The organism is Amycolatopsis sp. NPDC005003 (assembly GCF_053600695.1).
Window position 1 is genome coordinate 1 of sequence record NZ_JBSGAI010000024.1, and the last position, 112,988, is coordinate 112,988.

At 71.1% G+C, this 112,988-nt stretch carries 107 protein-coding genes and 3 tRNA genes (1 of these 110 running past the window's edge); 49 read left to right on the plus strand and 61 right to left on the minus strand.

Going from position 1 to position 112,988, the window contains the following annotated elements:
* The first annotated feature begins 459 nt into the window (after positions 1-459).
* From ACWED2_RS26100 to ACWED2_RS26120, 5 genes are all read left to right on the plus strand, one after another.
* A complete protein-coding gene (locus ACWED2_RS26100; RefSeq protein WP_449693113.1) occupies positions 460-1,188 on the plus strand; it encodes an OmpA family protein in 729 nt (242 codons plus the stop codon).
* 14 nt (positions 1,189-1,202) lie between these two features.
* The gene (locus ACWED2_RS26105) at positions 1,203-1,607 is read left to right on the plus strand and encodes a hypothetical protein (protein ID WP_449693114.1); all 405 of its coding nucleotides are present in this window, start codon (positions 1,203-1,205) and stop codon (positions 1,605-1,607) included.
* Positions 1,608-1,664: 57 nt separating this feature from the next.
* Positions 1,665-2,141, plus strand: coding sequence for a DUF6932 family protein (locus tag ACWED2_RS26110; RefSeq protein WP_191311839.1), 477 nt, complete (start codon positions 1,665-1,667; stop codon positions 2,139-2,141).
* Entirely contained in the window at positions 2,138-3,019 is an 882-nt protein-coding gene (locus ACWED2_RS26115; RefSeq protein WP_449661516.1) for a hypothetical protein, read from the plus strand. The genes ACWED2_RS26110 and ACWED2_RS26115 overlap by 4 nt, the downstream gene beginning before the upstream one ends.
* A 306-nt stretch (positions 3,020-3,325) precedes the next feature.
* The gene (locus tag ACWED2_RS26120) at positions 3,326-3,991 is read left to right on the plus strand and encodes a DUF4190 domain-containing protein (protein ID WP_449693115.1); all 666 of its coding nucleotides are present in this window, start codon (positions 3,326-3,328) and stop codon (positions 3,989-3,991) included.
* 281 nt (positions 3,992-4,272) lie between these two features.
* Here the strand turns inward: ACWED2_RS26120 and ACWED2_RS26125 are convergent, their stop codons facing one another.
* The 8 genes from ACWED2_RS26125 to ACWED2_RS26160 form a co-directional block, all read right to left on the minus strand.
* The gene (locus ACWED2_RS26125; protein ID WP_449693116.1) at positions 4,273-7,020 is read right to left on the minus strand and encodes a BTAD domain-containing putative transcriptional regulator; all 2,748 of its coding nucleotides are present in this window, start codon (positions 7,018-7,020) and stop codon (positions 4,273-4,275) included.
* Between the two features lie 410 nt (positions 7,021-7,430).
* Positions 7,431-8,333, minus strand: a complete 903-nt coding sequence (gene thpD / locus ACWED2_RS26130) for an ectoine hydroxylase (protein ID WP_449693117.1) — start codon at positions 8,331-8,333, stop codon at positions 7,431-7,433.
* A 31-nt stretch (positions 8,334-8,364) separates the two neighbouring features.
* Positions 8,365-8,757, minus strand: coding sequence for an ectoine synthase (locus tag ACWED2_RS26135; RefSeq protein WP_449693118.1), 393 nt, complete (start codon positions 8,755-8,757; stop codon positions 8,365-8,367).
* A gap of 12 nt (positions 8,758-8,769) precedes the next feature.
* Positions 8,770-10,023 (minus strand): diaminobutyrate--2-oxoglutarate transaminase, encoded by a 1,254-nt coding sequence (ectB, locus tag ACWED2_RS26140; protein WP_449693119.1) that lies wholly within the window; start codon positions 10,021-10,023, stop codon positions 8,770-8,772.
* Between the two features lie 15 nt (positions 10,024-10,038).
* A complete protein-coding gene (gene ectA, locus ACWED2_RS26145) occupies positions 10,039-10,548 on the minus strand; it encodes a diaminobutyrate acetyltransferase (protein ID WP_449693120.1) in 510 nt (169 codons plus the stop codon).
* Positions 10,549-10,783: 235 nt separating this feature from the next.
* Positions 10,784-13,813 (minus strand): patatin-like protein, encoded by a 3,030-nt coding sequence (locus tag ACWED2_RS26150; RefSeq protein WP_449693121.1) that lies wholly within the window; start codon positions 13,811-13,813, stop codon positions 10,784-10,786.
* Between the two features lie 255 nt (positions 13,814-14,068).
* Positions 14,069-15,304 (minus strand): DUF445 domain-containing protein, encoded by a 1,236-nt coding sequence (locus ACWED2_RS26155; RefSeq protein WP_449693122.1) that lies wholly within the window; start codon positions 15,302-15,304, stop codon positions 14,069-14,071.
* A 4-nt stretch (positions 15,305-15,308) separates the two neighbouring features.
* A complete protein-coding gene (locus ACWED2_RS26160) occupies positions 15,309-16,100 on the minus strand; it encodes an Abi-alpha family protein (protein WP_449693123.1) in 792 nt (263 codons plus the stop codon).
* A gap of 83 nt (positions 16,101-16,183) precedes the next feature.
* Here ACWED2_RS26160 and ACWED2_RS26165 point away from each other — a divergent pair, with 83 nt between their 5' ends.
* Positions 16,184-17,005 carry a maleylpyruvate isomerase family mycothiol-dependent enzyme gene (locus ACWED2_RS26165; protein WP_449693124.1) on the plus strand — a complete coding sequence of 274 codons (822 nt, stop codon included), beginning with the start codon at positions 16,184-16,186 and terminating at the stop codon, positions 17,003-17,005.
* Here ACWED2_RS26165 and ACWED2_RS26170 read toward each other — a convergent pair.
* Complete coding sequence (locus tag ACWED2_RS26170; protein WP_449693125.1) at positions 17,002-17,460, minus strand: LapA family protein; 459 nt, start codon at positions 17,458-17,460, stop codon at positions 17,002-17,004. The genes ACWED2_RS26165 and ACWED2_RS26170 overlap by 4 nt on opposite strands.
* A 46-nt stretch (positions 17,461-17,506) precedes the next feature.
* Entirely contained in the window at positions 17,507-18,646 is a 1,140-nt protein-coding gene (locus ACWED2_RS26175) for a dipeptidase (protein WP_449693126.1), read from the minus strand.
* 100 nt (positions 18,647-18,746) lie between these two features.
* Between ACWED2_RS26175 and ACWED2_RS26180 the strand changes: the two genes are divergently transcribed.
* Positions 18,747-19,193 (plus strand): MarR family winged helix-turn-helix transcriptional regulator, encoded by a 447-nt coding sequence (locus ACWED2_RS26180; protein ID WP_449693127.1) that lies wholly within the window; start codon positions 18,747-18,749, stop codon positions 19,191-19,193.
* A 48-nt stretch (positions 19,194-19,241) separates the two neighbouring features.
* Positions 19,242-19,622, plus strand: coding sequence for a VOC family protein (locus tag ACWED2_RS26185; protein WP_449693128.1), 381 nt, complete (start codon positions 19,242-19,244; stop codon positions 19,620-19,622).
* Positions 19,623-19,788: 166 nt separating this feature from the next.
* Here the strand turns inward: ACWED2_RS26185 and ACWED2_RS26190 are convergent, their stop codons facing one another.
* The 6 genes from ACWED2_RS26190 to ACWED2_RS26215 form a co-directional block, all read right to left on the minus strand.
* The gene (locus ACWED2_RS26190; RefSeq protein WP_449693130.1) at positions 19,789-21,333 is read right to left on the minus strand and encodes a benzoate-CoA ligase family protein; all 1,545 of its coding nucleotides are present in this window, start codon (positions 21,331-21,333) and stop codon (positions 19,789-19,791) included.
* A gap of 8 nt (positions 21,334-21,341) precedes the next feature.
* On the minus strand, positions 21,342-22,763 hold the full coding sequence (gene boxB / locus ACWED2_RS26195) for a benzoyl-CoA 2,3-epoxidase subunit BoxB (RefSeq protein ID WP_449693131.1): 1,422 nt from the start codon (positions 22,761-22,763) through the stop codon (positions 21,342-21,344).
* Positions 22,764-24,383 carry a 2,3-epoxybenzoyl-CoA dihydrolase gene (gene boxC, locus ACWED2_RS26200; RefSeq protein WP_449693132.1) on the minus strand — a complete coding sequence of 540 codons (1,620 nt, stop codon included), beginning with the start codon at positions 24,381-24,383 and terminating at the stop codon, positions 22,764-22,766. It lies immediately after the preceding gene.
* A 31-nt stretch (positions 24,384-24,414) separates the two neighbouring features.
* Positions 24,415-24,840: a hypothetical protein gene (locus ACWED2_RS26205; RefSeq protein WP_449693133.1), complete on the minus strand. Its 426-nt coding sequence runs from the start codon at positions 24,838-24,840 to the stop codon at positions 24,415-24,417.
* A gap of 98 nt (positions 24,841-24,938) precedes the next feature.
* Positions 24,939-25,841: a GNAT family N-acetyltransferase gene (locus ACWED2_RS26210; RefSeq protein WP_449693134.1), complete on the minus strand. Its 903-nt coding sequence runs from the start codon at positions 25,839-25,841 to the stop codon at positions 24,939-24,941.
* 152 nt (positions 25,842-25,993) lie between these two features.
* Positions 25,994-28,420, minus strand: coding sequence for a beta-glucosidase H (locus ACWED2_RS26215; protein WP_449693135.1), 2,427 nt, complete (start codon positions 28,418-28,420; stop codon positions 25,994-25,996).
* 95 nt (positions 28,421-28,515) lie between these two features.
* On the opposite strand from ACWED2_RS26215, the gene ACWED2_RS26220 reads away from it, so the two are divergent.
* Complete coding sequence (locus ACWED2_RS26220; RefSeq protein WP_449693136.1) at positions 28,516-29,097, plus strand: TetR/AcrR family transcriptional regulator; 582 nt, start codon at positions 28,516-28,518, stop codon at positions 29,095-29,097.
* Between the two features lie 4 nt (positions 29,098-29,101).
* On the opposite strand, the gene ACWED2_RS26225 is transcribed toward ACWED2_RS26220, so the two are convergent.
* Positions 29,102-29,557, minus strand: coding sequence for a winged helix-turn-helix transcriptional regulator (locus ACWED2_RS26225; RefSeq protein ID WP_449693137.1), 456 nt, complete (start codon positions 29,555-29,557; stop codon positions 29,102-29,104).
* Between the two features lie 90 nt (positions 29,558-29,647).
* Between ACWED2_RS26225 and ACWED2_RS26230 the strand changes: the two genes are divergently transcribed.
* Both ACWED2_RS26230 and ACWED2_RS26235 read left to right on the plus strand, forming a co-directional pair.
* Positions 29,648-30,235 (plus strand): dihydrofolate reductase family protein, encoded by a 588-nt coding sequence (locus ACWED2_RS26230; RefSeq protein WP_449693138.1) that lies wholly within the window; start codon positions 29,648-29,650, stop codon positions 30,233-30,235.
* A 25-nt stretch (positions 30,236-30,260) separates the two neighbouring features.
* Positions 30,261-30,644: a PPOX class F420-dependent oxidoreductase gene (locus ACWED2_RS26235; RefSeq protein ID WP_449693139.1), complete on the plus strand. Its 384-nt coding sequence runs from the start codon at positions 30,261-30,263 to the stop codon at positions 30,642-30,644.
* Between the two features lie 26 nt (positions 30,645-30,670).
* Here ACWED2_RS26235 and ACWED2_RS26240 read toward each other — a convergent pair whose 3' ends face one another.
* A complete protein-coding gene (locus ACWED2_RS26240) occupies positions 30,671-31,117 on the minus strand; it encodes a MarR family winged helix-turn-helix transcriptional regulator (RefSeq protein WP_449693140.1) in 447 nt (148 codons plus the stop codon).
* A gap of 49 nt (positions 31,118-31,166) precedes the next feature.
* On the opposite strand from ACWED2_RS26240, the gene ACWED2_RS26245 reads away from it, so the two are divergent.
* Positions 31,167-31,634: a DUF1579 family protein gene (locus tag ACWED2_RS26245; RefSeq protein WP_449693141.1), complete on the plus strand. Its 468-nt coding sequence runs from the start codon at positions 31,167-31,169 to the stop codon at positions 31,632-31,634.
* A 41-nt stretch (positions 31,635-31,675) separates the two neighbouring features.
* Entirely contained in the window at positions 31,676-33,589 is a 1,914-nt protein-coding gene (locus ACWED2_RS26250; protein ID WP_449693142.1) for an ABC transporter ATP-binding protein, read from the plus strand.
* A gap of 539 nt (positions 33,590-34,128) precedes the next feature.
* Here the strand turns inward: ACWED2_RS26250 and ACWED2_RS26255 are convergent.
* Both ACWED2_RS26255 and ACWED2_RS26260 read right to left on the minus strand, forming a co-directional pair.
* Entirely contained in the window at positions 34,129-34,884 is a 756-nt protein-coding gene (locus ACWED2_RS26255) for a 2-keto-4-pentenoate hydratase (RefSeq protein WP_449693143.1), read from the minus strand.
* Entirely contained in the window at positions 34,881-35,687 is an 807-nt protein-coding gene (locus tag ACWED2_RS26260; protein ID WP_449693144.1) for a 2-keto-4-pentenoate hydratase, read from the minus strand. Before ACWED2_RS26260 ends, ACWED2_RS26255 begins: the two co-directional genes overlap by 4 nt.
* 139 nt (positions 35,688-35,826) lie before the next feature.
* On the opposite strand from ACWED2_RS26260, the gene ACWED2_RS26265 reads away from it, so the two are divergent.
* From ACWED2_RS26265 to ACWED2_RS26275, 3 genes are read left to right on the plus strand one after another with little or no spacing between them, the layout of a single operon-like run.
* The gene (locus ACWED2_RS26265) at positions 35,827-36,330 is read left to right on the plus strand and encodes a VOC family protein (protein WP_449693145.1); all 504 of its coding nucleotides are present in this window, start codon (positions 35,827-35,829) and stop codon (positions 36,328-36,330) included.
* A 56-nt stretch (positions 36,331-36,386) separates the two neighbouring features.
* Entirely contained in the window at positions 36,387-36,959 is a 573-nt protein-coding gene (locus ACWED2_RS26270; RefSeq protein ID WP_449693146.1) for a hypothetical protein, read from the plus strand.
* Positions 36,960-36,982: 23 nt separating this feature from the next.
* A complete protein-coding gene (locus ACWED2_RS26275) occupies positions 36,983-37,384 on the plus strand; it encodes a CoA-binding protein (RefSeq protein ID WP_449693147.1) in 402 nt (133 codons plus the stop codon).
* Here ACWED2_RS26275 and ACWED2_RS26280 read toward each other — a convergent pair.
* The 13 genes from ACWED2_RS26280 to ACWED2_RS26340 all read right to left on the minus strand — a co-directional run bounded on the left by ACWED2_RS26280 (position 37,371) and on the right by ACWED2_RS26340 (position 45,970).
* A complete protein-coding gene (locus tag ACWED2_RS26280) occupies positions 37,371-37,901 on the minus strand; it encodes an NHL repeat-containing protein (protein ID WP_449693148.1) in 531 nt (176 codons plus the stop codon). The genes ACWED2_RS26275 and ACWED2_RS26280 overlap by 14 nt on opposite strands.
* A gap of 74 nt (positions 37,902-37,975) precedes the next feature.
* The gene (locus tag ACWED2_RS26285; RefSeq protein WP_449693149.1) at positions 37,976-38,536 is read right to left on the minus strand and encodes a GvpL/GvpF family gas vesicle protein; all 561 of its coding nucleotides are present in this window, start codon (positions 38,534-38,536) and stop codon (positions 37,976-37,978) included.
* On the minus strand, positions 38,533-38,859 hold the full coding sequence (gvpJ, locus tag ACWED2_RS26290; protein WP_449693150.1) for a gas vesicle protein GvpJ: 327 nt from the start codon (positions 38,857-38,859) through the stop codon (positions 38,533-38,535). The genes ACWED2_RS26285 and gvpJ (ACWED2_RS26290) overlap by 4 nt, the downstream gene beginning before the upstream one ends.
* Entirely contained in the window at positions 38,856-39,113 is a 258-nt protein-coding gene (locus ACWED2_RS26295; RefSeq protein ID WP_449693151.1) for a gas vesicle protein K, read from the minus strand. Before ACWED2_RS26295 ends, gvpJ (ACWED2_RS26290) begins: the two co-directional genes overlap by 4 nt.
* On the minus strand, positions 39,110-39,370 hold the full coding sequence (gene gvpJ, locus ACWED2_RS26300) for a gas vesicle protein GvpJ (RefSeq protein WP_449693152.1): 261 nt from the start codon (positions 39,368-39,370) through the stop codon (positions 39,110-39,112). Before gvpJ (ACWED2_RS26300) ends, ACWED2_RS26295 begins: the two co-directional genes overlap by 4 nt.
* The gene (locus tag ACWED2_RS26305) at positions 39,363-40,097 is read right to left on the minus strand and encodes a GvpL/GvpF family gas vesicle protein (protein WP_449693153.1); all 735 of its coding nucleotides are present in this window, start codon (positions 40,095-40,097) and stop codon (positions 39,363-39,365) included. The genes gvpJ (ACWED2_RS26300) and ACWED2_RS26305 overlap by 8 nt, the downstream gene beginning before the upstream one ends.
* On the minus strand, positions 40,094-40,393 hold the full coding sequence (locus tag ACWED2_RS26310) for a gas vesicle protein (RefSeq protein ID WP_410613906.1): 300 nt from the start codon (positions 40,391-40,393) through the stop codon (positions 40,094-40,096). Before ACWED2_RS26310 ends, ACWED2_RS26305 begins: the two co-directional genes overlap by 4 nt.
* A 16-nt stretch (positions 40,394-40,409) precedes the next feature.
* Positions 40,410-40,739: a gas vesicle protein GvpO gene (locus ACWED2_RS26315; protein ID WP_449693154.1), complete on the minus strand. Its 330-nt coding sequence runs from the start codon at positions 40,737-40,739 to the stop codon at positions 40,410-40,412.
* Positions 40,740-40,924: 185 nt separating this feature from the next.
* Positions 40,925-41,605, minus strand: coding sequence for a response regulator transcription factor (locus tag ACWED2_RS26320; RefSeq protein ID WP_354824604.1), 681 nt, complete (start codon positions 41,603-41,605; stop codon positions 40,925-40,927).
* Positions 41,605-42,999 (minus strand): sensor histidine kinase, encoded by a 1,395-nt coding sequence (locus ACWED2_RS26325; protein WP_449693155.1) that lies wholly within the window; start codon positions 42,997-42,999, stop codon positions 41,605-41,607. Before ACWED2_RS26325 ends, ACWED2_RS26320 begins: the two co-directional genes overlap by 1 nt.
* Before the next feature lie 70 nt (positions 43,000-43,069).
* Positions 43,070-43,792, minus strand: coding sequence for a type 1 glutamine amidotransferase (locus tag ACWED2_RS26330; protein ID WP_449693156.1), 723 nt, complete (start codon positions 43,790-43,792; stop codon positions 43,070-43,072).
* Complete coding sequence (locus ACWED2_RS26335) at positions 43,785-44,978, minus strand: MurT ligase domain-containing protein (RefSeq protein ID WP_449693253.1); 1,194 nt, start codon at positions 44,976-44,978, stop codon at positions 43,785-43,787. The genes ACWED2_RS26330 and ACWED2_RS26335 overlap by 8 nt, the downstream gene beginning before the upstream one ends.
* 92 nt (positions 44,979-45,070) lie before the next feature.
* Positions 45,071-45,970, minus strand: a complete 900-nt coding sequence (locus ACWED2_RS26340; RefSeq protein WP_449693157.1) for an NADP-dependent oxidoreductase — start codon at positions 45,968-45,970, stop codon at positions 45,071-45,073.
* A gap of 71 nt (positions 45,971-46,041) precedes the next feature.
* Between ACWED2_RS26340 and ACWED2_RS26345 the strand changes: the two genes are divergently transcribed.
* The 4 genes from ACWED2_RS26345 to ACWED2_RS26360 all read left to right on the plus strand — a co-directional run bounded on the left by ACWED2_RS26345 (position 46,042) and on the right by ACWED2_RS26360 (position 50,362).
* Positions 46,042-46,608, plus strand: a complete 567-nt coding sequence (locus tag ACWED2_RS26345) for a helix-turn-helix domain-containing protein (protein ID WP_449693158.1) — start codon at positions 46,042-46,044, stop codon at positions 46,606-46,608.
* A 691-nt stretch (positions 46,609-47,299) separates the two neighbouring features.
* Complete coding sequence (locus ACWED2_RS26350) at positions 47,300-48,082, plus strand: IclR family transcriptional regulator (protein ID WP_449693159.1); 783 nt, start codon at positions 47,300-47,302, stop codon at positions 48,080-48,082.
* Between the two features lie 27 nt (positions 48,083-48,109).
* Entirely contained in the window at positions 48,110-49,801 is a 1,692-nt protein-coding gene (locus ACWED2_RS26355; protein WP_449693160.1) for an L-lactate permease, read from the plus strand.
* 9 nt (positions 49,802-49,810) lie between these two features.
* Positions 49,811-50,362, plus strand: a complete 552-nt coding sequence (locus tag ACWED2_RS26360) for an HD domain-containing protein (RefSeq protein ID WP_449693161.1) — start codon at positions 49,811-49,813, stop codon at positions 50,360-50,362.
* On the opposite strand, the gene ACWED2_RS26365 is transcribed toward ACWED2_RS26360, so the two are convergent.
* Genes ACWED2_RS26365 through ACWED2_RS26380 form a run of 4 tightly spaced genes read right to left on the minus strand, consistent with a single transcriptional unit; the run spans position 50,359 to position 54,437 of the window.
* Positions 50,359-52,317 carry a DUF1707 domain-containing protein gene (locus ACWED2_RS26365; protein ID WP_449693162.1) on the minus strand — a complete coding sequence of 653 codons (1,959 nt, stop codon included), beginning with the start codon at positions 52,315-52,317 and terminating at the stop codon, positions 50,359-50,361. The two genes, ACWED2_RS26360 and ACWED2_RS26365, sit on opposite strands and share 4 nt — an antisense overlap.
* A gap of 39 nt (positions 52,318-52,356) precedes the next feature.
* Positions 52,357-53,622, minus strand: coding sequence for an RNA polymerase sigma factor (locus ACWED2_RS26370; protein ID WP_449693163.1), 1,266 nt, complete (start codon positions 53,620-53,622; stop codon positions 52,357-52,359).
* A 39-nt stretch (positions 53,623-53,661) separates the two neighbouring features.
* Positions 53,662-54,012: a YciI family protein gene (locus ACWED2_RS26375; protein WP_449693164.1), complete on the minus strand. Its 351-nt coding sequence runs from the start codon at positions 54,010-54,012 to the stop codon at positions 53,662-53,664.
* The gene (locus ACWED2_RS26380) at positions 54,012-54,437 is read right to left on the minus strand and encodes a YciI family protein (protein ID WP_449693165.1); all 426 of its coding nucleotides are present in this window, start codon (positions 54,435-54,437) and stop codon (positions 54,012-54,014) included. Before ACWED2_RS26380 ends, ACWED2_RS26375 begins: the two co-directional genes overlap by 1 nt.
* Before the next feature lie 146 nt (positions 54,438-54,583).
* On the opposite strand from ACWED2_RS26380, the gene ACWED2_RS26385 reads away from it, so the two are divergent.
* Positions 54,584-55,567 carry a small ribosomal subunit Rsm22 family protein gene (locus ACWED2_RS26385; protein WP_449693166.1) on the plus strand — a complete coding sequence of 328 codons (984 nt, stop codon included), beginning with the start codon at positions 54,584-54,586 and terminating at the stop codon, positions 55,565-55,567.
* A gap of 32 nt (positions 55,568-55,599) precedes the next feature.
* Here ACWED2_RS26385 and ACWED2_RS26390 read toward each other — a convergent pair whose 3' ends face one another.
* On the minus strand, positions 55,600-56,436 hold the full coding sequence (locus ACWED2_RS26390) for a maleylpyruvate isomerase family mycothiol-dependent enzyme (RefSeq protein ID WP_449693167.1): 837 nt from the start codon (positions 56,434-56,436) through the stop codon (positions 55,600-55,602).
* A 65-nt stretch (positions 56,437-56,501) separates the two neighbouring features.
* Between ACWED2_RS26390 and ACWED2_RS26395 the strand changes: the two genes are divergently transcribed.
* On the plus strand, positions 56,502-57,833 hold the full coding sequence (locus tag ACWED2_RS26395; protein WP_449693168.1) for a sensor histidine kinase: 1,332 nt from the start codon (positions 56,502-56,504) through the stop codon (positions 57,831-57,833).
* 56 nt (positions 57,834-57,889) lie between these two features.
* Complete coding sequence (locus ACWED2_RS26400) at positions 57,890-59,215, plus strand: DUF2079 domain-containing protein (RefSeq protein WP_449693169.1); 1,326 nt, start codon at positions 57,890-57,892, stop codon at positions 59,213-59,215.
* A 122-nt stretch (positions 59,216-59,337) separates the two neighbouring features.
* Here the strand turns inward: ACWED2_RS26400 and ACWED2_RS26405 are convergent, their stop codons facing one another.
* From ACWED2_RS26405 to ACWED2_RS26425, 5 genes are all read right to left on the minus strand, one after another.
* On the minus strand, positions 59,338-59,949 hold the full coding sequence (locus ACWED2_RS26405; protein ID WP_449693170.1) for a DUF4232 domain-containing protein: 612 nt from the start codon (positions 59,947-59,949) through the stop codon (positions 59,338-59,340).
* A 128-nt stretch (positions 59,950-60,077) separates the two neighbouring features.
* On the minus strand, positions 60,078-62,624 hold the full coding sequence (locus ACWED2_RS26410) for a CHAT domain-containing protein (RefSeq protein ID WP_449693171.1): 2,547 nt from the start codon (positions 62,622-62,624) through the stop codon (positions 60,078-60,080).
* An 83-nt stretch (positions 62,625-62,707) separates the two neighbouring features.
* Positions 62,708-63,193: a hypothetical protein gene (locus tag ACWED2_RS26415; protein ID WP_449693172.1), complete on the minus strand. Its 486-nt coding sequence runs from the start codon at positions 63,191-63,193 to the stop codon at positions 62,708-62,710.
* Positions 63,190-63,765, minus strand: coding sequence for an RNA polymerase sigma factor (locus ACWED2_RS26420; RefSeq protein ID WP_449693173.1), 576 nt, complete (start codon positions 63,763-63,765; stop codon positions 63,190-63,192). The genes ACWED2_RS26415 and ACWED2_RS26420 overlap by 4 nt, the downstream gene beginning before the upstream one ends.
* Positions 63,762-65,387 carry a S8 family serine peptidase gene (locus ACWED2_RS26425; RefSeq protein WP_449693174.1) on the minus strand — a complete coding sequence of 542 codons (1,626 nt, stop codon included), beginning with the start codon at positions 65,385-65,387 and terminating at the stop codon, positions 63,762-63,764. The genes ACWED2_RS26420 and ACWED2_RS26425 overlap by 4 nt, the downstream gene beginning before the upstream one ends.
* Before the next feature lie 198 nt (positions 65,388-65,585).
* On the opposite strand from ACWED2_RS26425, the gene ACWED2_RS26430 reads away from it, so the two are divergent.
* Entirely contained in the window at positions 65,586-68,660 is a 3,075-nt protein-coding gene (locus ACWED2_RS26430; protein WP_449693175.1) for an RHS repeat domain-containing protein, read from the plus strand.
* Positions 68,661-68,677: 17 nt separating this feature from the next.
* Here the strand turns inward: ACWED2_RS26430 and sigJ are convergent, their stop codons facing one another.
* Positions 68,678-69,559: an RNA polymerase sigma factor SigJ gene (gene sigJ, locus ACWED2_RS26435; protein ID WP_449693176.1), complete on the minus strand. Its 882-nt coding sequence runs from the start codon at positions 69,557-69,559 to the stop codon at positions 68,678-68,680.
* A 152-nt stretch (positions 69,560-69,711) separates the two neighbouring features.
* Between sigJ and ACWED2_RS26440 the strand changes: the two genes are divergently transcribed.
* Positions 69,712-72,516: an alpha-L-fucosidase gene (locus ACWED2_RS26440; RefSeq protein WP_449693177.1), complete on the plus strand. Its 2,805-nt coding sequence runs from the start codon at positions 69,712-69,714 to the stop codon at positions 72,514-72,516.
* Here the strand turns inward: ACWED2_RS26440 and ACWED2_RS26445 are convergent.
* Together ACWED2_RS26445 and ACWED2_RS26450 are read right to left on the minus strand one after the other, a co-directional pair.
* Positions 72,505-73,128 carry a hypothetical protein gene (locus tag ACWED2_RS26445; RefSeq protein ID WP_449693178.1) on the minus strand — a complete coding sequence of 208 codons (624 nt, stop codon included), beginning with the start codon at positions 73,126-73,128 and terminating at the stop codon, positions 72,505-72,507. The two genes, ACWED2_RS26440 and ACWED2_RS26445, sit on opposite strands and share 12 nt — an antisense overlap.
* 72 nt (positions 73,129-73,200) lie before the next feature.
* Positions 73,201-74,430 carry a S53 family peptidase gene (locus tag ACWED2_RS26450; RefSeq protein ID WP_449693179.1) on the minus strand — a complete coding sequence of 410 codons (1,230 nt, stop codon included), beginning with the start codon at positions 74,428-74,430 and terminating at the stop codon, positions 73,201-73,203.
* A gap of 268 nt (positions 74,431-74,698) precedes the next feature.
* Between ACWED2_RS26450 and ACWED2_RS26455 the strand changes: the two genes are divergently transcribed.
* Positions 74,699-77,023 carry a chitobiase/beta-hexosaminidase C-terminal domain-containing protein gene (locus ACWED2_RS26455; RefSeq protein ID WP_449693180.1) on the plus strand — a complete coding sequence of 775 codons (2,325 nt, stop codon included), beginning with the start codon at positions 74,699-74,701 and terminating at the stop codon, positions 77,021-77,023.
* Between the two features lie 48 nt (positions 77,024-77,071).
* On the opposite strand, the gene ACWED2_RS26460 is transcribed toward ACWED2_RS26455, so the two are convergent.
* Together ACWED2_RS26460 and ACWED2_RS26465 are read right to left on the minus strand one after the other, a co-directional pair.
* On the minus strand, positions 77,072-78,001 hold the full coding sequence (locus tag ACWED2_RS26460) for a hypothetical protein (protein WP_449693181.1): 930 nt from the start codon (positions 77,999-78,001) through the stop codon (positions 77,072-77,074).
* Between the two features lie 92 nt (positions 78,002-78,093).
* A complete protein-coding gene (locus ACWED2_RS26465) occupies positions 78,094-79,086 on the minus strand; it encodes an erythromycin esterase family protein (RefSeq protein ID WP_449693182.1) in 993 nt (330 codons plus the stop codon).
* Positions 79,087-79,115: 29 nt separating this feature from the next.
* Between ACWED2_RS26465 and ACWED2_RS26470 the strand changes: the two genes are divergently transcribed.
* Positions 79,116-79,805, plus strand: coding sequence for a TioE family transcriptional regulator (locus ACWED2_RS26470; protein WP_449693183.1), 690 nt, complete (start codon positions 79,116-79,118; stop codon positions 79,803-79,805).
* On the opposite strand, the gene ACWED2_RS26475 is transcribed toward ACWED2_RS26470, so the two are convergent.
* Positions 79,794-80,636, minus strand: a complete 843-nt coding sequence (locus ACWED2_RS26475; RefSeq protein ID WP_449693184.1) for an ion transporter — start codon at positions 80,634-80,636, stop codon at positions 79,794-79,796. The genes ACWED2_RS26470 and ACWED2_RS26475 overlap by 12 nt on opposite strands.
* A gap of 182 nt (positions 80,637-80,818) precedes the next feature.
* Positions 80,819-81,805, minus strand: coding sequence for a hypothetical protein (locus tag ACWED2_RS26480; protein ID WP_449693185.1), 987 nt, complete (start codon positions 81,803-81,805; stop codon positions 80,819-80,821).
* 369 nt (positions 81,806-82,174) lie between these two features.
* Between ACWED2_RS26480 and ACWED2_RS26485 the strand changes: the two genes are divergently transcribed.
* Complete coding sequence (locus ACWED2_RS26485) at positions 82,175-84,373, plus strand: NB-ARC domain-containing protein (RefSeq protein WP_449693186.1); 2,199 nt, start codon at positions 82,175-82,177, stop codon at positions 84,371-84,373.
* Between the two features lie 321 nt (positions 84,374-84,694).
* A complete protein-coding gene (locus ACWED2_RS26490; RefSeq protein WP_449693187.1) occupies positions 84,695-84,859 on the plus strand; it encodes a hypothetical protein in 165 nt (54 codons plus the stop codon).
* A 6-nt stretch (positions 84,860-84,865) separates the two neighbouring features.
* Here ACWED2_RS26490 and ACWED2_RS26495 read toward each other — a convergent pair whose 3' ends face one another.
* From ACWED2_RS26495 to ACWED2_RS26520, 6 genes are all read right to left on the minus strand, one after another.
* On the minus strand, positions 84,866-85,489 hold the full coding sequence (locus ACWED2_RS26495) for a TetR/AcrR family transcriptional regulator (protein ID WP_449693188.1): 624 nt from the start codon (positions 85,487-85,489) through the stop codon (positions 84,866-84,868).
* A 14-nt stretch (positions 85,490-85,503) separates the two neighbouring features.
* Positions 85,504-86,901: an MFS transporter gene (locus ACWED2_RS26500; RefSeq protein ID WP_449693189.1), complete on the minus strand. Its 1,398-nt coding sequence runs from the start codon at positions 86,899-86,901 to the stop codon at positions 85,504-85,506.
* 108 nt (positions 86,902-87,009) lie between these two features.
* A complete protein-coding gene (locus ACWED2_RS26505; RefSeq protein WP_449693190.1) occupies positions 87,010-87,432 on the minus strand; it encodes a hypothetical protein in 423 nt (140 codons plus the stop codon).
* Between the two features lie 246 nt (positions 87,433-87,678).
* Positions 87,679-87,751: transfer RNA gene (locus tag ACWED2_RS26510), tRNA-Arg, on the minus strand.
* A 52-nt stretch (positions 87,752-87,803) separates the two neighbouring features.
* Positions 87,804-87,872: transfer RNA gene (locus ACWED2_RS26515), tRNA-Trp, on the minus strand.
* A 298-nt stretch (positions 87,873-88,170) separates the two neighbouring features.
* A tRNA-Thr gene (locus tag ACWED2_RS26520) sits at positions 88,171-88,243 on the minus strand.
* A 180-nt stretch (positions 88,244-88,423) separates the two neighbouring features.
* Between ACWED2_RS26520 and ACWED2_RS26525 the strand changes: the two genes are divergently transcribed.
* From ACWED2_RS26525 to ACWED2_RS26560, 8 genes are all read left to right on the plus strand, one after another.
* The gene (locus tag ACWED2_RS26525; protein WP_449693191.1) at positions 88,424-89,929 is read left to right on the plus strand and encodes a threonine/serine ThrE exporter family protein; all 1,506 of its coding nucleotides are present in this window, start codon (positions 88,424-88,426) and stop codon (positions 89,927-89,929) included.
* Between the two features lie 82 nt (positions 89,930-90,011).
* Positions 90,012-91,454 carry an alpha,alpha-trehalose-phosphate synthase (UDP-forming) gene (locus ACWED2_RS26530; RefSeq protein ID WP_449693192.1) on the plus strand — a complete coding sequence of 481 codons (1,443 nt, stop codon included), beginning with the start codon at positions 90,012-90,014 and terminating at the stop codon, positions 91,452-91,454.
* A gap of 35 nt (positions 91,455-91,489) precedes the next feature.
* Positions 91,490-94,021 (plus strand): trehalose-phosphatase, encoded by a 2,532-nt coding sequence (otsB, locus tag ACWED2_RS26535; protein ID WP_449693193.1) that lies wholly within the window; start codon positions 91,490-91,492, stop codon positions 94,019-94,021.
* An 88-nt stretch (positions 94,022-94,109) separates the two neighbouring features.
* Positions 94,110-94,637, plus strand: coding sequence for a hypothetical protein (locus tag ACWED2_RS26540; protein WP_449693194.1), 528 nt, complete (start codon positions 94,110-94,112; stop codon positions 94,635-94,637).
* A 93-nt stretch (positions 94,638-94,730) separates the two neighbouring features.
* A complete protein-coding gene (locus ACWED2_RS26545) occupies positions 94,731-95,297 on the plus strand; it encodes an ArsR/SmtB family transcription factor (RefSeq protein ID WP_449693195.1) in 567 nt (188 codons plus the stop codon).
* A gap of 47 nt (positions 95,298-95,344) precedes the next feature.
* Entirely contained in the window at positions 95,345-96,610 is a 1,266-nt protein-coding gene (locus ACWED2_RS26550; protein WP_449693254.1) for an alpha/beta hydrolase family protein, read from the plus strand.
* A 47-nt stretch (positions 96,611-96,657) separates the two neighbouring features.
* A complete protein-coding gene (locus ACWED2_RS26555; RefSeq protein ID WP_449693196.1) occupies positions 96,658-97,251 on the plus strand; it encodes an RNA polymerase sigma factor in 594 nt (197 codons plus the stop codon).
* Positions 97,244-98,353 (plus strand): CU044_5270 family protein, encoded by a 1,110-nt coding sequence (locus ACWED2_RS26560; protein WP_449693197.1) that lies wholly within the window; start codon positions 97,244-97,246, stop codon positions 98,351-98,353. The genes ACWED2_RS26555 and ACWED2_RS26560 overlap by 8 nt, the downstream gene beginning before the upstream one ends.
* On the opposite strand, the gene radA is transcribed toward ACWED2_RS26560, so the two are convergent.
* Together radA and ACWED2_RS26570 are read right to left on the minus strand one after the other, a co-directional pair.
* Complete coding sequence (gene radA / locus ACWED2_RS26565) at positions 98,354-99,712, minus strand: DNA repair protein RadA (protein ID WP_449693198.1); 1,359 nt, start codon at positions 99,710-99,712, stop codon at positions 98,354-98,356. It abuts the gene before it with no gap.
* Between the two features lie 39 nt (positions 99,713-99,751).
* Positions 99,752-100,450 (minus strand): hypothetical protein, encoded by a 699-nt coding sequence (locus ACWED2_RS26570; protein WP_449693199.1) that lies wholly within the window; start codon positions 100,448-100,450, stop codon positions 99,752-99,754.
* Between the two features lie 286 nt (positions 100,451-100,736).
* On the opposite strand from ACWED2_RS26570, the gene ACWED2_RS26575 reads away from it, so the two are divergent.
* Genes ACWED2_RS26575 through ACWED2_RS26615 form a run of 9 tightly spaced genes read left to right on the plus strand, consistent with a single transcriptional unit; the run spans position 100,737 to position 107,858 of the window.
* The gene (locus ACWED2_RS26575) at positions 100,737-101,228 is read left to right on the plus strand and encodes a CarD family transcriptional regulator (RefSeq protein ID WP_004559016.1); all 492 of its coding nucleotides are present in this window, start codon (positions 100,737-100,739) and stop codon (positions 101,226-101,228) included.
* A gap of 56 nt (positions 101,229-101,284) precedes the next feature.
* A complete protein-coding gene (locus tag ACWED2_RS26580; protein ID WP_449693200.1) occupies positions 101,285-101,899 on the plus strand; it encodes an IspD/TarI family cytidylyltransferase in 615 nt (204 codons plus the stop codon).
* Positions 101,896-102,381: a 2-C-methyl-D-erythritol 2,4-cyclodiphosphate synthase gene (gene ispF, locus ACWED2_RS26585; RefSeq protein WP_449693201.1), complete on the plus strand. Its 486-nt coding sequence runs from the start codon at positions 101,896-101,898 to the stop codon at positions 102,379-102,381. The genes ACWED2_RS26580 and ispF overlap by 4 nt, the downstream gene beginning before the upstream one ends.
* Before the next feature lie 28 nt (positions 102,382-102,409).
* Positions 102,410-102,805: a PPOX class F420-dependent oxidoreductase gene (locus ACWED2_RS26590; RefSeq protein WP_449693202.1), complete on the plus strand. Its 396-nt coding sequence runs from the start codon at positions 102,410-102,412 to the stop codon at positions 102,803-102,805.
* 10 nt (positions 102,806-102,815) lie between these two features.
* Positions 102,816-103,211: a PPOX class F420-dependent oxidoreductase gene (locus ACWED2_RS26595; protein WP_449693203.1), complete on the plus strand. Its 396-nt coding sequence runs from the start codon at positions 102,816-102,818 to the stop codon at positions 103,209-103,211.
* Between the two features lie 57 nt (positions 103,212-103,268).
* A complete protein-coding gene (locus tag ACWED2_RS26600) occupies positions 103,269-103,955 on the plus strand; it encodes an HAD family hydrolase (protein WP_449693204.1) in 687 nt (228 codons plus the stop codon).
* Positions 103,956-103,998: 43 nt separating this feature from the next.
* Positions 103,999-105,387 carry a cysteine--tRNA ligase gene (cysS, locus tag ACWED2_RS26605; protein WP_449693205.1) on the plus strand — a complete coding sequence of 463 codons (1,389 nt, stop codon included), beginning with the start codon at positions 103,999-104,001 and terminating at the stop codon, positions 105,385-105,387.
* A 28-nt stretch (positions 105,388-105,415) separates the two neighbouring features.
* Positions 105,416-106,372, plus strand: a complete 957-nt coding sequence (gene rlmB, locus ACWED2_RS26610) for a 23S rRNA (guanosine(2251)-2'-O)-methyltransferase RlmB (RefSeq protein WP_449693206.1) — start codon at positions 105,416-105,418, stop codon at positions 106,370-106,372.
* A 52-nt stretch (positions 106,373-106,424) separates the two neighbouring features.
* A complete protein-coding gene (locus ACWED2_RS26615; RefSeq protein ID WP_449693207.1) occupies positions 106,425-107,858 on the plus strand; it encodes an MBOAT family O-acyltransferase in 1,434 nt (477 codons plus the stop codon).
* Positions 107,859-108,355: 497 nt separating this feature from the next.
* Here the strand turns inward: ACWED2_RS26615 and ACWED2_RS26620 are convergent, their stop codons facing one another.
* Genes ACWED2_RS26620 through ACWED2_RS26630 form a run of 3 tightly spaced genes read right to left on the minus strand, consistent with a single transcriptional unit; the run spans position 108,356 to position 111,590 of the window.
* On the minus strand, positions 108,356-110,314 hold the full coding sequence (locus ACWED2_RS26620) for a hypothetical protein (protein ID WP_449693208.1): 1,959 nt from the start codon (positions 110,312-110,314) through the stop codon (positions 108,356-108,358).
* 53 nt (positions 110,315-110,367) lie between these two features.
* Positions 110,368-110,838 (minus strand): NUDIX hydrolase, encoded by a 471-nt coding sequence (locus ACWED2_RS26625; RefSeq protein ID WP_449693209.1) that lies wholly within the window; start codon positions 110,836-110,838, stop codon positions 110,368-110,370.
* 8 nt (positions 110,839-110,846) lie between these two features.
* On the minus strand, positions 110,847-111,590 hold the full coding sequence (locus ACWED2_RS26630) for a DUF5919 domain-containing protein (protein WP_449693210.1): 744 nt from the start codon (positions 111,588-111,590) through the stop codon (positions 110,847-110,849).
* Between the two features lie 236 nt (positions 111,591-111,826).
* Here ACWED2_RS26630 and ACWED2_RS26635 point away from each other — a divergent pair, with 236 nt between their 5' ends.
* From ACWED2_RS26635 to ACWED2_RS26645, 3 genes are all read left to right on the plus strand, one after another.
* Entirely contained in the window at positions 111,827-112,054 is a 228-nt protein-coding gene (locus ACWED2_RS26635; protein WP_449693211.1) for a hypothetical protein, read from the plus strand.
* Positions 112,055-112,073: 19 nt separating this feature from the next.
* The gene (locus ACWED2_RS26640; RefSeq protein WP_449693212.1) at positions 112,074-112,535 is read left to right on the plus strand and encodes a hypothetical protein; all 462 of its coding nucleotides are present in this window, start codon (positions 112,074-112,076) and stop codon (positions 112,533-112,535) included.
* 246 nt (positions 112,536-112,781) lie between these two features.
* Positions 112,782-112,988: the 5' portion of a hypothetical protein gene (locus ACWED2_RS26645; RefSeq protein ID WP_449693213.1), read on the plus strand. Its footprint extends 60 nt past the window's final position; 207 of the gene's 267 nt are visible here — the first part of the coding sequence; its start codon is at positions 112,782-112,784; the stop codon falls past the right edge of the window.

Genomic DNA, 112,988 nt, shown 5'->3' on the forward strand with positions numbered 1-112,988 from the left:
CAGAACACGGCCGGCAGTGCCGGGTCAAGGCACGCTTTCCCGCCTTGACGCGGTACTGCCGGCCGTAGTCACAATCCCGGCTTCGGGGTGGCGGGGCACCAAACAGCCCACCAGCCAAAGAGACCCAGCCCCCTCGGCCTTGCTCGCTGGCCAAAGAGACCCGGCCCCTCGGCCTTGCTCGCCGGCCAAAGAGACCCGGCACCCCCGGCCTTGTTCGCTGGCCGAGGAGGCCCACCACCCAGGACAGCTGCACCTTCGGACACTCGAACCCGGCCCGAACCTGACCCACCCTCCCTGGGGGAGCCACCCGCATCCAGCGTACCGCCCACCTCAGACAGAAAGTGCCCAACCGATCACGATCCCCCGAGTTGTCCACATGTCGACTTACCTGGGGACAACTTGTGGAGCACCACCCGGATTCAGGTCGCCAACCCGCGGCACCCGGCTTACAGTCCCCTTATGCGTCGGCGCTGGATCCTCGTGGTCCCGGTTGCGGTGCTGGTCACAGCGCTGCTCGCGGGGGTCGCCACCTGGGCCCAGTCCGGGAACATGGAGCGCGACCTGACCGCCCGGGCCCAAGCCGCGCTCTTCCAAGCCGGCCTGCCCACCGGGGATGTGCGGTTCGACGGCCGGGATGCCACGCTCAGCGGGTTCCCGCCCGGGCAGGCTCTGCGGGCGCTCGAAATCGTGCAGGGCGTCGACGGGGTCCGGGCCGCCAAAGTCAACGGCGACGTCACCCCCGTGGCGCCGAGCCCCGCCACCGGCAGCCCACCGCCCACGACGGCAACCCCGACCCCGCCGCCGACCACCACGACCACCGCTCCGCCGCCCACCGACAAGGCGGGCGTGCAGGCCGAGATCGACCGGATGCTCGCCGAGGCGCCGATCGCCTTCGAACCCGACACCGCCCGGCTCACCGCCGATGGCGAACAGGCCGCGCGCAGCGTCGCGATCGCCCTCGCCAAGGCGCCCGCCGGCTTCCGGTACCGCGTCACCGGGCACGTCGCGCGGGGGCCCGGCGGGGAGAGCGCCGCCCTCAAACTCTCCCGGGACCGCGCGCGGGCCGTCGCGCGGATTCTCACCTCCAACGGTTTGACGGCCAACCGCGTGACCTACCGGGGGCTGGGCGACACCCGGCCCGCCACCGGCGGCGAAGAAGACCGGCGTGTCGAGATCACGGTCGTTTGAGGGGTGCTGAGCTGATGTTCTGGCTGTTCGGGCAGATCTGGCTGTGGCTGATCGTCGCCTTCGCCCTCGGCGCGCTGACCTCGTGGCTCGTGCTGCGCGCCGCGCAACGCCCCCGGCCCGAGCCCGTCCGGGAGCCCGAACCCGAACCCGAGCCGTACGAGCCGCCGCCACCGCTGTCGACCGAACAGACGCAGTTCATCCCCGCCGCCTGGGCCCAGCACGCGCCCGGCCCGCGCGCCGCCGTGCCCGACGACGAAGAAGGCGATCCGGTCGGCCACCGCGAAGGGCACCTGCCGCTGCCGCCGCAGCGCGGGGCGCAGGACGAGGACTGGCCCACCGAAGAAGAACCCGCCTGGCCGCAGGCCGAAGAGCCGCCGGACGCCGGCCGGCAGTGGCACCAGCCTGGGCGCGGTGGCTGACACCCATCCTGGTAAGTTCGGCTACGCACTGTGAGCGAGGGCGGAAAGGGGGGTGGCGTGGCGCTCCCCCATTGGACGTCGCAGCAGGTCCTGCCGCCGGGCCGGCACGCGGGCGACCTCGCCGACGTCTACGAACGCCTGGTGTTCGACGCCCCGCACCAGAACGATCGCGAGATCCTGTTCAGCGCGCTCAACAGCTATCTCGGCGTCGCCCGGCGGATCATCCCGTCCGGCCGCGCCTGGATCGGCGGCGAGCTCATCACCCGCACCGCCCACCCGCCGCGCAGCCTTGACGTCGTCCTCATCCCGGACGAGTGGGGCGCCCTGAAGCGCCTCGACGACGCCGGCCGGTCCGCGCTCTACGGGCTGCTCACGCTGCGGGGCGTGATCGTCGGGCAGCCGGCGATGTACCTCGACCAGGTGCAGCCGGTCGGCGGCATGCTGGACGGCTTCCTGTGCCGCCCCGGCGACGAAGACGTGTGGGCCGAGGTCTGGGCCGAAGGCGGCAGGGGCTACCCGGAGATGATCTGGTGAGGAACGAGTTCCGGCGCATCGCCGACGAGATCCCCGGCGGCACGTGGCTCGACGACCTGGCCCGCGCCTCCGCGATGGCGGCCAACGCCAAGTTCGAGCGGACATCCCGCTCCCCACTGCTGCACGTGTCGGTGATCGGCGAGCAGACCATCGACGCCTACACCTTCTCCGACATCAGCCGCGCCCTGCAGGACGCGACGGCGAAGATCGGGCACATCATCCGGAACCCGTCCGGCGAGGTCACCCAGGTCCAGCAGACCGACCGCGACAAGGCGCCGCTGATCCAGCGCGGCCAGGCGGGCAACGCGATCTTCTTCGGCTTCCCGGAGCCGCTGGCCGACGACGCCCTGATCGTCGACGGCATCGAGACGCTGTCCGAGCGCGCGGTCAAGGAGCTGTGCGACTTCCTGCCGGCGAACGGCTCGGACGACGGCGCGCTCGACGCCGTGCTGCTCCAGCGCGACACCGTCCGCAACGCGGTGAGCGACATCGTCAACGCCGTCGCGAAGAACGCCGGCATCGGGATGGCGCTGACGCCGACCGCGGGCGAGCAGGTCACCCGCAGCATGACCACCGAGCAGGCGCGGATCCTGCAGGGCAGCCTCCGCGAATCCCGTGAAGCGGTCGGCTACGAGACCGTCCGCGGGCGGCTCGACGGCGTCCGCACCCGGCGGCGCATCTTCTACCTCGACCGGGAGTCGGGCGGCACGATCCAGGGCGCGGTGGCGCCGGACCTGCTCGACCAGATCAAGGAGAACCTCGACCGCCCGGTGACAGCCCGGCTACGCGTCGTGCGCACGACGACGATCGACGGCCGCCGCGGCCGGCCCGTCTTCGAGTTGCTCGAAATCACCCCGGAAGTGAGTCTTTTCGACTGAGAAGTCCGGTATGCGACTTTCGTCTTGAACGCCGTACCCGACGGTCGTCGTAGGCCTCACGGTGGTTCCAGGATGTTCGTACGATACTTACGATACCCGCTGCGAGGTCGGCAAAGACCGCGCAGAGCAGTGGGAACTCCGATATTCTTCCCATTGATCATCGGGCCACGTCATGCCCACGATGTCAGGAAATATCGATACCTGACCACAAATGGTGGGACAATGACTTTTTCCAGAATGTAACAATTTCGTTCTGGGCCACACTTATGGGTTAACGTCGTCGCACTCCCACCCGAAGGGGTTCGCATGATGACCGACCCGCAGTACCCGCCGGCCGCCGCGCGCCACGGACGCCCCGCGCCGCCGGTGACGGCCACGGAGCGTCGTCAGGCCAACGCGAAGCCCGCACGGAACATCCTGGCGATCGCCGGCCTGCTGCTCGGCGTGGCCGCGCTGGTCGTCACGTTCGTGCCGGACGTCGAGTTCGTCGCGTGGCCGCTGGGCGGGATCGGGCTCGTCCTGGCGGTCAGCGGGCTGGTCCAGGCCAAGAAGGGCACCGTCGGTGGCCGCGGGGTGGCGGTCACCGCCACCGCCGTCACGGCCGCCGCGCTGCTCACCACGGCCGGGATGCTGCTGTACTCGACCTTCATCGGCGGCGGCGAGTCCGGGCTGCACCTGCCCGCGGTCGCGGGCGACAAGCACGCGGTGACCTTCCAGGTCACCTCGGCCGGCGGCGCGACCGTGCGCTACGGCAGCCTCAACGACCAGCGCACCGAAATCGCGCCCGCCAGCACCGACGCCTGGCTGGGGCAGGCGTCCTACAACAATGGCTCCTACCTGTTGACGCTCACCGCGGACACCCGCAATGCGACGGTCAGCAACGAAATCAAGTGCGCCATTCTCGTCGACGGCAAGAAGGTCGCGGAAAACAGCGGAGCGACGATCGCGCTCTGCACGGCGAACGTCGGCTGAGCGGGCCCGGACACCGCCTGGCGACCGGCCGGCCTACCCCCAAGTCGGCCGGCCGGGCCGCCACGAGCCGCTCCTGGCGGCTCCGGACCCCGCCACGGTTTCCCGCACGAGGCCTGGCACCGGCTTCTCCGCCTGCCCCTCCCCTAGGGCTCCGCCGGCACCGCCGAACCTACGCGGACAGCGCCCGCGCCCACTAAGAATCCACTAAGGATTCAGCGCGCGGGCGGGGTCGTGACCCATTCGCAACGAAATTCCCGCAGTTCGAAACTGTCGGAAAGGGCTCACTGGAGTTCCGCGAGTTCGGTCCGGACCTCACCGACGAGCTTCGGGTGCACGCGCTCGTAAATGCGCACGGACAACGCCAGTTGTTCGCGCGCGCCGTCGATGTCGCCCCGGGCCCGCAGCACCCGGCCCAAGGTCAGCCGCAGCGTCCCTTCGCGCGCGACGAACTCCCGGCTGATCGCGAGGTCGATCGCCTCCCAGGCGTACCGCTCCGCGGCCTCGAGGTCCCCGGCCCGCAGGCTGAGCTCGGCCAGCTTGCCCAGCGAGACGACGACCTGGTCGTCTTCGCCGAGTTCGCGGTCGATCCGCAGGCCGGCACGCTGGTGCGCGATCGCGTCGGACAGCCGGCCCGCCCGCTTCTCCGCCTGCGCGCAGCTGCTGAGCGCCTGCCCGCGCAGGGTGACGTCGGGGGCGTTCGCAACGGCCGCGGCCAGCCGCTCGATGGCCGTTTCGTGGTCGCCGAGCCGGCTCAGCACCCGCCCGAGGTGCAGGTCCACCGACGTGCGCAGCCGGTCGTCGGCCGAGGCGGCCGACAGCTCCGCCGCCCGTTCGGCGTCGGCGCGCCCGAAGCCCGGGAGCTCGAACGTCAGCGCGATCTCGCACCGCGCGAGGCGCAGCCAGCACTGGCCCGCGACGTCGCCCGCGGCTTCGGCGGCGGCGACGCCGAGGTCGGCCATCCGCGTCCACTCGTCCAGCAGCGGGCACGCGACGCGGTAGGTGTGCACCAGCCGGGCCAGCCGCCACACTTCGTCGTGGCGGCCCGCGGCGTAGGCGGCGTCGAGGACCGCCAGGAGGTTCGGCCACTCGGCCGCGAACCAGTCGTGCGCCGCGGCGAACCCGGGCAGCGGCGGCATCGCGTCGTCGGCGAGCACGGACGAGAAGTCGAGCGGGTCGGCGACCCGGCCCAGCCGGCGCCGCGCCCGATCGGCCACCGCCTGGTAGTAGCGGATCGTCCAGCCGAGCGCTTCGTCGCGCTCCTTGTCGCCCAGTTCCTGCTCCGCGAGCTCCCGCAGGTACAGGCAGACGAGGTCGTGCGGCACGAAGACGTCGCGCTCGGTCTCGGCGAGGAGGCTGTGCGCGGCCAGCGCGCGCAGCCGCCGCCGGGCCTCGGCCACCGTGATCTGCCCGACCGCGGCCATCACGTGCGGCCCGACCAGCACCCCCGGCACCGCACCCAGCTGCAGGAACGTCTCGGCGACTTCGCCGGGCAGCCCGCGGAAGGAGACGTCGAACGCCGCGCGGACGCTGTCGTCGGCGCCGTCGACCTGCAGGCCCGCGAGCCGGGTGCGTTCGTTGCCGAGCTCGTCGACGAGTTCCTCCGCGGTCCGCTGGGCGCTCGCCGAAAGCCGCGCGCCCGCGATCCGCAGCGCCAGCGGGAGGTAGCCGCAGAGCCGCGCGAGGGCGTGGTTGAGGCTCGCCGGGCCGGCGAGCTCCTCGATGAGCGCCACGGCGTCGTCGGGCGCGAGCGTGCCGAGCACGCGCTGCTTGGCCGCGTTCGACACCGCGAGCCCGTCGAGGCGCGATCGGCTGGTCACCACCGTCATCGTCCGCGCGCTCGGCGGCAGCAGGGGGCGCACCTGCTCGGCCGTGCGGGCGTCGTCGAGCAGCACCAGCATCCGGCGCCCGGCGATCAGCGACCGGTAGAGCGCGACGCGCTCGTGCAGCAGCTCCGGGACCTTCGCGGTTTCGACGCCGAGGCCGAGCAGGAACTGGGTGAGCAGCTCGGCCGGCTCCAGCGGCGGGTGGTGCGGGTCGAAGCCGCGCAGCGACGCGAACAGGACGCCGTCCGGGAACCGCCGCGCGACCCGGTGCGCCCACCACACGACGAGCGCGCTCTTGCCGACCCCGGCGGTCCCGCTGACCACGGCGATCGTCGTCTGCCCGGCCTCGGCCCTGGTCACCAGGCCGTCGAGCCAGGCGAGTTCCTCGTCGCGTCCGGCCAGGCTCGGCACCGCCGCGGGCAGCTGCGAAATCGCTTTCGCCGGCTCCGCGCCGGCGGCAGGCACGACGACGTCCCGCGCCGGGAGGTCGTCGTTGAGGACGCGCTCGTGCAGCCAGCGCAGCTCGGCGCCGGGCTCGACGCCGAGGGTGCGCAGCGTCGCCCGGGAAACGGTCCGGTACAGCTCGAGCGCGTCACCGCGGCGGCCCGCGTGGTAGAGCGCCCGCATCAGCTGCCCGGCGGTCCGCTCGGCCAGCGGATCGGCCCGGACGATCGGGCTGAGCTCGACGATCAGTTCCGCGTGCCGGCCGAGTTCGAGGTCGGCGTCGACGCGGGCGCCGTGCACGGCGAGGCGGAGGTCTTCCAGCTCGGGCGCCCGCAGGGAGTCGGGCACCCCGCCCAGCGCGGGGCCCTGCCAGAGCGCGAGGGCTTCGGCGAGCAGCCCGGCCGCGACCTCCGGGGTGGCCAGCGACGCGCGGTCCAGCAGGGTGCGCGCCCGGTGGACGTCGATCCGGTCGGGTTCGATGTCCAGCCGGTAGCCCGGCGGGGTGGTGAGGATGCGCGGGCCGTCGAGATCGCGCAGGACCCGCCGCAGGTGGGAAACGTTGCCGTGGACGATGGTCCGGGCGGTCGCCGGCGGGTCGTGGCCCCACAGGGCGTCGATGATCTCGTCGAGCCCGACGACCTTGCCGGGCTTGAGCGCCAGCAGCGCGAGCAGGCCGCGGACGCCGGGGCCGCCGATCGGGACGGGTTCACCGCCGTGGAAGAGCTGAACGGGACCGAGCAGCTGGAGCCGGGTCTGGGCCATGCTCGCGCCCACCTCCCCGGGTCCACGGTGCCCCCGGCGTCGCCCTCGCCGGAAAAATCAACCTACCGTGATGGCCAAGCGGCGAATACCGCCCCACCGGGCCAGGACCAGGACATTTCGTGACTCTGCGGATTCCGCAGCCGGGGCGCGACGGGACTGCGGTTGGCGCCGGCATGACAGGACCCCGCACCACCGGTCCCGATCCGGTGGTGCGGGGTCACTGGCAAAACTTCCGCCACCGAGGGCGACCAGGCGGGTGAGCTCACCCCGAGCGAAGTACCCGCCGCCGGCTGTCCGCGAAGACGTGTTGCGCGGGCCACACACCCGCACGGTGGCGACACCGTAACAGGGCGCACCGGACCGGTCACCGGCGGGTCAGGTTCTTTCTCGGTACCCCGGCGCGACCCAGCTCACCTCGTGATCGGCGTCGAATCCCGGCCCGCGATGAAGGCCGGCCGTGGCGCGCCGGCCGCGAACGGCTCCTGCAGGGCGTTCTCGACGCTGTTGAACACCAGGAAGATGTTCGAGCGCGGGTACGGGGTGATGTTGTTTCCGGAGCCGTGCATGATGTTCGAGTCGAACCACAGCGCCGAGCCCGCCTGGCCGGTGAACTGGTCGATGCCGTACTCGGCCGCCATCCGGGTGATGTCGTCCTCGCCCGGCACGCCCACCCGCTGGTCCTTGAGCGAGCTCTTGTAGTTGTCGTCCGGCGTCTCGCCCGCGCACTGGACGAACGTCCGGTGCGAGCCCGGCATGATCATCAGGCCGCCGTTGAACGGGTGGTTGTCGGTCAGCGCGATGGAGCAGCTGACCGCGCGCGGGGACGGCATGCCGTCCTCCGCGTGCCAGGTTTCGAAGTCCGAGTGCCAGTAGAACCCGGTGCCCTTGAACCCGGGCATGTAGTTGACCCGGCTCTGGTGGATGTACACCTCGGAGCCGAGCAGCTGGCGCGCCCGGTCCAGCACGCGCGGGTCGCGCACCAGCTCGGCGATCAGGTCCGAAATCTCGTGGACGTCGAAGATCGACCGGACCTCACCGGTCTTCGCCTCGGTGATCACCCGCTCGTCCTCGGCGAGCTCCTGGTCGGAGGACAGCCGCACCAGCTCCTGCCAGTACGTCTGGACCTCCCCGACGGAGAGCATGTCCTCGACCACGGTGTAACCCCGGGTCTCGTGGTTCGCCAGCGTGGCGGCGTCGATCGGGCCGTCGGCTTCGGTACCCCACACCGTGGGGTGCACGCGCGGCAGGTGGGCCGGCGTACCGGTGATCCGGGTCGGGTAACCGTCGTCGACCCGGGTGTCCGTCAGCGTCACGGGCTTCGCCTCCTGTTGTTCCTCTCCGGTCTTACGCGTCCTCGGTGATCAGCGGGTACACGCCGTTTTCGTCGTGCACCTCGCGGCCGGTCACCGGCGGGTTGAACACACACACGCACTTGATCTCGGTCTTCGGCCGGACCTGGTGCTTGTCGTGGTCGTTGAGCAGGTAGAGGGTGCCGGGCTTGAGCTCGTACACCTTGCCGGTGGCCAGATCCTCGACCTCGCCCTCACCGGAGGTGATGAACACCGCCTCGATGTGGTTGGCGTACCAGAAGTCGTTGATCGTCCCCGCGTACAGCGTGGTCTCGTGCACCGAGAAGCCGACGCCCTCCTTGGCGAGGATGATCCGCTTGCTGCGCCAGTTCTCGGTCTTGATGTCGGCGTCGGTGTCGGTGATCTCGTCGAGCGTGCGGACGAGCAAGGGGGAACTCCTTTACTTCTTCAGGACGGCCTTGACGGACTCGTCGATGATCGACAGGCCCTGCGTCAGCTCGTCGTCGGTCAGCGTCAGCGGCGGCAGCAGCTTCATGACTTCGCCGTCGGGACCGGAGGTTTCCATCAGCAGGCCGCGCGCAAACGCTTCCGCGCACACCCGGCCGGCCAGCTCGCCGCTCCGGAACTCGATCCCGCGCGCCAGGCCGCGGCCCTTGGCGAGCAGCTCCGCCTCCGGGTACGCCTCGACGATGCCGCTGAACGCGCTCGCGATGCGCTCGCCCTTCGCCTTGGTCGACTTCTCGAGCTCGTCGTCGCTCCAGTAGGCGTCGATCGCTTCCTTGGCGGTGACGAACGCCGGGCTGATCCCGCGGAAGGTGCCGTTGTGCTCGCCCGGCTCCCAGACGTCGAGCTCCGGCTTGATGAGCGTCAGCGCCATCGGGATGCCGTAGCCGCTGATGGACTTCGACAGGCAGACGATGTCCGGCTTGATCCCGGCGTCCTCGAAGGAGAAGAACGGGCCGGTGCGGCCGCAGCCCATCTGGACGTCGTCGAGGATCAGCAGGATGTGGTGGCGCTTGCAGAGGTCGTCGAGGCCCTTCAGCCACTCCAGGCGCGCGGCGTTGATGCCGCCTTCGCCCTGCACGCCCTCGACGATCACCGCGGCCGGCTCGTTGAGCCCGCTGCCGGAGTCCTCCAGCAGCTTCTCGAAGTAGAGGAAGTCCGGCATCGCGCCGTCGAAGTACTTGTCGTACGGCATCGGGGTGGCGTGCACCAGCGGGATGCCGGCGCCGCCGCGCTTCATCGAGTTGCCGGTGACCGACAACGCGCCCAGCGTCATGCCGTGGAAGGCGTTGGTGAAGTTGATGACCGCTTCCCGGCCGGTCACCTTGCGCGCCAGCTTGAGCGCGGCCTCGACGGCGTTCGCGCCGCCCGGCCCGGGGAAGACGACCTTGTAGTTCAGCCCGCGCGGGTCGAGCACCTTGTCGCGGAAGGTCTGCAGGAAGTCGCGCTTGGCCACGGTGAACATGTCCAGGGCGTGGGTGACGCCGTCGCGCTGGATGTAGTCGATCAGGGCCTGCTTCAGCCGCGGGTTGTTGTGCCCGTAGTTCAGCGCGCCCGCCCCGGCGAAGAAGTCCAGATAGGGCTTTCCGCTTTCGTCGTACAGGTGGCTGCCCTGCGCGCGGTCGAACACGACCGGCCAGCCGCGGCTGTAGCTGCGTACTTCGGATTCGAGCTCTTCGAAGATGCTCATGTGGTTCTTTCTCTCCTAATCGCCCGGATTCGTCGGCGCTGTCAGCGGACCGATGCGGTAAAGCTCTTCCGGTAGGTGCCCGGCTTCGGGGAAATCCGCCCCGTCGAACAGCACACTGGTTTCGACCGCGGCGTTCCACCGCTTCGCGAAGGAAGTGAACAGCCGGATGGACGCCTCGTTGTCCGGGGTGATCGTGGTCTCGAGGTAACGCACCCCCGCGCCGACCAGCCGCGTGTACAGCGCATCGAGCAGGGCCCCGGCCAGGCCCTTTCCGCGCTGGGACGCATCGACCGCGACCTGCCAGACGAGCGCCGCCTCCGGCTCGTCCGGCCTGCGGTAGGCGATGACGAAACCGACCGCCCTGCCATCCTCACGCGCGACCACCGAAGACCCGGCGAAATCGCGGCACCACAGCATGTATGCGTACGGCGAGTTGAGATCGAGCTTGGCGGAATCACGCGCGATTCGCCACAGCTCCGCGCCGTCCGCCTTGGTCGGGGATTCGATCAAGTGCGTTACGGACATACTCAGGAAACGTAACAGAGAATTTTCCGCCTGCCAGCGACCCAGCTCACGGCCCCCGCGATGACCTGCGGGGACGCGATGTACCCGGTGAGCAGGCACACAAACATGTTTGAAGTGGACGGTGGCTGGGCAAACGCGCGCTCGGGGCGCCGGTGGACACCGGTGCCCTGACCGAACGATGAACGCAAACCGGGATGATCGCAAGGCGACGGGCCGGAAATCCGGCGACGGGCGCTCAGCGCGAGGGTTCGGCGACGGCGTCCGGAGCCTTCGCCGGCACGCGGCCGTCGACCGGGAGCGCCACGGTCTTCGCCTCCTTGGCCCGCGCGCGGCGGTGGCCGAGACGCCGCCCGATCGCGCTCAGCGGCATCACGACCGCGGGCAGGATCAGCAACCCGGACACCAGCAGCCACCACACCGCGCCTTCGCCGCGGCGCCAGCCGGCCACGACGTCACCCAGCCAGCCGAAGAACGGCCGCGCGAGCGGCGGCACGAACGCGGCCAGCAGCAACGCCGCCACGACCAGCGCCCCCAGCGCGGTGCACAGCCAGCGCACCTTGTGGCCCGTCGTGAGCAACGCCGTCGCCAGGTAGACGGCCGCGCCGGCGAGCACCGGGAGGCCGACCCACTGCAGGACCGCGCCGCCGTTGTTGCCGATCACCAGCCCGGCCAGCAGCGCCAGCGCACCGGCCACCAGCGAGCCCGCGGTGCCGAGGCGGGACGCGCCCTGGGAAACCCGCGCCGTGCTCCTGGCCACCGTGCGCAGCATGTTCGCGACGGTTCGCGGCCAGCCACCGGGCAGCCGGAACGCGATCGTCCCGGCGTTGACCGTGGCGGCGCCGAGCGCCACCAGGGTCCGGGTCAGCCGCGCGGTGCCCTGTTCCCCGGCGAGCTTCTCGGCCGAGACGCGGCAGGCCTGGAACTGCGCCTGCGCGGCGGCCACGTCGACCCGGGGCAGCTCCTCCCGCAGCGCCTTGTCGATGCCCGTCCGGTCTTCGGCGTCGAAGCGCGCCGCGAGGTCGACGACGGGAAGCTCCTCCGCGGCGATCTCCGCCTGCCGCGTCCGGGCCAGCACCATGGCCGTCACCGGCATGCTGACCGGCCGGGTGGCACCGAAGCCGGCCAGCCGGTTCAGGTCGGCGTCCAGCCCGAGGAACGCCAGCTCGGCCGTCAGCTGCCTCCGCAGGTCGGCCGCCTCCTCCGGGGTGCACCGGTCCTGCGCGTCCGGCACGCGCCAGCCCGGCGCCAGCACCTCGCGGAACTCGTCGCGGAACCGGTCCCGGCCGACGACCGTCTGCAGGGTCTGCAGCCGCTTCGGGTCGAGCAGGCACTGGACCAGCCAGCCGGCCCCGTCGACCCGGCCCCACATCCAGTCGCTGGCCCGCCACGACGCCTTGTAGAAGGCGCCGAAGTAGCTCGCCTGCATGCCGGTCAGCTTGTCCCACGACCGGCGTCGCGTCATGTCCAGCAGCGTCCGCGAATCGGCGCTGACCTGCACGAGGTCGACGCGCTGGTCGACCGACGGCGCCTGCGCGAGCAGCCCGCGCGTCGCCACGTGCAGGGTGAGCAGGCGCGCCTGGACGACGTCGTCGCCGCCCGCGCCGTCCGGGCCCAGCGCCAGCCAGTCCAGCAGGGTCGTCACGGATTCCGCCTTCGACGGCGCGGCCGCGGCCAGCGCCCGCAGCGTCGGTGCCGCGGACCGCAGCGCCCCGACCAGCATCGGCCACGCCGTCGCGACCCCGGCCGTCTTGTCCGGCCGGACCCACTCCTCGGCGAGGTCCTCGATCCACCCCTCGAGCGACCGGGCGCCCGGGCCCGGGTGCGCGGTGACCCACTGTCCCAGCCGGACACCGCGGCCGGCGGCCCGGCGTGCCTCGTGCAGCTTTCCCCGCGCGGCGTTCAGTTCCGCGGCCCGCGTGGCGTCCGTGAGGAGGCGGAACCCGGCGTTGACCAGCTGCAGGCCGATCGCGACGGCGTCGTCGAGGGCGGTCGTCCGGTAGGCGAGCAGGCCGTCGACCGCCACGCTGGTGGCCGGCGGTGTGGCCGGGATGTCGCCTTCGAGCCCCGCCACGGCGATGTCCCGCAGCTGCTGCGACATCCCGGACGCCCACTGGGTGCCGGGTTCGGCCAGCGCGTACCGCCGGGCGGCGACCCGCACCAGCTCGGCGGCGTCCTCGGCGGTCCGGCGCTCCCGGTACGCGGTGGCGATCCGGGTGTCGACCAGGCAGCCGGGGCCGCCACGCAGCCCCAGCGCGGCGAGCGAGACCCGGGTGTCCCGCGCCCGGAGCACGGCGTCGTTGTGCCGGGTCAGGTCGTCCAGCTCGGCGCTGATCGACTGGCTCATCACGGTGTTGACGACCTTGGCCATCGCGCTCGACAGCAGCGGCGGGTCCGCCGGATCGCACGCGACGGCGTCGGTTTCGCCTTCGCCGGTGGGCACGACGTAGAGCAGCAGCCGCCGGACGTCGACGTTCGACCGGCGCTCGAAGATCTCGCGCAGCGCCGGGCGCAGCGGCTTGTTGAGCAGCACCCCGCCGTCGGTCAGCCAGTGCGACCGGGTCAGCTCGGTGTACGGCGTCATGTCGGGGTGCAGCCGGTCGGTGCCGTCGGTGCCGATCGGCATCCGGGACAGCTCGAAGGCGCCGGGGAACGACGCGGTGGAGCGGGCGGCCAGCGCGAGCGGCCCCTCCACCCCGACGGTCCACAGTGGACCACAGAACCGGAAGAGCATCCGGTGTTCGGTGTCCCGCACCAGGTTGCCGAGCGCGTCGTCGAACCGGGTGGTCTCGCCGTCGATCATGGTGCCGGTGAGCAGCACGGTGATGTCGGGGTCGTCGACGGGCGGGGTCCCTCCGGCGGTGATCTGCCGCAGCGCCCGTTCGACGTCGCCGAGCAGCACCCGGTCCCCGTCGAGCACCGACCGCGGCTGCGCCTCCTTGGCGTCCCGCACGAGGTTTTCCAGCGAACCGGTGGTGATCCAGGTGTCCCGGAGCACCTGCGGCGTCGACCGGAAGGCCTCGGCCAGCCCGAGACAGGCGGCGTTGATGCCACCGGCGCTGGTCCCGGTCAGGACGTCGATCGAGACGCTCGCCCGCAGGACGTCCAGCAGCCGGCGGTAGAGCCCACCGCTCGCGGCACGCGACTCGGTCAGCAGCTGCGACGTCTCGGTGGCGACCCCGCCCATCCAGATGGCCAGGCTGGCCCCGCCGACCATGGTCATCGCGAGCCGGATTTCCTGCTGCCACGGTTCCACGGTCTCGGCCATGGGAGTCTCCCGTCTTCCCGACGCAGAGTAGAGGCGAAGGGTGACCCCGGGGATACGTCCGCGGGTACGGCCGTTCGGGTGGATTTGTTCACCCGCTCAGCCGCCCGCGGTCACGACCGACACCCCGCGACGCTCTCAGCCATGGCCGCGTCCCTCGAGCCGGCTACGAGCGGGCGGCTCGGCCGGAAAACTGTCGGCGTGGGCGGCGAAGCACCGGGCGCAGGTCGCCGAGGCGCGGCGGGCGTTCGACTTCGCCTAAGCCGCCAGGTGTTCCAGGATCAGGACCTGTGCCTCGCCGACCGCGAAGCCCAGCACCGCGCCCGTGGCGATCAGGATCCACTCGTCCTGCTCGAAGGCCGGCCGCAGGAGCCGCTCGAACTCCCTCGGGGACAGCTCCTTCATCTTCGACACCAGCACGTTGCGGATGTCCATCGCGTCCGTCGCGTAGTCCTCGATGTACCGCATCGTCTCCGGCAGGCGGGACATGATCTGCGACGCAATCGCCAGCTTCATGTCCTGGTACTTCCGGCTGCCGACCGCGAACACCAGCAGCGGCTTCGCCACGCTGCCCAGCTCGCGGTCGAGCTGCCGCTGGATCAGCGCCAGCACGCGGTCCGACAGCGGCCCGTTCAGGATCGCCTCGATCACGTTGTGCGGGGTGATGATCTCCTTCGCGATCAACGACCCGTAGGCCTCCGCGACCTCCGCGCGCCGCTTCAGGAACAGGCCTTGCCACTGCACCCCGAAGTACCGGTGGGGCTCGATCGGGTAGAAGATCATCCGCAGCGCCAGCCAGTCGGTGAACCAGCCGGTGAACAGGCCGAACACCGGCATGATCGGCGGGAACTTGAACAGCACCCACGCCACCATCTGGACCACGCCGATCGCGCCGCCGAAGACCAGGCCGGAGCGGGCGATGAACTTGAACTCCTTCGCGCCCGCCTCCTGGAAGATCCGGTTCAGCAGGCGCTTGTCCTTGACCAGGCTGGTGACCACCATGCCCTTCAGGTCGAACACGCTGTCCACATCGGACTTGATCAGGTCGAGCACGGCCGCGACCATCCGCGGCGACTCGTGCTGGACGCGCTCGATCACCAGCCGCTGCACCCGGACCGGCAGGGACTCCCACAGCCCCGGCTGGTAGTGCCCGGCCACCTCGCGGACGATGTCCTCGACGCCCGCCAGCAGTGGCTTCTCGATCTCCTGGGCGATCCGGGACGCGTCCAGCCGCGCCACCACCTCGGCCGGCTTGATCAGCTGCTCGGTCATCGTGTCGCAGGCGATGCTCGCCATCCGCGCCGCCCGCTTCGGCACGATGCCCTGCCAGCCGAGGAACGGCTTGACGCCGATGAACTCCACCGGCTGGAACATCATCCGGATCGCGACGAGCTTCGTGCCGTAGCCGATCAGCGCCGCGACGACCGGGATCGAGACGTAGAGGGGCCAGTGCCGGGCGAAGTCGCCGACGATGCCGGCGAAGAAGGCCCCCATCCCGCTAACCGAAGCTCGGGTCGCAGGCCTGCCAGAACTGGGCACCCAGCCGCGAGACGTGGATCGTCCGGCGGACGAACTTCGCGCGCCGGACGTGCTTCTCCGCCTCGCGCACCGTCTCGTCGGTCAGCAGGATCTCGTACTGCGTTTCCAGCGACGGCACCTCTTCGTCGAGGTCGACCAGGCCGAGCCCGATCAGCCGGGTGACGTAGCCGGGCACCTGGTCGGGCAGAGACACCCCGGCCGCCTTGCCGACCGTCGAGGCGTTGCGCAGCACGACCCGGCCGGCACCGCCGAGGCCGGTCCGTTCGACGACGTCGATGGCGGGGAACGGCGAGCCGTCCGACAGCGCGGACAGGATCCGTGCCTCGTCCGGCGTCAGCTGGCGCAGGATGATCGCGTAGAAGTACTCGCGGGCGCGCTCGCGGCCGAAGCCGATGGAGTGGTTGAGCAGCTCGGCCATCGCCGCGCGCAGCGGCTCGGCGTGGTTGTCGCGCACCGGCACGAGCGTGACGGCGGCTTCGACCTTGCCGGGCACCGCGGGACGGTGCATCGCCGACGCCGCGGTGAGCGCCGCGTGGTACGGGTCGTCGACCTCGTCGAGCCGGCGGCGCAGCTCGGTCAGCAGCTGGCGCTCGACCTCGCGCACGCCGCGTTCGGCGGTCTCGACACCGGGGAGCTTGCGGCCGAGCGCGATGCCGGTGCGCGCGGCCCAACCCGCCAGCTGCCCGGCGCGCCGGGCCAGGTCGGCCACGTCGTCGGCGGCACCCCGGCCGTTCGGTCGCTCTGCGTTCACCGGCGGACTCCCCTCTGCTTACGCGGTGATGCTACCTGCGGGTAGGCCGAATGGAGGTGTGACGTACGTGTTCAATTCAGGGTATGAGTCCGACGCGCTGGGGCCCGCCGATCGACGTCCTCCCGTACTTCTCCAAAGAGGAACAGGCGCTGATGACGCTGCTCGGCGCGCTCACCGACGAAGACTGGACGCGGCCGACGATGTGCGCGGGCTGGACGGTCAAGGACGTCGCCGCCCACCTGCTGGGCGACAAGGTCGGCCGGCTGTCCCGCGGCCGCGACGGTCACCCGTCCGAGGGCCCCCGTCCGGGTGAGGCGTTTCCCCGGTTCATCGACCGGATCAACGAAGAGTGGGTCGTCGCGTGCCGGCGGCTCTCGACGGACGTCCTGATGACGATGCTGTACGAGTTCATGGGCCAGACCACCGAGTACTGGGCGCAGCTCGACCTCGACGAGCTCGGCATCCCGGTGAGCTGGGCCGGTGACGAGCCCGCGCCGCGCTGGCTGGACGCCGCCCGCGACTACTCGGAATTCTGGGTGCACCACGTCCAGATCCGCGAGGCACTCGAGCACACGCCGCTGGAGGCGGAGTACGCCGAGCCGATCGCGGACACGTTCGTCCGGGCGCTGCCGCACACGCTGCGTGACGTCGAGGCCCGGGTCGGCAAGCAGGTCGGCTACACCGTGACCGGCCAAGGCAAGTGGCACGCGCGCCGCGAGCGCGACGGCTGGGTGCTGGACCGCGGCGCACCGACGTCCCGCACCCCGCTGGCCACCGTGACGACGGACCTGGACACGTTCTGGCGGCTCTGCACCCGCAACGCCTCGAGTACCGAAGGCGTCCGGACGACCGGCGACGAAAACGTTTGCGCGACCATGCTCGGGATGACCTCGATCATCGTCTAGCGGCGCCGCGCCTGCTTCCGCAGCTGCAGGATCCGCGCCCCGCCGATCAGCGCGACCAGCGCCGCGCCGCCGATCGCCGAGAACAGCATCGCGATGGCCAGCGGCAGGCTGCCTTCGGCGCCGAAGAAGTGCACGGTCACCGAGTCCAGGTTCTGCAGGATGAAGATCAGCAGCACGACCAGGACCAGCAGGCCGGCGATGACCGCGACCCAGGTGCCGCTGATCCGCGTCGGCCGCGCCCTCTTGGTGGCGGGCCTGCTGGGTGCCGGGCGCACCGGCGCGACCTCGTCGGCGCCGGGCCGGACGTCACCCGCCCGCAGCTCGGCGGGTTCCAGGGCGCCCTCGGGCACCTCGGGCCCGCCCGGCTCGCGGCGGCCGGAGTCGCCGCTCCTGGGGAGGTCGTGACTGGTGGGACCGGTGGGGCGGTCGGCCGCGCCCCCGCGCGCGTGCGTCATGAGCCCAGTGTCCGTCGGGCGCGCGGGGTGCGCTCCTTCAAACCCCCTAACGGGCGAAACCGTCCACCTCCCGCAGGACGCGCAGCGTGTTCCTCCCGGCCAGTTTCGCGCAGTCGTCCTCACTCCACCCGCGCTCGAGCAGCGCGGCGAACAGCACCGGGTACTTGGACGTGTCCTCCAGGCCCTCCGGCAGCGAGCCGACGCCGTCGTAGTCGCCGCCGAGGCCGATGTGGTCGATGCCGGCGACCTCGCGGGCGTGCTCGACGTGCGCGACGACGTCCTCCACGGTCGCCGTCGGCTTCGGCGGGCCGTCCCATTCCTTGACGAACTTCCCGCGCAGGCCCAGGTTCCGGTACTCCAGGCCGACCTCGGCCATCGCGGCCTCGAGCCGTTCGTTCCAGGCGGCGACCTTCGGCGAGACGAACGCGGGCACGAAGGTGATCATCGCGACGCCGCCGTTGCCGGGCAGCTTCGCCAGGACGTCGTCGGGGATGTTGCGGGGGTGGTCGTTCACCGCGATGCAGGAAGAGTGGCTGAAGATCACCGGCACCGAGCTGACCTCGATCGCCGCCCGCATCGTCGAGGGCGCGACGTGCGACAGGTCGACCATCATCCCGATCTTGTTCATCTCGCGCACGATGTCGCGGCCGAACTCGGTGAGCCCGCCGTGGGCCGGCTCGTCGGTGCCCGCGTCGGCCCAGGTGGTGTTGAAGTTGTGCGTCAGCGTCATGTACCGGACGCCGAGCCGGCGCAGGATCCGCAGCACGCCGATCGACTCGGCGATGCTGTGCCCGCCCTCGGCGCCGAGCAGCGAGGCGATCCGCCCGTCGGCGAACGCGGCCTCGGCCTCGTCCGCGGTGGTGACCAGCCGCAGCCGGTCCGGATAGCGCTCGACCAGCTGGTGGACGACTTCCACCTGCTCCAGGACGGCGGTCACGGCACTGTGGCCTTCGAACTCACAGGGCACGTACACCGACCAGAACTGCATGCCGAGCTTCCCGTCGGCGAGCTTCGGGAAGTCGGTGTGCAACGCGGGCTGCCGCACGGTCAGGTCGAGGGACGCGGCCGCTTCGACCGGGTTCGGGCCACCGTGCTGCCGCAGCTCCCACGGCAGGTCGTTGTGCCCGTCGGCGAGGATGACGGCGTCCAGCAGTTTGGTAGCACGCTGTAGTGCCTCGTTAGTCATCGGCCGATCGTAGGGACGGCCGGTATACGGTTCATACAAACGGGCTGACATCTTTCCCGGAAGAAGTAATCCGGCGAGGTGTTGCGGTAAAATACCTCCCGTGGAGACCGACGACGACGAGATCGTCACCTGGTGGGGCCTGGTCATCGAGGGCTACCTGGCCACCCAGGACAGGCTGATGGGCGAGATCGCCGACCGCTTCGGACTCGCGCCGGCGTCGTTCGACATCCTCCTGCGGCTCGTCCGCTCGCCCGACCACCGGATGCCGATGACCCGCCTGGCCACCGAGGCGGCGCTGTCCAGCGGCGGGTTCACGAAGGTGGCGGACCGCCTGGTCGCGGCCGACCTGATCTGCCGGATCCCCAGCCCCGACGACCGCCGCGTCACGTTCGCGTCGCTGACCGAGCACGGGCTGGACGTGGCGAACAAGGCCCGCGCGGCCGCCGCGGACATCCTGCGGCGGATCGTGCTGACCCCGCTCGGTGAGGACGCCCCGGCACTCGCCGAAGCGATGCGGACACTGCGCGCGTTCAACGCCGACCGTTGAAAAAGTCGAGGTCACGTCCGGTGCGGGTGACGGCGCACCATGAGAACCATGCTGACCGAATCGACCATCACGACGATGCTTCCGGTGACCGACAGTGAACGCGCCGGCCACTTCTACGCGGACTCCCTCGGCCTGAAGCAGACGGGGAAGGGCGAAGACGGAACCCTCTACTTCTCGGCGGCCGGCGGCGCCATCGGGCTCCGGCCGATGCCGGAGGGCTCGCAGAGCGACAACACGGCACTGAGCTTCGAAGTCGGCGACCTGCCCGCCGAAGTCAAAGCCCTGGAGGACCGCGGCGTGCGGTTCCAGGACTTCGAGATGGAAGGACTGAAGACGGTCGACCACATCGCCCAGCTGGGCAACGAGCGGGCGGCCTGGTTCAACGACTCCGAAGGCAACGTGCTCTGCCTGCACGAGATCATGGGCTGACCTCCCTGGGGGCGCGGGGGCGCCGCCCGGTTCGGCGCCCCCGCGTTCGACCCCACCGGGTGTGATGCCCCGGGGAGGTTGGTCAGCTCGTCCATTGTGGACGGAACAACCTCTCCGGAAGCCGGTTACATCGAACGCCACGGGTAGGTCACGAAGTGCCCGTCGATCACGGGCTGGGCACCGTCCGCAGCGCGTCGCGGACCTGCTCGCGGATGACGTTCCGGCGGATCTTGCCGGTCGCCGTCTTCGGCAGTTCCGCCAGTTCGACCACCCCGCGAGGCCGCTTGAACGCCGCGAGCCCCTCGCGGCAGAACTCGATCAGCTCCGCCGGATCGACCGCGAAGCCGGGCGCGGCGACCACGCACGCGACGGGCTTGTCGATCCCGTCGGCGTCCGGCGCGGCGACCACCGCGACCTCGGCCACCGCCGGGTGCTGCCGCAGCCGTTCCTCCACTTCGGACGGTGACACCCAGATGCCGCCCGCCTTCAGCATGTCGCCGAACCGGCCCAGGCAGCTGTACGTCCCGTCCTCGTTCCGGACGTAGCTGTCGCCGGTCCGCAGCCACTGGCCCTGGAAGACGAGCTTCGTCGCGTCGTAGCGGGCCCAGTAGCCGGTCGCCGTCGACGGCCCGGCCACGAACAGCTCGCCCGGCTTCCCGGCGGCGTCGATCACCGAACCGGCTTCGTCGCGCAGCTGCACGGAATACCCCGGCACCGGGACGCCGGTGCTGCCCGGCCGCACCGAACCGGGCTGGTTCGACAGGAAGATGTGCAGTGCCTCGGTCGACCCGATGCCGTCGAGGATCTCCAGCCCGAAGCGGGCGCGGAACCGCTCGAACAGCGAAGCGGGCAACGGCTCGCCGGCCGAAACCGCGTACCGCACCGAAGCGAACGAGTCGTCCGGGACGTCACTGGCGAGCAACGCCGCGTAGAACGTCGGGACCGCGAAGAACAGGGACGGCTGCTCTTCGCGGGCGCGTTTCGCGAACAATGCGGGAGTCGGCCGCGAAGGCTCGAGCAGCGTCGTGCCGCCCGCGCCGAGCGGGAAGAAGCACGAATTCCCCAGCCCGTAGGCGAAGAACAGCTTGGGCACCGACAGGAACCGGTCCGCCGACGTCGTCCCCAGCACCCTGCGGGCGTAGGTCTCGCAGACCGCGCGGACGCTCGCGTGCCGGTGCATCGCGCCCTTCGGCTGTCCCGTCGTGCCCGAGGTGTACAGCCACAGCGCAGGCGAGTCTTCCCACGTCCGTCCACTCGGGACCGGGCCGGCCAGCGACGGCCAGTCGTGCGTCCGGGCGCCGAACCCGGCCGCGTCGCACCGGTCGAGCACGACGTCGGTGACCTCGGGAGCGAGCGCCAACGCCGTCTGGGCCTGCTCCGCGAACTCCCCGGACACGCACAGCACGCGCGCCCGCGAGTCGGCCAGCACCTGGCCCAGCTCCGGCCCGGTGACCATGGTCGACACCGGCACGGCGACCGCGCCGGCCAGCATCGCGCCCAGGATGCCGGTGAGCAGCTCGACGTCGTCGACCATGCAGAACATGACCCGCTCTTCGGGCCGCACACCGAGTCCGGCGAGCCCGCCGGCGACGCGTCGGGACTCCTCCGCGAGCTCGGCGTAGGTGAGCGACCGGCGGGGCGACACGACCGCGGTCGCGTCCGGGTGACCGGCGTGCAGCAGGTACTCCGCGGCATTGAACCCTGTCGCCACCAGGCCTCCTACGTGAGGTACACGTACTCGTAGTCGATGGGCTTGCCGTTGATGCCCTGCCGCGGCGGCGCGACCCAGCTCGCGATCTTCCCCCGCTCGTACACCGGGTGCATCAGCGAACGGACGAACGTGAGGTCTTCGGTCGTGGGCAGCCACTTGCGTTTGCCCGCCTCCCAGGTCGCCTCGTCGACGATGGTGCCGTCGGGAGTGACGTGGTGGCCGGAGTTTATGCCCACTTCGCGGTTGAAGCCAGGGTGCGGCAGGCGGAACGCGTGATCGATCCCGGCGTCGGCGAGGATCTTGTTCCAGCGTTTCACGCCGGTCTGGCAGTCGGCCACGTATTCGCTGCGCAGGTCGAGGTTGAGCAGCAGGATCGCCTGCAGCTCCTCGGTGGTCCAGGTGCCGTCGCCGTTCGGCCGCTCCAGCGTGCGGGCGTCCTCGGTGAGCTTGTGGTCGTCCTTGCGGCGGGTCTCCTGCCAGCGGCCCTTGAGCCCGGCGGTGTAGTAGTTCGCCGCGTTCGTCGACGTCTCGCTGCCGAACAGGTCCAGCGAGACCGTGTAGTGGAAGTTGATGTACTTCTGGATGACGTCCAGCGGGATGCCGCCGTGCGGGCCGATGTCGTACGTGTCGTGCTCGCGGATCAGCTCGGCGCTGCGGGTCACCACGCGGTCGACGCCGGTGGTGCCGACCATCATGTGGTGCGCCTCTTCTTTGAGCATGAACTCGCAGGTGCGCGAGAGCGGGTCGAAGGAGGACTCCTTGAGCGTGCCGAGCTGGTACTTCCCGTCGCGGTCGGTGAAGTAGGTGAACATGTAGAACGCCAGCCAGTCGGCGGTTTCTTCGTTGAACGCACCGAGGATGCGGGGCGCGTCCGGGCTACCCGAGTTGCGCAGCAGCAGCCCTTCGGCCTCGTCGCGGCCTTCGCGGCCGAAGTAGGCGTGCAGCAGGTACACCATCGCCCACAGGTGACGGCCTTCTTCGACGTTGACCTGGAAGAGGTTCCGCAGGTCATAGAGGCTCGGCGCGGTCAGGCCGAGGAGTTTCTGCTGCTCGACCGACGCCGGTTCGGTGTCGCCCTGGATGACGATCAGCCGCTGCAGGTCGGCGCGGTACTCGCCGGGCACCTGCTGCCAGACCGGCTCGCCCTTGTGCTCCCCGAAGGCGATCCGCCGGTCCGGGTCGCGCTCGGCGAGGAAGATGCCCCAGCGGTAGTCCGGGACGTTGACGTGGTCGAAGTGCGCCCAGCCTTCGCGACCCACGCTGACCGCCGTGCGCAGGTAGACCCCCTGCGTCTCCAGCGTCGGCCCCATCTCGCCCCACCAGTGCATGAACTTCGGCTGCCAGCCTTCCAGCGCGCGCTGGAGCCTGCGGTCTTCGGAGAGGTTGACGTTGTTGGGGATCTTGGCGTCGTAGTCGATCTTCTCGGGCATCTAGACCCGCTTCCTGTCGAAGACGGCCTTCTGTCCCGTACCGTAGCGGCGCAGCGCGCCTTCCGGCCCGGACGCGTTCGGCCTGGTGAAAATCCAGTTCTGCCAAGCCGCCAGCCGGCCGAAGATCTTGGTCTCGATGGTCTCGGGGCCGACGAACCGGTGGTTGGCCTCCATCCCGGTGAGCGCGTCCGGGGAGAGCGATGCCCGGCCTTCGAGGGCGATCCGGATCTCGTCCTCCCAGTCGAGGTCGTCCGGGGCGTCGGTGACCAGGCCGAGCTCCAGGGCTTCGGCCGGGCTCAGCTCGCGGTTCTTCTCGCGGGCGAGCCAGGCGAGGTGGTCGTCGTCGCCGTAGAAACGGGCTTGCAGGCGGGTCAAGCCGTTGCCCATCGGGAAGGCGCCGAAGTTGGCGTCGGTCAGCTCGATCGACGCGCGTTCTTCGGAAGCTTCGTCGTCGATCGGCGGGCCGTCCAGGATGTACTGGCGGTCCGCGGCGAGCGCGATTTCCAGCAGCGCGCCGGTGAAGCAGCTGCCCGGTTCGATGAGCGCGATCAGGCTGCGGCTGGTGACGTCGAGGCGTTTCAGCGTCCGCTTGAAGTAGTGCGTGATTTCGTTGGCCAGCCAGTCCTTCTGCCCCAGTACGGCCTCTTCGTGCGCGCGCACCTTCGCCGGGTCGCCCTGCGTCCGCAGGATCCACGTCCCGGCTTCGACCTCGTTGGTGCGCAGCCGCAGGATGGCGTCGTCGAGCTCGCGGGTCATGGCGAGGAACCACCCGCGCGCACCTTCTTCGTGCAGGTCACCGGGGTCGTTCTCGGGCCCCTTGACGGTGATCGTGGCCTGGTCCTTCTCGACCGCGATGTCGACATAGCGATGTTCGAGAGGGGTCAGCTCGATGCCGTGGTCCGCCTGCTTGCCGGATTCGCGCGCGAGTGCCCGGGCCTTTTCGAGGACTTTCTCGCGGAAGTCCTGGCGGGGCACCAGTTCGTCGACCAGGCGCCAGTCGACCGCCGTCTTGCCCTTGACGCCGTCCGGGCGCGTGGCGAAGACGTCGGCGAGGTCCCGGCGCACGCGGCGCTTGTCGACGACCCGGGTGAGGCCGCCGGTGCCGGGCAGCACGCCGAGCAGCGGCACCTCCGGCAGCGCGACGGTCGAGGAGTTGTCGTCGATCAGGAAGATCTTTTCGCAGGCCAGCGCGATTTCGTAGCCGCCGCCGGCGCAGGTCCCGTTCACCGCGGCCACGTAGACCTGCCCGGAGTGCTCGGTGGCGTCCTCCATGCCGTTGCGGGTTTCGTTGGTGAACTTGCAGAAGTTCACCTTCCAGTGGTGCTCGGACGCGGCGAGCATGCGGATGTTCGCGCCGGCGCAGAAGACCTTCTCCTTGGCGCTGGTCACGATGACCACCCGGACCTCGGGGTGTTCGAACCGCAGCCGCTGAGTGGCGTCGTACAGCTCGATGTCGACGCCGAGGTCGTAGGAGTTGAGCTTGAGCTCGTAGCCCGGGACGAGCCCACCCTGCTCGTCGACGTCCAGCTCCAGCCAGGCCACCTCCCCGTCGACCCGCAGCCGCCAGTGGCGGTACTCGTCCGGACGGCGGTCGAAGGCAACCGGTGTGGTGGTGGTCACTCCCCGATTGTCTACATGAGTCAGACGGAGGTCAATGTTGTGTAGAAAGTTGATCTCGGGTGGTCACCCGGTTGAGCGTGGCCCAGGCCCAGACCAGGAATGTCCACAGTGCCAGCCCGGCGGCAGCGTCGGTGAAAATCGTCGCGAACCAGAAGGCGGGAATCTGCGGGACGCCGGTCAGGAAGTGACCGAGCGTGACCATCCCGGCCAGCGAGTAGACCAAGAGGAACGCCAACGCCCGGTGGTACCGGCCCTGCGTGTACGCGCGGTAGCCGAGCCAGCCGAACGACGTCAGCAGCACCCAGACGACGGCGACGGTGCTGCCGCCGACGAGCGGGGAGACGCCCTGGAGCTGCGGGTAGTCCGCGTACCGGAGGGTGTTGTGCGTGTAGTGGATCGCCGTGCTGAGCAGCGAGAAGCCGAGGATCACCCGAAGTGGCAGCAGTCCCTTGTCCATCACGGGCCCCCGATTTGATAGATCGCTCTAGCGACGGTAGCGCCCGCCGGTCGTGCGTGGCAAGCCGGGTGCTGACCCGGCTTGCCACGCACGAGGGGTCAGGCGAAGTCGATGCGGTGCTGCGCGACCGGGTAGCCGGCCTTCGCGAAGGCCTTGGCCATCGGGACGTTGCCGACGTCGGTGCCCGCGACGATCCGGTCCGCGCCGTACGCGACGAGGTCGTGCGTGGCCTCGACCAGCAGGTCGTAGGCGTACCCGTGGCCCCGCTGCTCCGGCACTACGGCGACGTAGCCCACCACCGGGTCGTAGACGTTGCGGGTCGGCAGGGTCAGGCCGACCAGCTCGCCTTCGGGTGTGTACGCCAGCCGCCACCACTCTCGCGGCCCCGGCATCCACTTCATGATGTCGAGGTCCTCCTGCGCGGCCGCGTCGATGCCGCGCTCCTCGACGGTCTTCCGGACGTGGGCGTCGAGGCTGCCGGCGTGCACGCGCTTGAAGACCTCGAGGACGACGTCGTCGTCCGGCTCGGGCCGGAACTCGAGCCGGCCGGGCTTCTCCGGCAGGCCGTTCTCCGGCGTCCAGCGGAAGCGGTAGCGCTCGACGAGCTTCCGGTAGCCCGCCTTCTCGGCCGCTTCGGCCCGGCCGTTCACTTCGCGTGCGACGTCCGGATCGTCCCGCCAGGCCGGGGGCGTGTGCAGCGCGTACTCCGCGCGCAGTGGCGCGGTCTTCAGCAGCTCGACGGCGGCGTCGAAGTCGGTGAAGTCGAACCAGTCGAGGGCGACCGGATCTTCGTCGCCGGCCTTGGCCCACCAGGCGGCGCGGGCCACGACGACGCCTTCGCGCAGCGCGACCCAGGTGCGCCCAGGCGGGTACTCGCCCCTCTTCGCCATCTCGGCGAAGTCGTCGCCGAGCAGCTTGCGGCCGACGAGACCGCGGTCGGGCAGGGAGGTGAACAGTGCTTCTTCGCCCGCTTCGAGCGGGCGGATGACCAGTTCGGTCACGGTGGTCCTTCCAGGAGTACGCGCCCCCGGTCAGACAGCCGGCACCCTCGCTGCGAGGTGGGAGCGCGTGATCGGTTGCGTGATCATCGGTCCCACCTCCTTTCGCTGTTCAAGGTGCCGTCACGAGACCTTAGGGGACGTGCCCGCGGTGCTCAACGGATTTTCTGGAGCACCACGCGCGTGCTCAGCCGCGGCTCGGCGTAGGAGTGCGATGCCTCCAGGACGTACTCGCCCGCGATGTGCCGCCAGCCCTCGCTCCAGACCTCGGCCGCTCGCGGGGGGACGGCGATGTCGGCCTCCACGGCTTCGCCGGGCCGGGCTTCGACGCTCGCGAACCCGGCCAGCCAGCGGTGGGGCCGGTCGCCGCGTTCGGTCGGGACCAGGTAGAGCTGGATGACTTCGCGCCCCTTGCGCGTGCCCGTGTTGCGGATGCGCACCCGGACGCGCGCGCCGCCTTCCTCGTCCGGGTAGGCGTCGAGTTCTTCGTACTTCCAGGTCGTGTAGCCCTGGCCGTGGCCGAACCAGTACGCGGGTTGCCGGTCAGTGCGGGCCCAAGCGCCGTAGCCGATGTACACGCCTTCGCCGTACTCGAGCGCGCCGCCTTCCGGCGTCACGTCGGTGACCGGCGCGTCTTCGAGCTTCGCCGGCCAGGTCGTCGGCAGGCGGCCGCCGGGCTCTTCGCGGCCGAAGAGGACGTCGGCGAGGGCGTCGCCGCCGGCCTGGCCGGGGAACCAGGTGAGCAGCACCGCGGCGACGTCCTCGCGCCACGGCATCTCCACCGGGGAGCCGGCGTTGACCACCACGACGGTGTTGCGGTTCGCTTCGGCGACGCGCGCGACGAGTTCGTCCTGGCGGCCGGGCAGGGCGAGGGAAGTCCGGTCGAAGCCTTCGCTTTCGACCTCGGCGGTCGTCCCGACCACGACGACGGCGACCTCCGACTTCGCCGCCAGTGCCACGGCTTCGTCCAGGCTCGCGTCCGGGTCGAGCACCGGGCCGCGGTGGCCGAGCGCGAAGGTGACCCAGGCGAAGGTGCCCCGGGCGAACTCCGCCATCTCCGACGGGATCCAGTAGGTCAGGCTGACGTCGACCGGCTCGCCCGCGGCCAGCTCGATCTCCCGCCGCTGCTCGTGGACCTGCATGACGGACGTGAAGATGTCCCCGCCCTCGGGCAGGTTCACGCCGTCGAAGAGGGTCTGGCCGGCGACGGTGAGGCGCAGGTCGCCGGGACCGGTGATGCCGAAGGTGTGCGTGCCACTGGTTTCCGGGAGGAACGAGCCGGCGATCTCGACCGAGGCGAGCGTGCCGACGTCGAGGCCGGCCGGCAGTTCGCCGATCCAGTCGATCCTGGCTTGGCGCAAGGAGAATTCCGCCAGTTCGGTGCCGTCGGCGGCGCGGGCCGTCGCACGGAGCCCGAAATTGTCGGTGGCGGCCGGTAACGTCGTTCGCGGATCGGCACCGGGGGCGTAAGCGAGCTCGGTGCCCGGGGGAACGGCCGCTTTCAGGCCGTCGAGAGGGGATATGACATGGTCGGGGAACACGGTGGCACTGCCACCACCGAGGATCTTCGGGTCCGCGGCGAGCGCGCCGATGAGCGCGATGCTCTGCGGCTCCTGCAGGGGCAGCAGGCCGGTTTCGTTGCGCAGCAGCACGAACGACCGGTGCGCGACCTCGCGCGCGACCGCGTCGCCGTCCACATCGGACTCCTCCGGCGCGGGGCCGTCGCCGAGCGCGCCGGTCCGGTGGGCGAGCAGGAGCACGCGGCGCGCCATGGCGTCGACCACGGCTTCGTCGACTTCGCCGCCGCGAACGGCTTCGGCGAGCCGGTCGCCGAACACCGTACGGGGGCCGGGCATGGCCACGTCGAGGCCGCCGTTGGCGGAGGCGACGGTGTCGCGCGCGGCCAGCCAGTCGGAGACGACGAACCCGTCGAAGCCCCATTCGTCGCGCAGCACGCCGTTCACCAGCTCGGCGTGCTGGGTCATCGTGACGCCGTTGACGCTGTTGTAGGCGGCCATGATCCCCCACGGCTTCGCGCGCCGGACGATGAGCTCGAACGGCGCGAGGTAGAGCTCGCGCAGCGCGCGTTCGCCGACGCGCACGTCGACGGTGAAGCGTTCGGTCTCGAAGTCGTTGGCGACGAAGTGCTTGACCGTGACGGCGACCCCGCCGTCCTGCACGCCGGTGACGTAGCCGGCACCGATCATCCCGGTGAGGAGGGGGTCTTCGGAGTAGCACTCGAAGTGCCGGCCGCCCAGCGGCGAGCGGTGGAGGTTGACCGTCGGGGCGAGCAGCACGTGCACGCCCTTGCGCCGCGCTTCCTGCGCGAGCAGGCGGCCGGCTTCGACCGCCAGGCGCGGGTCCCAGCTCGCGGCGAGCGCGGTCGGGCTGGGCAGGGTCACCGAGGGGTCGTCCGGGCTCCAGTGCGTTCCGCGGACGCCGACCGGGCCGTCGGAGAGCACCAGCGAAGCGAGCCCGATCCGCGGCAGCGCGGGAAGGGACCAGACGTCCTGGCCGGCGAGCAGGCTCGCCTTGGCGTCCAGGTCGAGTTCGGCCAGCAGCGCGTCGACGTCGAAGCTCATGCCCATCCTCCGCGATCGGTCCTGCCGACACCCTACCTGGCGATGAGTAGTGAACGTTATATTTCCGTGACACTTTCTGCCGTAGGCTCGGGATCATGACCCGGGCCAGAGGCGCCGACCGCCGAGCCGGCATCGTCCGAGCGGCGTTCGAGGTGATCGCCGAGCGCGGCTACCGAGGCACGTCCTTGGCCGCGGTGGCCGAGCGCGTCGGGCTCACGCAGCAGGGGCTGATGCACTACTTCCCCACCAAGGAAGACCTGCTGACGGCGGTGCTGGAGACCCGCGACGAGTGGGACCTGCTGCACTTCGGCCACGCCCCGGCGGGCGACCCGTCGTCGATGACGGTCAACCAGCTGGCGGACCTGGTCGACTACAACGCCACCCGCCCGGGCATCGTACAGACGTACACGGTGCTTTCGGCGGACAGCGTCACGGAAGACCACCCGGCCCGGAAGTACTTCCAGGACCGCTACACCCGGGTCCGCGCGGGCATGACGCAGATGCTGGAGCGCCACCGCGACGAGCTGCCACCGGGAACGACACCGGAGCAGCTGGCCCCGCTGGCGATCGCGATCCTCGACGGCCTGCAGCTGCAGTGGCTCCTGGACCCGGCGGAGGTCGACATGCCGGCCGGGTTCCGCACGTTACTGAGCCTGCTCGGCGTGAAGCCGGACTGAAGGCTCAGCGGGTCGCGCCGGGGCCGGCCAGCACGTCGATGTCGTTGGCGTGCATCGGCTCGCCGCAGTGGGCGCAGCGCAGGTCGACGCTGCTGATTTCGCCGCACGCGTGGTGGCGGTAGAGCACCGGCGGCCCCGGCTCGCCCGCCAGCCACTTGTCGCCCCAGCGGGTCATCACCATCAGCATGTCGACCAGCTCGGTGCCCTTCTCGGTCAGGACGTACTCGTAGCGCGGCCGTCGGTCGTACGGGCGGCGCTCGAGGACCTGCTGCTCGACCAGGTGGTTCAGCCGCTCGGTGAGCACCTTGCGCGAGATGCCCAGGTCCGCCTGCAGCTGCTCGAACCGGCTGAACCCGGCCCACACGTCCCGCAGGATCAGCGGCGACCAGGGTTCGCCGATGACGTCGAGCGTGCGCGCGATCGAGCACGCGGCCAGTTCGCTGAAGTTCGTGCGCTGCATGAGTCGAGTTTAGCACTCGGGGTTCCCTTAAGAAACTTTAGCTGCTACGGTTCCAGAGTCTCCTGAAGGAACTCAGAAGGGAATGCCACGATGAGCAAGGTCTTCAGCGCCCACGCCGTGTCGGTCGACGGCTACATCACCGGCCGCGGCGCCCGCCCCGGCCAGGGGCTCGGCGACGGCGGCACGCTCTTCGACTGGTACTCCGACGGGGACACCCGGAGCCAGGTCTTCGACTTCTTCCAGCTCAGCGAGCCGAGCGCCCGCGTCTTCGACTCCCTCGCCGGCCGGGTGGGCGCGATCGTGGCGGGGCGCAACACCTACGAAGACTCGGAACACTTCGGCGGCGGCAGCCCGCACCCGAACGCCCCGCTCTTCCTGGTCAGCCACCGGCCCGCGGCGGAGCTGACCGAGCGGCAGACACTCGTCGGCAACGTCGAAGACGCGATCGCGGCGGCCCGCGAGGCGGCCGGCGGCAAGGACGTCGGCCTGATGGGCGGCGGCGTGCTGACCTCGGCACTGCGGGCGGGCCTGGTCGACGAAATCGTCCTCCACCAGGTTCCGGTCCTGCTCGGCGGTGGCCGGTCATTCTTCCAGGAGCTGCCTTCGCACGTGCGGTTGAACCTGGTGGAGGCCGTGGCCGCGCCCAGTGTCACCCACCTCCACTACTCCGTCGCCTGAACCCCTACCCAGCAAGGAGCTCGCCATGCTCGACGCCGACGTCCGCAACATCCTCGCCACCACCGCGATCGGTCACCTCGCCACGGTCCTGCCCGACGGCGCGCCCCACTCGGTGCCGGTCTGGGTCGACCCGGAAGGCGACCGCATCGCCATCCTGACCGGCCCGGACTCGCGCAAGGCCCGCAACCTGCGCCGCGACCCGCGCGTCGCGCTCTCGCTGACCCCGCCGGACAACCCGTTCGAGCCGGTGATCATCCGCGGCCGGGTCGCCGAGTGGCTCGAGGGCGACGCCGCCTGGGAGATCGTGGACCGGATCGCGACCAAGTACCTCGGTCGCCCGTACCCGCGGGAGCAGCAGCGGGTGGTGGCGCTGATCGAGGTCGAGCGGCAGAGCGTGGGAATGGGCTGACGAATCGGGCTGCGGGGAGGCAACGCTCACCGCAACCGCGGCTGGGCCACCACGCCGCGCAGCCGCCGGAGCGTGCGCAGCGTCGTCTCCAGCTCCTCCAGCGGCACCTCGGCCGCCACGTCCTCGGCCCACGCGACCTGCGCCGCGCCCAGTTCCCGCATCGCCGCGCGCGCCCGCCGCGTCAGCGACAACAGCGGCGCCCGCGCGTCGGCGGGGTTCGGCAGGCGGTCCAGCATTCCGTTGCGCAGCAAACGGTTCACCGTCTCCTGCACGCTCTGGCGGCGCAGCCCGCGGCGGCGCGCCACTTCGGCGGCGGTCGCCGGGCCGTCCTCGAGGAAGCCGAGGACCTGCCACTGCGCCGCGGTCAGCCCGACCGGCTCGGTCAGCGCGTCGCCCGCGGCGAGGAAACCGCCGTTGCACGCGAAGACGGCGTCGATCACGCGGGTGAACGTCTCGGCTCGTGGCGACCGCATGCGTGCTAGTCTCGCACATCGACAGGTACCTGTCGAAATGGAGACGACCATGGACATGCCCCGCCTCGGCCCGGCGCACGACGCGCTGAAGGCGTTCGTCGGCGACTGGACCGGCACCGAGGAGCTCGCCGCCTCGCCGTGGGCGCCGGCCTCGACGGCGTCCGCCGACTGCGAATACCGGTTGGCCCTCAACGGTTTCGCCGTGGTCCAGCACTACCGGCAGCGCCGCGAAGACGGGTCGGAATTCCTCGGCCACAACGTCTTCACCGCCGATCCGGTCACCGGCGAGACGCTCTGGTACGGCTTCGACAGCTACGGCTACCCGCCCGAGTCGCCCGCTCGCGGCGGCTGGACCGGCGCGACGCTGACCCTGGAGAAGGTGACCGCGCGCGGGGTGGCGCGGCACCGGCTCACCCCGGACGGCGGGACGCTGACGCACGAGATCGACGTCCGGATGGGTGAAAACCCGGCGTACAGCCCGTTTTTGCGCGCGCGGTACACCCGGAAGGGCCAGTAGCGGGCCAGAAACTGTCGGACCCCCGGAGTACAGATGGAGGCGTGACCAGAACCGCCGACCCGCCCCCGCTGATCGGGGTCGAGAACATGAAGATGCCCGAGTGGGCCCGCGTCGACGAACGCGTGGCCGCCGCGGGCTTCGGCCAGGCCGTGCGCGCGCTGCCCACGGCGATCTCGGTCGTGCTGCGGCTGGCGTGGCGCACGTCGCCGCGGCTGACGCTGCTGGCTGCCGTCGTGCACGTCGTCTCCGGCTGCGTCACGGCGTTCGGGCTGCTCGCCACCGCGAACGTCTTCACGGCGCTGCTCGAACAAGGCCCGACGCCGGAACGGGTGCTGCAGTCGCTGCCGGCGATCGCGGTCGTCACCGGGTCGTACGCGGCGCGCGCACTGCTGGATGCGGCCGTCGCCGCGGTGGAAGGCGCGCTGCGGCCACGGGTCACCGCGGCGGCGGACGACGCGGTGACGGCCGCGGTGGTGCGCGTCGGGCTGATCGCGTTCGAGGACGCGGACTTCCGGGAGCTGGCCCGGCAGGGTGCGCGGTACGGGGTGCACGCCATCGAAACGAGCCTGCGGCGGCTGGCCGAGCTGACGTCGTCGGTGATCTCGCTGGCGGCGGCGATGATCACGGCCGGGCTGCTCAACCCGTGGCTGGCCCCGGTGCTGCTGCTCGCCGCGGCGGCCGACGGCTGGGCTGCCGCCCGCGTCGCGAAGCTGAACTACCGGCACTTCCTCGACACCGTCGGGCGCAACATCCGCAAGTCGGTCGTCGAAGAGGTCGCCACCTGGCGCTCGATGGCCCTCGAACGGCACGCCCTGACGCTGCAGGAGCCGTTGCTCGGCGAGTACCGGCGGATTTCGCGCAGCCTCACGCAGGAGGAGATCCGGCTGGCGCACCGGAGCAACCTGGTGCGCACCAGCGGGCGCGCGGCGGCGGGCTTCGGCACAGCGGTGGCGTACCTGGTGCTCGGCTGGCTGCTCTACACGGGCTCGATGGAGCTGGCGCTGGCCGGCACGGCGGTGCTGGCGATGCGCACGGCGTCCACGGCGTTGTCCAACACCATGCGGGCGGTCAACTCGCTGTACGAAGACTCCTTCTACATCGGCTTCTACCACCAGCTGCTCGCGGAGTCCCGGAAGCGGCAGCCGCCACCGACGTCGGTGGCGGCGCCCGCCGACCCGGCCGAGATCCGGCTGGAGGGCGTCACGTTCACCTACCCGGGCCGGGACAGCCCGGCGCTGCGGGACGTCTCGCTGACGATCCGGCGCGGCGAGGTGGTCGCGCTGGTCGGTGAAAACGGCTCGGGCAAGACCACCCTCGGCAAGCTGCTCACCGGGCTGTACCCGCCGGACGAGGGCACGGTCCGCTGGGACGAGGTCGACCTCGCGCACGCCGATCCGGCGTCGGTGCACGCGAACATCGCGGTGATCGCACAGGAGCCGGCGGAGTGGCCGATGACGGCGGCGAACAACATCACGGTCGGCCGCCTCGGCCGGCCCGACCCGGATCGGCAGGCGTGGCGCGAAGCCGTCGACTACTCGGGCGCGGACGAGGTGATCGGTTCCCTGCCCGCTGGGGAGGACACGGTCTTGTCGAAGAAGTTCGACGAGGGCCACGACCTGTCCGGCGGCCAGTGGCAACGGATGGGCATCGCCCGCGGCATCTACCGCGACGCCGCGGTCCTGGTGGCCGACGAGCCGACGGCGGCGCTCGACGCCCGCGCCGAAGCCCGCGTGTTCGCCGGGCTGCAGCACGCGAGCCGCTCGGGCCGCGGCCGCCGCACGACGGTCCTGGTGACGCACCGGCTGGCCAACATCCGCTCGGCCGACCGCATCCTGGTGCTGGAGAAGGGAAGACTGATCGAGGAAGGCACCCACGACGACCTGATCCGCGCGGGCGGCGTCTACCACGAGCTGTACGAGATCCAGGCCCGCGCCTACCGCAACGAAGCCCCCTGACCGGTCGCCCACCCGGCCAGCCCACGAACCCAGCCAGCCGGCCGGCGTACCGAGAAGGTCGGCCTGCGTACTCAACCGGTCGGCCAACGCACCCAGAGGGTCGGCCGCGCCCCTCGAGGGATCGGCCAGCGCACCCAACCAGCCGACCAACGCACCCGGAAGGTCGGCCGCACCCCTCCCGGGGTGGGCCAGCGCACCCAACCAGCCTGCCGGTGCACCCGGAAGGTCGGCCACGCCCCTCGCGGGGTCGGCCGGCGCGCTCAACCGGTCGGCCGGCGTACCTGGGAGGTCGGCCGCGCCCTCGCGGGTCGGCCCGAGCACAGGCGGTCGGCTCGCCCGGCCGACCTTCCGAGTACGCGAACCGACCCTCCAGGTACGTGGACCGACCCTCCAGGTACGCGAGTTCGCCTGCCCGGGGGTTCACGCCACTCGCGTGACTGGGCGCGGAACTCGCGTGATCAGGGGCGGATCTCGCGTGTCTGGAGGGGCATCTTGCGTGATTGGGCGGGCATCTCGCGGGGCCGGCGGGGCGGCACGGCTCAGGTGGCGAGGGTCAGTGAGCCGAGGTGGGAGAAGTGGGCGGCGATGCGGGAGCCTCGGCGGACGGGGACCGCGTCCGTCATGCCGCCGGTCAGGACCAGCCAGCCCGGCTCCAAAGCCAAGCCCCGGGCCGAAAGGGCGTTCGCCGCCAAGGCGAGGGCCTCCGCAGGGTGGCCTTGGACCGCCGCTCCCGTGGCCGTGTCGACTATCTGGCCGTCCACCTCCAGCAGGGCCGCCTCCAGCGACAAATCCAGCGAAGCAGGCGGGAGCCCCACCGGGCCGACGCTGAAGTACGCCGACGATCCGTTGTCCGCGATCGCGTCCGGCAGCGTGAACCGGTAGTCCGCGTACCGGCTGTCGATGACCTCGATGCCGCCGTACACGCGGTCGACCGCGGCCAGCGCCGTTGCCGCCGTCACGCCCGGGCCCGCCAAGCGGCGGCCCAGCACGAACACCAGCTCCGGCTCCGCGCGCGGGTGGATCAGCGAGGGCACCGGCACGCCCGCCGGCAGCACCATCGCGTCGGTCAGCCAGGCCAGCAGCGGCGCGTCGATGCCCATCCGCTCCTGCTTGGCCCGGGACGTCAGGCCCAGCTTCACCCCGATCACCGTCTCGCCGCGGGCCCGGCGCTGCCGCAAGGCCTCGTCCTGGATCGCGTACGCCGTGTCGACGTCGAGGTCCGGCCAGTCGGCCGAGAGCGGCGCGCGCTCCGAAACCGTCCCCAGCAGCGCAGCGGCCGCCTCACGCACGTTCACGATTCCTCCGGAGAAGACGCAGGAGCGAAGACCGCCGTGACGCTGCCGATCCCGGCGATCGTGGTGACGATCGTGTCGCCGGGCGACACCGGGATCGCCCGGGTCATCGACCCCGGCAGCACGACGTGGCCGGGTTCCAGGGTGACGCCCAGCGGCCCCACCGTGTTCGCCAGCCACACCAGCGAATTCAACGGCGAGCCGAGCACCGCGCCGCCCGCGCCCGTCGCGGCCACCGAACCGTTCTGGTACAGCACACACCCCGCGAGCCGCAGGTCCGCGGCCGAAAGCGACGTCGGGCTGCTGCCCAGCACCACGCCACCCGAGGAAGCGTTGTCCGCGATCGTGTCGAACAGGGAGATCTTCCAGTCCTGGATGCGGGAGTCGACGATCTCCAGCGACGGCAGCACGAAGTCGACCGCGCGGACCGCGTCGGCGACCGTCACACCAGGGCCGCGCAGGGCCGAGCCGAGCACGAACGCGATCTCCGGCTCGATCCGCGGCTGCAGGAACGCCGACGTCGGGATCGGCTGGTGCTCCAGGTGGAACATGCTGCCGGTGAGGTGCCCGTAGTCGGGCTGGTCGACACCCATCTGCCGCTGCATCGCCGCCGACGCGAGGCCGACCTTGTGCCCGCGGACGGCGTCGCCGCCCTCGACCCACTGCCGCACCTGCTCCTGCTGGATCCGGTAGGCGTCCTCGACGCCCGCGTCCGGGTACGTCTTGATCAGCGGCTCGATCGGCTCGCGCGTGGCATAAGCCCGCGCCAGCACCGACGCGGCCTCCTGCACCTTGGTGACATCCACCTCCGGGACTCTGCCGTGCGCGGCGACCGCACACAAGCGAAGATGTTCCGCCCAACGGAACTCTCGCCAAGCAACCTCTTGCGCGCGAGATAAATCCGGCGTAGCGTGGAGTGCACCACCAGGAAGGGACGTGAGGGACATGGCACCGACCCCCGCCGAGGTCACCAAGCTCGCCGAAGCCCGCGAGGCGCTGCGCGAGCGCCACCTGCGCCCGGCCGCCGAACGCCCGGCGACGAACGGCCGCGGCATCCACCACACCGCGCTGATCTCCAGCGACGTCGAGCGGACCATCGAGTTCTACCAGGACATCCTCGGCTTCCCGCTCACCGAGCTGATCGAGAACCGCGACTACCCCGGCTCCAGCCACTTCTTCTTCGACGTCGGCAACGGCAACGCGGTCGCCTTCTTCGACCTGCCCGGCCTGGACCTCGGCCCGTACGCGGAAGTCCTCGGTGGACTGCACCACCTGGCGCTGTCGGTGCCGCCCGAACGGTGGAGCGCCATCAAGGACAAGCTCGACGAAGCCGGCGTGAAGTACCTGCTGGAGAGCAAGACCTCGATCTACCTGTCCGATCCGGACGGTGCCCGGGTCGAGCTGATCTCCGACCCGCTCGGCGAGATGTACGGCGAGAAGATCGGCTGAAAGCGTGGTCCGGGCGTCGCGCGCCAATTAGCCTGTGCGCGACGCATGGAGGTCCGATGTCCGACTGGTCGCTCTCCCGCGCGAAGGCGCGGCTCGATCACCGCGAGCTGCTCGACGAACTCACCGCGCGCACCCGGTTCGAGGTACGGCTGCACCTGAACGAGCCGAACACGAACGGCGCCTACGACGAGCTCACGAGCATCTTCGCGATCGGGCACGGCGAGTGCGCCGCCCTCCTCGCGCACCACCGGCTGCTGCCGTGGTGGGAGCGCGCGCTGCTGTTCCGCTATGCGCGGCGCATGCACGGCAAGGCGATCACCCGCAGTGTCGGCGCGGTGCCCGCCGAGGTGGCACCGCAGGCGGCCCGCGCCTTCGGCGCCGAAATCGCCGAGCTGGCCCCCGGCTCCGGGGACACCGGCGCGAAGTACGACCTGCAGGGCCGCGGCCTGTTGACGGTGTTCCGGATCGCCGTCGGCGCCAAGGGCGCGATCTGGCCCGACCGCCACGAGGTCACGACGACGTCCGCCCGCAACATCCTGACCTGCGCCGCGACCTTCGCCCACCGGAAGCCGTGGCACGTCCTCTGGCCGGTCTACCGCGTGCGCGGCCTGCGGCTCTGGAAGCTTTGACCCGCGCGAAACGTTCAACCGGTATGACTCCAGAGGAAATCCTCGCCGGCGCGAAGACCGTCGCCGTCGTGGGCCTGAGCCGCGACCCGGCCAAGGCCGCGCACGGCGTCCCGGCGGTCCTGCAGGCCCACGGCTTCCGGATCATCCCGGTGCACCCGACCGCGACCGAGTTGCTCGGCGAAAAGGTGTACCGGTCGCTGAAGGACATCCCGGAGCCGGTGGACCTCGTCGACGTCTTCCGGCCGTCGCCCGAAGCGCCGGGCATCGCCCGGGACGCCGTCGAGATCGGCGCCAAGGCGCTGTGGCTGCAGCAGGGCATCGTCTCCGCCGAAGCGCGCCGCATCGCCGAAGAAGGCGGGCTCGAGTACGTCGAGAACCGCTGCACCGCCGTCGTCCGCGCGACCGCCTCGATCACGAAGAACTAGCTCCGAAGTGGACGATCCGGTGGTTGCCCGGCTCGGCGACCCAGACGCCGCCCGCGCCGTCGTCGGCCACGTCCCGCGGTGAGCTGATCGGCTCGGCCGTGTCGGCCAGCGCGGCGCCCGTGCGCGTGTCGAACCGGGCGATGCGCCCGGTGTCGTCGACCAGCAGCCGCCCGGCGTCGTCCAGCGCGACCGCGCGGGGCCGGGTGAGGCCGTCGAACTCGCGCACGAACGCGCCCTGCCACGAAAACTGCACCACACGGCGGTTGCCGGTGTCGGCGACGTAGACGTTGCCCGCCGCGTCGACCGCCACCCCTTCCGGCGCCTTGAGCCGCCCGGCCAGGACGCGCACGAGCGCGCCGTCGCGGGTGAACGCCTGGACCCGGTCGTTGCCGGTGTCGGCCACCCACACCCGCCCGCGCGCGTCGACGGCGATCCCGGACGGCGCGCGGAACTGCCCGGGCCCGGCGCCGGGTCCGCCGAAGGCCCGCGGGAGCGCCGCGACTTCACTGCTGGTCACGGCATCAGGATCACCGGCCGCGAGCCACGGCGGCCAGCGCCCGGACGAGTGTTCAGCGACTGTTCCGCCTCCGCTCACCAGCTCCAGCGGGAGCACGTCCGCCGGTCGAGGAAGCTGTACGCGGGCAGCGGGCCGACCCAGTCGGCCTGGACGCCGCCGTCGCGCGCGAGCCCGGCGACGGTGTCCCGGACGACGAGCAGGTCGCCCAGCCCGACCAGGAACGCCCACCGCTCGTCGGCGCTCTCGCCGGCCGGCAGCGCCACGGAGTCGCGGGCCCGTTCGGCGACCCGGGACAGCAGGACGTCCGAGCGGGCCGCCCGCCACGCCGACCCGGGTTCGGTGAACCGCAGGCAGACGTGCACCTCGGCCAGGCCGTCGAGCCGGTCGAGGTCGGCGCGGTAGGTGTCGGCGGCCGGGGCGAGCACCTCGGTGCGGACGGTGTCTTCGTCCTCGGCCACGGTGCCGAACCGGACCGGCAGCACCGGGCCGCCTTCGACCAGCGCGGACACCACCGCCAGGTGCGCGGCCGGGTCGGGCTCGGGGTCACCCACGACCATCGCCAGGTCTTCCCAGCACACCGTCCGCGGCGCTCGCGGGTGCCCGGCCCGCACGACGCCGTAGAGCTGCAGCGTCACTTCTGTTCGACGGGGATGGCGGGCTCCACCGGGACGGCGACGGCTGGTGTCGGTGGCGGGGGCGGGATCAGCCCGACGGTCTGGTCGAGCCCGATGGAGACCTGCCCGGGGTTGGGCTGCTGCGCCTGCGCGTTCACCCGCTGCATCGCTTCGAGGTAGCGGATGTAGGTGTCGACGCTGGCGATCACGACCCTGGCCTCGATCGACAGCAGTTCGATCCCGATCAGGGACACCTTCACCGTGGCGTCGATGACGAGTCCCTTGTCCAGCAGGACGTTGAGGGTGTCGGTGAGGGTGCCACCGGTCTGTCCCGGTCTGGTCACTTCACTCCTTCGGTCGCGGGGATTTCGGCAGGGATTTCGGCTGGGATGTCGTCGAGGGCGGCGCGGATCTCGGCGAACCGCAGCTCCAGCGCGATGAGGGCCTGGCCGAGCGCTTCGACCTGGTCCGGCGTGAGGGTGCCGGCGTCGAGCCGCCGCAGCGCCTGCCGCTCGAGCACCTCCTTGAGGACGTCGAGCACGGTGACGACCAGGTGGCCGAGCCCGCGGCCGGCGTCGGCGGCGATCCGCTCGGTCATCCGGGCGTCCCTTCGATCCCGAGCAGCAGCAGCCGGAGATCGAGCCGCACGAGGTCGATGCCGGCGAGGGAGATGATCACGTCGCCGGTGACGACGGCGCCGCGGTGCACGACCCGGTCGAGCAGATCGACGATGGCCTCGGCGGCGTTGGTGCCGGACGGTGTGAAGACCTCGGCGAGCAGGTCGTCGCGGCGCGGCGCGCCGGCACTCGCGAGGAGATCGTCGACCGCGGGCACCCGCAGATCCGCGTCAGCCATTCGCCGCCGCTCCGAGCTCGAGGTCGGTGAACGAATACGGCGGCCACGGCCCCGACGTCTCCACCGTGGCCCCGGCCGCGCTCAGCTCGCGGGCGAACCACTCGACCTCCGCGTGGAACGTCGCTTCGCGGCCCGTCTCCACCAGGTACGCCGTGTTCATCAGCACCCCGTGCGGCCGTGCGCGCTCCACGCTGTCCGCCGCCTGCCGCCGCAGCGCCTCCTGGAGCCGGCCGGCCGAGCCGGCCACGTCTTCGCGCGCCTGCTGGATCGCCTTCAGCCGTTCACGCCGGCGCACCAGGTACTGCGTCCCGGTCAGGCCCGCCGCGTCCGGCCGGGTGGTCGCCGCCGGCTCGGTGTGCCGCACCCGGACGCCCCACTCACGGTGCCCGGCCACCTCGTCGAGGCAGTCGAGCGCCTGGTCGTAGCCCGCTTCCAGGAGCCGGCGGGCGGCGTCCTCGCCGTCGAGGACCGTGCCGAACCGCAGCGGCAGCACCGGCTCGCTGCGGAACACCGCGCGCACCACGGCGTCGTGCTCGCGGGCCAGCTCGGCGAGCGTGCCGTCGACCGGGTCGAGCGTGTCGATGCGGTCGAAGCGGGCCGGTGCCACCTCGGCCACGACCACGCCGAGGTCGCGGTAGCCGATCAGCCGCGGCACCGGGCCGATGTCCAACGCGGCCGGACGGTTGCGGGTGATCGCGTACGCGCACAGCCAGTTTCCGGTGCTCACCGGGGTTCTTCCCTCCCGCCCGGCACGGGCAGCCGGGCCTCCAGTTCGGCGACGCGGGCCGCCAGATCGGTCGTCCCCAGTTCCGCTCGCGCGGCATTCGGGGAGAAGAACGGGTCGTTCGTCCACCAGTCCATGCCCATTTCCCGGGCGGTCTGCGCGGACGCGATGAACAGCCGGATCCGCAGGGTCAGCAATTCGACATTTACAACGCTGACGCCGATGTCACCGGCGATGACGACGCCCTTGTCGAGCACGCGTTCCAGAATGTCCGCCAACGAATCGGACGAAGCGGCCAATCTGTCGACCTTCCTTTCAGGAATCAGTGGCTCCCCGGGTGAACCGGCGCAGCCGCTCACACGCGCCGAGCTCGCCGTCGGCGTCGATGTCCACCCGGTAGGTGGCCATCACGCTGGTGGAGTCCGGAATCCGCGCGAGCTCGACGACGTCGACGAGCACGGACCAGCCCCCGTCGCCGCGGCTCCGGATCCCGGTCACCGCGTGCGGGGTCAGCCCGGTCACCATGCCGAACTGAGCCGTCGCCGCCTGAATGGCGTCGACGGCACGGAGCCGGGAAACGGATTTCCCGGCGGCATCCGGAGTATTTTCGTTTTGGGCATGCAACGGCACTGGCGATTCCGTCATCGCTTTCCTCGTCGCGGGTGGGTGCCCCACGGTAGCAACACGCAGGATCACGCGCAGCGCAGTCGGGGACGGCATTTTTCACCGGTTCGCGGCAACAATTAGGCGGTCCGCGGCAACCGGCGGCGGCAAACGGCGCAGCGGGCGGACGCCCAGCGGCACCAATTTCCGGAAAACGCCTGCGTTGGTTACGATCGAGTAACGTCCACCAGGCGGTAGCCCACGCCGCGGACCGTCTCGATGGTGTGGGTGCCGAACGGTGCGTCGATCTTGCGCCGCAGATAGCCGATGTAGACCTCGACGACGTTCTCGTCGCCGTCGTAGTGCGCGTCCCAGACGTGGCTCAGTATCTCGTTCTTCGACAGCGCCGTCCCCGCCCGCCGCAGCAGGAACTCCAGCAACCCGAACTCCCGCGCGGTGAGCTCGATCCGCTTCTGTCCCCTGTGGACGGTACGGGCCGAGGGGTCGAGCCGCAGGTCGCCCGCCTCCAGCACGGCCGGCCGGGCCGGGGCGCCGCGGCGCAGCAACGCGCGCAGCCGGGCGATGAGCACGACGAAGGAGAACGGCTTGGACAGGTAGTCGTCGGCGCCGAGGTCGAACGCGTCGGCTTCGTCGTACTCGCCGTCCTTGGCCGTCAGCATCAGCACCGGCGTCCAGTTCTCCGCCGCCCGCAGGCGTTTGAGCACCTCGTAGCCGGACAGCTCGGGCAGCATGATGTCGAGCACCACGACGTCGTAGGCGTGCTCGGTCGCCCGCCAGAGGCCCTCGCGACCGGTGTGCGCCACGTCGGCGGTGAAGCCCTCGGCCACCAGGCCCCGCCGCAGCGTCTCCGCGAACTCGCGCTCGTCCTCCACGATCAGCAGGCGCACTACTCCTCGTCCTCCCTCGGCAGTTCGATCACCGGCAGCTCGATCACGAACCGCGCGCCCGGCTCGTCCGACTCGGCGTAGCACGCCCGGCCGCCGTGGCGCGCCGCGATGCCGGCCACGATCGGCAGGCCCAGCCCGGTGCCACCGTGCCCGCGCTGCCGCGACGCGTCGAGCCGGACGAACCGCTCGAAGATCCGTTCCCGGTCGGCGGGCCCGACGCCGGGGCCGTCGTCGCTCACCTCGACGACGGCCAGGTCACCGCGCACCGCGCTGCTGACCCGGATGCGCGAGCGCGCGTGCCCGCGCGCGTTGTCGACCAGGTTGCGCACGGCCCGCCGCAGCTGGGCCTCGCTGCCGTGCACCTTCGCCGGCCCGGCGCGGACCTCGACCTCCACCGTGCCCTCGCCGCGCAGCCGCTCGGCCTCGGCGCGGACGATGTCGTCGAGGTCGACCTCGGTGCGCTGCGGCCGGTCGGTCGCGTCGTCGGTGCGGGCCAGCATGAGCAGGTCGTCCACGAGTTCGCGCAGCCGCGCGGTTTCCCGGCCGATCACCGGCACCAGGTCCCCGGTGCTCTCCGGGTGCCGCCCGGAGACGTCGAGCGCGGTGCTGATCGTCGACAGCGGGGAGCGCAGTTCGTGGCTGGCGTCCGCGACGAACCGGCGTTGCGCGGCCTGCGCCGAGGCGAGCCTGGCCAGCATTTCGTTGAGCGTCACGGCGAGGCGGTGCACCTCGTCGCCGCCCGGCGGCAGCGGTACGCGCGCGGCGAGGTCGCGCGTCGAGATCTCCGCGACGGTCCGGCGCATCCGCTCGACCGGCCGCAGCGCCGAGCCGACCGCGCGGTACACCGCGAGCCCGGCGATCGCCAGCAGCGGCACGGCGATGAGCCCGAGCAGCAGCGTCAACCGGGTCGACGCCTCCGTGACCGGTTCCAGCGAGCGCGCGGAAATCACGGTGAACGGCCCGCCCGGGCCGTTCACCTCCTGGGAGACGACGCGGTAGTCGTCGTTGTCGCCGTTCAGCCCGAGCGGCAGGGTTTCGACGATCTCGTGCCCGACGGCCGGGCGGGCCGCGGTCAGCGGCGGGTGCCCGACGATCGCCGGGTCGCTCGCGATCGGCGTCCCCCGCGCGTCGAGCACCTGCGTGACGGCCTCGGTGTCACCGGTGCTGGCGACGTCGCTCGCGCTCAGGTCGCGCGCGCCCTCGCGGACGAGCTGGATCGCGACCTGCCGCCCGGTGCTGCGGGCACTCTCGGTGACGCTGCGGTCGAGCGATTCCTCCAGCAGCAGCACCACGACCACACCGCCGACGGCGATGGCCAGCGCGAGCGCGAACACCGCCACCGCGGTGGCGCGCATCCGGACGCCGGTCGCGGCGATCACGTTGCCCAATCTCACCAACGCAGCGTAACCACGAACGACCACCGCGCGCGGACGGACCAGTGCCGGGGCGTTCGCCGCCACCGGGTCACGCGCCCCGGCGGCGGCGCGGCACGGCGAGCCGCTCCTCGCGCAGGCGCTCGACCTCGGGCAGGCGCAACGGGCCGAGCGGGTGCCCGATCGTCCAGGCCAGCAGCAGGTCGGCCAGCGCGGGGTTGCGGGCGAGCGCCGGGCCGTGCAGGTAGGTGCCGACGACCCGGTCGGTCACCGCGCCCTCGGTGCCGTCGCCGTTGCCGGTGCCGCGCACGACCCGCCCGAGCGGCTCGCTGTCGGCGCCGAGCTTGCTGACGCCCAGGTGGTTTTCGAAGCCGGTCAGCGCTTCCCCGGCCAGGAGCCGGGACGGCGTCGCGACCAGCTCGGCGACCGCGCGCTGTTCGCCGGGTTCGGTGGTCACATCGAGCAGGCCGAGCCCGTCGTGGTCGACGCCGTCGAGGCCGCGGAAGCGGGTGCCGAGCACCTGCAGTCCGGCGCACACGCCGAAGACGACCGCACCGGCCGCGACCGCCCGCCGCAGGCCCGGGTACTTGCGCAGGTGCGCGGCGGCCAGCACCTGGGCGCCGTCCTCACCGCCGCCGAGCAGGTAAAGATCCAAAGTGGACGGAACCGGTTCGCCGAGTCCGACCGGGACGACCTCGGCGTCGAACCCGCGCCACTGCAACCGCTTCCCGAGCACCTGGGCGTTGCCGGTGTCGCCGTAGGTGCCGAGCACCTCCGGCAGCAAGAGTCCGATGTGGATGGTCGAGTCAGTCACCCGGCAGCCTGCCCACCAGGTCGCGGAACGCCGTGTAGTTGGCGACCAGCTCGACGGCGCCGGGCGGGAGCGCGTCGATCGCGGCGACCGGGTCCGGCTCGGCCCAGTGCGCGACTTCGGCGTAGCAGAGCCGGACGGACAGGTCGGCGCCGCGCTCGCCGGTGACGACCACCTGGCGCCCGCGGAGCCGCTCGAAGTGCACGTCCCACAGCCAGGACAGGTCCCGGCCGTCCGCCTCCTGGGCGTTGACCGCGACGACGACCGGGGTGTCCTCGTCCAGCACGCGCAGCGTTTCCACCCAGCCGGCCGGGTTCTTCGCCAGCATCAGCCGCACGGAGTGCCGCGACCGGCGGATCGTCCGGTAGCGGCCGCCGATGTCGGTGATGGTCCGCAGCCGGGCCGCGGCGGTGTGCGGCGGCACGCCGAGCCGGTGCGCCGCGGCGAGCGCGAGGGCGGCGTTCGCCCGGTTGACCTCGCCGGGCAGCCGCAGGTCGAGGTCGACCTGGCGGCCGCCCGGGGTGACGACGAGTTCGCCGTCGAGCGTCCAGCCGGGCTCCGGCCGGGCGAGCCCGCACCCGCAGCTCCAGTGCCGCTCGTGGGTTTCGACACGGCCTTCGCAGCGCGGGCACGCCGTCGAGTCGCCCGTCCAGCGGCGGCCCGTGCTCACCCACACGAGCTTCGCGGCCACGCTCGCCGCCGACGCCACCAGCACGTCGTCGCAGTTCGCGACGACCACCGTGCCGGGCAGGTCCGCGATGGCGGCCCGCAGGTCGCGTTCGGTGGCGCGGACCTCGCCGACCCGGTCCAGCTGGTCGCGGCTCAGGTTGAGCAGCACCAGGACGGCGGGCCGGACCTGGTCGGCCACCCACGGCACGTAGGTCTCGTCGACCTCGAGCACCGCGTAGGGCGCTTCCGGGCGGGCGGTCAACGCGGCGAGGACGCCGTCGGGCATGTTCGCGCCGTCGCTGTTGGCGGCGACCTCGGCCAGCGTTTCCAGCGCGCGGGTGAGCATCAGTGACGTCGTGGTCTTGCCGTTGGTGCCGGTGACGAGCACGACGGTGCGTTCGCGGCCGAGGCGGCGCAGGGCCGCCGGATCGAGGGCCAGCGTGACGCGGCCGCCGATCATGCCACCGCGGCCGAGCCCCGAGCTGCGCGACAGCCAGGCGGTCAGCCGCCCGGCGGCCACGGACGCGCGGGTGCGGAGGGGGCTTCGGACGGACACCTCCCGGAGGGTGCCCGCCGGGCGCTGTGAGTTTCCTGAGTCCGTGGCGCGGGTCTCTAAAGCGTGACGACGACCTTGCCGTGGACGTGCCGCGCGGCCTGCAGCGCGACGGCGTCACGGATCTGCTCGACGGGGAAGACGGCGGCGACGGGCACGGTGAGCCGGCCGGCGGCGATCTCGCCGGCGACCCTTTCGACGGCGCCGGGCTCGGCGTCGATGCCGCCGGTGGCGCGCACGCCGCCGGGCGGGTTGGGGCCGGCGGCGATCGTGGCGATCCGCTCGGGCGGGACACCGAGCGCCAAGGCAGCCTCGGCCGTCTCCGTGCCGAAGAGGTCGATGGCTGCCGTGATCTCCGGTACCCGGGCGGCCAGGCCGGGGCCGTAGGCGACGGGTTCGGCGCCCAGCTTGCGCAGGAACGGGAAGGTGCTCTCGGAGGCGGTGCCGAGCACGGTGGCGCCGGCGAGCTTGGCGAGCTGGACGGCGAAGATGCCGACGCCACCGGCGGCCCCGCCGACGAGAACGGTGTCCTCGGCCCTGAGGTCGATCGCGGCCAGCGCGGCGGCCGCGGAGGACGCGGCGACCGGGAGGGTGCTCGCAACCTCGTCGGAGATGCCGTCCGGGGTGGGGAAGAGTTGGTCTTCGGCACGGACGACCACGAAGTCGGCGACGGCCCGGCCGAGCGCGCCACCGTAGACCCGGGCGCCGAGGGCGTGTTTCGCGCCCGGACCGGCTTCGTCGACCACGCCGGCGAAGTCGTACCCGAACCCGGCGGGAAGGCTGATCCCGAACCGCGCGGCGGCCTCGGGGCGCCGGGCGATGCCCCAGTCCATCGGGTTCAGCCCGGCAGCGGTGACACGCACCCGCACTTCACCCGGGCCGGCGTGCGGTTCGGGGACTTCGCGCAGTTCGAGCACTTCGGGGCCACCGAACTTCTCGTAGACAACGGCTCGGCTCATGGGGGCCTCCTTGTGATGGGACTTGGTCTCATCACCGTACACCTTCCGACGGGACCAAGTACCGTGTCAGCATGGGACGCTGGGAACCGAACGCACCGGAGAGGCTGAGCCGAGCCGCCCTCGAACTGTTCGCGGAGCGCGGCTACGAGAACACGACGGTGATCGACATCGCGGCGCGGGCGGGGCTGACGAAGAGCACGTTCTTCCGGCACTTCCAGGACAAGCGGGAGGTGCTGTTCGGGGGCAGCAGGCTGGCCGAGATGCTCGGTTCGGCGATTGCCGACGCACCGGAAGCCGCCGCGCCGCTCGAGGCACTGGCCTGTGCGATGGACGTGGTCGGCCGGGAGGTCTTCACGCCCGAACGGCGAGAGCTGGGCGCTCTCCGGCGGTCGGTGATCGCCGCCCACCCGGAACTGCAGGAGCGCGAGGCACTGAAGGGACTGGCGCTGAAGGCCGCGATGACCGAGTCACTCCGGCGGCGCGGGGTGCCCGAGCTGACCGCATGCGTGGCCGCGGAACTGGGGGCGCTGGCGATGAAGATCGCTCACGAGCAGTGGCTCGAAGGGAACGGCGAGCTCGGCTTCGGCGAGGCCGCCCGGCGCGCCTTCGACGAGGTGCGGGCGGCCGTCGGGGGGTAAGCGACACTCGCCCCTCGCCCCTCGCCCCTCGCCCCTCGCCCCTCGCCCCTCGCCCCTCGCCCCTCGCCCCTCGCCCCTCGCCCCTCGCCCCTCGCCCCTCGCCCCTCGCCCGGATGAGCATGCCCGCCGAGGCGGCTCGACCACACCCGGCCGACGGGGGGCTTCCGGCAAGTCGGAGGGCCCTTTCAGGTGGCTCACCGGCATGAGCGGCAGGCTGCGACCCAGACCTCCCGCACCAACCAGCCCGCCAGCCAAAGAGACCCGGGACAGCCCCACCTTCGGCCGCCCCAGCCCCCAGCGACGAACCCCCACCCGACCTGCACAACGACTTTGCCGGAGCTCCGCCCCCCGGACTCCAGCGTATCGGCACGAACCGACAACAACAGCGAAAGAACACCACCCGGAGCCGGTTTGTCCACATTGCTCCACCCCTGTCGACAACTCGCGCGCACATTCACGAATATGAACGTCCCACCGGTCGAACCCGTCGAACTCGCCCGTCCAGAGCAGCGCAACCGCCATAGGTAGGAAACTTAACCATCGGATGTTGAACCTATTAGCATCCACAACTACTCGGCATTGTTGCGAGTTATTCCAAGATCTACCGAAGATTCATCGGAGGTGTTACCGTCCAACCCCAGCCAGCGGAAAGGCGTACCGCTGAGCGGGAAAACGTCCAACGGAGGGCAACGTGGGACCGGAGCGCGGGCTTGAACAAAGCGGAACTCTCGAACGCGGGCTCGCCGTGCTGGAGCACGTGGGCCGGCACCAGGAGATTTCCACCAATGCGATCGCGCGGCAACTGGGGCTTTCCCGCAGCGCCGCCTACCGCATCGTCGGCACCCTGAAGAACCTCGAGTACCTCGAGGCCGACCAGGTCACCGGGCGGGTCAGGCTCGGCACCCGGCTCGTCGAACTCGGGGCGCGGGCGATGGCCGCGACCGATCTGCACCGGTGCGCCCCGCGGTACCTCGCGTCGCTCGCCGAACGGTCCGGGGAGACCACCTACCTCGCCGTTCCCGACAACGACACCATGGTCTACGTCGCCACCGAACGCAGTGCCAGTGCCGTCACCCTCGCCTGCCGGCTCGGCACGCGGCGGCCGCAGCACGCCACCTCGCTCGGGAAAGCCTGGCTCGCCGCGCTGCCCGAGGCCGACCGGCTCGAACGGATCCGGCGGATGAAGCTCGATTCCCTCACCCTCAAGACCATCATCGACCCGCACCGGCTGCTCGACGAGCTCGCGAAGACCAGCCGCCGCGGCTGGGCGATCGACGAGGTCGAAAACGAGCCGGACGTCGGGTGCGTCGCCGCCGCCGTGCGGGACCACTCGGGGCGGCCGATCGCCGCCATCAGCATCGCCGGGCCCGCCCCGCGCGTGCTGCGCCGGCTCGACGAACTCGGGGCTTCCGTGGCCGGGACCGCCGCCGCCCTGTCCCTGCGGCTCGGGTACGTCCGGAGCCGGCCGGCCTGAGCACCCACCCCGGCAAAGGAGCCGACCGTGACCTGGATCCAGGACTACCAGCCGGCGGGCGGGCTGTGGATTTCCGCGCTGCTCGCCGCGCTCCCGATCATCGTGCTGCTGGTTTCGCTCGGGGTGATCCGCTTCTCCGCGCACCTTTCCGCGGCGCTCGCGCTGGTCACCGCGCTCGGCGTCGCCCTGCTGCTCTACCGGATGCCGGCCGCGCTGGCGTTCGACTCCGCGGCGATGGGCGTCGTGTTCGGCGTGTGGTCGGTGGCGTGGATCGCCTTCCACGCCGTGTACTTCCACAACGTCACCGTCGCCACCGGCCGGTTCGACGCCATCAAACGCGTGCTCGCCGGGTTCAGCGAAGACCGGCGGCTGCAGGCGCTGCTCATCGCGTTCAGCTTCGGCGCGCTGCTCGAAGGCGTCGCGGGCGGCGGGTCGCCGATCGCGATCACCGCGGCGATGATGGCCGCGCTCGGATTCCCGCCGGTGAAGGCCGTCGTGCTCGCGCTGCTGGCGAACACCGCGCCGGTCGCGTTCGGCGGCCTGGGCAACCCGCTGATCGTGCTCGGCAGGCTGACCGCGCCGATCATGCACCTCAAGCAGGAGCAGGCGACCGAGCTGTTCTCGGCGGCCGTCGGCCGTCAGGTCCCGGTGCTGGCGCTGATCATCCCGGCGTTCCTGGTCGTCGTCCTGGCCGGCTGGAAGCGCATGCTCGAGGTGTGGCCGGCGGTGCTGACCGCCGGGCTCGCCTTCGCGGCCATGCAGTTCGTCGCGTCCAACTACATCAGCGCCAGCCTGGTCGACGTCCTCGCGGCGCTCACGGCGATGGCCGCCCTGTGGATCCTGACCCGGTTCTGGCAGCCCGCGACGGTGTGGCGCTTCGAAGGCGAGGAGGCCGCGCCGGCCGCCAAGAGCCTCGGCGCCGCACAGGCCGAGCGCGGCGCGCTGTACGCGTGGATGCCCTACATCATCCTGATCCTGGCGATCTTCCTGTCCCGGATCGGCACGATCTTCAAGAACCTCCCCACCTGGCTCGACCTGACGAAGCTGCTGCACAAGGCCGACTGGATCTTCGCCTGGCCGGGGCTGCACAACCACGTCGTCCAGCACCCGCCGATCACGGCGAAGAACGCGCCGTACGCGGCGACGCTGACCGTCGACTTCCTGTTCTCGCCGGGCACGGTCGCGCTGATCGCGGCGGTGATCGCCGGGTTCGCGATGGGCGCGCGGCCGAAACTGCTGCTGACGACCTACCGGAAGACGCTGCACCAGATGCGCTGGGCACTGGCGACGATCTTCATGATCCTGGCGATCGCGTTCGTGATGAACTACTCGGGCGCGACGCAGACGCTGGGCCTGGCCCTGGCGACGACCGGCGCGGTGTTCCCGCTGTTCTCGGCGTACATCGGCTGGCTGGGCGTGTTCCTCACCGGCTCGGACGCGTCGACGAACAGCCTGTTCGGCCCGATGCAGGTGATCTCGGCGCAGCAGCTGAACCTCAACCCGATCCTGGCCGGCGCGACGAACACCTCGGGCGGCGTGATGGGCAAGATGATCTCGCCGCAGAACCTCTCGATCGGCGCGACGGCGATCGGGCAGAGCGGCAAGGAGGGTTCGCTGCTGCGGCAGACGTTCCTGTGGTCGCTGCTGCTGACCGCGGTGGTCGGCGTGATTTCGCTCCTCCAGGCGACGATCCTGACGGCGCTGATCCCGTCGCCCTAGGCTGGGTGGATGAGTGCATCCCTGGCCTCCTTCGGGTACGAACTGGGACTCCTGAAGCGCGTCCGCCGGTCGGGCTGGTGGCACGCGGGGGTCCGCGACCCGGAGTCGGTCGGCGAGCACAGCCTGCGCGCCGCCCAGCTCGCGGCGCTGATCGCGGCGGAGGAGGGCGCGTCCCCGGAGCGGGCCGCGTTCCTCGCGCTGTGGCACGACACGCAGGAGACCCGCACGGGCGACCTGCCGCTGACGGCGAACGACTACCTCCGCAAGCCGGAGCCGCGGGACATCACCGCCGACCAGACGGCCTCGCTGCCGGCGCGGTCCCGTGACCTGGTGCGGTCGGCGGTGGACGAGTACGAGACCCGGGAGTCGGCGGAAGCGTTGTGCGCCAAGGACGCCGACAAGCTCGAGATGCTGCTGCAGGCCCTCGAATACCGGGACATCGGCGTGCGGCCGGTCGACGAGTGGATCGAATCGGCGCGGAAGGGGCTCAAGACGGAGACGGCGCGGAAGATCGCCGAAGCGGCGCTGACGCTGTCACCGCTCGCCTGGCGCGGCCGCTAAGCCAGCCGGCGAACCCCCACCGTTGCGGAGCCGACGGCCGGCCCCACCACCAAGGTCCGGTCCGGGAGCGCGACCGCGCCGAGGACGTCGCCCCGCAGGGCGCACCGGTACGGCAGGACGGCACCGTCCCGCAGGTCCCACGCCATCGTGTTCTCCTGGTGGTCGGAGGCGACCACGACCGGGGTGCCGTCCGGCAGGGACGTGCACACCACGGCTTCTTTCGCGTGGACCAGGCCGGCGATGGTGTGCCGGAGGGCGCCGCTGCGCAGGTCCCAGACCCGGATCTTCTTGTCCGCGCTCGCGGACACGGCGACCGGGGTCCCGTCGGGGAGCACCGCGGTGTCGATCGAGCTGACCGGCTCGGTGCGGCCGGTCAGCCGCAACCGCACGTTCCCGGTCTTCACGTCCAGCACCCTGACGTGTCCGTCCCTGCCCCCGACCACCACGACCGGCGTGCCGCCGGGGAGCACCACGGGGACCGCCTTGCGGAAGGAGTGGTCGTCGGAACAATGGTGGAGCAGCTTGCGGTCTCGCAGGTCCCACGTCTGGATCGCCTTGAACCCGTTGTGGGCGAACGCGACCGGAGTGCCGTCGGCCAGCGACAGGCACCGCACCCCGGACATGTCCTTGGCCGGTTTCGGCAGTGTCCCGCGCGGCGACCCGTCACGGAGGTCCCACACCTTCGCCGTCCGGTTCGGGCTGACGGTCACCGCGACCGGGACACCGTCCGGCAGGACCATGGCCGAAACACCCCGCACTTCGTGGGTGTGCCCGCTGAGCGTGTGCCGCAGCGAGTTGTCCGTGAGGTCCCACACCTTCGCGGTGTTGTCCCGGCCGCCGGTGATCGCCACCGGGGTGCCGTCGGGCAGCACCAGTGTCGCCAGTGACGCGAGGCCGCCCTTGTGCCCATCCAGCGACCGCTTGCGCGGCGGCGTCTCCTTCCGCCGGGCGAGCGGCGCCGGTTTGGCAGGAGCAAGCTTCGCCTTCATCCTCGCTTTCGAGGAAAGCCCGGTCCGCTTCACGGCATCGGCGGCCGCGATGGTGCGGACGCCCCACACAATCAGCCCGACGATCACGATCACCGAGACCACCGCCGTCACGATCGCGGCGGCCACGAACCCGGACTGCTCCAGGAAGAGGACGAGGCAGAACAGGGGAGGAACGCCAAAACCGGCCCTCGCGGCCCGACGGCCGGCTCGCTCTGTCGGCACCCACCGCTTCCTGGCGACCTCGACAGGCGGCGCCGGCTCGGCAGGGGTCGACGGCGACGGCAGGTCCGCCACCACTCTCGCCAGTTCGTCACGCAACCGGGCCGCGTACACCGCGCGCACCCGCTCGTCGAACTCGGCCAGGTCCAGCAGTCCCGCCTCCACGGCGTCGTGCAGTTGCGCGACAACGGCTTCCCGGTCGGCGTGGGACGCGCGCGGCGAACGCACCCCGCCCGCACCCGCGGGCAGGTCGGCCACCAACGCCGTGAGCTGGGCATCGGTCGTCGCCCGCCGGACGGCCGCCAACCGGTCGTGCTGTTCGGCCGGATCCAGCAGGCCACCGGCCACCGCCGCCTCGATGCGCGCGATCGCCTGATCGCGTTCGGCGTGACTCGCCTTGGCGTCCAGGTCGCCGACAACCGCCTCGACGTCGGCGTAGGTGACTGCCCGGTGCAGCAGTTCCTCGGCGTCGGCGTAAGCGCTTGCCGGGAGCCGCCCGTCGGTCAAGGCGCCGGCCAGCTGGACCAGCGCCCGCTCCCGGTCCGCTGCAGAGATCCGGTCGGCCAGATCGGCGACCGCCGGTGTCAGGTCCTTTCGCACCTTGGCCGCCTGCACGACCGCCAGCCGTCGTTCGTACTCGGTCAGATCGACCCGGCCTTCCCGCAACGCCACATCGAGCTTGCCGGTGGCCTCCGCGCGGGCGCCGTGTCCGATGCGGACGTCCGCACGAGGTGCTCTGCCTGCCATCGCGGGAGCATAGCGAGCAGATCCGGCAAAACGGAGCGGCTAACGGCCCACCGCCGTCGCGCGGTCCAGCAGGAGGGCGCGCTCGCGGGAGTTCTCCGTCATCTCCGCCGCCCGGCGGAACTCCTGCTCGGCTTCCGCGCGCCGGCCGAGCTTCTCCAGCAGGTCTCCGCGGACGCTCGGCAGCAGGTGGTAGTCCTTCAACGCCGGATCGCCGGCGACCGCGTCGACCACTTCCAGGCCCGCTGACGGCCCGTACGCCATCGCCACCGCCACCCCGCGGTTCAGCTCGATCACCGGGGACGGCTGGAGTTTGGCGAGGCCCTCGTAGAGCGCCGCGATGCGGGCCCAGTCCGTCTCCTCGGCCGTCCGGGCCCGCGCGTGGCAGGCCGCGATCGCCGCCTGGGCCGAATACGGGCCGTACGCGCCCTCGGCGATCTGCTCGGACAACGCCAGCGCCGCGAGGCCGTGCTGGATCAGGAAGCGGTCCCAGCGGGAGCGGTCCTGCTCCAGCAGCAGCACCGGCTCGCCGTTCGGGCCGGTGCGGGCCTTCGCGCGGGACGCCTGGAGTTCCATCAGCGCCACCAGGCCGTGGACCTCCGACTCGCCCGGCATCAGCCCGGCGAGCACGCGGCCGAGGCGCATCGCCTCCTCGCAGAGCGCCGGCCGCATCCAGTCGTCGCCGCGGGTGGCCGAGTACCCCTCGTTGAACACCAGGTAGACCACTTCCAGCACGGACGACAGCCGGGCGACGCGCTCTTCGCCCTCCGGCACCTCGAACGGCACCTTCGCCGCGGCCAGCGCCTTCTTCGCCCGGACGATCCGCTGGGCGATCGTCGATTCGCGGACCAGGAAGGCGCGCGCGATCTCATCGGTGGTCAGGCCGCCGAGCATGCGCAACGTCAACGCGACCCGCGCCTGGGTGTTCAGCACCGGGTGGCAGGCGACGAACAGCAGGCGCAGGACGTCGTCCTCGATGTGGTCGTCGAGCGCGGCGTCGAAGTCGGGCAGGACGCCCTCGCCGAGCCGCTGGTCGCGGCCGACTTCCTCGAGCTTCTCCGCGTACCGCTCGTTGCGGCGGAACTGGTCGACCGCGCGGCGCTTGGCGATGGTCATCAGCCAGGCGCCGGGGTTGCGGGGCACGCCGGAGTCCGGCCACTGCTCCAGCGCCGCGACCAGCGCGTCCTGCGCGAGTTCTTCGGCGAGACCGACGTCGCCGCGGGCCATCCGGGCCAGGCCCGCGATGAGCCGCGGCGACTCGATGCGCCAGACCGTCTCGACCGTTCTCCGGGCGTCCGCAACCGTCACCCGGCCATCAGACAGGGTGATCTTCCGCGGTGCAACCCACTACTCGCTGATCTGGCGAATCTCCATCACGCCGCCCTTGGCCTCCGGGTTGGGCGCCTGTTTCATCAGCGCGACGACCTCCTCGAGCGACTCGCCCTTCAGCACCCAGAACCCCGCGATCAGCTCCTTCGTCTCGGCGAAGGGCCCGTCGATGACCTTCGGCTCGGCGTCGCCCCGGAAGACGACGCGCACGCCCTCGGCGCTCGACGTCAGGCCCTCGGCGAGCTCGATCCGGCCCTCCTTGAACAGCCGGTCGTTGAACTGCGCCATCTCGGCCAGCTCTTCGGCGCCGGGCTGGAAGCCGGGGGCCTCGGACTCCGGGCTCGCCTTGACCATCACCATGAAGCGCATCAGGCCTCCTTGGCGCTCTCCGCGCGAAGCCGTCCCTCCAGCGCTTCGACCTCCGGCGTCATGTTCTCGAAGTCGGCCGCCTCGGCGACGCGCCGGATCTCGACCTCGCCGGCCTGGCCGCCGGGGTTGGGCATCCGCTTGATCCATTCGATGCACTCTTCGCGGTCGCGGCACTGCAAGATCCAGAAACCGCCGACGAGCTCCTTGGTCTCGGCGAACGGACCGTCGACGACCTTGGGCTCTTCGGTGCCGGAGAAGATCACCCGCGCGCCCTGCGAGCTCGGCGTGAGGCCCTCGCCCGCCAGCAGCACCCCGGCCTTGACCAGCTCCTCGTTGAACTTCCCCATCTCCTCGAGCAGCTCGGCGCTGGGGCCCTTGCCGGCCTCGGAGTCTTCGTTGGTCTTGACGATCACCATGAACCGCATCGCGGTCTCCTCTCGGTCGGTCCTGCCTACGCGTCGAACGGCGGGGCGGCGGATCGACAGTGCCGGGCAAAAAACTTTTCGCGCGGGAAACTAGCAGCTCAGGGCCGGGTCGGGGCGACAATCCGGACAGGGGAGAATCGTCAGCCGTGGCGGCACTCCCCGATGCTCTCTCCTCCGCGCTCGACGACGAGCTGGCCCGGCACCCGGTGGCCCGGCTGACCCAGTCCGTCGACCGCCTCAGCACGCGTTACCGCCAAGGTGAGGCCGCGACTTCGCCGATCCTCGGCTCCGAAGCCGACGTCGCCGCGTACGCGGGCTATCGCATGCCCGCGACCTACGCCGCCGTACACGCCGTGCTCGCCGAGGCCGCGTTGCGTGCTCCCGCCTTCGAGCCGCGTACGCAGGTCGACGTCGGCGGGGGCACCGGCGCCGCCGTGTGGGCGGCCGCGGACGTGTGGCCGTCGCTGGTCAAGTGCGCCGTGCTGGAGCAGGTCGCCGGGGCCATCGGGCTCGGCAAGCGGCTCGCCTCCGGCAGCGATCGGGCCGCGGTCCGGGACGCCGAGTGGCGGCGCGGGTCGGTCGACCCGGCCGCGCCGTCGCCCGAGGCCGACCTGGTCACGCTGTCCTACGTGCTCGGGGAACTCCCGGACGCCACCCGGGCCGACGTCGTGCGCTGGCTGGCCGCCAAGGCCGGCACCGTCGCGCTGATCGAGCCCGGCACGCCGGCCGGCTACGAGCGGATCCGCGCCGCCCGCGCGCGGCTGATCGAACTCGGCCTGCACGTCGTGGCACCGTGCCCGCACGACGCCGCGTGCCCGATCGTGCCCGGCGAGGACTGGTGCCACTTCGCCGCGCGGCTGCCGCGCTCGGGGCTGCACCGGAGGCTCAAGGCGGGCACGCTCGGCTTCGAGGACGAGAAGTTCGCCTACGTCGTCGCGTCGCGGACCCCGCCGGAGCGGGTGGACGCGCGGATCATCCGGCACCCGAAGAAGCACAAGGGCTGGGTCGCGCTCGACCTGTGCACGGCCGCCGAGGGGCTGAAGCCCGCGGTCGCCGTCTCGAAGAAGCAGGGCCCGCGGTACCGCGCCGCCCGGGACGCCGAATGGGGCGACGGCTGGCCTTCCGCCTGATCCGGTGACAGGTCCTCGCCCGAGCGGGGGCGCTAGGGCATCCGGACCGTCCGCAGGAACTCCGGGAGCAGCCACGGCCGCGGACCGCCGATCCGGACACCGCCGAGCAGCACCGCGCGGAGGCGGGAAACCCGACCGAACATCATCGGCACCAGCACCGCCGGGTCGAAGCGCAGCCGTACGTCCGCGGTGCCGTCCGGCTCTTCGAAGCGCAGCTTTCCGTGCTGCAGCGCCAGTACCGCCGGGCTCGTGTACGCCGACCGGAACTCCACCGCGATGCGGCGCGGCGACGGTTTCGCGTCGTCGAGCAGGTGGCCCATGTCGTTGCGCACCATGCCGAACAGGAACAGCTCCAGGAACAGCGCCTCCAGCCGCACTGGGATGCGCCACGGCTGCCCGATCGCCCGGGCGATGTCGAGGCCGTGGAGCAGCATCTCGTTGACCAGGTGCGCGAGCACGCCCGCGACCGGCACCCGCGAGCCGCCCAGCCACCGCACCGGCTTCTCCGGGTCGAGGTCCGCGCTGACCAGCAGCACCTCGGCGATGTCCGCGCGCAGCCGCGCGGCCAGCCGGACCGGGTCGCGCTCCGGGTAGAGCTCCAGCGCGAGCGAATTCATCCGGGAGATCGTGTCGACGCTCGCCGCGTCGATCGGCTCCGCGAGGCCCGGCAGCGGGAGCGGCCCGCCGTCGCCGCGGATCATCGCCGGGTACATCAGCGCGATCATCCCCACGTGGGACGCCGCTTCCGCGATCGACCACTCGCCGAGTGCTCTCGTGTGCGGGTCGCCGACGCCGGTCAGCAGGTCCGCGAACCGGCCGCCGACCTCGGGGAGGGCCGCGCGCACCTGGTGCCACTGTTCGACCGTCACGGCTTCCGACGCTAGCCCGCGGGCGGGCCGGTCCGGGTCTCCGAAGGTGCGGTTATCTTCTGGGCATGGCCCGGCTCCTGCCCCGGTCGACCCGGTGGCGGGTCGCCCTCTTCGCCGCCCTCGCGTCGGCGCTCGTGCTCGGCCTCGGGTCCTACTGGTTCGTGAACGCGCTGCAGAGCAGCCTCGAACCCAACGCGAGCGCCCGGGCGAGCGACAAGGCCGACGCGTTGCTCGCGCTGCTGAACTCGGGGGTCGCCCCGGCCGACGTGCCGCAGCGGTACCCGAAGGGTGGCGGGTACATGATCAGCCGGGAAGCCGCCGACTGCTCGCTCGGCCGCCCGGAACGGTTCTCCGGCGGCGAGCCGGTCCGGGTCTACGGGCCCGACTGCGTCATCGTCGAGCCGTTCGGCCTCGACGACCAGCTCTACAGCACGGCGCGGACGAAGGACCGCCGCTACGCGGTCGTGTCCGCGGAGAACCTCGACCCCGCCGGCCTCGAAGCCGTGGCCACCGCCCGGCAGCTCCTCTGGGGCGGGGTGCCCGCGGCCGCGCTGCTCGTCGGGGCCGTCGCCTGGTTCGCCGTGCGGCGGTCGCTGCGCGCGGTCGGGGCGATCCGGACCGAGGTCGACGGCATCCGCGCGCGGGATCTGGGCCGCCGCGTGTCGGTGCCCGACTCGGGCGACGAGATCACCGAGCTCGCCGTCACGATGAACGCGATGCTCGCGCGGCTCGACGAGTCCGTCCGGCGGCAGAGCCGGTTCACCGCGGACGCCTCGCACGAGCTGCGCACGCCGCTGGCGTCGATGCGCACCCAGCTCGAGGTCCAGCTCGCCCACCCGGACCGGCTCGACTGGCGCCGCAGCTTCGAAAACGCCGTCCTGGACGTCTCGCGGATGGAGACGCTCACCGGGGACCTCCTGCTGCTCAGCAAGCTGGATGCCGGCCGGCCGACCGGAACGGCCCGGATCGCGCTCGCGGAGCTCGTCACCGGGCACCTCACCGCGCGGCCTCCCCGCGACGGCGTCGAGGTGCGCCCGGAACTCGACGCCGATCCGGTGGTCCACGGGCACGCGGGGCGCCTGGAGCGCGTGCTGCGCAACCTCGTCGACAACGCCGAGCGGCACGCCCGCAGCCGCGTGATCGTCACGCTCACCGAGGCCGGCGGCCAGGCCGTGCTGACCGTCCGGGACGACGGCCCCGGCATCCCGGCCGCCGAGCGTGAGCGCGTCTTCGACCGGTTCGTCCGCCTCGACGACGACCGGGCGCGCGAGGACGACGGCGGCTCGGGGCTCGGGCTGGCGATCGCCGTGGAGATCGCGCGGACGCACGGCGGCACGCTGCGCGTCGCCGAAAGCGCGCCCGGCGCCTGCCTGGAGCTGCGCTTACCGCTTGCCTGAAGACTTCTTCAGGCTGCTTAAGCTCCGGTTCAGCGTGGTCACAAGATCCTCCCGCCATGCTGATCGACTTCGCGCCGGCTCCGGCGCGCACGCGCGAAAGCCGCGCGGTCCCCTACGTCGTCGCCGTGGTCGCGTTCGCCGGGTACGCCGCTTGGTCGCTGCAGCGGCTGCGGACGTTCGACGCGAGCGGGTTCGACCTGGGGATCTTCGAACAGGCGGTGCGGTCCTACGCGCACGGCCGCTGGCCGGTGTCGGACCTGCTCGGCGCGGGCTTCCCGACGCTCGGCGACCACTTCCACCCGATCCTGGCGCTGCTGGCGCCGGTTTACCTGCTGTGGCCGTCGCCGGGCTGCCTGGTGGTCGCCCAGGCCCTGCTGTTCGCGCTGTCCGCGGTGCCGGTGACGCGGTGCGCGATCGAGCTACTCGGCACGCGCCGGGGTGCGCTCGTGGGCGCCGGGTACGTGCTGTCGTGGGGGCTGCTGTCCGCGGTGAACTTCGACTTCCACGAGGTCTGCTTCGCCGTCCCGATGCTGGCCTTCGCCGCCGAACACCTGCTGCACGAGCGCTGGCGGGCCGCGGTCTGGTGCGCGCTGCCGCTGGTGCTGGTCAAGGAGGACCTGCCGCTGACGCTCGCCGCGGTCGGCGTGGTGCTGGTGCTCAACCGGCAGCGGCGGCTCGGCTGGACGGTGATCGTCTTCGGCGTCGCGACGTCCGCGCTGCTGTTCCTGGTCGTGTTGCCGGCCTTGAACCCCGCCGGGGCTTACGCGCACGGCAGTGGTTTCAACCCGTTCGGCGGGGCGATCGTCAAGGTTTCGATGCTGCTGGCCCTGCTGGTGCCGACCGCGTTCGCCGCCGTGCGGTCGCCGCTGCTCGTCCTCGCGGTGCCGACGCTGCTGTGGCGGCTGGTCTCGGCCAACGACCGTTACTGGGGCATGGGTTACCACTACAGCGCGGTGCTGATGCCGATCGTGTTCCTCGCCGGCCTGCACGGCGCCCGCCGGTTCGGCGGGTTCCGGCGGTACCTGCCGGTGTGCGCGGTGGCCGCCGGGCTGGCCTCGCTCGGGTTGCAGGCGGCGCACCTGACCGACGGCGTCTGGACACCGGCGCAGCGGGCCGGGATCGACGCGGTCCTGGCCCGGATCCCCGACGGCGCCACGGTGCTGGCGTCCAACCGGCTGGCCCCGCACCTGACGTCCCGCTGCACGGTGCGGTTCTTCGACGGGGTCACGGACCAGCGGCCGGAATGGGTGGTCGTGGCGCGGCCGGAACAGTCCTGGCCGACGACGCTCGCGACGAAGGCCGCGGCACTGGCGGAGCTGGCGGACACGGGGTACGTGCGCGTCGACGGGACGGACTCCGTCGTGCTGCTCCACCGTGAGTAGGGAACTCGCAGCGGTAACCGGCCAGTCGGGGGGCGTGCCGGCCGGTTACCGCCGCACCGAGGAAGAGGGGACCCCGGCTCAGGAATGACGCTCGGATCCGCGCTTCACTCGATCGAGTGACGTCAGGCCGGATCGGCCAGAATGCCGTTGACATACGAGCCCGGGTGGGTGGCCGCGTCCTGGCGGAGCACCGGGAGGCCGGCCGGCCAGTCCGCGGTGAGCGGCTGGGTCTGGCCGGGCGGGATCGTGTTCAGCTTCGCGGGCGTCCAGGACTTCCCGCCCGCGGCCGGGATCAGCACGGTGATCGTCGCCGAAGCCGTGGTCCCGGGCGTCACCTCGTTGTATTCGACGCCGTTGTCGACGCGCGGCAGGTGGTACACCGCGCCGAACGCCGGGTCGTCCGGGCCGACGAGGTCGACGCCGGGCACGCCGTGCAGGCCGCACGTGCGGTCCGAGACGTTCCGGTAGGTCAGCGGGAGGTCGTACTGGCCGGGGCTCTTCTCCTTCGGCTTGCCCAGGGCGACCGCGAGGTCGGCCGTCGTGCACCGGGGCGTGCCGGACGTCTTCGCCGCGGCGGGCGCGGCCGGCGCCGCGGGAGCGGGGGCCGCGGCGGCACCGGCGCCCGTGCCGCCGTTCGCGGCGGGCGCCGCCGAGGAGCCGGTGGACCCGCAGGCCGTGAGGGCGAACGCTCCCGCGACCGCCGCGACCCCGACCGGAATGCGCTTGCCGAGCATGCCGTTCCTCCCTGCGTCGAATGATCGAACTCACCGGGAGAGATGCCCGGCGGCCCCGTGGGGATGCGCCGGGATGCGATCGATCACCGCAGCGCAACCCGCGCGACCGCCGGACGTCGGAAAGGGAGTCAGCTGCGGCCGAAGCAGACAAACGGCATCAGCGGCTCCGCCCGTGCCGCGTCCGCCAGAGCCCGCGCCGGCGGCGTGCCCGCCGAGAGCGCCTTGTGGAACGCCAGCATCACGCCGCCCGCGGTGCGGTCGTCGACCCGGGCCACGCTCGACACCACCGTGCGGCTGCCGCCGTAGAGCAGCGCCGCCGTGAAGCCCAGGACCTCGTCGCCCGCGCGGACCACCGCCTGGCCGACGTCGCACGACGACAGCACCACCTGCTCCGGGGCCGTCGCCAGCTGCTGGACGTCGTAGGCCATCAACGGCCCGTCGGCCAGGTTCAGCCGGGAGAACAGCACGTTTTCCTGCTCGTGGTGGCCGTGTGCGGCGAAGTGGGCCAGCCGGCAGCCGTCGAACGCCTTGAGCGTCGCCGCGACCGTCGCCTCCGGGCCGGTCAGGACCTCGGCGTCCGGGTACAGCGGCGCCAGCCGGGCGACCTCCGCCTCGGCGTGGGTCAGGTCCGAGCCCGCGACGAGCAGCGGCGCGCCGGTCGCCCGGCCGGACCGGCGGCCCGCGTCGAACCAGGCCGACGACGACGGCGTGACCGTCACCGGGCGGCCGTGCAGCGTCGGCAGCAGTCCCCACGGGATCGCCGAAAGCGCGCCGGTCGGCACGACGACGACGTCGAGGTCGCCGAGCCGGGACGCCAGCGGGGCCAGCAGGATCGCGTCCAGTGCGGTGACCTGCGTCCGCACCGACCGGCGGATGACCCGGTCCAGCTGCGGCGGCAGCTGGCGCCCGCACAACGCGTCGAGGTCGCTGTGCAGCCGCGCGACCGGCTCCGCCACGGCCGACGCCGGGCCGAGCTCGACCAGCGCCACCCGGTGGTTCGCGATCACCTGCGCGCACAACGCACCCCGGTCGGCCAGGAAGCAGACCATCGCGCTGCCGGTGTCGGCCAGCTCGTCGCCGATCTCGCGCAGCTTCGCTTCGGCGTGGTCGGCGGCCACGCCCTCGGCCTGCCAGCCCTTGGCGCGGATCTCGCGTTCCAGCGCGGCACACCGCTTCACGGCCTGGGTGTCCGGCTTCCCGGCCAGCTCGCCCGCCCGGATCTGCATCGAGAGGAACCGCAGCTCGGCGACGGCGTCGACGGTCTCCGGGTGGGCCGGCGGGCGCACCGGCCGGAACCGGAACGCCTGGGCGCGCGAGCGGTCGAGCCAGCGGAACACCACGCCCGGCGAGCGCTGGGCCAGCGCGGCGGCGAGTCCGGCGTCGGCGAGTTCCTTGCCCAGTGACGTCGTCCCGGTCTGCAGGTCGACGCTGCCGAACCGGCTGCGGTGCCGCTGCAGCTGCGTCAGCCCGGCCCGCGCGTTCGCGAACGTGACGCGCCGGTGGCCGGTCGCCGCCCCGAGCTCGGCCAGCGCGAGCCGCCGCACCAGGCGGTTTTCCAGCGGCGCGCTCCGGCGGTCGCGCGGGGCGATCGCGGCGCGGGCGCCGTCGAGGTCCCCGAGCGCGATCCGGACCCGGGCCGCCAGCAGGCTCGCGATCTCCGCGTCGTTGCGGAGGCCGAGCCCGGTGAGCCGGTCGGCCAGTGCGGTCGCCTCGGCGCCGATGCGGGCGATCCGCCGTCCGGCCGCGAAGTCCGCGCGCAGCACGGTCAGCTGCGCCACCGCCGCCCAGGTTTCGTTGCCGCGACGGCGGAACCGGCGTTCGGCACGGCCGGCCCAGCCGCGCGCGGCCGCCGGGTCGCCGCTCGCCAGCGCGGCCAGCGCCCTGGTCAGCTCGGCCTCGGCGTGTTCCTGGTTCATCCGCAGCCGCGGGAACTGCACGAGCGCGGCGTCCAGTTCGGCGGCGGCTTCGTGCGGCAGCCCGGCGGCCAGCAGCGCCCGCGCCTTGTCGACGGCCAGCACCGGCAGCATCCCGACGCTCTGCGCGGCGTAGAACCCGCTCGCCGCGTCGAAGTCGCGCAGGGCACCGGGGATGTCACCGGTGAGCACCCGCGCCTGGCCGCGGCCGTGCGCGGCCTTGGCGAAGATCCTGGCCAGGCCCTCTTCGTCGGGGTGGCTGGCCCCGACCTGCTCGCACTGGTCGAGATCGGCGAGCGCGAGCCGGACGCGTCCGGCGTACTGGTGCAGCATCGCGCGGTTGAGCAGCGTCCTGGCGAGCACGACGAACTCGCCCGCCTGCCGCAGCAGCGGGACGGCTTCGTCGAAGCACGTCAGCGCCTCGTCCATCCGGCCGATCAGGATGAGCACGAGACCCCGTTGCTGGCGCAGGATCCCGCGCCCGGCGTCCGACACGAGGACGTCGGCTTCGTCGAGCAGCGCGAGGCCGCGGGCGCTGTTGCCGAGCGCCGTTTCGACGGCCGCGTACGTGCCGAGCACGCGCGTCGCGAGGTCGGGCCAGGCCGGCCACGCGGGCGGCGGTGCCGTCGCGGGCAGGCCGAGCAGCCGCGCGGCGGCGCGGATCAGGCGTCCCCCGACCACCGGCTGGCCGTTGTTGGTCGCGGCGACCGCACGCCGGTGCAGGTCGCGGACCCGGTCTTCGACCCTCGGCGACGCGACCACGGGCTGCCCTTTCGGCCGGGGAAGGACGCCCCGGATCGTACCTCCGAGTCAGAGGTATCAGGCAGCTTCGAAACCTTCGAAATCTACAGCTCGACGGCCGGCGTGCTCACCGTCCTCGAGCGGCCCACCGTGCGCACCAGCACCTGGACCATCCCGTGCGGCACGCCGCCGACGGCGAACCGGCCCTCCGCGTCGGACGCCGTCGTCAGCGGGCCGGTCGCCGTGCGGACCTCGATCGGGTGCTCGGCCGGCGGAGTGAGCCAGCCGTCCAGGCGGATCGTGCCGCCCGGTTCGGGGCTCACGTTCACCATGATCGTCAGGCTTTCGCTGTCGAACGTGATGAGCCTGCCCTGTTCGGCGGCGCTGCGCGCGTCCGCCAGCCGCTCCTGTTCGCGGATGCGCATCACCTCCAGGTCGACGTCCTCCAGCTGGATCGCGAACCGGATCTGGTCCACCAGTGTGGGAGGCATCGGGTCGGCGTCTTCCCACAGCTCGCGCACGCCGGCCAGCAGCCGGAAGTCGAGCTCGTCCAAGGGCTCGTTCGCGCCTGGTGGTTCGACGGTGGTCACAGCCAATCTCCTTCGCCGTTGGCGAGTAGCTGCTCGCGCAGGCGCGCGAGGCAACGTCCCCTGGTCGGGCCGATACTCCCCCTCGGCATGCCCAGCCGGGCGCCCACTTCGGCGTAGTCCGGCCGGTGCACGAACGCCACGATCCGCAGCAGGCTGCGGCAGCGTTCGGGCAGGTTGTCCACCGCGCGCCAGAGCCGCACGCGCTGGTCCTCGCGCAGCACCCCCTCCTCGGGTGCCGGTGAAGCTTCGGCGAGCCGCTCCGGGAGTTCCGGCAGCGGCCGCTCGACCTGGCGCTTTTCCCCAGTGCGCCAGGCCTCCCGCTTGGTGACGGTGATCAGCCAGCCGGTCAGCGCGACCGGCGAACGGATTTCCGTGAACGACCCGAGCAGCCGCAGCCACGTCGTCTGCACGACGTCGGCCGCCTGATCGGCGTCGAGTCCCTGGTCACGCGCCACCTGCCAGAGCAACGGCGTGAGCAGGGAAACCAGTTCGTCCAGCGCCGCGCGGTCGCCCGCCCGCGCGGCGTCGAACAGGGTCGCCACGCGAGCGTGGTCGGTCTTGGCCACGTTCACAGCGAGCCCAATGCGGTCCAGGCGCGCTTGACGACGGTCTCCCGGTCGACCGTGGCCAGGTCCCCGGACTGCAGCAGGGCCTTGCCGAGTTCGGCCGCGGCGAGCGGCGCGGCGAACGACGTCCCGTCCCAGACCGCGAAGCCGGCGCTGTAGTCGTCGGGGTCGAAGGAGTTGCGGCCGAAGCCCGGCACCTCGTGGTCGGCGGCCGCGGTGCCGCGGACGTCGGTCGGGTACGTGCTGACGACGCCGGCGCCGGTGGCCCAGCAGTGCACCCACGGGCCTTCGTTGGAGAACAACGCCTTGCTCGTGGTGACGTCGGGGTTGAGCGCGCCGACGCTGATCACCTGCGGGCCGCTGCCGCCGCCGAGCGGCTGGTCGGCGAAGGCCGCCGGGTAGAACCGGCGCGTGGTGGCGTCGTTGCCCGCGGCCGCGACGACCAGCACGCCGAGGCCGAGCAGCTCCGCGATCACCGCACCGAACTGGCCGGTGAAGGCGACGTCCGCGGCGTCTTCGAGGTAGTAGCCCATCGAGAGCGAGACGATGTCCACCATGTCCTGCGGGCGGTTGTTCGCCTGCGCGGTCCGGACGCGGTCGGCCAGCAGGTGCAGCGCGAGCAGCACGTCGGCCTCGTAGGCGACGCCGTCGCTGTGCACCACGCGGATGGCCAGGGTGTCGGCTTCGGGGCAGGCCTGCCGGACGATGCCGGCGATGAACAGGCCGTGCCCGGTGTCGGTGTCGACGTCGCCGATCAGCGGCTGGCCGGTGGTCGGCGCGTCCCAGAAGCCGGTCAGCAGCTGGGTGGGCACGGTGGTGCCGGACCCGAGCTCGGCCGCCAGGATCGCGGCCTGGATGTCCGGGGCGACGGCGAGCCCCGAGCCGGCGGCCGGCGGGGCGGAGCGGTCGGCCAGCCCGAACCACGGGTGCGGGCCGATGCCGGTGTCGAGCACGGCGATCACCGGCCGCCGGTGGGCGGGCTTCGGGCTGCGGTAGGGCGGGGCGGCGGCCAGCGTCACCGGGATCCGGTTGGCGCCGCGGGTGCGCCCGTACGAGCTGCCCGCCCCGAACCCGCTGGTCTCCCAGGGCGTGCCGCCGAGGCCGCTGGTCTCCCACGGCACCCCGCCGAACACCGGCGACGTGAACAGCAGGTGCTCGATGGACATCTCCCGGACGATCTCCGGGTCCAGTTCCGGCTTCTCGCCCGAGGCGGCGGACCGCAGCAGCTGCAGCGCCTTCCAGCAGTCGACGACGACCGGCTCGGCGTCTTCACGGACGTGCAGCAGGGCGCGGACGGGCAGGTCGTCGAGCTGCCGGGCGCGGGCGAGCTCCTTCCGGTCGTAGCCGGCCGGGGCGGCGTAGAGACCGATGCGGGCGAGGACGTTGTTGATCGCGGCCAGCGTCCGCTGGTCGCGGAGGTACCGCTGCGGGATGAGGAACACCCCCGGCCGGTACACGGTCGTGCGCGGGGCCGGCTGCCCGGCCGCGACGACGGCCGTCGCCGGGTCCAGCACGCGTGCGCCGTGCCGGTCCAGCAACTGCCTCGGCGGGGCCGGGAGCTCGTTGAGCGTGCTCGCGTCCTCCACCGCTGTGTCCGCGGTCTCGTCTCGCACGATCCTGACGACCATCGGGTCCACCCTCCTGCTGCCTCTGCCCCCGTCACTGATCACCAACGGCACCCGGGAAAGACCGGTGGGCCGCCCTTGGGATACGACACGGACATCACGAATGCATAACGACGACGGCAAACGGGTGACGACGTATCTGGCGCGCCCGGCTCACCCACTTGGCCCTCCGGAAGTCACGAAGCATGCGGGGAGATCACCATGGTTGTGCTCCGGTCGAGCACGCACGAGGCCGCCTTCACAGCGGAGCCGTCGACCGGCGGCGGCTCCTTCACGGTGCCGCTCGACCTGCCGCCCGGTCCCGGCGACAGCGCTCCCGCACTCGCGCTGCGCTACACGACCGGCGCGCCGAACGGCCCGTTCGGCGGCGGGTTCACCCTGCCGCTGCCGCACGTCGGGCCGGCGGACGGCGCCACGCCGTCCGGTGCGGCGGGCCGGCTCGTCCGCCGCGGCGAGGGGTTCCTGCTCACCACGGCGGCCGGCCTGCGGCACTTCCTCGGCCCCGGCGACGGCGCCACCTGGTACCTCGACCGGACCGAGGACGCGTTCGGCGCCACCGCGACGTTCGGCTGGGCGCACCACAGCGGCCAGGCCTACCTCACGCGCGTCTCCTACGGCCCGTACGAAGTGGAGTTCACCTACGAGCCGCGGCCGGACGTGCTGCGCCGGGGCCGCGGCGGCACCCTCGTCACGACGGCCCTGCGGTGCGCGCGGATCGACCTGCGGGTGCCCACCTCGACGCGGCCGCTGGTGCGGCGGTGGACCCTCGGCTACGACGCCGACGACGTCACCGGCGCGTCCCTGCTGACGTCGGTGGCGCTCACCGGCTTCGACACGCACGGCACCGAAACCGCCGCGCCGGTCCTGCGGCTGGCGTACGCCTCCTTGGAGGCCCCGCCGCCGCGGCGGGTCCAGCTGGCCGTGCGGGCGCGGTCCGGCGGCGGGGTGTCCGTGCTCGACGCCGTGCCGTACCACTCCTTCGAAGACCCGCCCCGCACCGGACGGCTGTGCGAAATCGACAACGGGATGGGGCTGCGGACCGCGATCGAGTACGCGACCGTCGCCTCGGTGCCGGTCGTCCGGCGGGTCTCGCTGCGCGAATCGGGCACCGGCCACGTGGGCGTGACGGAGTTCGAATACCACGACAGCCGGCTCCCGGTGTTCGGCCGCGTGGTCCAGGACGACCTCGGCGACGAGTACGCGCCGACCCTGCGGACCGTGCGCTGGTTCGGCGACGAGGGCCTGCTGACCAAGGAGGAGACCTACGGCCTCGACGGCTCTCCCGCGGCGGACCGGCCGTACCGCCGCGTCGAACACCTCCGGCGTCCACAGTGGACGCGCTCGGTGACGACGGTGTTCGAACGCCGGGCGGTGCCGGTGTCGGTCACCACGAAGGAGACGGCCTTCGACACGGCCGGGAACCCGACGCGGGAGGTGGAGACGACCGAACGGCCCGGGCGGGAGCCGGTCGTGCGCGAGACCCGGACCGAGTACGCGACCGATCCCGAACACCGGTTCGCCGCGCTCCCGGCCCGGGTGCGCGAGGTCGACGGCACCGGCGAAGTACTGGGCGACCGGATCTTCCGGTACGACGAAGAGCCCGACGGCGCCGCCGGTTCACACGGCCTGCTCACCGCGCGGGAGGAGCTGGTGCTCACCGACGCGCTCGTCGCCGGCGTCTACGGCGCGCACCCACCCGACCTCCGGCACCACGGCTACCACCGCCGTCCCGGCGAGGACGGCTGGTGGGTCACCACGTTCCACGGGCGGCTGGACACCGTCGCCGGGCTGCGCACGACGACGACCGATCCGCTCGGCCACACCCGGGAGGTCCGGTATTCGGCCGACCGCTGCTTCCCCGAGGTGGCCACGGACCCGCTGGGGAATGTCACGGTCACGCGGTACGACGTCCGGACGGCCCAGGTGTGCGAGGTGACCGATCCGGCGGGCGCGGTCACCACGCTGACCCACGACCCGCTCGGCCGGCCCGAAACGGTGGTGCGGCCGGGCGACTCGGCGGAGCTGCCGACCGTCCGGTACCGCTACGACGGCACCCGCGTCACCACCGAGCAGCGGGCGGTGTCGGGCGAGGTGGAAGTGCTGGTGAGCGCCGAACTGCGCGACGGCGCCGGGCGCCTGCTGGAGCGGCGGCACGCGGAACTGCTCGGCGACGTCGTCGACGAGCACCACGAGTACTGCGCGCGCGGCCTGGTGTGCCGGACGAGCCGGGTGTTCCGGGACGGCGATCCGGTGCCCACGCCCGCCGAGTTCCGGTACGACGCACTGGGCCGCCCGCTGGACGTCGCCGAGGACCACTCGAGCGAGGAGGGCGTGTTCGATCTCCTCGGGCGGGAGCTGCGGGGTCCGGACGGTGCCGTGCACGTGCGGGACGCGGCCGGGAACGTCGTCGAGTCGCGGACCGCGGGCGGGCACACGGTGTTCCGGGTCCGCGACGGATGCGGCCGGGTGGTCGCGGTGCTGGTCGACGACCCGCACGGGACGCCGGTCACCACCTTCACCCACCACGACGGCGGGCTCCCCGTGCCGCTCGGCGCGGGGCCGCACAGCTGCGGGCGGCTGGTGCGCGTCACCGACGAATGCGGCGTGACCCAGTTCGGCTACGACGCGCTCGGCCGGCCGGCGGAGAAGCGCTGGCGCCCGGCGCACGTCGCCGTCGAGTACCGGCTCGACGTGACGCGCCGGGCCGACGGGCGCGTGTCGGAGGTGGCCTACCCCGACGCCGGCGACGGGCGGCTGACCGTGCACCACCAGTACGACGAGGTCGGCAGGCTGGTCAGCGTGCCCGGCTTCGTCGACGCCGTCGCCTACGACCTGAGCGGCCGCCGCACCGCGGTGCACTACGCGAACGGCGTCAGCGAGCACTGGGCCGGCGGACGGCACGTGCTCACCGGCCCGGGCGGGCTGGTGCGCGACATCGAGCCCGGTTCTGTCTCGGAGCCGCTGTCCGGCAGCGAGATCCGGGACGCCTTCGGCCGGCTGCGCGGGGTCCACGGCGACGGCGTCAACGCGCTGTACAGCTACGACCACACCGGCCGCCGCGTCCGCACCCTGGTCACCGACGGCGCGCACATCCGCGAAGTGCTGACCCCGGACGACCACTACGCCATCGAGGACGGCGAACTGGTGGTCGTGGTGGCGGGCGCGGTCCGGCGCTACGCGGACGGCCGCACCCGCTACCTGCACTTCGACGACGCCGGCGGGATCGCCCTGACCACCGACGAGCACGGCGCGGTCGTGCGTGGTGAGCCGGATTAGCACCCGGCTCACCAGGTTCAGTCGAGGACGGCCAGGTCGAGCCGGCTGAGGCGGTCGGGGTCGGCGAGGATGTCGATCTCGGCGATCCGGCCGCCCGCGACCGTGAAGCCCAGCACCGAGAACGGCCGGCCTTCGCGCGTCGCGACCACCCCGGCCGCGCCGTTGACCAGCGCCCGGTGCACCACGCCGCCGCCGGCGCCGAGGCGGGAGAACGTCAGCGCCTGGTTCGCCACCGCCGCCGCGCCGTGGACCTCGGTCGAGCCGCCCTGGGCCGCGCCGCGGTCCGCGCGCAGCACGACGTCCGGGTCCAGCACCGAGACGAGCGCGTCGAAGTCGCCGCCGCGGGCGGCCGCCAGGAAGGCGTCGACGACTTCGCGCTGGCGGGCGAGGTCCGGGTCGGGGGCGACCGGGGCGCCCTGGACCCGCCGCCGGGCCCGGCTCGCCAGCTGCCGCGTCGCCGCCTCGGACCGGCCGACGATCGGGGCGATCTCCTCGAACGGCATCGCGAACATGTCCCGCAGCACGAACGCGAGCCGCTCGGCCGGGGTGAGCGTGTCGAGCACGACCAGCAGCGCGAGACCGACCGAGTCGGCCATCAGCGCCTCGTGCTCGGGGCCGGCGTCCTCGCGGCTGATGACGGGGTCGGGCACCAGCGCTTCCCACGGCTCTTCGCGCCGGGCTTTGCGCGACCGCAGCATGTCGAGGCAGACCCGCCCGACAACGGTGGTGAGCCAGCCGGCGAGGTTCTCCACGGCGGCGGTGTCGCTGCGGCTGAGCTTCAGCCACGCCTCCTGGACGGCGTCCTCGGCTTCGGTCAGCGAGCCCAGCATCCGGTAGGCGACGGACCGCAGGTGGGCGCGGTGGGTCTCGAAGCTGCGGGCGAGAAGCTCCTCGGTCACGGTTCGTCCTTTCGCGGTGCGATCACCACCCTGACGGTCGAGGCCGCACCTTTGTGACAGATCAGACGACTGTGTGCCGATGAGCGGAATCTTCCCTTGACGTACGATATATCAGGAACTAATCATCGGATCTCTCCGGACGAGGAGGTCCTTTGAGAATCCGACTGCTTGCCTGCCTCGCCGCCGCCGTCGCACTGGTGGCGAGCCTGGTCAGTCCCGCGAACGCCGAGCTCTACCACCCGCGCCAGGACTGGCTGCGGGCCTCGACGGCCGGGCTGTTCCTGCACTGGGGCATGTTCACCGCGCCGCGGCACACCGACTGCGCCGCCTGGGAGCGCGACGTCACCGGCGGTGGCTGGACGCCGGACTACTGGATCGACGAGGCCAGGAAGCTGGGCGCGTCCTACGTCGTCCTCACCACCTTCCACAGCCGGCTGGGCTACGCGCGGCCGTGGCCGTCGAAGATCCCCGGCAGCTGCTCGACGCAGCGCGACTTCCTCGGCGAGCTGATCGCCGCGGGCCGGGCCAAGGGTATCCGCGTCATGCTCTACATGACCGACGATCCCCAGTGGCACAACGAAACCGGCCACGAATCCCTCGACTCGGCCGCCTACTCGGCGTACAAGGGCAAGCCGGTCGACCTGACCACCCGGCCCGGCTTCGGCGAGTACTCCTACGACCTGTTCGACGAGGTGATGGACCGCTACTCCGACCTCGCCGGGTTCTGGATCGACAACGACAACGAGTACTGGGAGCAGCACGGGCTCTACGAGCGCATCCGCGAGAAGCGGCCCTCCTGGCTGCTGAGCAACAACAACGAAGACACGCCGATCATGGACACGGTCAGCAACGAGCAGAAGACCGGCATGACACCGTCCTACGACTACCCGCAGGCGGTCTACACGCCGATGCCGCGGCTCACCGAGGCGGACTACAAGCTGCCGACCAACGGCGACTGGTGGTACAGCGGCGGTGACCAGGCCGTCGACTTCCGGCTCTCCACCGGCCGCTACATCACGAACGCGGGCTCGTCGATCAAGTCGCTGATGGCCGAAACCGCCATGCTGAACGGCAAGTTCCCGCCGCAGCAGGAGGCGTTCAACAACTTCATGGCGTCCTGGACGCAGCCGATCAGGGAATCGCTGACCGGCACCGAGGGCGGCGGGTACATGTACGGCGGCCTGCAGCCCGGCTTCTGGAACGACGGCGCGCACGGCGTGATCACCGTCAAGCCCGGCGCGCGGACGCAGTACGTGCACGTCGTCACGCGGCCGTCGACGAACCTGGTCCGGCTGCGGGACAACGGCTACCGCGTCACCGGCGTGTCGGACCTGCGGACCGGGAAGCCGATGCGGTTCGCGCAGTCCGGGGGTTATCTGTCCATTCTGGACATCAAGGACTGGGACACTTACGACACCGTGTTCAAAGTGGACACCGCGGGGCAGCAGTACTTCTACGACAAGAGCACGATCAAGGCGACCGCGTCGTCCAACACGGCAACGGCGGCGAACCTCGTCGACGGCAGTTACCTGAACTTCTGGGACGCGGGTGGTCAGCTCCCGGTGTCGGTGACGCTGGACCTGGGCCGGAAGCGGTCGACGGCCTACCTGGCGGTCCACGAGCGCGAGTCGTCGCCGACGTACGCACGGGAATCCTTCGGCCGCGCCGAGGATTCCGCGCGGATCAAGGACTACCGTGTCCACGCCAGCGACGACGGCAAGAACTGGCGCACGGTCCGCAGCGGCGCCCTGCCGAGCAACCGCGGCGTCCAGTTCATCGACGTCGGCGAGGTGCACGCACGCTACCTGCGGCTCGAGGTGCTGAACACGTGGTCCGGCCCGCAGGCCAAGCCGTACTACCGGCAGCTCGCGCTCGACGAGATCGATGTCGCCTACGGCTACCCCGACCCGCGCGGCGAGGTGCCGCTGGAGGCCGAGTCGTGGCGCAACGGTTTCGAGGGCAAGGCGACGCCGGTGTGGTGCGAGGCGTGCTCGGGCACGAACGCGGTGACCGGCCTCGACCGCGGCGCGGTCGTCTTCCGGGACGTCCAGGCCACGGGTCCGTCCCGGCTGCAGCTGGACACGACCGGGCCGGGCACGCTTTCGGTGAGCGTCAACGGCGCGGCCCCGGTCACGGTCGCCGCCCCGGGGGCGATCCCGGTGCCGCTCAACGCCGGCGCCAACACGATCAAGGTCTCCGGAACGACCGGGCTCGACCGGATCGCCGTGGCGCCGATGCCGCCCGAGTCGTACACGCCGAAGACGACGTTGACCGTGCAACCCGCCGGCATCCAGTGGGTTTCGCCGGGTCAGCAGTCGCTGCGGATCGACGCGTCGCTGCGGCTGGACGTCGACGACCCGATCGACCAGGTGTCGCTGGCCCCGGTCGTCCCGGCGGGCTGGACGGTCACCGGCGGCCCGGCGACGACGTCGGCGCTGGGGCTCGGCCAGGTCCTGAGCGGGTCGTGGACGGTGACCGCGCCCGCGGCCCAGGACGTGAACATCCCAGTGACGGCGACCTTCCGGACGCTCGGGCGCGCGAAGTCGGTGAGCAAGCCGGTGCAGGTGAAGCAGCGGCCGGCGGACCGGGTGTTCATGCGCGAAGCGGAGGACTCGGCGAACGACATCGGCGACGCCGGCGTCACGAACTGCTCGCCGTGCTCGGGCGGGCAGAAGGTGCGCAACATCGGGCCGGGTGCGGCGGTGACGTTCTCCGGCGTGACGGTGCCCGCGGCGGGCCAGTACACCTTGTACCTGGACTTCACCGTCAACGGCGACCGGTCGTACTTCGTGTCGGTGAACGGCGGGGCGCCGGCCGAGGTGAAGGTCAGCGGCGCCGGGAACAACACCCCGTACACCACTTCGGTCCCGGTGACGCTGACCGCGGGCGCCAACACGATCCGGATCGGCAACGACCGCGCTGGGGCTCCGGATCTGGACCGGATTTCACTGGGTTAGCTCCCGTAGCACCCGGGCCGCGTCGACGTCGACGGCGCGGCCCGGGTCCCCGCCCGGCGCACTCCACGCGACGGACACCCACAGCTCGGCGTAGTCACCGCGGTCGATCCGCGGCAGCCGCCAGGTGAGCCGGCCGCCGGTCCGCTCGACGGCGTCCCCGCCGACCAGCCGCGACCAGTACGGCGGCACGTGCTGCCCGGCCCGCGAGCACCGCCGCAGCAGATCGGCCCCGGGCCCGCCGACGCTCACCACGGCGTCGGCGGTCTCGGCGGTGAAGGCGCTTTCCCAGGTGCGCTCTTCCTCCGGCGCGCCGGTCAGCTCGGCCTGGACGACGAACTCGCCGACGTCCTCCCGGGCCAGCACCCGGAGGATGGTGGTTTCGCGCGTGACCCCGGGCAGCCCGGACGCGGTGGTCCCGCACAGCACGTCGAGCCGCACGGAGTCGGCCCGCCACCGGCACAGCCGCGCCCCGGACGCGAGGCCCCAGGTCAGCTCCGGTCTCGCGGGCACGTCCCAGCCACCGGCGCGCACGGCGAACCGCACGTCCCCGAGCGGGGTGACGACGTCGAGCGCCCGCGGAGCCGTCCGCGAGAGGACTTCCGTGTCCAACATGGACACATCCTTACCCCACGGGCCGACCGGCGAAAACGCCCTGCGCGAACGTCACCCGACCGGGGACCCGGGTCAGAAACCGGAGGTGCCGTTCGGCGTGCCCAGCCCGGTCGGCCCGTCGTAACCCGCGCCCGCCGTGCAGAGGTACGTCCCGCCGCAGCTGCCGTTCGAACCCGACGTCACGTCGTACAGGCCGCTCGTGTGCGCGTACGGGTACGAGCCCGACGTCACCGAGTTGCCGGCCAGCGCGTACACGCTCGCGATCACCGGCGACGACAGGCTGGTGCCGCCGACCTGGACCCAGCCGTCCGCGCCCTGGGCCAGGCCCAGCGACAGCAGGAGGTCGCACCACGACGAGCTGCCGCAGCTGTTGTACGTGTCGTACACCCCGAGGCCGGTGGCCGGGTCCGCGACGGCCGAGACGTCCGCGACCGTCCTCTTCGCACACCCGGTGTCGTGCTGCCAGGACGGCTTCGCCTCCAATGTGGAGCATCCGCTGCCGCTGCCCTTCCACGTCGTCTCGGTCCAGCCGCGGGTGGTGGCCGTCGACTTCTTCAGCGTCGTGCCGCCGACCGCGGTGACGTACGGCGAGGAGGCCGGCCAGCTGACGCCGTAGCCGGAGTCGCCCGAGGACGCCGTCACCGCGATGCCCGGGTGGTTCAGGTGCGCGTCCGCGGCGAGGATCGTCGAGTCTTCGGAACCGCCGTAGCTGTTGGAAATGGCCACCACACCCGGTGTCGCCGCGGCCGTGTCGACCGCCGTCATCAGCGGGTCGGTATCCGGGGAATCGGCTTCCACCAGCAGGATGTGGCAGTCCGGGCAGGTCGCCGACACCGCGTCGAGGTCGAGGCTGATCTCCATCGCCCAGCCGTAGTCGGGCGCCGGGAGCGGGCTCGCCGCGCCGTTCTGGTTGACCTTCTTGAAGCAGCCGTTGGCCGTCGTGCACGGGGAAAGCCCGCGGGCGGCCCGGAACTTCGCCAGGTCGGCTTCGGCGGTGGGCGCGTCCTGGGCGTCCACAATGGCCACCGTGCGGCCGTCGGCGTGCAGCCCGCCGAGGTGGTAGGCGGCTTGGATCTCGGCCGGCCCGTAGCCGACCGGGGTGGAGACGACCAGCGGGCCGTTGCCCTTCGGTGACCGGACCGCCTTGCCGAGGCAGTGCATCTTGCCGGAGGTGGCGCAGCCGAAGTTCACGACGCCGCCGCTCTGCAGCGGCGCGGCTTCGGCGGTCGAGGTGGCCACCGTGAGCGGGGCGGCGAGCAGGGAGAGGACGACGAGGGACCGGAACAACCGTGGACGGGCCATGGCCTACTCCTCGGTAGGGGACGAGGTGTGGCGACGGATCGTCGCATGTCACTCGCTCGTGGTCACCCATCAGAAGAAGGTTTCTCGGTTCAGTCATTCGCCCACCGCGGCGAGAACCCGACGAAGAGTGACGAACCGACTCACCCATTTGCACATTGGTCCAGACAAGTGTTATGCAAAAGTGATCGAAGCACCGCTGACTGGGAGCTACTTTGTTGCGACTGGCAACAAATACCTCGTGGATCCCCAACGGCGGAGGTGTCACGGCGTGAACCGGACCTTGGACAAGCTTCGACGACGCGGCCCGGCGCTCGCGCTCGTCGCCTCGGCAGTGCTGGTGGCAGCCGGGCTGAGCGCCCCGGCCGCGCTGGCCGCGGACGACTACACCCAGAGCGTCAGCCAGCCCAGCGCCAGTCAGGTGCAGATCAGCTTCACCCCGACGACCCCGGCGCTGTACGTGGACGTCCACTACACCGGCGTGCCCGGCCTCGGCCAGCAGAACGTCCGGATGACCAACGGCTCCGGCACCTGGCGGACCACCGTCAACGGCCTGAGCAGCGGAAACGTCCTCGACTACTGGTTCACCTACGAGAAGGGCGGGCCGCAGTACGACACCCCGCACTTCAGCTACACCGTCGGCGGCGGCACGACGACGGTGGCCGCGCCGACGTTCAGCCCACCCGGCGGCACCTACTCGGCCGCCCAGACTGTGACCATCAGCAGCGCCACCGCGGGCGCGACCATCCGGTACACCGTGGACGGCTCGACGCCCACCGCGTCCTCGACGCTCTACAGCGGACCGATCAGCGTCCCGAACTCCCGCACGGTCAACGCGATCGCGCTCAAGTCCGGCTCGACGACGTCGGCGGTGTCGAGCGCGACCTACACGATCGGCACCCAGGCCGGCTGCCCGACGCAGTCCGACACCCCGAACTTCGGGCCCAACGTGCGGATCTTCGATCCTGGCATGTCCGCGGCGACGATCCAGGCGCAGCTGGACACGGACTTCAACAACCAGAAGGACACGCTCACCGCGCAGATGGCGGACCGGCGCGTGGCCCACCTGTTCAAGCCGGGCACGTACTCGGGCGTCCACGACAACGTCGGCTTCTACACTTCGGTGGCCGGCCTCGGCCAGAACCCCGGTGACGTGCTGATCAACGGCGACGTCACGGTCGACGCCTTCAACGCCTCCGACAACGGCGTCGCGCTGCAGAACTTCTGGCGCTCGGCGGAGAACATGGCGGTCAACCCGTCCGGCGGCAACGAACGCTGGGCGGTCGCGCAGGCCGCGCCCTTCCGCCGGATGGACGTCCGCGGCGGGCTGCAGCTGTACCCGGCGAGCTACGGCTTCGCCAGCGGTGGCTACATCGCCGACACGAAGGTGGCCGGCCAGGCCGCGTCGGTGTCGCAGCAGCAGTGGTACACCCGCGACTCCGCGCTCGGCAGCTGGAACGGCGGCGTCTGGAACATGGTCTTCTCCGGCACGAGCGGTGCGCCGGCGACCACGTTCCCGAACCCGCCGGAGACCACGCTGGCGACCACGCCGGTCTCCCGTGACGTGCCCTACCTCTACGTCGACGGCACCGGCAAGTACCGCGTGTTCCTGCCTTCGCTGCGCACCAACGCTTCCGGCCCGAGCTGGGCGAACGGCAGCACCCCGGGCACGTCGGCGCCGATGAGCCAGTTCTACGTCGTCAAGTCCGGCGACACGGCCGCGTCGATCAACAACGCCCTTTCCGCGGGCTGCAACCTGTTCTTCACGCCGGGCGTCTACCACCTCGACCAGACGCTCAACGTGACCAGGGCGAACACGACGATCCTCGGCATCGGCTACCCGACCCTGGTGCCCGACAACGGCGTCAACGCGATGCAGGTGTCCGATGTGGACGGCGTCCGGCTCAAGGGCCTGCTCTTCGACGCCGGCACGACGAACTCGCAGGCGCTGCTCACGGTCGGCCAGTCCGGCTCGTCGGCGTCGCACGCTTCGAACCCGACGACGGTCCAGGACGTGTTCTTCCGGATCGGTGGCGCGATCGCCGGCAAGGCGACGAACAGCCTGATCGTCAACAGCGCCAACACGATCATCGACCACATCTGGGCGTGGCGGGCCGACCACGGCAACGCGGGCACGTTCGGCTGGAACACCAACACGGCCGACACCGGGCTCGTGGTGAACGGCGCGAACGTGCTGGCCACCGGCCTGTTCGTCGAGCACTACCAGAAGTACCAGGTGATCTGGAACGGCCAGGGCGGCCGGACGATCTTCTTCCAGAACGAGATGCCCTACGACGTGCCGAACCAGGCGTCGTGGAACGCGCCGTCGGGGGTCGCCGGGTATGCCGCGTACAAGGTCGGAGCGAACGTGACCTCCCACGAGGCCTGGGGTCTCGGGAGCTACTGCTTCTTCGACACGAACCCGGCGGTGTCCAGCTACCACGCGTTCGAGGTGCCGAACACCAGCGGCGTCCGGTTCCACAGCCTGCTGACGGTGTCGCTCAACTACCGCGGCACGATCACGCACGTCATCAACGACACGGGCGGCGTCACGCCTTCGGGCACGGTGCCGGTGAACGTGGTCAGCTACCCGTAAGCGGTGGAGGACGCCTTCGGCGATGCGCTGAAGGCGTCCTCCACGGGGTCACTTCACGACGATGTAGTAGTCGCGGCCGAGGCCGGACCGCTTGCCGTCGGCGGTCCGGCTGTAGACCTGGATGGGGTAGAAGCCCGAGGCGTCCGGGGTGAAAGTGAAGCTCGCCCGGCCGTCGGGGCCGGCCGGGACCACGGTCGGGTTGTCCCAGTCCTCGTAGAGGTAGTAGACGTACTCGACGACGCCCGGCGTGCGCGGGGTCAGGGTGAAGACGCCGGCGACGCCGGGGCCTCCGCTGGCCACGTATTCCGGGTAGTCGGTGCTCGCCACCAGCGGGGCGTCACTGGCCGAGTAGCCGTTGCTCGCGAGACCGGATGTCAACCCGGTGCTGGTCGTGCTCCACACGTTGAGCCGGTGGGAACCCCGGGTCGCCGTGACGACGTTCGCGGTCGCGGTTCCGTCGGCCGCGGCGGCCACGGTGGTCTCGGGTCCATTGTCGATCCGGTAGGTGTAGGAGACGACATCGGCCATGCCGGGCGAGAAGCGGAACTCGGCCGGGATCCCGACCCCGGTTTCCCGGGGTCCGTTGACCAGCGGCTCCGTCGACTGCACGTAGAAGTGGTGGACGTGCTGCGGCGACCGGTTGCCGTCGCTGTCGACGCTCGCCACGTAGAGGTCGTCGGGCCCGGACGCCTGCGGCGTGTAGGACACCGTCGCCGACCCGCCGGGGTGATCGGCCGCCACGAAGGTGCCGGCCGGATCGGTGTTGCCCCAGTAGAACCCGACGACCGAGACGTCGCCGCCGGCGCTGAAGGTGAACGAGCCCGGCACGCCGGCACCGGGGTGCCAGGCGTTGTCGTCGGGGTACTCGGCCGACGTCACGACCGGCTCGGCGATCGGGGTGGCGGCACCCGCCTGCGCTGGTATGCCGCCCACCGCCACCACGGCGAGAAGTGCGGTGACCCCGTGACGAACTCTCATCGGAAACCCCCCATGTGAATCCTGTGTCAACCAAAGCTAAGCACAATCCGCGATGGACACGGCGGGTTTTTCGGCCGGCCCGGGACTCGGGGTCAGGCGATGTGCCACACCGCGGCGGCGCCGTCGAGCACCTCGGCGTCGAGGCCGAAGTAGCCGCGTTCGGGCTTGGTGTCGGTGCGCTTGCGCCCGGCCGGGACGGGGGCCAGCCGCCAGGTTTCGGTGCCCTGCTGCAGCACGCCTTCGTAGGTGTCCGGCGCCGGCTCCCCGACGCCGATGGCTTCGCTGTGGCCGAGGCTGCCGGCGACGAACGCGTACCGGTCGCCGAGGAGCGCCCCGACGATCGCGCCCGCGCCGGACCCCGAGCGTTGCAGGTGGCCGTTGTGCACGAACACCAGCGTCGGGCCGCGGGGCGCCTCGATGGCCCGGATGTCCAGCAGGTTCTCGGCCATGAGCACCGCCCGCATGCCCGCGAGGCGCGCGATCCTCGTGTCCCGGTCGCCGGGTTTGGCCGACGCCGCGTGGTAGCGCAGCAGGCCGCGCCCGGCGGTGGCGTGCACTTCTGCCCGCCGCCAAGCGGCGTCCAGCCGCGGTGCCCGGGCGCGGAGGGCGACGAGCAGGTCGTCGGCGAGCACCCGCAGCTCCCGGGCCTCGGGTGACGCGCCGGGTGACTGAGCCGGGTCGAGGATCGCCTCGGACCGGCTCCACCGCTCGTCGTCGCCGGTCAGGGCGGCGATGTCGACGTCAAGGCCCAGGTAGTCGCGGGCATGCTCGAGGTAGGTGCGCGGGCTGGGGGCGCTGAACATCTCCGTCGGGGCGTCGAAGCCGTGGCAGGTCAGCGGCTCGTCGGCGGTCTCGTTGTACTCGCGCAGCCACTTCAGCAGCTGCTGGTTGGCGGCCACTTCGCCCAGGTTGTGCGAGAAGCCGCCGTCGAGCGCGGCGACACGGTCGGTCTCCAAGGCGATCGACCGGAAGCCGTGTTCGGCGAGCCGGGCGAAGAGGTCGTTGCGCAGCCACGCGCAGGCCGGCTCGAAGTGGGTGGGCTCACCCAGCCCGAGCAGTTCGGCGGTGAAGTCGGTGACGTCCATGTGGTTGAATCGTATCCTTGAACACCCGGTTGAGACCTGCTGACCTCGCCCGCGAGCACGGCATCTCCACGCAGGCGGTCCGCAACTACGAACAGGACGGCTTCCTGCCGCCGGCAGCGCGCACCCCGAGCGGCTACCGGATCTACACGGAAGCGCACGCGGCCGCGCTCCGCGCGTTCCTCGCGCTGGTCCCGGCCTTCGGGCACGCCACGGCGGGCCGGATCATGCACGCCGTGCACGAAGACGCCCTCGACCGAGCTCTGGCACTCGTCGACCGCGGCCACGAGCAGTTGCTCCGGGACCGCGAAACCCTCAACACGGTCCGCAGGGCGATCGGGCACCTGACGGCCGGTCCGGCGCCCGGACCGGCCGCGACCGAGTGGTCGGTCGGCGAACTCGCGCACCACCTCGGCGTCACGGCGGCGACCGTGCGGGCGTGGGAACGCGCGGGCATCCTGGTGCCCGCGCGGAACCGGGCGACCGGCCACCGGGTCTTCCGCGCGGCCGACATCCGCGACGCCGAGCTGGCCCACCTGCTCCGCCGCGGGGGCCACCCCCTCGGCCACATCGCGACGGTGGTCGAGCAGGTCCGCACCGCGGGCGGCACGGATTCACTGGCCGAGGCGCTCGAAACCTGGCGGGCCAGGCTGACCGCCCGCGGCCTGGCGATGCTCGACGCGGCCGGCCGGCTCAGCGCGTACCTGGCGTCACGGCCGTGAGCCCGGGTGCAGCCGGTCGTACTCGTGCGCGGCCGCGCGCTGGGTGCGCACCCGCAGCACCTGCTCTCCGGTTTCGTCGTCGACTTCGTTGAGCCCGAGCTGCACGGCCAGCCGGATCTGCTCGCGGTTCTCGCGGACCACGGCGGAGAAGAAGTCGTCGATCCGCGGGTCGAGGAGGACTTCGAGCAGCACGCGGAACGAGGTGTCGACGCAGGCCCGCACGATCTCGTCGTGGAACGGCAACCGCTTGAGCTTCCCCAGCTGCGGGTCCGCGGCGATCTTCTCGGCGATGATCGACCGCAGCTCGTCCTTGTGCGCCCCGAGCGACTTGGCGAGGTTTTCCGGGTAGTTACCGGTTTCCAGCACCTTGACGACCTCGTCGAGCACCGCGATCGTCACCGGTTTCTTGATCGCCTTCACGATCGGCTCGGACAGCTTGTCCACGAGCCGGTAGGTGAACTGCTCGCCGACGGCCCGGTCCGCGGCCCGGCCGATCCGCACGAGCAGCAGCACGACGCTGACGAACTTGTGCGCGGCCATGGCCGGGTGCGCGACGGGGATCATGGCGAACAGCTCGTACCAGTTGCGCACGAGGAACTTCCTGGCCCAGCGCCGTTTCCGCCACCGCCACAGGAACTCCAGCAGGAAGACCCCGCAGATCGCGCAGTCGACGTAGAAGATGACGAGCCCGACGTCCCGCGCCGGCGGGCTGAGCACCATGAACCCCAGCAACCCGACCGACCCGGCGGCGAGCACGAGCATGATCCAGTCGTCGGCGCGCACGTTCCCGGGCAGCACCCCGCTGTTGAGCTCGGGTTCGGTGGTGACCATGCCCGATGATGGCACGGATACCGCTGATCAGCTGGTTCTGAGTAGGTGCCGAAGTGTCGTGTTTTTGTCGCGTTGTCCGCCCGCTCGATGGGGCATCGTGGACGGTGGCGGTCACGGCGAGGAGGGGCATGGAGCGCACACGGCTGTTCGCTCCGGCTCCCGGGGAGGCGGGGGCTGGCGGCTCAAGAAGCGGGCTGCCAGCCCACGCCGTACGACCGCGCGGGCCGCAGGTCGCGGAAACCGGTGCGCACCTCGCCCGCGTTGTCGAGGGAAAGCGCCTCGCGCGCGGCTCGCGGCTCCTGGGCGTCCTTGGAGAATTCGCCGTCGATGCGCCAGACGTGCCGCGGTGGCTTCCGCCGGTCGAACCGGACATTGAGGTCGAAGCTCTCGCACGGGAATTCCGGCGTGCAGCAGTAGAACGGCGCCGGCAGCTCGGCGACCCGGATGCGGAAGAAGAACTCGTGCTCGTCGCCGGCGTCGAGCGGCTGCGGTGGCCGCAGGCTGAAGGCGACCCGGGACGAGCCGACCAGCCGCACCGAATGCACCTCGCCGCCGGCGACGACGTCGATGCCGAGACCCGAGAGGTCCGGCGGGCCGGTGGTGCTGGCGGGCCGGTTCAGGGAGATCGCGTGCTCGACGTCGGTGAGGCCGGCGACGTGGCTGACCACGCGGCGCGTCTCGAAGACCTCGGCGGCGGCCGGCCCGGTCAACGTCAGCCGGACCGCCAGTGCCGACGTGTGCCACGGGCTGTCGTCGCTGCCGACCGAGAAACTCCCGTACGACGCCGGTGCCCCGTACGCGGCCTCGGCGATCAGGTAGATGACGTCGTCGGCGCGCCGCTGCATCGTGCGCACGTTCCGGTCAGCTCCCGTGCCCAGCAGTTCGAGGCGCTGGGTGTAGCGCTCGTGCGCGCCGGTGCCGAAACCCAGGACGATCCGGGCCGTTCCCCGGTGCGATTCGGGCAGCTTTTCGATCAATCGGCGAAGTGTTTCGACCACCTTGCCGCGAACCGTTCCCGGGTTGTCCTCTTCGTGGACACCGCACACTTCCCGCAACTGTTCGCCGACGAGCCCAGGCAGGGTCTTCGCTTGGATGCCCAGCCCCTTGCGGAGCAGTTTCAGCTCCGCTGAGAGAGCGTTGATCTTCGCTTCGGCTGCCTCCTGAGCCAAGCCGTCACCTCCGTCTCGGTGGTTGCCGGGAAGTCTACTCGGTCCGTGAGTCCCCACCCGTTTCCCCGGGGTGTTTCCGGATCCGGGAAACGCGCAGGTCATCGATTTCTCCGCAGTGGCAACGGGAAACATCTTTCTCCGGGTAATCCACCGCGGCCAAGCTGAGGTCGCCGGAATCCTTCGGCGACCAAGGAAGCCGCCGCGGGAGAAACCGCGGTGACAGCGATCCGGAAAGGGGAACGCGATGCACACGCACCTCGTCATCGTGCTCGGCCAGCTGGTCTCCCTGCTGGGCTGACCAGTACTGCCGGCGGGCCCGGGCCGCCGGCACACCTTCCCCCCGTTCGCCGATTACAGGATGATCGAGCCATGCCGGACTTTGGAGCGGAATTGAAACGTCGACGGATGTCGGTCGGCATGTCACTGACCGGACTCGCTGCGTCCGTCCATTTCACCAAGGGCTACCTCAGCAAGGTGGAGAACGGCAAGGCCCGGGTGAACCGGGACCTCGCCAAGGCCTGCGACCTGGCACTGGGTGCCGGCGGAGAACTGCTCGCACTGGCCACGGAATCCGCGTTTCCCGCGCGCCGCAGCGCCGGCGGCATCGTCGGGCTGCCGGACAGCGGCCGGTACTTCGTCGGCCGCGAAACCGAACTCGAAGCGCTTTCCGCGCTGCTCCTCGGCCCGGACGACGCCCGGGTCGGGGTGGTGCACGGGATGGCGGGGGCCGGCAAGACGGCGCTGGCCGTCGCCGCCGCCCGGCAGGTCGCGGACGGCTTCCCGGACGGCTGCCTCTTCTTCGACCTCCGTGGCCACACCCCCGGCGCCGCCGAGCTTTCGCCCGGCGAGGCCCTGCACCGGCTGCTGCGGCTGCTGGACGTCTCGGCCGATCAGCTCCCCGCCGACGAAGACGGCCTGGCCAACCTCGTCCGCGACCAGCTGCGCGGGCGGCGGATGATCCTCGTGCTCGACAACGTCCGGTCGGCCGAGCAGATCCGGGCCATCACCGACGGCGACACGGCGTCGCGGATCCTGGTGACCAGCCGGGGCCGGCTGCCCGCGCTCGACGACGCCTGGCACTTTCCCGTCGGGGTGCTGCCGCTCGGCGACGCCGTGCGGCTGCTGCGGTCGGTCGCCGGCGACCACGCCCCCGCCGACGACGAGGTGGCGACCGAGATCGTCCGGCACTGCGGGCAGCTGCCGCTCGCGGTGCGGATCGTGGCCGCGCGGTTCATCGCCGGCGGCTGGACGGCGGCGAAGCTGCGCGACCGCCTGGCCGACGAGACCACCCGGCTCGGCGCGCTGGAGGACGGCGAGCGGAGCGTCGCGACCGCGTTCGCCGTCTCCTACGACGCGCTGCCCGGCGACCAGCGGCGGTTGCTGGGATTGCTCGCCCTGCACCCCGCGGCCGCCGCGGAAACCGGCGCGGTGGAAGCGCTCGCCGGGCTCGACGCGGGCGAAACGGACCGGCTGGTGGACCGGCTGCACGACGCGCACCTGGTCGTCCGCGACGAACGGGGGTACGTCGAGCTCCACGACCTGATGCGCACCTTCGCGGCGAGGCACGCGCTGCCCCAGCTGACCCCGGACGACCGCGAAGTCGCCGTACGCCGGCTGGTCGAACACCTCCTCGCACTGACCGTCGCGGCCGACGAACTCGCCGAGCCGCACCGGTTCCGCCCGCCCACCGGCCTGCCGACGCCGGCCGGCGCGCCCTTCTCCGACGCGGAAAGCGCCCTCGCCTGGCTGGGCGCGCAGTGGCCGACCCTCGCGGACATCGTCGATTCCGCGGCCGATCACGGGTTGCCCGACCGGTGCTGGCAGCTCGCGTTCGTGCTCCGCGCGTTCTTCTTCCGCGAGAAGCTGTTCGAGCCGTGGATCCGGACGCACGAGCGCGCGCTCGAAGCGGCGCGAGCGGCCGGCGACCCGAGCGCGACCGGGATGATCCTCAACAACCTGGGCATGGCCTGCATCGAATCGGGCCGCCCGGACGACGCGGTCCGCTTCCACCAGCAGGCCCAGGCCGAGTTCGCGCTGGCCAGGGACGACCGGGGCACGATCGACTCGCTGTCCAGCCTGGCGTGGGCCCGCCTGTACCGCGGCGAAGCCGAGCCCGCCCTGGCCGACTTGACGACGGTGCTGGCCGTCTACCGCCGGACGGGCCGCACCCGGAACGTGGTGATCGCGTTGCGCGGCATCGCGCTCGCTTCGGTGGCACTGGGCCGGTCGCCCGAGGCGCTGGCCGCCGCCGAGGAGGCGGCCGAGCTCGCCCAGCTGCCGGTCGACCGGGCGATGTCGGTCAACTGCGTGGCCTGGGTCCACTTCCGCGCCGGCCGGTGGGAAAACGCCGAGCGCGGTTACCGCCGGGCGGCCGAGGTGGCCGACGACGCGGGCAGTGAGTACGAGCGGGCCCGGGCGTTGACGGGCCTGGGAAACACGGCGGCCGCCCGCGGGGACCGGCCCGAGGCGGAACGCTGGTGGGCGGAGGCCGCCGCGTACCGCGTCACGCTCGACCCGGCCGTGCTCGGCGAGGCCGGCTACCGGAACCGGCCCGCCTTCGCGGAGTGAGCCTCGCTCTCTCGCCTACAAACAGGTCAAAAGCAGGACACTAACTGGCCACGGCGCCCATCGCGGTAGCGATGGGCGCCGTGGTGACGATCAACGCCAGGGAAGCCGAAACCGGGGTGAGGTCGTCATGACAACGCATTGAATTCCGCAGTCCGGGCACCGGCCGGTGCCGCGCGCCGGCCGGGGTTTCCCGGGGTAATTCCTTGGCAGGCAACAGGAAACAGCTTCCGCGCCGCACCACTGGCGCGCACCATTGAGGCAGAAAGAATTTCGCGCAAGAGCGCGGGATCCCGCCCACCGGGGAATTCCGAGGAGCCTGCCATGATGGTCGTCTGTTCCGTTTCCGCCCTCGTCCGCACGGCGCTGTTCGTCGTCGTGCTCGCGCTGGTCGCCGGACTGGCGCTCGCCGGACCCGCCACGCCGGAGAGCACGCCCGGCTCCGGCCCGGCCGTGTCCACCGCCACCGCCGAACCCGTCACGCACTGAGGGCCGTCACGGCCCCAGGTGCTCGACCAGCCCGGCCAGCTGGTCGGCGTACCGCCGGACGAACTCCGCCGAGTCGCCGTCGGTGCCGGTCAGCCCGTCCACCACGTGCGGCAGCGTCACCGGGGCCATCGCCGCCGCCATCAGCAGCACCGTCAGGCACTCCGGGTCGATCCACTCCGGCAGGCGGCCCGCGGACCTGAGCGCGCCGATCTGCGCCACCGTCCCCGCCAGGCGCTGCGCGCGGGGCTCGTGGTCCGGGTCGGTGTCCGGGCCGTCGTACTCCAGGCCCGACCACGCCACCAACCGGACGCCGTCGCGGTCGGCGAGGGCCTCGAGGGCCATCCGCCGCACCTGTTCGGACAGCGGCAGGTCCGGGGCCATCAGCTCGCTCTGCCGCTCGGCCCACTGCTCCGACATCGCGCGGTACAAGCCTTCTTTGCCGTCGAAGTAGTACGAGATCAGCTGCTGGTTCACCCCGGCCCGCGCCGCGATCGCCGCGATCCGCGCCCCGGCGTAGCCCTTCGCCGCGAACTCCGCGCCCGCCGCCTCCAGGATCAGCCGGCGGGTGCGCTCCGGATCCCGTTGGCGCTCTTGGGGCTTCGGCGAACGGCGGGGCTTCGACGCGGTCACGCCGCGACTATACGTCAACCAACCGCTTGACTCTGTCGAACAGACGGTTGAGGCAGCGCCACCGTCAGGACGAGGGCCAGCGCGAGAACCCCGGCGCTGACCACGAGCGCGCCCGCGGTCGCGGAAGCGGATCCGCTGTCCGACCGGGCGAAGAAAATCGTGCCGAACAGCGCGATCCCGGTCGCCGTGCCGAGCTGGACGGTGGTGTTCACGACGCCGGACGCCGCCCCGGCCCGCTCGGGCCGGACCCCCGCCATCGAGGCGGCGAACAGCGAGTTCAGCACCGCGCCCATGCCGAGCCCGACGGCGATCACCGGTGCCAGCAGGGCCCACCCGCTCAACGCGGAGTCCAGTTGCGACACCAGGACCGCGAGCAGCACCAGCCCGGCCAGCAACACCGCGATCCCGCCGGCGGTGACCGCCCGCCCGGACTTCGGGGCCAGGCGCATGGCCAGGACGTTGCCCGCGACGATGCCGAGCGTCGACGGCGCGAACGTCAAAGCCGCTTCCCACGGCGTGAAGCCGAGCCCGAGCTGCAGGTGGAGGGTCAGCACGAAGAAGACGCCGGTTCCGGTGCCGACGCAGAGCAGGACGGCCTGGCTGCCGGCGACCTGCCGCAGCAGGTCCGGCGGGAGCAGCGGTTCCCCGCCGCGGCGGAACAGGCGCCGCTGGTGCCAGGCGAATCCGCCGAAGAGCGGAACCGCGGCCGCGAGCAGCACGATCGACCAGGCGGGCCAGCCGAGTTCGCGCCCCTGCACCAGCGGGTGGAACACCGCGAACAGCGCGGCTGTCAGCAGCGCCAGCCCCACGGGGTCCATGCGGCGCCGGGCGAACCCCGGCCGGCCCGGCATGGTGACCAGGGCACCGGCCAGCGCGAGCACGCCCACCGGCAGGTTCACCAGGAAGATCGCCCGCCAGCCGGTGCCGAACAGGTCCGCCTCGGTCAGCGCGCCGCCCAGCAGCGGCCCGGCGAGCCCGCCGACCGGGAACGCGGCCGCGTACCAGGTCATCGCCTTCGGCCGCTCCCGCTCGTCGAACTCCGCGTGGACGAACGAAAGCACCTGCGGCACCATCAGCCCGGATCCGACGCCCTGCACCACGCGCGCGGCGATCAGCACGCCGGCGTGCCCGGCGAGCCCGGCGGTGAGCGAGGCGGCCGTGAACACGAGCATGCCCGCCACGAACAGCTTCTTCGGCCCGTGGCGATCGCCCAGCCGGCCGCCGGTGATCAGCGTGAGCGCGAAGCCCAGCGCGTACCCGGCCGAGATCCACTGCAGCGCGGACTCCCCGGTGCCGAGCTCCCGCCGGATGGCCGGCAGCGCCACCGCGACGATCTGGTTGTCGATCATGTCCACCAGCACCGCGAGCACCGCGACCGCCAGTGCCCACCACCTGAGCGCGTGTTTCCCCACGACGTACCTCTCCCCAGCGACGACTTGGACGCAGCCATCGTCAACCAACCGGAAGACTCTGTCAACTAAACGTTTGATTGAGTCCGGCGGGCGTTGGAGAGGTGCGGGTCAGCCTTCGACCACCTTCCGCAGCTTCTTGGCGAAGGCGTCCGGCTGCCCGGCGTAGCCGAACTCACCGTCGAGGAAACCGCCGTGGCGGCTCGGGAACACGGTCGCTTCCTGCCCGCACAGCGCGGCCGTCCCGATCGCGGCACGCCCGGCGAAGACCTCGCGCGACTCCTCACCGACCGCGACGACGATCCGCGTCGGCGCCGCCATCAGCGCCTCGATGTCGAGCCGGTAGGTGGTCACCCCGAGGGAACGGTCGCTCAGCAGCGGGTCGCCGCGGCGGCCGTCGTCCTCGATGGGCAGGCCGGCGCCGAAGCCCTTGGCCTGGTAGGCCTCCCGCATCGCCTGGCTGGCACGCTCGGCCGCGGCGGCGTCCGGCACCGACCCGAGGAGCGGCGGCTCGTGGGCCACGAACGTGCTCACGGCCTCGGGGTGGGCGGCGACCAGGGGCGCCGGGCCGTGGACGTCGTAGACGATGTCGGCTTCCGGTGTTTCCAGTGTGTGCGTGGTGGCGATGGTTTCCTCCCCGGTCCGGTCTCCTTCGGAGGCCAGACCGAGGCACCGACAGTTCCGGCCCCCGACGAGTGGCCGACCGGACTCGCACCGGCTTCGCCCGGGGCCACAGCCCGGGGCCTCGTCTCCTTCGGCATCGGCCACGATCGGGGAACGAGCCCCCGGCAGGAGTCGAACCTGCGACCTGCGGCTCCGGAAGCCGCCGCTCTGTCCACCGAGCTACGGGGGCGCACCCGCGTCGCCCGCACTGTTGCGGCCGAGACGAGCGCAGGGAAAAACGGCACCGGCGGGAGGAGTCGAACCCCCGGGTCGCGGTTTTGGAGACCGCGCCGCTTCCGAAGCACGCCGACAAGGAATTGCGAGCACACGAAAAAAGAAAGCCGCCCGAATCGGTTTCCCGATGGGCGGCTCCCGTGACACGACGAGGACTAAGTCATGTCCGAGAGCCCGAAAGGTACTGCCACCGCAGCTGAGCGGCCATCGGCACACGCGCGGCTACGGCGGCGTGCCGCGCCTCTTGCGTCCACATATGCGTCATGACCACTCCCGAGGGTTTGTTTCGTGTGCACCCATCATCACGCACGAATCGCATCCGGTCAACGCATTTACCGAAAACGATTCCAGCCCGCGCACCCGCGGGGCGAACGGAGCCGCCAAGGGGGCTCGAACCCCTGACCTTCTGTTTACAAGACAGATGCTCTACCAGCTGAGCTATAGCGGCCTGGCGCCAAGACGCCGCTCACAGTGTACCGAGCCGTCTCCCATGATCAGTTCGGGAGGCAAGATCAGCAGGTCCAGGCCACTATGGAGCGACGTGGTGGACGCCACTCCATGATCCGTGCAACGGTCGGCGGGTGACCGTCGATGGTCATCGGGGAACGAGCGAGGAGGTGGATGGATCATGAAGATCAACGAGCGCACCAACGGGGGCCGGGCGACCAGATGGCCCCTCCTCGAACCGCCCGAACAGGCCCAGCGGCCGCGTGCGCACCGGCCCAACCTCCTCAAGCGCCGTCCGTGGCAAGTCCTCGAAGCGCCCACCGGTGAGCTGCCCGCCGTCGACGCCGACGAGGCGATGGGGCCGCAGCTGCCCGACGAAGCCACCGTCAACTTCGTCCTCGACCTCAGCCTGCGGATCGGCGAGGTCCAGATGGCCAGCGGCGCCGGCGCGTCGGACGTCACCGCGACGATCATCGCCATCGCGGGCGCGCTCGGGCTGCCGCACTGCGAGGTCGACGTCATCTTCACGTCGATCACCGTGACCTGCCACCGCGGCACCGACCTGACGCCCATCACCGCGCTGCGCGTCGTGCGGAGCCGCAGCCTCGACTACACGCGGCTGACCGAGACCGAGAAGCTCGTCCGGAAGATCGTGCGCGGGCACATGGGCGCCGAGCAGGCGCAGACCGAGCTGGAGCGGATCACCTCCGCGCCGCACCCGTACCCGCGCTGGGTCGCGACGCTGTCCTGGGGCGGGGTCGCCGCGTTCGTCACCATCCTGCTCGGCGGCGGGTTCGACATCGCGCTCGTCGCGTTCGTCATCAGCGGCGTCATCGACCGGGTCGGCCGGGTGGTGAACCGCTACGGGCTGCCGTTCTTCTTCCAGCAGGTGGTCGGCGGCCTGGTCGCGACGCTCTCGGCCATGGTCATCGTCAGCAGCAACGTGCTGACCACCGACAAGCCGACGCTGGTCGTCGCGGCCGCGGTCACCGTGCTGCTGTCCGGGCTGTCCACCGTCTCGGCCGTGCAGGACGCCATCACCGGCTACAACGTCACCGCAGCCGGCCGCACCATGGAAACCGCGCTGATGTCGGCGGGCCTGATCGCCGGGGTGGTGCTCGCCCTGCGGATCGCCGTCATGCTCGGCCTGCCGCGCACGCCGCTGCCCGAGATCCCCGGGTCGACGCCGCAGCAGCTGCCGCTCGTCGTGCTCGGCGGGGCCGGCGCCTCCGCCTGCTTCGCGCTCGCGAGCTACTCCAAGATGCGCGCCATGCTGGTCGCGGCGGCCGCGGGCGGCATCGGCGCCGCCGTCTACGGCTCGCTCATGCTGGCCCAGCCGGACGGCGTGAGCTCCTCCGCGGTGGCCGCGACGCTGGTCGGGTTCTGCGGTGGCGTGCTCGCGCGGCGGCTCGGGGTTACTCCACTGGTGGTCGCCGTGTCCGGGATCACTCCGCTGCTTCCCGGCCTGTCGACCTACCGTGGTCTGTATCAGATCGGGGTCGAGCCCAGCGGCGACATCGCCACCCTCATGACGGCCGTCGCAATCGGGCTTGCCCTGGCAGCGGGCGTGGTACTCGGGGAATGGCTCGCCCAGCCGGTGCGTACCGGCCTGGGCAGGCTCGAGCGGCGGTTCGCCGGACCACGGATGGCTGGTCCGCTCGAACCGACCGAACGAAGCTTGGAGTAACCCAGACGTCACGGGCTGTTCATCGCTCACGCGATAGGGTTTCACTCTGGGGCCGCGACCCAGGACGCGAGGAGCAGGCGACGTGAGTGACCAGAAGGAGAACGGGAACCAGGCCGATTTCGTCGTGGTGGCGAACCGGCTACCGGTGGACCTCGAACGCACGGCGGAGGGCGAGCGCCGCTGGACGGCCAGCCCGGGCGGGCTGGTGTCGGCGCTGGAGCCGTTCCTGCGGTCGCGGAAGGGCGCCTGGGTGGGCTGGCCGGGCGTGCCCGACGTCGACGTCGAGGAATTCGACGACGACGGGCTCGTGCTGCACCCGGTTTCGTTGAGCGCCGACGAAGTCCGCGACTACTACGAAGGTTTCTCCAACGCGACGCTCTGGCCGCTCTACCACGACGTCGTCGAGCGCCCGGTGTTCGACCGCGCGTGGTGGAACAGCTACGTCAAGGTGAACCGCCGGTTCGCGCAGGCCAGCGCCGAGGTCGCCGCCCAGGGCGCGACGGTGTGGATCCAGGACTACCAGCTGCAGCTGGTGCCGGCCATGCTGCGCGAGCTCAGACCGGACCTGCGCATCGGCTTCTTCCTGCACATCCCGTTCCCGCCGGTCGAGCTGTTCATGCAGATGCCGTGGCGCGCCGCGATCATCCGCGGCCTGACCGGCGCCGACCTGGTCGGCTTCCACCGCCCCGGCGGGGCGCAGAACTTCCTCTGGCTGTGCCGCCAGCTGATCGGCCTCGAGTCGACGCGCGGCGCGGTCGGCGTCCGGTCGCGGCCGGGCACCATGCAGGTCGGCGACCGGACCGTGCGGGTCGGCGCCTTCCCCATCTCCATCGACGCCGCGGGCCTCGACAGCCTCGCCCGCACCAAGGGCGTCCAGGAGCGGGCCGCCCAGCTGCGCCGCGACCTGGGCAACCCCAAGACCGTCCTGCTCGGTGTCGACCGGCTCGACTACACCAAGGGCATCGACCTGCGGCTGCAGGCGCTGCACGAGCTGCTGCACGAAGGCAGGCTGCAGCCCGACGACGTCACGTTCGTCCAGCTCGCCACCCCGAGCCGCGAGCGCGTCGAGCACTACCAGCGGATGCGCGGCGAGATCGAGCAGATGGTCGGGCGGATCAACGGGGAGTTCGCCCGGGTGGGCCACCCGGTCGTGCACTATTTGCACCAGTCCGTGAACCGCACCGAACTGGCCGGCTTCTTCTCCGCTGCCGATGTCATGGTGGTGACCCCGCTGCGCGACGGCATGAACCTGGTGTGCAAGGAGTACGTCGCCGCGCGGCACGATCTGGGCGGAGCGCTGGTGCTTTCCGAGTTCGCGGGTGCGGCCGCGGAGCTCTCTAGCGCATTCCTCGTGAACCCCCACGACCTGGACGGGGTGAAGGACGCTCTGGTGGCTGCCATTACGCTCGACCCGGCTGAGGGCCGTCGCCGGATGCGCGCCATGCGTCGCCAGGTCCTCACGCACGATGTCGATCGTTGGGCGCGCTCCTTCCTACAGGCTCTGGGTGCCGAAGCGGTCGATTGACCCGAACAACCCGCACGAGCTCCTGAGGAGGAGTGTTGACTGCCGAGGCCCTGCCCGCCGAGCTACGGCGCGCGATCGTGCAGATCGCCCGTACTCCGCGTCTGCTGGTCGCCTGCGACTACGACGGCACGCTGGCACCCATCACGCTCAACCCGGACGAGGCACGCCCGTTGCCCGAGTCCGTCGGGGCCCTCAGATCGCTCGCCGGTCTGCACGAGACCACCACGGCGGTCATCTCCGGCCGGGCGCTTCGTGACCTGGCCACGCTGTCGCGGCTGCCGGCCGAGGTGAACCTCGTCGGCAGCCACGGCTCGGAGTTCGACATCGGCTTCATCCACGCCCTCGACGAGAAGGCGCGGGGGCTGCACCGGCGGCTGGAGTCCGAGCTCGAACAACTCGTGCTGGACGTCCCGGGCGTGTCGCTCGAGGTCAAGCCGGCGAGCATCGCGGTGCACGTGCGCCGGGCCGAGCACGAGGCCGGCCGCCGCGTGCTCGCGGCCGTCCACTCCGGACCGTCCACGTGGGAAGGCGTCTCGACCACCGACGGCAAGGAGGTGGTCGAGCTGGCGGTCGTCCAAACGGACAAAGGCCGCGCACTGGACATCCTGCGCCACCAGGTGGGCGCCACGGCGGCGATCTTCCTCGGCGACGACGTCACCGACGAGAAGGCCTTCGCCCGGCTGTCCGGCCCCGACCTGGGCATCAAGGTCGGTGACGGCGAGACGCTCGCCGCGTTCCGCGTGCCCGACACCGTCGACGTCGCGCTGGTGCTCGGCTTCCTCCTCGAGGAGCGCCGCAACTGGCTGTACGGCGAGTCGGCCCCGCCGATCGAGCGGCTGTCGCTGCTGGCCAACGAGCGCTCGGTCGCGCTGGTGACGCCGGACGCCAAGCTGACCTGGCTGTGCCACCCCGGGCCGGACGCGCCCGCCGTGTTCGCCGACCTGCTCGGCGGCGAAGGGGCCGGCCACTTCTCCATCAAGCCGCACCGCAACGGCCTCCCGCTCGGCCAGCGCTACCTGCCGAACACGATGACGGTCGAGACGCGCTGGTCGCGCCTGCTCGTCACCGACTACCTCGAGCCGGAGAGCGCGCCGCACCGGACGGACCTCGTGCGGGTGATCTCGGGCGAGGCGGTGGCGAGCGTCAAGTTCGCGCCGCGGCCCGAGTTCGGTGGCGTGCCGGTGAAGCTGGAGGTCACCGAGGGCGGCGTGCGGGTGCTCGGCACGTCGGAGCCGTTCGTGCTCTACTCCCCGGGCGTCGAGTGGACCATCACCTCCGACGGCCTGCACGACACCGCGTCCGCGCTGGTGCAGCCGACGCCGACCCAGCCGGTGGTGCTCGAGCTGCGCTGCGGCACCACCGACCTCGGCCCGCACGAACTGTCCGAAGTGGAACGCCGCGACCGCGCGGGCCGCTACTGGAGCGAGTGGACGTCGAAGCTGCAGCTGCCCAAGGTGCAGACCGACCTGGTGCTGCGCTCGGCGCTGACACTGCGCGGCCTGGTCAACACCGACACCGGCGGCGTGCTGGCGGCGGCGACGTCGTCGCTGCCGGAGGAGATCGGCGGCGTCCGCAACTGGGACTACCGCTACTGCTGGATCCGCGACGCCGCGATGACCGTGCGGGAGCTCGTGCACCTGGGCTCGATCGAGGAGGCCGAGGGCTACCTGCGCTGGCTGCACGGCGTGCTCGCCACGCTGGCCGGCCCGGAGCGGCTGCACCCGCTGTACACCCTCGCCGGCAGTGTCATCGGCGCCGAGGCGGTCATCGAGTCGCTGCCCGGTTACGCCGGTTCGCGCCCGGTCCGCGTCGGCAACCTGGCGAACCACCAGGTGCAGCTGGACGTCTTCGGCCCGGTCGTCGAGCTCGTGCAGACGCTCGCGACGGCGCGCCACGAGCTGCGCGACGAGGACTGGCAGATGGTCCGCGCGATGGCGGAAGCCGTGACGCGGCGCTGGAACGAGCCCGACCACGGGATCTGGGAGGAGCGGCACGTGCCGCGCCACCGGGTCTACTCCCGCGTCATGTGCTGGGTGACCATCGACCGCGCGATCAAGCTGGGCGAGCAGTACGGCCGGGAGATCCCGGGCAACTGGCACGGCCTGCGCGAGGAGATCAAGACCGACGTCCTCACGCACGGCTGGAACGACGAGGTCCAGGCCTTCACCACGGCCTACGACGGCACGGACCTCGACGCGGCCTCGCTGTTCGTCGGGCTCACCGGGCTGATCGACCCGGCCGACGAGCGCTTCCAGCAGACGGTGACCGCGATCGAGGCGGAGCTGCGCAGTGGGTCCACTGTGTACCGTTACCGCCGCGACGACGGCCTGCCGGGCGGCGAGGGCGGCTTCCACATCTGCGCGGCGTGGCTGATCGAGGCGTACCTGCTCACCGGGCGGCGCACCGAGGCGCAGGAGCTGTTCGACCAGATCGTCGCGGCGGCGGGCCCGACCGGCCTGCTGCCGGAGCAGTACGACCCGATCGCGGAACGGTCGCTGGGCAACCACCCTCAGGCCTATTCCCACATCGGGCTCATCCGGTGCGCCAACTTGCTGGCGACGAGTTAGCCCTTTCGGTCCGAAAGCCCCTGAAGGCCACCATGACGGCACCCAGTGCCCTTATGGTGGCCTTCAGTGCGTGCTGGAGGTGAGACCGGTGCAGGGGACGTTCGGACAGGTCGAGTTCGTGCCGCTGCCGCCCCGCTTCGCCGACCGGGTGCGCTGGGGGTCGGTGGTCGTCGGCTGCTCGATGATCGCCGGGATGGTGCTGCTGTTCGGGCTGACGACGTACCTGCAGGGCATCGTGCACGGCCACAGTTTCCCGGACACGCTGCTCGGCAAGGCCGCCGCGGTGCTGCCGCCGCTGGGCGTGCTGGCGGTCGCGGTGCTGGTGCTGACGTGCCGCCGTTGCCTCCGCGGCGACTACCTCGTGGTGGCCAGCGCCGGAGCGACCCGCAGCGCGCTGCTGTTCACGTACGTCCTGACGCTGGTGCTGATCGCCGGCTCGTTCGCGGTGCCGATCGTGTTCCGGGTGTGGCGCGACACGGCGGAGCTGCAGGCGCCTGATCTGCTGACCACGTTCTCGACGCTCGCCTTCGCCACCATGGGGTTCGTGGCCGGGATGAGCTACGTGCGGCCGTCCGTGCAGACGCTCAGGAAGTACAGCGACCACCCGATCTGGTAGGTCCTCTTCGGACGGTTCACGGCCGGGCACCCGGCTGCCCAAACTTGCAAAGATTTCTTTGCACAGATTCCTTTGCACGGCTACAGTGGGCTCATGACCAGCGCTCCACCACCGGAACAGCTCGACCCGGACGCCCTCAAGGCCGTCACGCACCCGCTGCGCCGCCGGATCCTCGGCGTGTTGTCGGCCGGCCCGGCGACGGCCACGAAGCTCGCCAAGGCCCTTGGCGAAAACACCGGCGCGACCAGCTACCACCTGCGGGAGCTGGCCCGGTTCGGGTTCGTCGAAGACGTCCCGGAGCTCGCGCGGGGCAAGGAACGGTGGTGGCGGACGCGGCCGCGGGACATCCGCTGGCCGCGCCGCAGCGAGCAGAGCGCCGAATCCCGGGTGCTGTTCGACGACATGCAGCGGCAGGGGTTCGAGGACGACCTCGAAAAGCTCAACCGGTTCGCGGAAAAGCGCGACGAGCTGCCCGGCGACTGGCCGGACGCGCTGCTCTACGCGCGCGGCGGCACGTGGCTCACCACGGAGGAGCTCAAGCAGTTTTGGGACGACTACATGGAGCTGTTCCGCCGGTACTGGCGAAGCGAGGACGACCGGTCACCGGAAGCGCGGCGCGTGCTCGTGCGCTGGCTCGCGCTCCCGGATCCAGGGGAATGACATGACACAGGGGGATTTCCATGCGAAAAGCGGTGCTACTGGCCGGGGTGATCCTGGCGGTCACGGCGACGGCGCCACCGGCGTCGGCCGCGGACGTGACCAACGGCGACGTCACGTTCGCCAACGGCGGGGTGACCTTGCACGGTACCGTCGTCGCGCCGCCCGGCGGCACGAAACTGCCAGGCCTGGTGATGGTCCACGGCTCGGGGGCGCACAGCCGCGACGATTACCGCGACCAGGCGGAAGCCTTTGCGCGGCAAGGCATCGCCACACTCGTCTACGACAAGCGCACCGACGGCTATTCGCAGTTCGAACGGTCGTACTCGACGCTGGCGGACGACGCGCTCGCCGCCGTCGAGACGTTGCGCAAGCGACCCGGCGTCGATCCGGCGCGGGTCGGTGTCTGGGGGCTGAGCGAAGGCGGCTGGGTGGCGCCGTTGGCGGCTTCGCGTTCTTCGGACGTCGCGTTCGTCGTGACGCTGGGCGCGAACGGGGTCGAGCCGTCGCGGCAGCAGTCGTGGGCGGTCGAGAACCAGTTGCGGCGGCTGGGAATGACGGGTTCGCTCGTGCGGATGGCGTCCTCGACGATGCTGCGCCAGCTCGCCGGCGGCGGCGTGTTCCCCGAGGCGCACTACGACCCGGTGCCGGTGCTGAAGAGCCTGCGCCAGCCGGTGCTCGGGGTGTGGGGCGCGAAGGACGTCCTGACCCCGCCGGGTGAAGCGCTCCGGATCTTCCGGGAATCGGTGGCGCACCACACGTTGCGGGTCTTTCCCGACGCGCAGCACCAGCTGCGGCGGACCACCGACGGCTTCGACAAGCTGCCCGGGTACGCGCCCGGCTACCTCGAGCTGGTGGGCAGCTGGGTGAACAACCCGCCCACCGCGTCGACGGCCGACGCCCCGCCGGCGCAGGACCGGCCGAGCAACGCTGTGACACCGCTCGCCTGGTACGAGTCGACTTGGCTGCAGCTCGCGGTACTGGTGTTCCTGCTGGTGGCGTTCGGCTCGGGACTGGTCCGCCGGATCGCGCGGCCGGCCCGCTGGCTGTCGGCCACCGGGTTGCTCGCCGTGCTCGGGTTCCTGGTCGTCGACGTCGTGATCCAGCTGACGATGGGCAAGGGGCTGGGCCCGGTGGTCGCCGGCCGTCCGCTGCCGTGGCCGGCGCTGCAGCTGCTTTCGCTGGGCGCGGTGGCCGCGACCATCGGCACGGCGGTGGCGTGGTGGCGCCACCGCGGCTTCCGGCTCGGCCTGCTGCTGGCCGGCGGCGTGGTGTTCGTCCCGTGGGCGGTCTATTGGGGACTGCTGGGCTTCTGAGTACGTTCGGGCGTGAACGCTCGCGCGCGCTGCGGGCAACTGGGGGCATGCAGGTGATCCACGAGGGCTCGGAGCTCTGGGGGCACGACCGCCCGGACCTGGGCGGACCCGAGCCCGGGCCGGCGTTCGGGCAGCTGTTCGACGCCCACGCCGCCCAGCTGCGGCGGTACCTGGCCCGCCGCGTCGGGGCCGAGCCGGCGAACGACCTCGTCGCCGAGACCTTCCTGGTCGCGCTGCGGCGGCGGGAGACCTACCGGCCCGAGCTGGGCACCGCCCGGTCGTGGCTCTACGGCATCGCCACCAACCTGCTGCGCCACCACGTGCGGTCCGAGCTGCGCGGGCTGCAGGCCACCGCCCGGCTCGCGCGGACCGGCGAGGCCAGCCACGCGGGCCACGACGGCCGCGTCGCCGAACAGGTCGACGCCCAGGTGCGGGCCGCGCAGCTGGCCGGCGCACTGGCCCGGCTCAGCCCGGCCGACCGCGACACGCTGCTGCTCGTGTCGTGGGCCGGGCTCGAGCCGGCCGAGGTCGCCGAGGCCCTCGGCATCCCGCCGGGTACCGTCCGGTCGCGGTTGCACCGGATCAGACGCTGGCTCAGGACGAACGCCCCGGCTCAGGAGGAGGTGCAGGACCTTGCGTGAAGACAACGTCCGGAAGATCTGGTCCGAAGCCGAACTCGACGCGGCGCTCGCGGACCTGAACAGCGACGTCGAGGAGGATGACGGGCTGGCTTTCGCCCGCACGTCCCTGCTCTCCGCGGCCGGCGTCGAGGAAGCTCCGCCCGCCGAGCCGCGGCGCGGCGCGGCGTGGCGGTGGCTCGCCGTGGCCGCGGCCGTCGTCACCCTCGTCGGCGGGCTCGGCGTCGCCGCCGCCGTGTGGACGCCGGACGCGCCGGAGACGGCCCGGCCTGCCGCCACGCTCCCCGACCTCGACCGGCCGCTCGCGCCCGGCGAGTTCCGCTACACGGAAGCGCGCGACTGGCTCTTCCGCGCCGGCCCCGATTTCGTGGGCAAGGCCCAGCGGCGGACCGAGCTGTGGATCCCGGCCGATCCCACCGGCGTGTGGCACCGGCGCACCACACTGACGAACCCGCAGGCGGCGGACGGCAGAACCGCCGAACCGCGCCCCGCGACCGTCGACGAGTACGGCCCGGCCGGGGTGTTCCCCGGCCACCCGAACCGTGCCGGGGAGATGAAGCCCACCTGGAACACGCCGTTCACGAACTGGCTGACCCCGGACGCGGCGTTCATCGCCTCCCTGGTGCCCGACCCGCAGAAGCTGCTCACGCGGCTGCGGTTCGACACGGTCGAGATCAACGACGAAGGCCGGGGCAAGCCACACTCCTCCGGCAAGTCGCTGGCCATGGCCCAGAGCGCCCTGGAGACCGGCCTGCTCCGGCCCGACGTCCGGTCCGCGCTGGTCGAGGCCCTCGCCGCCGTCCCGGGCATCTTCGCCGTCCCCCAGCAGACGACCCCGGACGGCGGGCCGGCCACCGTCTACGTGGCCAAGGACACCGGCCTGCGGCTGTTCCTCGACCCGGCGACCGGGCGGCTGCTGGCCGCGGACAGCTCACCGATCCCGGTGATCACCACCAAGAACGAGCTGCCGAACAGCACGCGCCCGGTCCCGCCGAGCTCCGCAGCCGTGCCGAACACCGCGACGACCCAGTTCCCCGTCTCGCCGCAGCGGCACGACGTCCCGGACGTGCAGTACTCCTACGCCATCACGCAGACCTCGGGGTGATCAGCGCGCGTGATTGGCCGCGTTCAGCGCGTCCGCCACGTTCGCCACCTCCAGCACCCGGATCCCGGCGGGCGGCTTGCCCGAGTCCGGTGGGACCAGCGCGTGCGTGAACCCGAGCCGGGCCGCCTCCGCGAGGCGGCGGCCCACGCTCGGCACCCGCCGGATCTCGCCGGCCAGCCCGACCTCGCCGACCGACACCAGCCGCGGCGACAACGCCACGTCTTCGAAGCTCGACGTCAGCGCCAGCACCAGTGCCAGGTCGATGCCCGGCTCGGTGATCTTCATGCCGCCGACGGTGGCCGCGTAGACGTCCTTGTCGCCGAGCTTCAGCCCGCCGCGCTTCTCCAGCACCGCCAGCACCATCGCCACCCGCGCGGAGTCGAGGCCGCTGACCGCGCGCCGCGGCTGCGGGGCCGCCGTCGCCGACACCAGCGCCTGGACCTCGCCCAGCAGCGGCCGCTTGCCCTCCAGCGAGACCGTGATCGCCGTGCCGGACACCGGCTCGGCCGTGCGGCTCATGAACAGGCCCGACGGGTCCGGCACCCCGACGATGCCTTCTTCCTGCAGCTCGAAGCAGCCGATCTCGTCGGACGCGCCGAACCGGTTCTTGATGCCGCGCAGCATCCGCAGTGTCGAGTGCTTGTCGCCCTCGAACTGCAGCACGACGTCCACCAGGTGCTCCAGCACGCGCGGGCCGGCCACCGAGCCGTCCTTCGTGACGTGCCCCACCAGCACCACCGGCAGCCCGCGCTCCTTGGCCAGCGCGACCAGCCCGGACGTCACCGCGCGGACCTGCGTCACGCCGCCGGGTGAGCCGTCGACCTGCGGGGACGCCATGGTCTGCACCGAGTCGACGATCAGCACGCCCGGCTTGACGTCGTCGACGTGGCCGAGGATGGCCGAAAGGTCGCTCTCGGCGGCGAGGTACATCCGGTCGTGGACGTTGCCCGTTCGCTCAGCGCGCAACCGGACCTGGCCCGCGGACTCCTCGCCGGTGACGTAGAGGGAGCGGTCGACCGTCTTCGCCCACTGGTAGGCGACCTCGAGCAGCAGTGTCGACTTGCCGACCCCCGGCTCACCGGCGAGCAGCACCACCGCGCCCGGCACCAGGCCACCGCCGAGCACCCGGTCGAGCTCCGGGACGCCGGTGCGGCGAGCTCGCGCCGCTTCGACGTCGACCTCGCCGATCGGCCGCGCGGGCGCGCTCGGCGCTCCGGCGGCGACGCGCTGGATGGCGGGCTTGACCGGTGCCCCGCGCTCCTCGAACGAGCCCCATTCCTGGCACTCCGGACACCGGCCCAGCCACTTGGCCGCTTCGTACCCGCAGCTGCCGCAGCGGTAGGTGGTCCCCTTCTTCACCCCGCGAGGCTATCGGCGACCACCGACAAAACCGGGGACCTACTCCTTCACGTGCGCCGGCGCCGCGACCGGCAGCTCGACCGTGACCGGTCCGGCGTTCTGGAAGACGAAGGTGACCTTGATGACCTGACCCGGCCAGAGCGGCTGCTTCAGCGCGGGCAGCGTCACGGTGGCCTGGCCGACCTTCTCGGGCGCGGTCGGCGTCGCGGCCGGGCCGGACGACGGGACCTCGGAGGTGGCCGTGGCGGTGAGGTTGCCCGGGCTGTTGGAGGCCGAGCTGCTGCCGGTCGGCGTGCCGCTGGACGACGGCGCGGCCGACGACGGTGTGCTCGTCGGCGTGCCCGAGGTCGTGGTCTGCACCTCGTTCGTGGACTCGACGGCGTCGTCCGGGCCGATCACCAGCGAGTGCATGGCGACGACGGTCCGGGACCCCGCGATGGTCGCCTTGGCGCCGTCTTCGGTGGTCACCGAGACGAGCGAGTCGTCCTGCGCGCCCCGGTTGACGATCGTCAGGGTCAGCGCCGGGGTCGCACCGGCGGCGTAGCCCGGGCCGGACTTCGGGTACTGGACCGCGGCGTTGCGCAGGTCGATGGTCTTGACCTGGGCGTGCGTGCCGTTGACCGCGGGCTGCTGCGAGTCGGTCTGGGTGATCTGGCCGGCCCCGCACCCGGCGAGCACGAGCGCGGCACCGAGCGCCAGCACGCCCGCGCCGAGCACGCGACGATTCTGCAGCCTCACGTCGCAGTCCTTCCCTTTTCACGGCCTCGTCGCCCCGAAGACTAGCCGGGGTCGATCTCCGCCGCGGAACGGGTGTGCGTTGCCGGGGCCCGGCGACCAAGATCAACCGTCCTAAAAGGAATTCCCGGCCCGTGACGAAACGCTTCCCCGCTACCTGCGTGAGCACGGGGGTCCGACGTTTGTCAACCCCCGGCCAGGCCGCTGACCTGCGAGGACGAGTCCGGCCCGCTAGGTGGGCACTGGCGGCCCGTGCTAGGATGGAGTCAGCGAAAGGGGCAGAGGACACATGGTTTTCAAGGTCGGAGAGACCGTCGTCTACCCGCACCACGGTGCCGCACTCATCGAAGCCATCGAGACCCGTGTGATCAAGGGCGAGGAAAAGAAGTACCTCGTCCTCAAGGTCGCGCAAGGGGATCTCACGGTTCGCGTGCCCGCAGACAACGCCGAAATCGTCGGCGTCCGCGATGTCGTCGGGCAAGAAGGACTGGACAAGGTCTTCGACGTTCTGCGTGCTCCGCACACCGAAGAGCCCACCAACTGGTCTCGTCGGTACAAGGCCAACCTCGAGAAGCTCGCCTCCGGCGATGTGAACAAGGTGGCCGAAGTGGTGCGCGACCTCTGGCGGCGAGAGAAGGACCGCGGACTTTCAGCCGGTGAGAAGCGCATGCTGGCGAAGGCGCGGCAAATTCTGGTCAGCGAGCTCGCGCTCGCGGAGGGCACCGACGAGGACAAGGCTGAGGTCCTCCTCGACGAAGTTCTGGAAACCGCGACGGTCTGAAATCCCCGGGGCATCCTGCTCGACGGGCGGGCAGGTGCCTCTACGATCGCGTACCGATGAACGTCGTCGCGATCATTACCGTCGCACATCATGCCTCCGACGGAGAGACAGCTCTCACGCCGGTCCATGGTGACGCACTGCTCACGCACACCGTGCGGGGGCTGCTCGACGTGCCGGAGATCGATCTGGTGCTCGTGGCGGCCCCCCAGCGGTGTGCGTCGTCGTTTTCCGAGGCGGTCGGCGGCCTCGGCTGCCGGGTCGTCCCCGGCTCGCTCCGGCAGGCCTTCGCCGCCGTCGAGCCCGAGCTTTCCCGTGATTCAGTTGTACTCCTCCACGACGCGCTGCGTGCCTTCATTCCTGCGCAAACGGTGCGTGACGTCATCAAAGCGGTCCGTGACGGCGCGTCCGTCGTCGTCCCGGTGCTGCCGATGGCCGACACGGTGAAGGTGACCGACACCGCTTCGCTGATCGTCGGCACGGAGGACCGCTCACGGCTGCGCACCCTCCAGACGCCCGTGGGCTACGCCTTCGCGGCCTTCCGGCCGGACCTCGCGCCCGCCGGCGCGGCGACGGTCGAGGGCCACCCGGACGCGATGCGCGTCACGAGCGAGTTCGAACTGTCACTGGCCGAGGCGATCGCGGCGGCACCGAAGCACGAGGAGACGCTGTGAGGATCGGCAACGGCGTGGACGTCCACCCGGTCGAAAAGGGCCGCGAGTGCTGGATGGCCGGCCTGCTCTGGCCGGACGCGGACGGCTGCGCGGGCCACTCGGACGGCGACGTCGCAGCGCACGCGCTGTGCGACGCCCTGCTGTCGGCGGCGGGCCTCGGCGACCTGGGCGCGGTGTTCGGCACCGGCGACCCCCGTATGGACGGCGCGCACGGCGCGGACATGCTGGTCGAGGTCCGCGGCCTGATCGAGGCGGCGGGCTGGCGGGTGGGGAACGCCACGGTCCAGATCGTCGGCAACGCCCCGCGGGTCGGGAAGCGGCGCGACGAAGCCCAGAAGGTGCTGTCGGAGGCGGTGGGCGGCCCGGTGAGCGTGTCCGGGACGACGTCGGACGGCCTGGGCCTGACCGGCCGCGGCGAGGGCATCGCGGCCTTCGCGACGGCGTTGCTGCTCGCGGCGGAACAGGGGCTCCCGGCGGAATAGGCCCCAGCCCGCCCCGGTTCGGCGTGACATGCCCCTCACTCTCTCGGACGAGGTCCGCGCGCTGATCGACGGGAAGAACTTCGCCACGGTCGCCACCCTCGACCCGGACGGCGGCCCCCAGACCTCCGTCGTCTGGATCGGCCTCGACGACGGCGACCTTGTCTTCAGCGCGACCGAAGACCGCCGGAAGGTCCGCAACCTGCGGCGCGATCCCCGCATCAGCGTCTCGATCACCGACGCCGGGAACCCGTACCGGCACACGCAGCTGCGCGGCACGGTGACGATCACCGCCGACCCGGGCAAGACCCTGCCCAAGACGCTGAGCCACAAGTACCTCGCCCAGGACCCGCCGGCCGAGGGCGCCGACGTCCAGCGGGTGGTCGTGCGCCTGAAAGCCGAGAAAATCGCCGGCAACGTGAAATAGGGTCCAGACCATGGGTGTGACTTTCAACGAGGCGACCAAGGCCCTCTTCGACGGCAAGAACTTCCCGGTCGTCGCCACCATCAACGCCGACGGCTCGGTGCAGACCTCCGTCGTCTGGGCCAAGCGGGACGGCGACGACGTCCTCTTCGCGACCGTCCGCGGGCGGCTCAAGGAGCGGAACCTGCGGCGAGACCCGCGGGTCTCGCTGTCCGTCTTCGACCTCGACGACCCGCTCAAGTACGTCGAGGTTCGCGGCCGCGCCGAGATCACCGAGGAAGGCGGCCGAGAGCTGATCAACGAGCTCTCGCACAAGTACGACGGCAAGGACTTCCGCACCGAGCCGCCGGAGGTCGTCCGGGTCGTCGTGCGCGTGGTCCCGGACAAGGTCACCGGCTACGCGGCGTGACGTGACGCAGGTCGCGGGCGCCGCTCCGGTGCCCGCGGCCTCGCTAGGCTGGGTTCCATGACGATCAGGGCGGTGTTGTTCGACTTCTCCGGCACGCTGTTCCGGCTCGAGCAGGACGAGTCCTGGCTCACCGAACTGACGAACCACAACGGTGATCCGCTCGACATCGAGGCGCAGGCCGAGCTGATGCGCCGGATGACCGCCCCGGTCGGGCAGGTCGTCGAGCTCGACGCCGAGCACCTGCACGCCTGGCACCACCGGGACCGCGACCCGCAGCTGCACCGGAAGGTCTACCTCGAGGTGCTCAAGAAGTCCGGCGTCCCGCACGCCGACCAGGCGAAGGCGCTCTACGACCGGCTCATCGATCCCAGCCAGTGGACGCCGTACCCGGACACCGAAGCCGCGCTGAAAGCCGCCGCCGAGCGGGGCCTCAAGGTCGGGGTGCTGAGCAACATCGCCTTCGACATCCGGCCGGCCTTCACCGCCCGCGGGTGGGACGCCTACGTCGACGAATTCGTGCTGTCCTTCGAGGTCGGCGCGGTCAAGCCGGAGCTGGAGATCTTCCGCAAGGCCGTCGAGGCCCTCGGCGTCCCGGCCACCGAGACGCTGATGGTCGGCGACAGCGAGGAGGCCGACGGCGGCGCCCGCGCGCTGGGCTGCGAGTTCGCGCTGGTCGACCCGCTGCCGACGGCCGAACGGCCGGATGCCCTGCTCACGGCGTTGCGCGGCTTCGGCGTGGCGTGAGGGCCTGCGACGTCGCTCACGCCCGACCCCGTACTCTTTGAGGGTGACCCTTCACCTTTTCGACACGGCGACCCGGAGCGTGCGGGAGTTCCACCCCGTCCGTAGCGGAACGGCGTCGATCTACGTGTGTGGGGCCACCGTGCAGGGCGTGCCGCACATCGGGCACGTCCGCGGCGCCCTGAACTACGACGTCCTGCGCCGCTGGCTCGTCCACAAAGGACTGGACGTGCTGCTGGTCCGCAACGTCACGGACATCGACGACAAGATCCTCACCAAGGCCGCCGACGCGGGCCGGCCGTGGTGGGAGTGGGCGGCGACGCACGAGCGCGCCTTCGAGCAGGCCTACGACCAGCTCGGCTGCCTCCCGCCGTCGATCAACCCGCGCGCGACCGGGCACGTCACCCAGATGGTCGAGCTGATGCAGCGCCTGATCGACCAGGGGCACGCGTACGCGACCGAAGGCGACGTCTACTTCTCGGTGAAGTCGTTCGACCACTACGGCGAGCTGTCCCGGCAGGGCCTCGACGACGTCCAGCAGGGTGAGACGCCGACCCGCGGCAAGCAGGACCCGCGCGACTTCACCCTGTGGAAGAGCGCGAAGCCGGGCGAGCCGTCGTGGCCGACGCCGTGGGGCCCCGGCCGGCCGGGCTGGCACCTCGAGTGCTCGGCGATGGCGACGGCCTACCTGGGCCGCGAGTTCGACATCCACGGTGGCGGGATCGACCTGATCTTCCCCCACCACGAGAACGAGCGCGCCCAGTCGAACGCCGTCGGCGACCCGTTCGCGCGCTACTGGCTGCACAACGCCTGGGTGACCATGTCCGGCGAGAAGATGTCGAAGTCGCTGGGCAACACCGTGGCGATCCCCGCGATGCTCGAGCGCTACCGCGCGGCCGAGCTGCGGTACTACCTGGTGCAGCCGCACTACCGGTCCAACATCGAGTACTCCGACGCCGCGGTCTCCGAGGCCGCGCAGGGCTACCGCCGGATCGAGACGTTCCTGCGCCGGGCCGCGCAGTCGGGCGAGGTCACGATCGGTGCCCTCCCGCCCGAGTTCGTCAACGCGCTCGACGACGACCTCGCCACCCCGCAGGCGTTCGCCGTGGTCCACACCACGGTCCGGGACGGTAACGCCGCCCTCGACGCGGGCGACACTCCCAAGGCACTCGAATTCGCCGCGGCCGTCCGCGCGATGACCGACGTGCTCGGCCTCGACCCGCTGTCCGCGCGCTGGTCCGAGGCGGGCGGTTCCGAAACGCCCACCAAAGAAGCGCTGGCCCGGATCGTCGAAGGGCTGCTGGCCGAGCGCCAGCAGGCCCGCGCCGAGAAGGACTTCGCCCGCGCGGACGCCGCCCGTGACCGCCTCTCGGAGGCGGGCATCGTGGTGGAGGACACCCCCAACGGTCCTCAGTGGACTGTGAAGTCCGACTGAACCGCTTTCTACGCAAGGAACTTTCACGATGGCAGGCAACTCGCGGCGCCAGGGCGCGATCCGCAAGGCGGGCACCAAGAAGGGTGCCGTCGTCGGCTCGGGCGGTCAGCGCCGCAAGGCCCTCGAAGGCAAGGGCCCGACCCCGAAGGCGGAGGACCGTCCCGGGCACAAGGCGTACCGCCAGGCCAACGCCGCGACGAAGCGCGACCAGGCCCGGCAGAAGAAGGCCGACAAGCCGGAGCTGATCGCCGGGCGCAACCCGGTGGTCGAGGCGCTGCGCGCGGGCGTCCCGGCGACGGCGCTGTACGTCGCGCTGAACATCGAAATCGACGACCGGGTCAACGACGCGGTCCGGCTGGCCGGCGACAAGGGCATCTCGATCCTGGAGATCCCGCGCGAGGAGCTGGACCGCAAGACGAACCGGGCCGTGCACCAGGGCCTGGGCCTGCAGGTCCCGCCGTTCGAGTACGCCCACCCGGACGACCTGATGGCGGTGGCCCGCAACTCGGGCGAGGTGCCGCTGTTCGTCGCGCTCGACGGCGTCACCGACCCGCGGAACCTGGGTGCGGTGATCCGCTCGGCGGCCGCGTTCGGGGCGCACGGCGTGCTGCTGCCGGAGCGGCGCAGCGCGGGCATGACGGCGGTGGCGTGGCGGACGAGCGCGGGCACGGCGGCGAAGCTGCCGATCGCGGTGGCGACGAACCTCACGCGGCAGCTCAAGGCGTGGGCGAACGACGGCCTGATGCTGGTCGGCCTGGACGCCGACGGGTCGGTGGACATCGACGAGCTGGAGCTGGCGGCCGACCCGCTGGTCATCGTGCTGGGCTCGGAGGGCCGCGGCCTGTCCCGCCTGGTCCGCGAGACGTGTGACGCGACGGTGTCCATCCCGATGGCGGCGGGCGTGGAGTCCCTCAACGCCTCGGTGGCGGCCGGAGTGCTGCTCGCGGAGGTGGCGAGGCGCCGCCGTGCCGCCGGGCGGGTCTGACACCGCCACCCAGTCGGGTTAAGGTCACCGTCGGATAAACCGAGGGGACCCGATGTCGTTCGTTTCGCCGCTCTTCCTGTGGTACTTCATGCCGGCGGTGCTCGTCGCCGTGCTGGTGTGCCCGCGGAGCTGGCGGAACGGCATCATCGCGGTCGCCAGCCTGCTGTTCTACACGATCGGCGCCGGCGCCTTCGTGTTCCTGCTGCTCGGCTGCATGGTGGTCAACTTCCTGGCGGGGCCGCTCCTGGCCCCGAGCCCGTGGGACGTCCACGGCGTCCGCCGTCGCCGGATCCTCATCGCGGTGGTGTCGCTCGACGTCGCGGTGCTGCTGATCTGGAAGTACGCGGGCTTCGCGACGCAGCAGATCGCGGCGGTGGCGCACTGGTTCGGCGGCAGCGTGCCGGTGGCGAGCCTGGTCGTCCCGATCGGCATCTCGTTCTACACGTTCCACCACATCTCGTACGTGGTGGACATCTACCGGGGTGAGCGTCAGGCGCTGCGCAACCCGGTGTCGTTCGCGGCGTACATCGCGATGTTCCCGCAGCTGGTGGCGGGCCCGATCGTGCGGTTCCGGGAGATCGCCGACCAGCTCCCCCAGCTGCGCTCCCACCGCCTGGACGACATCGCGGCGGGCTTCCCGAGGTTCGCGCTGGGCCTGTGCAAGAAGACGATCATCGCGGACTCGCTGGGCCCCCTGGTCGACGCGTGTTTCAAGGTCCCCCCGGACCAGATGACGTTCACCACGGCGTGGCTGGGCGCGGTCGGCTACACGCTCCAGCTGTTCTTCGACTTCTCGGGCTATTCGGACATGGCGATCGGCCTGGGCCGCATGCTGGGCTTCCGGCTGCCGGAGAACTTCGCGAGGCCGTATTCCTCGGTGACGATCACGGAGTTCTGGCGCCGCTGGCACATGAGCTTGAGCCGCTGGTTCCGCGACTACGTGTACATCCCCCTGGGCGGCAACCGCCACGGAGCGGCGAAGACGTACCGCAACCTGTGCATAGTGTTCGTCCTGACGGGCTTCTGGCACGGCGCCCAGTGGACGTTCCTGGTGTGGGGCTGCTACCACGGAGCGCTCCTGGTGATCGAGCGCCGCTTCGGCCTCGACCTGGACCCGTCGGCCCCGTGGAAGCGCTACCTCCGCCGGGCCCTGACGATGCTCCTGGTGGTGATCGGCTGGGTGTTCTTCAGGTCGCCGGACCTGGGCCACGCGCTGTCGATGATCGGCCACCTGCTGATCCCGGACTTCGAAGGCCTGGGAGCGGGGGTGGAGCAGGCATTCACGAACCAGCGCCTGGTCCTCCTGCTGGCGGCGCTGGCGGTGTTCGTCCTGCCGGCCCACCCGGTGACCGGCCCGCTCCTGGAGTCGAGCCGAAGCCGCCCGGCAACGGCACTCCGGATCGGCGTGATGACGGTGGGCCTCCTGTACGCGGCCATCCTGATCGCCACGGGAACGTTCAGCCCATTCCTGTACTACCAGTTCTAGCGGGCACTCCTGGACGGGTGACGCTTCGGTAGCTTGAAGTGCCTTCTACCTGCGGTTTTACGTCTCGCGAGTTCTCCAGACTTCTCGCCGGTGCCCGTCGTCAGACGGCCTGGAGACGGCCTGAGCGGGCCTCGACCACTCCTCCCCCATCGTCCCGATAAGCAGCCATCCTCAGCGGCCGTCGCGCCGGGTCAAGGCACGCTTCCCAGCCTTGACGCGGTGCGGCGGCCGTTGGACGATCCGGCTCTCGGGTCGGTGGGGCTGGTGACGGACGTCGAGTAGCCGGCCATCTGCCGAGCTTGCCTCTTGGAGCCGAGGTAGACCTCTCGGCGGCGCGCTGTGCCCGGCTGCGCTCGGCGGGCTCGGCCCGCGACCGGCGGCCGGAGCGGAGCGGCAGGCCGTCCGTGTCGCAGGGGGCCGGAGCCCGCCGAGCGCAAGGTGACCAGCGCGCCGCCGCTGGCGGCGCGCCTTGATCCCATAGAGCCAAGTTCGGCAAGTTAGCTTTGGTGTTGATTGACTGCTTCGTCGCCAAATATTCGACGCGCCAAGTTGTCAACCAGTTGATGCCATATTCGATCGAGCCGCGACGGACGGCGAGGGTTTAATCTCAACTCCATGAGGATGAAGTCTCGCAGGCTCGCTCTTTCGAGCCCGGCACCTCGCTTGCGCTCAAGCAACTGAGGGAGATTTGGTCCCCCCTCTTCTTGCAAGCCTTCAACGATCTCCAGTTCGATAACATCAACTACCTCAAGAGGTGCGACATCTTCACCCTGTAGTAAACCAGCCTCGGCGACATGCTCTCTCAATAATGTCAGAGAAATGGGATTAACCGGAAACCCCTCAGTGGTAACCAATAAAGGATAGAAGGTCCGCTTAACGGGAGCCCCAAACCCCGTCAATTGTTGCTCAGACCGCCTAATTTCACTGATAGACGAATCGATTTGTTCCACCTCTCCAACCAGCTTAAGTAGATCTTCGACCACGGACTCATCGGAGACGCCGTAAACAGATTCCCGCTTTAACTGACTAGTGGTTACCTCAATTACAACCCAAGAGTCGCCATAATCAATGGCCGCGTCCGCGACTTTAACTCCCTGGACACCTCCATATGCAGCCTTTAAGTGTTCATCATGGTAAACACGCTGCATCGCGGAAGTGCTAGCAGTCATACTATCCAGGACTTCTGCGCAATATTTCTCCGACAGTCGCCGCAGGCTTTGCTTCAAACTGGCCGCCTTCTTCTTTGCCGCAGCTCCCTTGTACCTAGCAGCGAACTCGACGTCAAATATTGGGAGCCAACCGAATACCCGAGGCAGCAGCAGCGCCAAGTCTAAGATAATTAGACCACCATGCCATAATCGGACGACTGGATACCTGCCGAAAGTTCCAAATGTCCAATCAGTCTTTGCGTTGCGCCGCTCATCAAGTATAGCTCCACGAAATTCGGGCAGTTCAGCAGAGAAGACCGCCAAGGCCTTGTCGAGCCTGTCAGAATCCCATGCGAGACTAGAGAGGTACTCGCGAGTGACGATTGAATCACCATTCACAGATATAGAGAAGAGCACCAGACCTACCGCCAGAACATCACGAAGCGGAACACCGACAATCTCCGCGTATCCTTGCTCCATGTCTGTAATTTCCGGCGAACCCTTGAGTTCAGACGGAAGTTCGAGCCACACCCTGGCAAATCGGCCCATGAGATTGACTTCGTCAATACTGGAATTGAATATCTGATTCGATATTATCTCCCTACCCAGCGCGCCTGGACTCTTAGAGACAATCGTGTTCCCGCTTTCGGCCGCCTCGAGTCGGGATCCAAACATTTCTTGTGCCGCAATCAGAGCAACTACAAAGTTTCCTGGCACTACATGAGGAAGCAGAGAGTCGCCGCTAGCCCTCATTGAATAGGCAATCAAAGAATAGATAGCTTGCGGAACAATTAGGCCGCGATTCGGCTGACGCAGAAGATTGAGAACACGATCCTTTACTGGCGAATTAAACCACATATCGGCATATTTCTTATCAACCTCAGATCGATTGACTCCGGGCCGCCGCAAGTCGCCAAGTATCGTAGATGAAATGCGAAGGACATCCTCAGCAGTAAGCCGGGTAAGGTTATCAATCAAGAGGGAAGGCGGTACGGAGAATTCGAATACTTCTTCCGCTGAAAGATAGACCGTTATCTGATCAATCGGAGCAGGGGACTGCGCCGCAGACTCTGGAATTATCAGCCCACTTTCAAGCTGTCTCCACTTTGCCCCAAGGGCCTGAACACCGGTTCCCGTGAAGTAAGTGCGGCCGTCGTACGGGGAAAATACGAAGTTCCGAGGAATGCCGCGAGGCTCTTTGCCCGTGACCAAGTCGCGGAGCTGCCTAGACTTTCCCGCGTCACCTTCAGTTAAGGGCCCCACGAAGGCGTCGCCGATACGGAAGTCACCCCGCGAGTCTTCGTCCATACACTAGAGTCGCCCAGCGCGACGAGCTCGTTACAGGTCAATCACCGGGCGGTTTAGGTGAAATATGTGACATGCGTTTCACTGAGAGCATGCAAAATACGAAGTTGAATTGATTCATGGATGGACAATTCTTCTATGGCGTTCGGCTTGACCCAAAAAACTTCTGAACTTTCTGAGCTTCCACGAAGACTGCCCCCGACGTAACGAGCGCGGAAGCAGATTGAGAACTCTTGCCTGACCTCACCGTCGTCGTAGGCGATGACGTGCTTGGGGTTGGAGTACAGGCCGATCACGCCCGTAACCTCGCACTCGATGCCGGTCTCTTCACGAACCTCCCGGACTGCCGCCTGGGCCAGAGTCTCTCCGAGTTCCAGCTGACCGCCGGGGATGGAGTACAGGTCGTTGTCCGTGCGCCTGATCATCAGGATCCGGCCTTCGTCGTCCTGGATGAACGCCGAGACCGCTACTGCGATGCTGTTTGCCTTGGGTGCGTTCGGGTCGTTGTAGTAGTCGACTCGGGTCATGCTGCCTCCTAGAAGGTGGCGGGCTTGGCGAGGTTCCAGACTGACTCGAAGCTCTCCGAGTACGTCTCGAAGAGGTCCCCGGCGGAGAGCCTCCTCAGGTGGAGGGATGGGGCGTGGGCTCCCTGGAACCCGTACACGTGCGTGTTGATGATCATCTCGTCGTCGAATCGGAAGATTGAGTTGTAGAGCGTCGTGTTGTGGAACCGCATCTCCACGCCGTCGACTCCGACCAGCGGCCGATAGGACGCCAACGCATTGCGGATGCGCGCCGCGAGGGTCCCGTCGCCGAGCTGTTCTTCCTCGCCGCGCAGGGCGACGCTGTCCCCCTCGGGATCTCCGAACACGAGGCGGATTCGAGCGCCGGCCGCTGCCTTGGCTGTCAGGTCCTTGATGAACCGTGGGCGTTCCACCAGAAACAGAGCCGCGTGGACCAGGATCTCGACGGTCTCCGATGCTTCCTTGATCAGCCGGTCCCACAGCTCGACAGGGACGGCATTGCGGTGCGGGAAGACCTGAACCAGCTCGGCGGCGGCGGTCTCGGCTTTGCGATCGGGTGCCACGGAGTCCGGCCACAGGTAGGTCTCTGACTCGCGCGCCATGGCGGCGATCTTGTGCCGGTGCTTCGGATAGGGCGTCCGGTTCTTGGTGATCCAGCGCTCGACGGTTTTCTGATCGACGCCGACCGCCTTCGCGACCTGCTCCAACGTCAGGCCGTTGCGCAGTAGCGCGTCACGCAGGCGTTCGTTCGGCATCGGCACCCCTTGGGACGTGTAGGGACGTCTTCGACGGTACCAGGGACGTCCCAAGATGTCCCGCCATGTGGTGATCACGTCCCGCGTTTTGGCGGAGATTGGGTGTCAGGTTGCCGGGGCAGGCCCGGTGCCAGGACACCGAGGAGGAAGGCGTGACCACTGAAACCACGGTCCAGCCGGCTGGCGCGGACAAGCGGGCGGTACCTCGCCGACGTGCGGCGTAAGCGCGGCGTGGCATGCGCGACACGGTTCAGATCCACGTCACGGCTGATCTGCCGATTCGTGTCCGGGCGCTGACGTACGCAAACCGCGCAGAAGTCCGGTTCGGCAAGGCGTTCCCGGTGGTCCTACTCGTGGACTCCGACGCCATCGCCGTACTGCGGAGGGAACTGGACGAGGTCAGCGCGGCATTGGACGCCGCAGCGGCACGAGGCGGAGAACCGCCCGAAGAGACCAATCAATAGACGACACAAGGGATTCAGCATGGCTATCGACAAGGGACACCGCTTCGGCATCGACTTCGACGACGCGTTTCCGCAGGGCTTGGTGATGGTGGGCGAGGTCTCGCCCGACAACGAGTACCAGTCGCGTGAGGACCGGGCCGCCAATCGCCCGGTTCGGCAGCGGGTCGACGAGATCACGGGCAAGCGGCAGTGGAAGGTGATGGTCACCGACCCGGCCGAGACGCGGGCGAAGCGGGCCTCGTTCGAGATCACCCTTCTTGCCGACGTGCAGCCGGTTCCGACGACGTCGGAGGCGCTGCCGGGGATGCGGCCGATCGAGCTGGACGGCCTGACGGCGGAGCCGCGCGTGGCAGGGCAGGGCGAGTTCAAGTACCAGTCCTACGTGTTCCGCGCGACCGGTTTCAAGCAGGCCACCAGCAATGCGAAGCCGTCTCGGTCCGGTGGGTCCGGTGGGTCCGGTGAGACGGCGAAGGCGGCGTGACGGTGGTGGGCTTCCGCGAGCGGGTCGAGGCGTGGGAGCAGGCGTATCGGGACTATATGGCCGCGTGGGAGCACGGCCGCGCAGTCCTGTCGCCGGTGAGTGCGACGAACACGGCGAATGCTGCTCGGCGGGTGTCGCGGGCGTGGCACGAGCTGGCGCAGTCGCGCGGGTTGCCGTGGTGGTGTGTGGCGGCGCTGGAGTCGGCGGCCGAGGGGTTCGCCGATCTGGCCCGGGAATGGGAACGACATGACGGCAACGTGGGACGGGCTGGGGCTGCGCTGGACAGTCGGGGCGGGGACCGAGGTGACGGTGGAGGAGACCGGGACGGGCGCAGCGTGTCCGCCGGTCCTGGTGCTGGCTGGTGGGCTGTGCGTGGTGACGCTGGTGCCGCCGGAGGACCAGACCGCCTGGACGGGCTGCGCGGTGTTCCTTCGCCGGCTCCGCGACCACGCC

What these genes read in the sequence shown, in the direction of transcription:
- ACWED2_RS26270 (WP_449693146.1), top strand. Translation starts at nt 36,387, where the DNA reads ATGTCCGACTGGTCGCTCTCCCGCGCGAAGGCGCGGCTCGATCACCGC.
- ACWED2_RS26230 (WP_449693138.1), top strand. Translation starts at nt 29,648, where the DNA reads ATGAGCAAGGTCTTCAGCGCCCACGCCGTGTCGGTCGACGGCTACATC.
- ACWED2_RS26635 (WP_449693211.1), top strand. Translation starts at nt 111,827, where the DNA reads ATGCGCGACACGGTTCAGATCCACGTCACGGCTGATCTGCCGATTCGT.
- ACWED2_RS26445 (WP_449693178.1), bottom strand. Translation starts at nt 73,128, where the DNA reads ATGTTGGACACGGAAGTCCTCTCGCGGACGGCTCCGCGGGCGCTCGAC.
- ACWED2_RS26380 (WP_449693165.1), bottom strand. Translation starts at nt 54,437, where the DNA reads ATGCGGTTCATGGTGATCGTCAAGACCAACGAAGACTCCGAGGCCGGC.
- ACWED2_RS26240 (WP_449693140.1), bottom strand. Translation starts at nt 31,117, where the DNA reads ATGCGGTCGCCACGAGCCGAGACGTTCACCCGCGTGATCGACGCCGTC.
- ectA (WP_449693120.1), bottom strand. Translation starts at nt 10,548, where the DNA reads ATGTCCGTAACGCACTTGATCGAATCCCCGACCAAGGCGGACGGCGCG.
- ACWED2_RS26545 (WP_449693195.1), top strand. Translation starts at nt 94,731, where the DNA reads ATGACCAGCGCTCCACCACCGGAACAGCTCGACCCGGACGCCCTCAAG.
- ACWED2_RS26340 (WP_449693157.1), bottom strand. Translation starts at nt 45,970, where the DNA reads ATGAGCCGAGCCGTTGTCTACGAGAAGTTCGGTGGCCCCGAAGTGCTC.
- ACWED2_RS26580 (WP_449693200.1), top strand. Translation starts at nt 101,285, where the DNA reads ATGAACGTCGTCGCGATCATTACCGTCGCACATCATGCCTCCGACGGA.
- ACWED2_RS26170 (WP_449693125.1), bottom strand. Translation starts at nt 17,460, where the DNA reads ATGACGCACGCGCGCGGGGGCGCGGCCGACCGCCCCACCGGTCCCACC.
- ACWED2_RS26165 (WP_449693124.1), top strand. Translation starts at nt 16,184, where the DNA reads ATGAGTCCGACGCGCTGGGGCCCGCCGATCGACGTCCTCCCGTACTTC.
- boxB (WP_449693131.1), bottom strand. Translation starts at nt 22,763, where the DNA reads ATGCCCGAGAAGATCGACTACGACGCCAAGATCCCCAACAACGTCAAC.
- ACWED2_RS26450 (WP_449693179.1), bottom strand. Translation starts at nt 74,430, where the DNA reads ATGGCCCGTCCACGGTTGTTCCGGTCCCTCGTCGTCCTCTCCCTGCTC.
- ACWED2_RS26225 (WP_449693137.1), bottom strand. Translation starts at nt 29,557, where the DNA reads ATGCAGCGCACGAACTTCAGCGAACTGGCCGCGTGCTCGATCGCGCGC.
- ACWED2_RS26205 (WP_449693133.1), bottom strand. Translation starts at nt 24,840, where the DNA reads ATGGACAAGGGACTGCTGCCACTTCGGGTGATCCTCGGCTTCTCGCTG.
- ACWED2_RS26185 (WP_449693128.1), top strand. Translation starts at nt 19,242, where the DNA reads ATGCTGACCGAATCGACCATCACGACGATGCTTCCGGTGACCGACAGT.
- ACWED2_RS26460 (WP_449693181.1), bottom strand. Translation starts at nt 78,001, where the DNA reads ATGAGAGTTCGTCACGGGGTCACCGCACTTCTCGCCGTGGTGGCGGTG.
- ACWED2_RS26100 (WP_449693113.1), top strand. Translation starts at nt 460, where the DNA reads ATGCGTCGGCGCTGGATCCTCGTGGTCCCGGTTGCGGTGCTGGTCACA.
- ACWED2_RS26275 (WP_449693147.1), top strand. Translation starts at nt 36,983, where the DNA reads ATGACTCCAGAGGAAATCCTCGCCGGCGCGAAGACCGTCGCCGTCGTG.
- ACWED2_RS26175 (WP_449693126.1), bottom strand. Translation starts at nt 18,646, where the DNA reads ATGACTAACGAGGCACTACAGCGTGCTACCAAACTGCTGGACGCCGTC.
- ACWED2_RS26295 (WP_449693151.1), bottom strand. Translation starts at nt 39,113, where the DNA reads ATGACCGAGCGGATCGCCGCCGACGCCGGCCGCGGGCTCGGCCACCTG.
- ACWED2_RS26600 (WP_449693204.1), top strand. Translation starts at nt 103,269, where the DNA reads ATGACGATCAGGGCGGTGTTGTTCGACTTCTCCGGCACGCTGTTCCGG.
- ACWED2_RS26150 (WP_449693121.1), bottom strand. Translation starts at nt 13,813, where the DNA reads ATGGCCGAGACCGTGGAACCGTGGCAGCAGGAAATCCGGCTCGCGATG.
- ACWED2_RS26105 (WP_449693114.1), top strand. Translation starts at nt 1,203, where the DNA reads ATGTTCTGGCTGTTCGGGCAGATCTGGCTGTGGCTGATCGTCGCCTTC.
- ACWED2_RS26625 (WP_449693209.1), bottom strand. Translation starts at nt 110,838, where the DNA reads ATGACCCGAGTCGACTACTACAACGACCCGAACGCACCCAAGGCAAAC.
- ACWED2_RS26155 (WP_449693122.1), bottom strand. Translation starts at nt 15,304, where the DNA reads ATGGGGGCCTTCTTCGCCGGCATCGTCGGCGACTTCGCCCGGCACTGG.
- ACWED2_RS26220 (WP_449693136.1), top strand. Translation starts at nt 28,516, where the DNA reads ATGACCCGGGCCAGAGGCGCCGACCGCCGAGCCGGCATCGTCCGAGCG.
- ACWED2_RS26405 (WP_449693170.1), bottom strand. Translation starts at nt 59,949, where the DNA reads ATGCTCGGCAAGCGCATTCCGGTCGGGGTCGCGGCGGTCGCGGGAGCG.
- ACWED2_RS26375 (WP_449693164.1), bottom strand. Translation starts at nt 54,012, where the DNA reads ATGCGCTTCATGGTGATGGTCAAGGCGAGCCCGGAGTCCGAGGCCCCC.
- ACWED2_RS26630 (WP_449693210.1), bottom strand. Translation starts at nt 111,590, where the DNA reads ATGCCGAACGAACGCCTGCGTGACGCGCTACTGCGCAACGGCCTGACG.
- ACWED2_RS26215 (WP_449693135.1), bottom strand. Translation starts at nt 28,420, where the DNA reads ATGAGCTTCGACGTCGACGCGCTGCTGGCCGAACTCGACCTGGACGCC.
- ACWED2_RS26555 (WP_449693196.1), top strand. Translation starts at nt 96,658, where the DNA reads ATGCAGGTGATCCACGAGGGCTCGGAGCTCTGGGGGCACGACCGCCCG.
- ACWED2_RS26395 (WP_449693168.1), top strand. Translation starts at nt 56,502, where the DNA reads ATGGCCCGGCTCCTGCCCCGGTCGACCCGGTGGCGGGTCGCCCTCTTC.
- ACWED2_RS26615 (WP_449693207.1), top strand. Translation starts at nt 106,425, where the DNA reads ATGTCGTTCGTTTCGCCGCTCTTCCTGTGGTACTTCATGCCGGCGGTG.
- ACWED2_RS26365 (WP_449693162.1), bottom strand. Translation starts at nt 52,317, where the DNA reads ATGGCAGGCAGAGCACCTCGTGCGGACGTCCGCATCGGACACGGCGCC.
- rlmB (WP_449693206.1), top strand. Translation starts at nt 105,416, where the DNA reads ATGGCAGGCAACTCGCGGCGCCAGGGCGCGATCCGCAAGGCGGGCACC.
- ACWED2_RS26425 (WP_449693174.1), bottom strand. Translation starts at nt 65,387, where the DNA reads ATGGTCGTCAGGATCGTGCGAGACGAGACCGCGGACACAGCGGTGGAG.
- ACWED2_RS26430 (WP_449693175.1), top strand. Translation starts at nt 65,586, where the DNA reads ATGGTTGTGCTCCGGTCGAGCACGCACGAGGCCGCCTTCACAGCGGAG.
- ACWED2_RS26245 (WP_449693141.1), top strand. Translation starts at nt 31,167, where the DNA reads ATGGACATGCCCCGCCTCGGCCCGGCGCACGACGCGCTGAAGGCGTTC.
- ACWED2_RS26125 (WP_449693116.1), bottom strand. Translation starts at nt 7,020, where the DNA reads ATGGCCCAGACCCGGCTCCAGCTGCTCGGTCCCGTTCAGCTCTTCCAC.
- ACWED2_RS26490 (WP_449693187.1), top strand. Translation starts at nt 84,695, where the DNA reads ATGATGGTCGTCTGTTCCGTTTCCGCCCTCGTCCGCACGGCGCTGTTC.
- ACWED2_RS26400 (WP_449693169.1), top strand. Translation starts at nt 57,890, where the DNA reads ATGCTGATCGACTTCGCGCCGGCTCCGGCGCGCACGCGCGAAAGCCGC.
- ACWED2_RS26575 (WP_004559016.1), top strand. Translation starts at nt 100,737, where the DNA reads ATGGTTTTCAAGGTCGGAGAGACCGTCGTCTACCCGCACCACGGTGCC.
- ACWED2_RS26590 (WP_449693202.1), top strand. Translation starts at nt 102,410, where the DNA reads ATGCCCCTCACTCTCTCGGACGAGGTCCGCGCGCTGATCGACGGGAAG.
- ACWED2_RS26525 (WP_449693191.1), top strand. Translation starts at nt 88,424, where the DNA reads ATGAAGATCAACGAGCGCACCAACGGGGGCCGGGCGACCAGATGGCCC.
- ACWED2_RS26620 (WP_449693208.1), bottom strand. Translation starts at nt 110,314, where the DNA reads ATGGACGAAGACTCGCGGGGTGACTTCCGTATCGGCGACGCCTTCGTG.
- ACWED2_RS26315 (WP_449693154.1), bottom strand. Translation starts at nt 40,739, where the DNA reads ATGACGGAATCGCCAGTGCCGTTGCATGCCCAAAACGAAAATACTCCG.
- gvpJ (WP_449693152.1), bottom strand. Translation starts at nt 39,370, where the DNA reads ATGGCTGACGCGGATCTGCGGGTGCCCGCGGTCGACGATCTCCTCGCG.
- ACWED2_RS26120 (WP_449693115.1), top strand. Translation starts at nt 3,326, where the DNA reads ATGATGACCGACCCGCAGTACCCGCCGGCCGCCGCGCGCCACGGACGC.
- ACWED2_RS26235 (WP_449693139.1), top strand. Translation starts at nt 30,261, where the DNA reads ATGCTCGACGCCGACGTCCGCAACATCCTCGCCACCACCGCGATCGGT.
- ACWED2_RS26640 (WP_449693212.1), top strand. Translation starts at nt 112,074, where the DNA reads ATGGCTATCGACAAGGGACACCGCTTCGGCATCGACTTCGACGACGCG.
- ACWED2_RS26475 (WP_449693184.1), bottom strand. Translation starts at nt 80,636, where the DNA reads ATGGTCACCACCGAACCCGAGCTCAACAGCGGGGTGCTGCCCGGGAAC.
- ACWED2_RS26265 (WP_449693145.1), top strand. Translation starts at nt 35,827, where the DNA reads ATGGCACCGACCCCCGCCGAGGTCACCAAGCTCGCCGAAGCCCGCGAG.
- ACWED2_RS26595 (WP_449693203.1), top strand. Translation starts at nt 102,816, where the DNA reads ATGGGTGTGACTTTCAACGAGGCGACCAAGGCCCTCTTCGACGGCAAG.
- ACWED2_RS26345 (WP_449693158.1), top strand. Translation starts at nt 46,042, where the DNA reads ATGGGACGCTGGGAACCGAACGCACCGGAGAGGCTGAGCCGAGCCGCC.
- ACWED2_RS26465 (WP_449693182.1), bottom strand. Translation starts at nt 79,086, where the DNA reads ATGGACGTCACCGACTTCACCGCCGAACTGCTCGGGCTGGGTGAGCCC.
- ACWED2_RS26360 (WP_449693161.1), top strand. Translation starts at nt 49,811, where the DNA reads ATGAGTGCATCCCTGGCCTCCTTCGGGTACGAACTGGGACTCCTGAAG.
- ACWED2_RS26485 (WP_449693186.1), top strand. Translation starts at nt 82,175, where the DNA reads ATGCCGGACTTTGGAGCGGAATTGAAACGTCGACGGATGTCGGTCGGC.
- ectB (WP_449693119.1), bottom strand. Translation starts at nt 10,023, where the DNA reads ATGAGCATCTTCGAAGAGCTCGAATCCGAAGTACGCAGCTACAGCCGC.